The 108,381-nt window shown below is 60.1% G+C and carries 93 protein-coding genes and 5 pseudogenes; 56 read left to right on the top strand and 42 right to left on the bottom strand.

Annotated elements, in window-relative coordinates; translation table 11 throughout:
• Window positions 1–122 precede the first annotated feature (122 nt).
• Window positions 123–959, bottom strand: coding sequence for a cache domain-containing protein (locus HX792_RS06500; protein WP_176995300.1), 837 nt, complete (start codon window positions 957–959; stop codon window positions 123–125).
• 50 nt (window positions 960–1,009) lie between these two features.
• The gene (locus HX792_RS06505; protein ID WP_176995301.1) at window positions 1,010–1,783 is read right to left on the bottom strand and encodes a transporter substrate-binding domain-containing protein; all 774 of its coding nucleotides are present in this window, start codon (window positions 1,781–1,783) and stop codon (window positions 1,010–1,012) included.
• Window positions 1,784–2,198: 415 nt separating this feature from the next.
• On the opposite strand from HX792_RS06505, the gene HX792_RS06510 reads away from it, so the two are divergent.
• The 7 genes from HX792_RS06510 (at window position 2,199) to HX792_RS06540 (ending at window position 15,003) form a co-directional block, all read left to right on the top strand.
• On the top strand, window positions 2,199–3,569 hold the full coding sequence (locus HX792_RS06510) for a glutamine synthetase family protein (RefSeq protein WP_176995302.1): 1,371 nt from the start codon (window positions 2,199–2,201) through the stop codon (window positions 3,567–3,569).
• A 101-nt stretch (window positions 3,570–3,670) separates the two neighbouring features.
• Window positions 3,671–4,270 carry a class I SAM-dependent methyltransferase gene (locus tag HX792_RS06515; RefSeq protein WP_176995303.1) on the top strand — a complete coding sequence of 200 codons (600 nt, stop codon included), beginning with the start codon at window positions 3,671–3,673 and terminating at the stop codon, window positions 4,268–4,270.
• Window positions 4,271–4,393: 123 nt separating this feature from the next.
• Entirely contained in the window at window positions 4,394–5,527 is a 1,134-nt protein-coding gene (rnd, locus tag HX792_RS06520) for a ribonuclease D (RefSeq protein WP_176995304.1), read from the top strand.
• Complete coding sequence (locus tag HX792_RS06525; RefSeq protein WP_016971378.1) at window positions 5,524–5,817, top strand: YcgL domain-containing protein; 294 nt, start codon at window positions 5,524–5,526, stop codon at window positions 5,815–5,817. Before rnd ends, HX792_RS06525 begins: the two co-directional genes overlap by 4 nt.
• Before the next feature lie 119 nt (window positions 5,818–5,936).
• Window positions 5,937–6,869: a D-2-hydroxyacid dehydrogenase gene (locus HX792_RS06530; protein ID WP_176995305.1), complete on the top strand. Its 933-nt coding sequence runs from the start codon at window positions 5,937–5,939 to the stop codon at window positions 6,867–6,869.
• Between the two features lie 138 nt (window positions 6,870–7,007).
• Window positions 7,008–10,517 (top strand): hypothetical protein, encoded by a 3,510-nt coding sequence (locus HX792_RS06535; protein ID WP_176995306.1) that lies wholly within the window; start codon window positions 7,008–7,010, stop codon window positions 10,515–10,517.
• 46 nt (window positions 10,518–10,563) lie between these two features.
• Entirely contained in the window at window positions 10,564–15,003 is a 4,440-nt protein-coding gene (locus tag HX792_RS06540; RefSeq protein ID WP_176995307.1) for an SET domain-containing protein-lysine N-methyltransferase, read from the top strand.
• Between the two features lie 48 nt (window positions 15,004–15,051).
• Here HX792_RS06540 and HX792_RS06545 read toward each other — a convergent pair whose 3' ends face one another.
• Window positions 15,052–15,636, bottom strand: coding sequence for a nitroreductase family protein (locus HX792_RS06545; RefSeq protein WP_176995308.1), 585 nt, complete (start codon window positions 15,634–15,636; stop codon window positions 15,052–15,054).
• 154 nt (window positions 15,637–15,790) lie between these two features.
• Between HX792_RS06545 and HX792_RS06550 the strand changes: the two genes are divergently transcribed.
• Together HX792_RS06550 and HX792_RS06555 are read left to right on the top strand one after the other, a co-directional pair.
• Entirely contained in the window at window positions 15,791–16,240 is a 450-nt protein-coding gene (locus HX792_RS06550; RefSeq protein WP_003172524.1) for a YcgN family cysteine cluster protein, read from the top strand.
• Window positions 16,241–16,253: 13 nt separating this feature from the next.
• On the top strand, window positions 16,254–17,474 hold the full coding sequence (locus HX792_RS06555) for a hypothetical protein (protein WP_176995309.1): 1,221 nt from the start codon (window positions 16,254–16,256) through the stop codon (window positions 17,472–17,474).
• 89 nt (window positions 17,475–17,563) lie between these two features.
• On the opposite strand, the gene HX792_RS06560 is transcribed toward HX792_RS06555, so the two are convergent.
• The 3 genes from HX792_RS06560 to HX792_RS06570 all read right to left on the bottom strand — a co-directional run bounded on the left by HX792_RS06560 (window position 17,564) and on the right by HX792_RS06570 (window position 18,985).
• Entirely contained in the window at window positions 17,564–17,914 is a 351-nt protein-coding gene (locus HX792_RS06560; RefSeq protein WP_176995310.1) for a DUF2892 domain-containing protein, read from the bottom strand.
• 67 nt (window positions 17,915–17,981) lie between these two features.
• On the bottom strand, window positions 17,982–18,449 hold the full coding sequence (locus tag HX792_RS06565; RefSeq protein ID WP_003189607.1) for an RNA methyltransferase: 468 nt from the start codon (window positions 18,447–18,449) through the stop codon (window positions 17,982–17,984).
• Between the two features lie 161 nt (window positions 18,450–18,610).
• Entirely contained in the window at window positions 18,611–18,985 is a 375-nt protein-coding gene (locus tag HX792_RS06570; RefSeq protein WP_010212122.1) for a YajD family HNH nuclease, read from the bottom strand.
• 98 nt (window positions 18,986–19,083) lie between these two features.
• Between HX792_RS06570 and HX792_RS06575 the strand changes: the two genes are divergently transcribed.
• Window positions 19,084–20,004 carry a ParB/Srx family N-terminal domain-containing protein gene (locus HX792_RS06575; RefSeq protein ID WP_176995311.1) on the top strand — a complete coding sequence of 307 codons (921 nt, stop codon included), beginning with the start codon at window positions 19,084–19,086 and terminating at the stop codon, window positions 20,002–20,004.
• A 134-nt stretch (window positions 20,005–20,138) separates the two neighbouring features.
• Here HX792_RS06575 and HX792_RS06580 read toward each other — a convergent pair whose 3' ends face one another.
• Window positions 20,139–20,825, bottom strand: coding sequence for a spermidine synthase (locus HX792_RS06580; RefSeq protein WP_058411058.1), 687 nt, complete (start codon window positions 20,823–20,825; stop codon window positions 20,139–20,141).
• A 78-nt stretch (window positions 20,826–20,903) separates the two neighbouring features.
• On the opposite strand from HX792_RS06580, the gene HX792_RS06585 reads away from it, so the two are divergent.
• Complete coding sequence (locus HX792_RS06585) at window positions 20,904–21,188, top strand: hypothetical protein (RefSeq protein WP_176995312.1); 285 nt, start codon at window positions 20,904–20,906, stop codon at window positions 21,186–21,188.
• Here HX792_RS06585 and HX792_RS06590 read toward each other — a convergent pair.
• Window positions 21,185–21,658 carry a cyclic nucleotide-binding domain-containing protein gene (locus HX792_RS06590; protein WP_176995313.1) on the bottom strand — a complete coding sequence of 158 codons (474 nt, stop codon included), beginning with the start codon at window positions 21,656–21,658 and terminating at the stop codon, window positions 21,185–21,187. The two genes, HX792_RS06585 and HX792_RS06590, sit on opposite strands and share 4 nt — an antisense overlap.
• Window positions 21,659–21,728: 70 nt before the next feature.
• A complete protein-coding gene (locus tag HX792_RS06595) occupies window positions 21,729–23,771 on the bottom strand; it encodes a S9 family peptidase (protein ID WP_176995314.1) in 2,043 nt (680 codons plus the stop codon).
• Window positions 23,772–23,795: 24 nt separating this feature from the next.
• Between HX792_RS06595 and HX792_RS06600 the strand changes: the two genes are divergently transcribed.
• Genes HX792_RS06600 through HX792_RS06610 form a run of 3 tightly spaced genes read left to right on the top strand, consistent with a single transcriptional unit; the run spans window position 23,796 to window position 25,678 of the window.
• Window positions 23,796–24,326: an MFS transporter gene (locus HX792_RS06600; protein ID WP_176995315.1), complete on the top strand. Its 531-nt coding sequence runs from the start codon at window positions 23,796–23,798 to the stop codon at window positions 24,324–24,326.
• 21 nt (window positions 24,327–24,347) lie between these two features.
• Window positions 24,348–25,124, top strand: coding sequence for a class II glutamine amidotransferase (locus tag HX792_RS06605; RefSeq protein ID WP_176995316.1), 777 nt, complete (start codon window positions 24,348–24,350; stop codon window positions 25,122–25,124).
• 11 nt (window positions 25,125–25,135) lie between these two features.
• Window positions 25,136–25,678 (top strand): DUF2937 family protein, encoded by a 543-nt coding sequence (locus HX792_RS06610; RefSeq protein ID WP_176995317.1) that lies wholly within the window; start codon window positions 25,136–25,138, stop codon window positions 25,676–25,678.
• A 111-nt stretch (window positions 25,679–25,789) separates the two neighbouring features.
• Here the strand turns inward: HX792_RS06610 and HX792_RS06615 are convergent, their stop codons facing one another.
• A complete protein-coding gene (locus tag HX792_RS06615; protein ID WP_176995318.1) occupies window positions 25,790–26,710 on the bottom strand; it encodes a LysR family transcriptional regulator in 921 nt (306 codons plus the stop codon).
• Window positions 26,711–26,884: 174 nt separating this feature from the next.
• Here HX792_RS06615 and HX792_RS06620 point away from each other — a divergent pair, with 174 nt between their 5' ends.
• Genes HX792_RS06620 through HX792_RS06630 form a run of 3 tightly spaced genes read left to right on the top strand, consistent with a single transcriptional unit; the run spans window position 26,885 to window position 29,237 of the window.
• Window positions 26,885–27,625 (top strand): 5-oxoprolinase subunit PxpA, encoded by a 741-nt coding sequence (locus tag HX792_RS06620; RefSeq protein ID WP_176995319.1) that lies wholly within the window; start codon window positions 26,885–26,887, stop codon window positions 27,623–27,625.
• Window positions 27,622–28,326, top strand: a complete 705-nt coding sequence (gene pxpB / locus HX792_RS06625; RefSeq protein ID WP_176995320.1) for a 5-oxoprolinase subunit PxpB — start codon at window positions 27,622–27,624, stop codon at window positions 28,324–28,326. Before HX792_RS06620 ends, pxpB begins: the two co-directional genes overlap by 4 nt.
• Window positions 28,323–29,237, top strand: coding sequence for a biotin-dependent carboxyltransferase family protein (locus HX792_RS06630; RefSeq protein WP_176995321.1), 915 nt, complete (start codon window positions 28,323–28,325; stop codon window positions 29,235–29,237). Before pxpB ends, HX792_RS06630 begins: the two co-directional genes overlap by 4 nt.
• Window positions 29,238–29,343: 106 nt before the next feature.
• Here HX792_RS06630 and HX792_RS06635 read toward each other — a convergent pair whose 3' ends face one another.
• The 3 genes from HX792_RS06635 to HX792_RS06645 form a co-directional block, all read right to left on the bottom strand.
• A complete protein-coding gene (locus tag HX792_RS06635; RefSeq protein WP_176995322.1) occupies window positions 29,344–30,522 on the bottom strand; it encodes a VWA domain-containing protein in 1,179 nt (392 codons plus the stop codon).
• Window positions 30,522–31,367, bottom strand: coding sequence for a MoxR family ATPase (locus HX792_RS06640; RefSeq protein ID WP_034112447.1), 846 nt, complete (start codon window positions 31,365–31,367; stop codon window positions 30,522–30,524). The genes HX792_RS06635 and HX792_RS06640 overlap by 1 nt, the downstream gene beginning before the upstream one ends.
• Window positions 31,368–31,598: 231 nt before the next feature.
• Window positions 31,599–32,675 (bottom strand): DUF748 domain-containing protein, encoded by a 1,077-nt coding sequence (locus HX792_RS06645; RefSeq protein ID WP_176995323.1) that lies wholly within the window; start codon window positions 32,673–32,675, stop codon window positions 31,599–31,601.
• A 124-nt stretch (window positions 32,676–32,799) separates the two neighbouring features.
• On the opposite strand from HX792_RS06645, the gene cysK reads away from it, so the two are divergent.
• Window positions 32,800–33,774 carry a cysteine synthase A gene (cysK, locus tag HX792_RS06650; protein WP_176995324.1) on the top strand — a complete coding sequence of 325 codons (975 nt, stop codon included), beginning with the start codon at window positions 32,800–32,802 and terminating at the stop codon, window positions 33,772–33,774.
• A gap of 109 nt (window positions 33,775–33,883) precedes the next feature.
• A complete protein-coding gene (locus HX792_RS06655) occupies window positions 33,884–34,822 on the top strand; it encodes an aspartyl/asparaginyl beta-hydroxylase domain-containing protein (protein ID WP_034102532.1) in 939 nt (312 codons plus the stop codon).
• A gap of 90 nt (window positions 34,823–34,912) precedes the next feature.
• On the opposite strand, the gene acnA is transcribed toward HX792_RS06655, so the two are convergent.
• On the bottom strand, window positions 34,913–37,654 hold the full coding sequence (gene acnA, locus HX792_RS06660) for an aconitate hydratase AcnA (RefSeq protein ID WP_176995325.1): 2,742 nt from the start codon (window positions 37,652–37,654) through the stop codon (window positions 34,913–34,915).
• Between the two features lie 196 nt (window positions 37,655–37,850).
• On the opposite strand from acnA, the gene rlmM reads away from it, so the two are divergent.
• Window positions 37,851–38,924 (top strand): 23S rRNA (cytidine(2498)-2'-O)-methyltransferase RlmM, encoded by a 1,074-nt coding sequence (gene rlmM, locus HX792_RS06665; protein ID WP_176995326.1) that lies wholly within the window; start codon window positions 37,851–37,853, stop codon window positions 38,922–38,924.
• On the opposite strand, the gene HX792_RS06670 is transcribed toward rlmM, so the two are convergent.
• A complete protein-coding gene (locus HX792_RS06670; RefSeq protein WP_176995327.1) occupies window positions 38,812–40,227 on the bottom strand; it encodes a prenyltransferase/squalene oxidase repeat-containing protein in 1,416 nt (471 codons plus the stop codon). The genes rlmM and HX792_RS06670 overlap by 113 nt on opposite strands.
• A gap of 364 nt (window positions 40,228–40,591) precedes the next feature.
• Here HX792_RS06670 and HX792_RS06675 point away from each other — a divergent pair, with 364 nt between their 5' ends.
• Together HX792_RS06675 and tusA are read left to right on the top strand one after the other, a co-directional pair.
• The gene (locus tag HX792_RS06675) at window positions 40,592–41,596 is read left to right on the top strand and encodes a terpene synthase (RefSeq protein WP_256349810.1); all 1,005 of its coding nucleotides are present in this window, start codon (window positions 40,592–40,594) and stop codon (window positions 41,594–41,596) included.
• A gap of 57 nt (window positions 41,597–41,653) precedes the next feature.
• Entirely contained in the window at window positions 41,654–41,905 is a 252-nt protein-coding gene (gene tusA, locus HX792_RS06680; RefSeq protein ID WP_176995328.1) for a sulfurtransferase TusA, read from the top strand.
• Window positions 41,906–42,004: 99 nt separating this feature from the next.
• Here the strand turns inward: tusA and HX792_RS06685 are convergent, their stop codons facing one another.
• Window positions 42,005–43,399: an MATE family efflux transporter gene (locus HX792_RS06685; RefSeq protein ID WP_176995329.1), complete on the bottom strand. Its 1,395-nt coding sequence runs from the start codon at window positions 43,397–43,399 to the stop codon at window positions 42,005–42,007.
• A gap of 263 nt (window positions 43,400–43,662) precedes the next feature.
• Here HX792_RS06685 and pdxB point away from each other — a divergent pair, with 263 nt between their 5' ends.
• Entirely contained in the window at window positions 43,663–44,805 is a 1,143-nt protein-coding gene (pdxB, locus tag HX792_RS06690; RefSeq protein WP_176995330.1) for a 4-phosphoerythronate dehydrogenase PdxB, read from the top strand.
• A gap of 131 nt (window positions 44,806–44,936) precedes the next feature.
• Here pdxB and HX792_RS06695 read toward each other — a convergent pair whose 3' ends face one another.
• Window positions 44,937–45,116 (bottom strand): PA1571 family protein, encoded by a 180-nt coding sequence (locus HX792_RS06695; protein ID WP_176995331.1) that lies wholly within the window; start codon window positions 45,114–45,116, stop codon window positions 44,937–44,939.
• A 236-nt stretch (window positions 45,117–45,352) separates the two neighbouring features.
• On the opposite strand from HX792_RS06695, the gene HX792_RS06700 reads away from it, so the two are divergent.
• The gene (locus tag HX792_RS06700; RefSeq protein WP_176995332.1) at window positions 45,353–47,137 is read left to right on the top strand and encodes an ABC transporter transmembrane domain-containing protein; all 1,785 of its coding nucleotides are present in this window, start codon (window positions 45,353–45,355) and stop codon (window positions 47,135–47,137) included.
• A 63-nt stretch (window positions 47,138–47,200) separates the two neighbouring features.
• Here HX792_RS06700 and HX792_RS06705 read toward each other — a convergent pair whose 3' ends face one another.
• Window positions 47,201–49,129: a transglycosylase SLT domain-containing protein gene (locus HX792_RS06705; protein WP_176995333.1), complete on the bottom strand. Its 1,929-nt coding sequence runs from the start codon at window positions 49,127–49,129 to the stop codon at window positions 47,201–47,203.
• Window positions 49,130–49,342: 213 nt separating this feature from the next.
• On the opposite strand from HX792_RS06705, the gene HX792_RS06710 reads away from it, so the two are divergent.
• A complete protein-coding gene (locus tag HX792_RS06710) occupies window positions 49,343–51,265 on the top strand; it encodes an ATP-binding cassette domain-containing protein (RefSeq protein WP_176995334.1) in 1,923 nt (640 codons plus the stop codon).
• Window positions 51,266–51,452: 187 nt separating this feature from the next.
• On the opposite strand, the gene HX792_RS06715 is transcribed toward HX792_RS06710, so the two are convergent.
• Window positions 51,453–51,893, bottom strand: a complete 441-nt coding sequence (locus HX792_RS06715) for a universal stress protein (RefSeq protein ID WP_176995335.1) — start codon at window positions 51,891–51,893, stop codon at window positions 51,453–51,455.
• Between the two features lie 106 nt (window positions 51,894–51,999).
• On the opposite strand from HX792_RS06715, the gene HX792_RS06720 reads away from it, so the two are divergent.
• From HX792_RS06720 to HX792_RS06750, 7 genes are all read left to right on the top strand, one after another.
• Window positions 52,000–52,437, top strand: coding sequence for a hypothetical protein (locus HX792_RS06720; protein WP_176995336.1), 438 nt, complete (start codon window positions 52,000–52,002; stop codon window positions 52,435–52,437).
• A gap of 619 nt (window positions 52,438–53,056) precedes the next feature.
• Window positions 53,057–55,204: a fatty acid oxidation complex subunit alpha FadB gene (gene fadB / locus HX792_RS06725; RefSeq protein ID WP_176995337.1), complete on the top strand. Its 2,148-nt coding sequence runs from the start codon at window positions 53,057–53,059 to the stop codon at window positions 55,202–55,204.
• A gap of 29 nt (window positions 55,205–55,233) precedes the next feature.
• Window positions 55,234–56,409: an acetyl-CoA C-acyltransferase FadA gene (gene fadA / locus HX792_RS06730; RefSeq protein ID WP_016971415.1), complete on the top strand. Its 1,176-nt coding sequence runs from the start codon at window positions 55,234–55,236 to the stop codon at window positions 56,407–56,409.
• Window positions 56,410–56,507: 98 nt separating this feature from the next.
• Window positions 56,508–56,744, top strand: a complete 237-nt coding sequence (locus HX792_RS06735; protein WP_028619417.1) for a DUF1653 domain-containing protein — start codon at window positions 56,508–56,510, stop codon at window positions 56,742–56,744.
• Between the two features lie 114 nt (window positions 56,745–56,858).
• Complete coding sequence (gene topA, locus HX792_RS06740; protein ID WP_176995338.1) at window positions 56,859–59,480, top strand: type I DNA topoisomerase; 2,622 nt, start codon at window positions 56,859–56,861, stop codon at window positions 59,478–59,480.
• 203 nt (window positions 59,481–59,683) lie between these two features.
• Window positions 59,684–60,205, top strand: a complete 522-nt coding sequence (locus HX792_RS06745; RefSeq protein ID WP_176995339.1) for a DUF6586 family protein — start codon at window positions 59,684–59,686, stop codon at window positions 60,203–60,205.
• A 197-nt stretch (window positions 60,206–60,402) separates the two neighbouring features.
• Window positions 60,403–60,636 carry a hypothetical protein gene (locus HX792_RS06750; RefSeq protein WP_176995340.1) on the top strand — a complete coding sequence of 78 codons (234 nt, stop codon included), beginning with the start codon at window positions 60,403–60,405 and terminating at the stop codon, window positions 60,634–60,636.
• A 196-nt stretch (window positions 60,637–60,832) separates the two neighbouring features.
• On the opposite strand, the gene sulA is transcribed toward HX792_RS06750, so the two are convergent.
• Window positions 60,833–61,306, bottom strand: a complete 474-nt coding sequence (gene sulA / locus HX792_RS06755; RefSeq protein ID WP_176995341.1) for an SOS-induced cell division inhibitor SulA — start codon at window positions 61,304–61,306, stop codon at window positions 60,833–60,835.
• 10 nt (window positions 61,307–61,316) lie between these two features.
• Window positions 61,317–61,925 (bottom strand): transcriptional repressor LexA, encoded by a 609-nt coding sequence (gene lexA / locus HX792_RS06760; RefSeq protein ID WP_003172575.1) that lies wholly within the window; start codon window positions 61,923–61,925, stop codon window positions 61,317–61,319.
• Between the two features lie 263 nt (window positions 61,926–62,188).
• Here lexA and HX792_RS06765 point away from each other — a divergent pair, with 263 nt between their 5' ends.
• Window positions 62,189–62,896 (top strand): TetR/AcrR family transcriptional regulator, encoded by a 708-nt coding sequence (locus HX792_RS06765; protein ID WP_176995342.1) that lies wholly within the window; start codon window positions 62,189–62,191, stop codon window positions 62,894–62,896.
• A 154-nt stretch (window positions 62,897–63,050) separates the two neighbouring features.
• Complete coding sequence (gene nagZ / locus HX792_RS06770; protein ID WP_176995343.1) at window positions 63,051–64,061, top strand: beta-N-acetylhexosaminidase; 1,011 nt, start codon at window positions 63,051–63,053, stop codon at window positions 64,059–64,061.
• Between the two features lie 112 nt (window positions 64,062–64,173).
• Here nagZ and HX792_RS06775 read toward each other — a convergent pair whose 3' ends face one another.
• From HX792_RS06775 to mfd, 3 genes are read right to left on the bottom strand one after another with little or no spacing between them, the layout of a single operon-like run.
• Complete coding sequence (locus tag HX792_RS06775; protein WP_176995344.1) at window positions 64,174–66,864, bottom strand: DEAD/DEAH box helicase; 2,691 nt, start codon at window positions 66,862–66,864, stop codon at window positions 64,174–64,176.
• Between the two features lie 9 nt (window positions 66,865–66,873).
• Window positions 66,874–67,443 (bottom strand): CsiV family protein, encoded by a 570-nt coding sequence (locus tag HX792_RS06780; RefSeq protein WP_176995345.1) that lies wholly within the window; start codon window positions 67,441–67,443, stop codon window positions 66,874–66,876.
• An 11-nt stretch (window positions 67,444–67,454) separates the two neighbouring features.
• Entirely contained in the window at window positions 67,455–70,904 is a 3,450-nt protein-coding gene (mfd, locus tag HX792_RS06785) for a transcription-repair coupling factor (protein WP_176995346.1), read from the bottom strand.
• A 340-nt stretch (window positions 70,905–71,244) separates the two neighbouring features.
• Between mfd and HX792_RS06790 the strand changes: the two genes are divergently transcribed.
• Window positions 71,245–72,708 carry a glyceraldehyde-3-phosphate dehydrogenase gene (locus HX792_RS06790; protein ID WP_176995347.1) on the top strand — a complete coding sequence of 488 codons (1,464 nt, stop codon included), beginning with the start codon at window positions 71,245–71,247 and terminating at the stop codon, window positions 72,706–72,708.
• 162 nt (window positions 72,709–72,870) lie between these two features.
• On the opposite strand, the gene HX792_RS06795 is transcribed toward HX792_RS06790, so the two are convergent.
• Entirely contained in the window at window positions 72,871–74,169 is a 1,299-nt protein-coding gene (locus HX792_RS06795) for an MFS transporter (protein ID WP_176995348.1), read from the bottom strand.
• 257 nt (window positions 74,170–74,426) lie between these two features.
• Entirely contained in the window at window positions 74,427–74,969 is a 543-nt protein-coding gene (locus HX792_RS06800) for a chalcone isomerase family protein (protein ID WP_176995349.1), read from the bottom strand.
• A gap of 234 nt (window positions 74,970–75,203) precedes the next feature.
• On the opposite strand from HX792_RS06800, the gene sthA reads away from it, so the two are divergent.
• A complete protein-coding gene (sthA, locus tag HX792_RS06805; protein ID WP_176995350.1) occupies window positions 75,204–76,598 on the top strand; it encodes a Si-specific NAD(P)(+) transhydrogenase in 1,395 nt (464 codons plus the stop codon).
• Between the two features lie 42 nt (window positions 76,599–76,640).
• Here the strand turns inward: sthA and HX792_RS06810 are convergent, their stop codons facing one another.
• On the bottom strand, window positions 76,641–77,363 hold the full coding sequence (locus tag HX792_RS06810) for a glycerophosphodiester phosphodiesterase (protein WP_176995351.1): 723 nt from the start codon (window positions 77,361–77,363) through the stop codon (window positions 76,641–76,643).
• A 44-nt stretch (window positions 77,364–77,407) separates the two neighbouring features.
• Window positions 77,408–77,992 (bottom strand): PilZ domain-containing protein, encoded by a 585-nt coding sequence (locus tag HX792_RS06815; protein ID WP_176995352.1) that lies wholly within the window; start codon window positions 77,990–77,992, stop codon window positions 77,408–77,410.
• 94 nt (window positions 77,993–78,086) lie between these two features.
• Between HX792_RS06815 and HX792_RS06820 the strand changes: the two genes are divergently transcribed.
• The 3 genes from HX792_RS06820 to HX792_RS06830 are packed head-to-tail and all read left to right on the top strand — an operon-like array spanning window position 78,087 to window position 81,331.
• Window positions 78,087–79,337: a lipoprotein-releasing ABC transporter permease subunit gene (locus HX792_RS06820; protein WP_176995353.1), complete on the top strand. Its 1,251-nt coding sequence runs from the start codon at window positions 78,087–78,089 to the stop codon at window positions 79,335–79,337.
• A 7-nt stretch (window positions 79,338–79,344) separates the two neighbouring features.
• Window positions 79,345–80,028 carry a lipoprotein-releasing ABC transporter ATP-binding protein LolD gene (lolD, locus tag HX792_RS06825; protein WP_176995354.1) on the top strand — a complete coding sequence of 228 codons (684 nt, stop codon included), beginning with the start codon at window positions 79,345–79,347 and terminating at the stop codon, window positions 80,026–80,028.
• Window positions 80,029–80,086: 58 nt separating this feature from the next.
• Window positions 80,087–81,331, top strand: a complete 1,245-nt coding sequence (locus HX792_RS06830; protein ID WP_176995355.1) for a lipoprotein-releasing ABC transporter permease subunit — start codon at window positions 80,087–80,089, stop codon at window positions 81,329–81,331.
• 84 nt (window positions 81,332–81,415) lie between these two features.
• On the opposite strand, the gene HX792_RS06835 is transcribed toward HX792_RS06830, so the two are convergent.
• Both HX792_RS06835 and HX792_RS06840 read right to left on the bottom strand, forming a co-directional pair.
• Window positions 81,416–82,756, bottom strand: a complete 1,341-nt coding sequence (locus HX792_RS06835; protein WP_176995356.1) for a heavy metal sensor histidine kinase — start codon at window positions 82,754–82,756, stop codon at window positions 81,416–81,418.
• Complete coding sequence (locus HX792_RS06840) at window positions 82,753–83,433, bottom strand: heavy metal response regulator transcription factor (protein ID WP_176995357.1); 681 nt, start codon at window positions 83,431–83,433, stop codon at window positions 82,753–82,755. Before HX792_RS06840 ends, HX792_RS06835 begins: the two co-directional genes overlap by 4 nt.
• 156 nt (window positions 83,434–83,589) lie before the next feature.
• On the opposite strand from HX792_RS06840, the gene HX792_RS06845 reads away from it, so the two are divergent.
• Together HX792_RS06845 and queF are read left to right on the top strand one after the other, a co-directional pair.
• Window positions 83,590–84,111, top strand: coding sequence for a plastocyanin/azurin family copper-binding protein (locus tag HX792_RS06845; protein ID WP_176995358.1), 522 nt, complete (start codon window positions 83,590–83,592; stop codon window positions 84,109–84,111).
• 69 nt (window positions 84,112–84,180) lie between these two features.
• Window positions 84,181–85,011 (top strand): NADPH-dependent 7-cyano-7-deazaguanine reductase QueF, encoded by an 831-nt coding sequence (gene queF, locus HX792_RS06850; protein ID WP_176995359.1) that lies wholly within the window; start codon window positions 84,181–84,183, stop codon window positions 85,009–85,011.
• Between the two features lie 168 nt (window positions 85,012–85,179).
• On the opposite strand, the gene HX792_RS06855 is transcribed toward queF, so the two are convergent.
• Together HX792_RS06855 and HX792_RS06860 are read right to left on the bottom strand one after the other, a co-directional pair.
• The gene (locus HX792_RS06855) at window positions 85,180–85,446 is read right to left on the bottom strand and encodes a DUF4404 family protein (protein ID WP_176995360.1); all 267 of its coding nucleotides are present in this window, start codon (window positions 85,444–85,446) and stop codon (window positions 85,180–85,182) included.
• A 110-nt stretch (window positions 85,447–85,556) separates the two neighbouring features.
• Window positions 85,557–86,165, bottom strand: a complete 609-nt coding sequence (locus HX792_RS06860) for an HAD family phosphatase (RefSeq protein WP_176995361.1) — start codon at window positions 86,163–86,165, stop codon at window positions 85,557–85,559.
• A 197-nt stretch (window positions 86,166–86,362) separates the two neighbouring features.
• Between HX792_RS06860 and HX792_RS06865 the strand changes: the two genes are divergently transcribed.
• The gene (locus HX792_RS06865; RefSeq protein WP_176995362.1) at window positions 86,363–87,052 is read left to right on the top strand and encodes a VacJ family lipoprotein; all 690 of its coding nucleotides are present in this window, start codon (window positions 86,363–86,365) and stop codon (window positions 87,050–87,052) included.
• 62 nt (window positions 87,053–87,114) lie between these two features.
• Here the strand turns inward: HX792_RS06865 and HX792_RS06870 are convergent, their stop codons facing one another.
• A complete protein-coding gene (locus HX792_RS06870) occupies window positions 87,115–87,411 on the bottom strand; it encodes a PilZ domain-containing protein (RefSeq protein ID WP_176995363.1) in 297 nt (98 codons plus the stop codon).
• 276 nt (window positions 87,412–87,687) lie between these two features.
• Here HX792_RS06870 and rssB point away from each other — a divergent pair, with 276 nt between their 5' ends.
• On the top strand, window positions 87,688–88,869 hold the full coding sequence (gene rssB / locus HX792_RS06875) for a two-component system response regulator RssB (RefSeq protein ID WP_176995364.1): 1,182 nt from the start codon (window positions 87,688–87,690) through the stop codon (window positions 88,867–88,869).
• Window positions 88,869–89,351, top strand: coding sequence for an anti-sigma factor antagonist RssC (gene rssC, locus HX792_RS06880; RefSeq protein WP_003172602.1), 483 nt, complete (start codon window positions 88,869–88,871; stop codon window positions 89,349–89,351). The genes rssB and rssC overlap by 1 nt, the downstream gene beginning before the upstream one ends.
• A 201-nt stretch (window positions 89,352–89,552) precedes the next feature.
• On the opposite strand, the gene tal is transcribed toward rssC, so the two are convergent.
• The 3 genes from tal to HX792_RS06895 form a co-directional block, all read right to left on the bottom strand.
• Window positions 89,553–90,479 carry a transaldolase gene (gene tal, locus HX792_RS06885; RefSeq protein ID WP_176995365.1) on the bottom strand — a complete coding sequence of 309 codons (927 nt, stop codon included), beginning with the start codon at window positions 90,477–90,479 and terminating at the stop codon, window positions 89,553–89,555.
• Window positions 90,480–90,741: 262 nt separating this feature from the next.
• Window positions 90,742–92,031 (bottom strand): MFS transporter, encoded by a 1,290-nt coding sequence (locus HX792_RS06890; RefSeq protein WP_176995366.1) that lies wholly within the window; start codon window positions 92,029–92,031, stop codon window positions 90,742–90,744.
• A 69-nt stretch (window positions 92,032–92,100) separates the two neighbouring features.
• Entirely contained in the window at window positions 92,101–93,486 is a 1,386-nt protein-coding gene (locus tag HX792_RS06895; RefSeq protein WP_176995367.1) for a M20 family metallopeptidase, read from the bottom strand.
• Between the two features lie 120 nt (window positions 93,487–93,606).
• On the opposite strand from HX792_RS06895, the gene HX792_RS06900 reads away from it, so the two are divergent.
• Window positions 93,607–94,491, top strand: a complete 885-nt coding sequence (locus HX792_RS06900) for a LysR family transcriptional regulator (RefSeq protein ID WP_176995368.1) — start codon at window positions 93,607–93,609, stop codon at window positions 94,489–94,491.
• Window positions 94,492–94,497: 6 nt separating this feature from the next.
• On the opposite strand, the gene dusA is transcribed toward HX792_RS06900, so the two are convergent.
• Complete coding sequence (dusA, locus tag HX792_RS06905) at window positions 94,498–95,517, bottom strand: tRNA dihydrouridine(20/20a) synthase DusA (RefSeq protein WP_176995369.1); 1,020 nt, start codon at window positions 95,515–95,517, stop codon at window positions 94,498–94,500.
• A 102-nt stretch (window positions 95,518–95,619) separates the two neighbouring features.
• On the opposite strand from dusA, the pseudogene HX792_RS06910 reads away from it, so the two are divergent.
• From HX792_RS06910 to HX792_RS06935, 5 genes and pseudogenes are all read left to right on the top strand, one after another.
• Window positions 95,620–95,913 (top strand): annotated as a pseudogene (locus HX792_RS06910) (site-specific integrase); the annotation flags it as partial.
• A 324-nt stretch (window positions 95,914–96,237) separates the two neighbouring features.
• Entirely contained in the window at window positions 96,238–96,558 is a 321-nt protein-coding gene (locus tag HX792_RS06915; protein WP_371319330.1) for a phage tail protein, read from the top strand.
• Between the two features lie 99 nt (window positions 96,559–96,657).
• Window positions 96,658–97,202, top strand: a pseudogene (locus HX792_RS30295) (phage tail sheath family protein); the annotation flags it as partial.
• Window positions 97,203–97,388: 186 nt separating this feature from the next.
• Complete coding sequence (locus tag HX792_RS06930) at window positions 97,389–97,613, top strand: hypothetical protein (protein WP_176995372.1); 225 nt, start codon at window positions 97,389–97,391, stop codon at window positions 97,611–97,613.
• A 3-nt stretch (window positions 97,614–97,616) separates the two neighbouring features.
• Entirely contained in the window at window positions 97,617–98,801 is a 1,185-nt protein-coding gene (locus HX792_RS06935; protein WP_176995373.1) for a formyltransferase family protein, read from the top strand.
• Here the strand turns inward: HX792_RS06935 and HX792_RS30300 are convergent.
• A pseudogene (locus tag HX792_RS30300) lies at window positions 98,798–98,991 on the bottom strand (DUF159 family protein); the annotation flags it as partial. The gene HX792_RS06935 and the pseudogene HX792_RS30300 sit on opposite strands and share 4 nt — an antisense overlap.
• A 178-nt stretch (window positions 98,992–99,169) precedes the next feature.
• Here HX792_RS30300 and HX792_RS06940 point away from each other — a divergent pair.
• The 3 genes and pseudogenes from HX792_RS06940 to HX792_RS06950 form a co-directional block, all read left to right on the top strand.
• Window positions 99,170–99,363, top strand: a pseudogene (locus HX792_RS06940) (DNA adenine methylase); the annotation flags it as partial.
• A gap of 231 nt (window positions 99,364–99,594) precedes the next feature.
• Window positions 99,595–100,008 (top strand): GtrA family protein, encoded by a 414-nt coding sequence (locus tag HX792_RS06945; protein WP_176995374.1) that lies wholly within the window; start codon window positions 99,595–99,597, stop codon window positions 100,006–100,008.
• 240 nt (window positions 100,009–100,248) lie between these two features.
• Window positions 100,249–101,982, top strand: a complete 1,734-nt coding sequence (locus HX792_RS06950) for a hypothetical protein (RefSeq protein ID WP_176995375.1) — start codon at window positions 100,249–100,251, stop codon at window positions 101,980–101,982.
• A gap of 633 nt (window positions 101,983–102,615) precedes the next feature.
• On the opposite strand, the pseudogene HX792_RS06955 reads toward HX792_RS06950, so the two are convergent.
• Both HX792_RS06955 and tnpB read right to left on the bottom strand, forming a co-directional pair.
• A pseudogene (locus HX792_RS06955) lies at window positions 102,616–103,212 on the bottom strand (transposase); the annotation flags it as partial.
• Between the two features lie 57 nt (window positions 103,213–103,269).
• Window positions 103,270–103,482 carry an IS66 family insertion sequence element accessory protein TnpB gene (tnpB, locus tag HX792_RS06960; RefSeq protein WP_176995376.1) on the bottom strand — a complete coding sequence of 71 codons (213 nt, stop codon included), beginning with the start codon at window positions 103,480–103,482 and terminating at the stop codon, window positions 103,270–103,272.
• 85 nt (window positions 103,483–103,567) lie between these two features.
• Between tnpB and HX792_RS06965 the strand changes: the two genes are divergently transcribed.
• Both HX792_RS06965 and HX792_RS30310 read left to right on the top strand, forming a co-directional pair.
• Entirely contained in the window at window positions 103,568–103,915 is a 348-nt protein-coding gene (locus tag HX792_RS06965) for a DUF6124 family protein (RefSeq protein WP_176995407.1), read from the top strand.
• A gap of 146 nt (window positions 103,916–104,061) precedes the next feature.
• Complete coding sequence (locus tag HX792_RS30310; protein ID WP_256349811.1) at window positions 104,062–104,286, top strand: hypothetical protein; 225 nt, start codon at window positions 104,062–104,064, stop codon at window positions 104,284–104,286.
• 62 nt (window positions 104,287–104,348) lie between these two features.
• Here the strand turns inward: HX792_RS30310 and HX792_RS06970 are convergent, their stop codons facing one another.
• Together HX792_RS06970 and HX792_RS06975 are read right to left on the bottom strand one after the other, a co-directional pair.
• Window positions 104,349–104,987, bottom strand: coding sequence for a LysE family translocator (locus HX792_RS06970; protein WP_176995377.1), 639 nt, complete (start codon window positions 104,985–104,987; stop codon window positions 104,349–104,351).
• Between the two features lie 67 nt (window positions 104,988–105,054).
• Window positions 105,055–106,242: an MFS transporter gene (locus HX792_RS06975; protein WP_176995378.1), complete on the bottom strand. Its 1,188-nt coding sequence runs from the start codon at window positions 106,240–106,242 to the stop codon at window positions 105,055–105,057.
• Between the two features lie 482 nt (window positions 106,243–106,724).
• Between HX792_RS06975 and mqo the strand changes: the two genes are divergently transcribed.
• Window positions 106,725–108,371, top strand: a complete 1,647-nt coding sequence (mqo, locus tag HX792_RS06980) for a malate dehydrogenase (quinone) (RefSeq protein WP_176995379.1) — start codon at window positions 106,725–106,727, stop codon at window positions 108,369–108,371.
• Window positions 108,372–108,381: the final 10 nt, after the last annotated feature.

Genomic DNA, 108,381 nt, shown 5'->3' on the forward strand with positions numbered 1-108,381 from the left:
CGAGGTGCCGAGTGTTGGGGCAAGAGCGTTTTGCTTACTTTTGCGCTCTATCAAAAGTGAGCCGCTGTAAGAGCGGAACCAATAGCCGCCGTGACCGCAGCAACGGATATGCACACACACATTCAGGGACTGTAATACCCTACAGCCACCATCAAATCCCCCACCCTGCGCAAATAAGCATGCTTATTCTCAACCCGATCCGTCACCGGGTTCTTCCAGCGATACTTGTACTCCCCCTGATCCTGCTCCCCCATCAACTTCAAGATAGGCTCCCCCACCGGCTTCCCATCCGGATCCTTGATCTTGGCAAAATCGGTATTCACCAAACGCAAATTGGTCCCATGCGCCACATACCGCCCCGTCTTCAGGTCCACCACAAACACATACAGATCATCCTGCAGAAAACCACCTTCCAGTGAATTGATCGCCTTCAGCGTCCCGGCTTGGTCCTTGAGCAGCGCATTCGCCGCCTTGTTGCGCAAGGCCCGGGCCTGTTCCGGCGTCGCCCGTGGCAGGTAATAGCCCACCGCCAGAATCCGCTCCCCCACGCGCTGATAAAACACATGCTTGTGTTCAACCTTGCCGTCATTCCAGTTCTGCCAGCGGTAGTCCGCCTGCTGGATGCCCTGGCCTTCCGGCACCTTCAAGGCGTCCTTGAACGACTGCCGCAACTCCGGCCCCAGCACCTCGGACACATCCCGACCGATCAACGCGGAGGAGGGCCCGCCGCTGGCAAGCAGGACGCCTTTCGTATCGACCACAAACACGTAGCGGTCATGGTCGACAAATTCCCCCTGGCGGCTGAACGCAGCAAAAGCCTTGTCGCCGTTGCTCTGGTAATACGCCAGGGCTTTTTCCAGCAGCGCCCTGGCGGCGTGGGCGTCCTCTTCCTGAGTGGTGGCGTGGACTTGGCTGGCACACAACAGCAGCAGCCAAGTGAGTCGGAGCAGTCCCTTCATGACCCGTCCCTCGTTGTTATTGATGTGACAACAGCGTAGACCGCCGTGGCTCAGGGCGCTGCCAGCCATTGGTTGACGATGCCGTCGTACACGCCAGTGGCCACGCTCAGGTGCAACCACTGGTCGACGTAGCTCTTCCAGGCCACATCATCGCGGGGCAGCAAAAAGGCTTTTTCGCTGTATTGCATTTGATGGTCGGGGTTGACCGCGCACAGCCCGGGTTTCTGCTTCTGTTGGTAGCGCGCCTCACTGGCGTCGGTGATCATCACGTCGGCCTTGCCCGCCAGCAGTTCGTCGAAGATCGTCACGTTGTCGTGCAGGCGGATTTGCGCCTGGCCCAGGTGGGCACGGGCGAATACTTCGTTGGTGCCGCCAGCGGGCTCGATCACGCGCACTTCGGGTTTGTTGATTTGCTCGACGGTCTGGTAGCGCTGCACATCGGCGCAGCGCACCAGCGGGATCTTGCCGTCCACGCCGAGGGTTTGGCTGAAGAAGGCTTTTTTCTGGCGCTCAAGAGACACCGAAATACCGCCCACGGCGATGTCGCATCGTTGGGCGAGGAAGTCCGGCATCAGGGTTTTCCAGGTGGTCGGCACCCAGCGGATCTTGGCGTTGAGGCTCTTGGCCAGGTTTTCTGCCATGGCAATGTCGATGCCTTCGTACGTGCCGTCGGCGCGCAAGGAGGTGTAGGGCTTGTAGTCGCCGGTGGTGCAGACGTTGAGCGTGCCGCGCTGCAGCACGTCGTCGAGGCGCGACGGGGCGTTGTCGGCCAGGGCAGGCGTGGCCAGGCAGGCCAATACACACAGGGTCAGAGGCGCTTTCATGCAGTCGAATCCTTGGGGGCATGATCAGGGGCGATCATTATTTGCAGGTGCCAGGGAGGGTGGCAAGGCGCGGCGAATGTTTAGCCAAGTTGCAACCAAACTCCATCAACCCTGACTTGAACCCCCTTTGCAGGCATGTGACGCTGCCCGGCATCTACCTCACTGTGACCCCCGCATGGACGGTTCCCCCGACACTCACCCCGAGACATCGCCTGGCGCCCATGCGCCGAGCTGTCCGACGGTTGTCGAGGCACTGCCTTCCGAGCTGGCCTTCTGGGCGTTGTTCCACTGCCGACACGCGCGCCCACCAGATACTTCTCTCCTACGTTGATCTGCCCCATGGATGACGCGCACCTGTGCGCATCTGCCCGGCGGCGCCTGCGCGCCTGCCTGACGCAAACGTATGAGAATTGCCATGAGTGTTTTTGCCAGCCTGCACGAAGCCCAGTCTTTCCTTGAGCAGAACCCGGACATCGAGATGTTCGAGCTGTTTATCCTCGACAACAACGGTGTACCGCGCGGCAAGTTGCTGCACCGCGACGAACTGTTGGCGGTGTACGACAGTGGTCGGCCGCTGCCCAGCACTATCCTGGGCCTGACCATCAACGGTGATGACGTAGAAAACTCGGGGCTGGTGTGGGAGGTGGGTGATATCGACTGCCGCGCCTACCCGGTCAGTGGCAGTTTGCAGCGCATGCCGTGGCGCCTGATCCCGACGGCGGCGGTGCAGGTGAGCATGCATCCCACCGAAGGCCTGCCCGCGACGGTGGCCGACCCTAGACACCTGCTGGCCAAGGTGATCGACGGCCTCAAGGCCGACGGTTACTACCCGGTGATGGCGGCGGAGCTGGAGTTCTACCTGCTCGACCAGAAACCCGACAGCAACGGTCGCCCCCAGCCGGCGCGGGATGTGGACGGCGGCCGGCCGCGCTCGACCCAGGTCTACGGCCTGCGCGAACTTGAGCAGATCGAGCCGTTTCTGGCCGACCTCTACAGTGCCTGCAAACTGCAAGGCATCCCGGCGCGCACGGCGATCTCCGAATACGCCCCGGGCCAGGTGGAAATCACCCTGGAACATCGCGCCGACGCGCTGCAGGCGATGGACGAGGCGGTGCGTTACAAGCGCCTGGTCAAGGGTGTGGCCCATAAGCACGGAATGACCGCCTGTTTCATGGCCAAACCCTTCGACGACCTGGCTGGCACGGGCATGCACATGCACGTCAGCCTGGCGGATGCCCAGGGCAATAACCTGTTTGCCAGCGAAGCCACCGATGGCACTCCGTTGTTGCGCCAGGCGGTGGGCGGCATGCTCAGCACCTTGCTCGACTCATTGCTGATGTTCTGCCCCAACGCCAACTCCTACCGCCGTTTCCAGACCAACAGCTACGCGCCGCTGGCCGCCACCTGGGGCGTCGACAACCGCACCGTCAGCCTGCGCGTGCCGGGGGGGGCGGCGAATTCGCGGCATATCGAACACCGTATCTGCGGCGCCGACGCCAACCCTTACCTGGCGGCCGCGGCGATCCTGGCCGGTATCCACCGGGGTATCCGTGAGCAACTGGACCCCGGCGCGCCGGTGGAAGGCAACGGCTATGCCCAGGCCAAGGAACTGCTGCCGACCGATTGGCTCACCACCTTGCGTGCGCTGGAGGGTTCCAGCTGGGCGCGGGATGCGTTTGGCAGCGAGTTCCTCAACGTCTACCTGGCGGTAAAACGCGCCGAATACCGTCAGTTCATGGGCGAAGTGGGCGAGCAGGATTGGCGGTGGTACCTGCATCAGGCGTGACAGGTTTGGCGGCGGTGCGGGTTTCGACCTTTTTTTCACGTTGCAGTGGTTAAGCTGCGTATCAAGGTCGTTCACTACCGTTCCACTCACTTGAGCCCGTGATGTCGCCACAACCTCCATCCTCCATCGAGATTGAATTCGCCGAGCGCTGCGACCGCGAGCACGCCAGGGTCTGCGGCGACACGCGCCCGCCGGGGCTGCTGCAGCGCCTGGCGGTGTGGCGCGATGAGCGGCTGGTGCGCCATGCACTCAAAGTGGCGGGCGAACCGGGCCTGATCCTCGACCTGGCTTGCGGCTCGGGGCGCTTTTGGCCGGTGTTGGCCGAACACATCAACCGTGTGATCCTGGCCTCGGATAATTCCCAGGCCATGCTCGACCACGCGTGCACCCATCACCCCGCGGCGTTGCTCAAGCGGGTCAAGACCTTCCAGGGCTCGGCGTTTTCCATCGGCCTGTCGGCCAATGCGGTGGATTGCATTTTCTGCCTGGAATTGTTCCGCCACGTGCCCACGCGCGAAGCACGCCTGGCGCTGCTCAGTGAGTTCCATCGGGTCAGCCGCGATACGGTGATCGTGTCGGTCAATGCCGGCACGCCGGTGGAAGAGGAGTTTCGCCAAGCCGGCTTCAGCGTCCTGAACCACCAAGAGTTCCTGCCGGGCTCGAAGTTGTGGCGTGTCTACGTTCTGCGTAAGAGAGGATAACTCCTAGCGGTCGGACTACTCTTTCATCTCTTGTAGGAGTTTTCACGATTGTGCGTGCACAGCGAATGCTCGCTACGGCCTTTCGCGATATATACTGCGCGCCATTCTTCAAGGGAGAGCCGTGTGGCCATCGATATTCACTGGATCTGCGACAACGATAGCCTCGGCCAGCACTGCGCCGAATGGCAGCAGTTGCCATTCGTCGCCCTCGACACCGAATTCATGCGGGTCGACACCTTTTATCCCATTGCCGGGCTGATCCAGATCGGTGATGGCGCACGCGCTTACCTGATCGATCCCCTGACCATCGACAACTGGCAACCCTTGGCCGCCTTGCTGGAGAACCCGGCGGTGATCAAGGTGGTACACGCCTGCAGCGAAGACCTGGAAGTATTGCTGCGCCTGACCGGCAGCCTGCCGGTGCCGTTGTTCGACACCCAACTGGCGGCGGCTTACCTGAACCTCGGTTTCTCCATGGGCTATTCGCGCCTGGTGCAAGCCGTGCTCGATATCGAATTGCCCAAGGGCGAGACCCGTTCAGACTGGCTGCAGCGGCCACTGTCCGAGACCCAAGTGAGCTATGCCGCCGAAGATGCGGTGCACCTGGCGGAGGTCTACACCCACTTGCGCCCGCAACTGTCGGACGACAAGTACGCATGGGTGCTGGAAGACGGTGCCGAACTGGTGGCCAACCTGCGCCGCGAAGTGGACCCTTACGAGGTGTACCGCGACGCCAAGCTGGCGTGGAAACTGTCCCGCGCGCAACTTGCCGTACTGCGTGAGCTGTGTGCCTGGCGCGAACAGCAGGCCCGCGTGCGTGACTTGCCGCGTAACCGCATCATTCGCGAACACTCGCTCTGGCCCCTGGCCAAATCCCAGCCGGATAACCTCGCCGCGCTGGGCAAAATTGAAGACATGCACCCGCGCACCGTGCGTCAGGACGGTCAGTTCCTGCTGGACCTGATCAAACGTGCCGGCAGCGTGCCCATGGACCAATGGCCACCGGCTGTTGCTGAACCGCTGCCGGTGGATGCCGCAGCGCTGATCAAGCAACTGCGCGCCCTGGGCCAGGCTGAAGCCGAACGCCTGGATATGGCGCCGGAACTGATGCTGCGCAAGAAAACCCTCGAAGCCCTGGTCAAAAGTGGCTACCCCGATGGGCCTTACCAATTGCCAGACTCGCTGCGTGGCTGGCGCCGCGAGTTGATGGGCCAGGCGCTGCTCGACAGCCTGGCCACTGCCGGAGAACAGCCTTGAAACGTATTTGCTCCATCTACCGCAGCTCCAAACGCACCGGCATGTACCTGTATGTGCTCAAGAGCGATGCCCTTGAACGGGTACCCGAAGGCCTGCTGACGATTTTCGGCAAGCCGGCGCACGCCTTCGACCTGGTGCTGACGCCTGAGCGCAAGCTGCAACAGGAAGACATCGTGCAAGTCCTGGAAAACCTCGACAAGCAGGGTTACCACCTGCAAATGCCGCCGGCCGAGGACGAGTACATCGAACACTTGCCCGAAGAGCTGCTGCGCCGCAACGACCCGATGTGATCGGTCGGTGCCCTGTTCAGGGCACATTCATCCATGGACTCGTATTATCAGGCGCTGGCCGCAGGGAGGCAGCGAACTGCCTCGGCGGTCGCCTGCATTGTTTTTGAAAGGTTTTAGACATGCGTGTTCTGATTGCTGAACAGGATCACCCGCTCTACGCCCAATTGCTGAGCGCAGCGGCACCGGACCTTGAGGTGCTCACCAGCGGCGACTCGGCCGAGCTGTCGCGCCTGGCCGCCGATTGCCCGGTATGGCTGGGCCAGCCAGACCTGCTGGCGACGCTGTTGCGCCAAGGTCATCACCCGCAATGGCTGCAATCGACCTGGGCGGGTATCACACCGCTGCTGGCCGATGGCTTGCCCCGCGACTATCGCCTCACCCGCGCGGTCGGCATCTATGGCCAGGTCATGGCTGAATTCGTGCTCACCTATATGCTCGGCCACGAGCGTGAAGTGCTGGCGCGGCTGGTCAGCCAGGTCGAGCGCAAGTGGGACAACCGCATGGGCCAGAGCCTGGCGGGGCGCAAGGCGTTGATCGTGGGCACTGGCGACATCGGCCAGGGCGTTGCCGAGTTCCTGGTGCCGTTCGGCGTGAAGCTGTACGGCATTGCCAGCGCTGCCCGCGAGCAGGCGCCGTTCATCGAAGTGGCCGGGCTCGACCAACTGGGCCGCCTGGTGGGTGAGGTGGATTACGTGATCAACCTGCTGCCCAACACGCCCAACACCCATGACCTGTACGACGCGGCGCTGTTCAAGCAATTCAAGCCGACCGGGTTGTTCATCAACGTCGGGCGCGGTGTGTCGGTGGTGGATGCCGACTTGGTCGAGGCCTTGAAGGAAGGGCACCTGGCCGGCGCGGTGATCGATGTGTGCCGCCAGGAACCGCTGCCGCAACGGCATCCGTTCTGGACCGCCTGGGGGCTGTTGTTGACGGGGCACAGCTCGGCGCCGACCTCGCCTGAGTTGATGGTGGAGCTGTTTGTGCAAAACCTGCGGGCGTATCAAACCCAAAAAACACTGCGTGGGACCGTGGATTTCGAACGGGGTTACTGATCCGAATACAGTGGCATTGACATAAGCGCTGACAGTCAAGCGGGAACCGCTTCCCTGGGTACTAACACCCAGTGAACGCCATCCAAGCCGAAAGGCGTGGGTGGCAGGAAGTTTTCCATCTATGGACAGGTCACGACTATGCACACCATCAATGCCATACGTACTCCATCATTTCCCGTAATAAGCGCGGATGATCAAACACCGCCACCCTCGCCGAATCTCCCGCTGCAGGCGCCAAACCGCCAGGTGCAGGCCCCGACGCTCGACAATCCGGCGGCGTTGAAAACGGCTTTCGGCGACAGTTGCAACTGGCAAGCGCTGGCAAAAAAACTCAAGGATGTCACCCAAGCCTTGAGCAAGGCTTATCCTGATCAAGCGCTGGCAGGTCTACATCAGCAGGGCAGCGGTTTTCAGGCGGACCTGGCGGCACGCTTGAAAAACACCACGATGCCGGTGTGTGAGGACTCCACCTATTTTCGGCAGAACCCGCTGACGTCTTCCTGCCTGGAAGCGTTTCTGGCTGCCAGTGGCTTGAGCCTACCGACATCCATCGGCGCGCTGATCGAACTCAATAACGTGGTCGCCAAGAACGCACAGGTCCATCCCCTGGGCAATTTCAGTGGCGCACTTGCCTGGCCAGTACCGTTGTCGAAGCAGGGCCAGGATTCGCTGGTCGCATTGTTGCAAAGTGATTCGTCCGGCCTGCCAGGGCTGCCATTGGCCGATGGTGACAAAGGGGCGTTGGGGCATTTGCTCAGTGGCAGTGCTGTGTCTGAGCCTGACTTGAAGGCCCCGAGCCTGGCGATTGAGAAACTGCTCGGTTCGCCCAAGGCCCAGGCGTTAGGGAAAGCCCTGCAGGACAAACTGGGTGGTATTGCCACGGACACCAGCATCAATGACTACCTTTTGGCAGCTATTCATGTCGGGCTCGATCCTGAGTCACGTGGGCGTCCTGCCCCCGGAAGTGTCGCCGGGTTTGACCTGGCGCAGCGTTCACACTGGGGCAAACCCGCGTCGGTAGTGATCCAGGGTTTGGCCGAACACTTGGTGGTAAAGGGCAGAGCTACCCGGCAGACGGCAGATATGGCCGCGCGTTTGCTGCTGGCTCGCCAGGCGCCCGAGTTGCTGGTCAAGGGCGTTCCTTCCAGCGTGACGTACGCCAGCCTGCTCTGGACCCAGCTCGCGATAGCCACGGCCAAGCTTGAGGCGGACTCACCCGGTCGTGTCCTGAACATGACCTATAGCGAAGTCCTGGCCGCCGTCGAAGAGATCGGCCCCGGTTTTGCCGGCGCTCAAGCGGCCCAGCGCAACGCCCTGACCCTATGGGCAGTGGCCAACGGTGTTGTTGATGGGCGCGAAACCTCTCCCGGTGTCAGTCAAATGGATCGCATCCGGCTCGCCTACAACAACCAGTTGAGTGTCCTGACGTCCGCAGCCACCCTGCTGCAAACTGAAATACCCGACCGAAAGGCGTTGGCGCTTGCCCAGCTCACAGCGGCCTTTCCTGAGGTGCAAACTCACGTCTTTGAAGCAAAGACCTTGCAGAAAGCCTGGCTCAATCCAGGGCGGCCAGGTGTGTTTCCTGGCATGCGTTCGATGATGGATATCGTCATGGAGGGAGACGCGCTGGGTGATAAGGAACATTGGATTTCCCAGGATAAACGCATTCCCATCCAGCGGTTCTGTGCGTTATCCGAAAGCGGCAAGCTGGATGTATCGAATGCTTTCGCCAACGCCTATGAGCAAAGCTTGAAAGCCCTTGAAACCGGGCATGAGGGTCTGGTTCGTTACCTGATTTCCACGCTGCCACCCGACGATCGAGTGAATTTCGAATATGGCCGGCTGGAGTTTTTTCACACGAATGACTACACCATGGCCATGGACTTCACCACACCCCTGGCGTTGAAAACCCGGGGGCATACCCTGGATGTCAAGGTAACCCGTGGTGGCGAGACGCATATTTATGAGATCGACACCCGTGCGTTCAGCATAAAAAAACGTGATTACCTGCGGTCAAGGTACACGCCTCCCTACACCAGCGCGAAGCTGGAGCATCGAGAGGCGAATACCGTCAGCAAGACGGTGTTGTTCGACCCCTTCAAGGACAAGGCGGGCCAGGCCGGCGAAAGAGCCGTACAAACGTCCGCGCCTGACAGCTTGGGGTCCGAACGCAGCCAATACATTGCGAAGGTTTTCGCCAAGTCTCTCGACTTGCACAATGAAGACCTGCTCAACCACGCCAGGGGCTTTACGTCCTATGACCAGGGGCGTGCCCGGAATGATGCGATTGGTGAGTTCTTTCTCAACCTCATTCCCTTGCGATCGGCCATCGCCAATTTCAGCAACGGCAACTACGGAGCAGGCCTCTTTGACCTCGGGCTGGACGTAATAGGCCTGGTAACGCTGGGGGCCGGGAAGGCCGCACAGGCAAGCAGATTACTGTCCAACGGTGTTTCCAGCCTGGGTGCGGTGACCAAGGCCGCGCGTTTTCTGGGGGCTACTGTTATCGAGGCGTTCAACCCCCTCAGTGGTTGGGGGGATTTGGCCAAGGGCGGGGTCCATATGGTTGCCAAAAGCGCGGAGAAAGGCGTGGAGGCGGTCAATAAACTCAGGGGCGCCAGTGGCAGTTACGACCTGCTTAACGTCGCCAGCAAACACTACGGTGAAGCCGCGACCGGCAGCATCAACGTGGCGGGCCAAAGCATTGAAAACGGTGCTGTTCTGCACAAGGGCAAATGGTACGGCTTCGACCCTGACAGGATGCGGCCCTACGGCCCTCCCCTTGAGGGGTTCACGCCAAGGATCCGTGCTGTGGACGGTGCGATCAGTCCCGCGAATATCGACCCCTCCAGAGCATTGAGCAATACGCAATTTGGCAACTACAAGGTGCCGGCGTCGACCATTGCCGGGCTCACACCTGACAGCCGGGGCGTGTACGTCGCTGCTGATGGACACCTTTCGCATATTCGTCACACCGACAGCACCGGCCTGAGCGCCGTGTACGAAGTCCGCCAGGTTACCCGCACGGCAGACGGGGCCGTGCAAGCGCGGATCTATCACAACAACCGGCAAACCCCTCTGCTGGTCGAGCATGTCCAGGGTGACCAGTGGCAACGTCTCGGCGCTCAGGGCGGTGGCCTGCCGTCGGTCAAGTCGGACCTTGGGCCGGAGATTGGACGGGGTGGAGAGGGCATTATCTACGCGAGCCTGGATGGCAAGCGTGTTTACAAAGACCTGGGACCGACGCGACTGACCACTGCCGAGGGCCACACCGATATGGAGGTGGTCAACCTGAACAAATACTACGGCGAAGGCTTTGCCGTGGTGATGATCGATGAGGGGCGTAAGTACATAAAGATGGGCAGGATCGACGGCATCGACCTCAGCCAGATTGAAAAGGGCAGTTTGCCGGCATCCGCGCGGTCGTTACTCGACGATGCATTCGCAGAAATGGAAGCGAAGGACATTTTCCATAACGATCCTCAGTTGAAAAACTTCATGTACTCCGCAAGAGACAACAAAGTGTATCCCGTGGACATGGATGGTCTGCCTGCCGAGTTTATGGTGCCGGGCGTCAGCGATGTGTACTACCGGAGTAAGGAAGAGGCACGCCGCAAGTTCAACGAGCTTCTCGCTAAGGCGCCTTGACAGCGTTACGCCGGACAACCCCTTGACTATGGACAGGTAGCCTCTCATGACGGTCATTAATCCCGCCAACCCCTATTCCCGTGACACCCAGCCGACTGTGCCAGTCGCCAACCCTCTATCGACGGTGGTGGTAGGTCGGCCCCAGACGTCGAGCTCGCAAGGTGCAGCGTCGACGCTGGATAACCCGACCGCGTTGAAAGCCGCATTTGGTGACAGCTGCAACTGGCAAGTTCTGGCGAGAAAATTACACACGCTGATTGAAGCACTGAATAAACGGTTCCCCTCAGACATCCCCCTCGTGCAGGGCCAAAACGCCGCCCGGTTTGAAGCCGAGGTAATGGCGGGCCTGAAAAGTGCCTCAATGACGGTGTGCGAAGACTCCACGTTTTACCGCCAACAGGCGCTGACGGCGCCTGCCGTTGTCAGCCTTGAGGCTTTTCTGAAAGGCAGTGGCTTGACCCTTGCGAAAACCTGGGACGCGTTGATCGAGTTGAATCACATCGTGACCCGGCGCGCGCAGGTCCACCCTTTGGGGAATTTCAGCGGTGCGCTGGCTTGGCCGATACCGCTCAGCGTGCAAGCACAGCGGTCAATCATCGACATGCTGCAAAGCCCAACCACCGGGCTGCCAGGCCTGCCGTTGGTGGATACGCACACTGGCGTCCTCGGGTATCTGCTCAGTGGCAGCTCGATCACCGAGAAGGACTTGCGCGCGCCAAGCGCTGCGATTGAGACGTTACTTGGCTCACCCAAGGCCCAGGCACTGGGACGGGCGATCCAGGCAAAACTGGATGGGGTTGCCAGCGACAGCAGCCTTAACGAGTACCTGTTGGCTGCGATCCAGTTGGGGCTGGACCCTGAGGCTTTGGCCGCACCGCCGCACACGACAGTCGCCGGTTTTGACCTTGCACAAAAGGGGCATTGGGGCCAGCCACCTTCGACAGTGATCGATGGCCTCAGCCGTCATCTGTTGGAAAAAGGACGGGTGACAGCGCAAACCGCCAACCTGGGCGCTCGGCTGCTAATGGCGAAGTCGGCGCCGCAGTTCCTGGTCAAGGGCATTCCCTCAAGCGTGACTTACGGCAGTGTCACCTGGGTGCAGTTGGCGATTGCGACGGCGCGCATTGAAGCGGATTCACCAGGGCGTGCGCTCAACCTCAATTACACCCAGGTGCTGGCCCTGGCCGAGCAGCTCAACACGCCTGAGGCTGTTCTTCAGCAGGCTCAGCAACACGCGCTGACCGACTGGGGTGTGGCGAACGGCTTGCTGAAAACCACCGCGCCGACAGATGCCGAGCGTGAGCGGGTAAGAGTGGCCTACAACAGCCAACTGGCGGCCTTGAGGCGTGCCAATACCCTGGCTCAGACGCCCATCCTCAGCCGTCGGGAAATGGCGCTGGATGCGCTGAAACAGGCGTTTCCCGACGTGGACCCCAAGGTGTTCGAAGCGCCAACCCTGCATAAGGCGTTCCTGATCCCAGGCCGTACCGGTCGATTTCCCGGGATGCAGTCCATGCTGGACATCGTCATGCACGGTGGCCCGTTAGGTGCCAATGAGCACTGGGTGTCCCGGGACACGCGCATCCCCATCAAGCCCTTCTGCACTCAGTACGCCGCGGGCAAGCTGGACGTTGCGACAGCCTTCAAGACCGCATACGACCAGGCGATCACGTCGATCGAAGCCGGCCAACAAGGCTTGGCCAACTACTTGATCTCCACGTTGCCGCCCCAGGATCGTGAGAACCTGGAACACGGGCAATTGGAGTTCTTTCATACCAACGACTATACGTTGGCCGTGGACATGACGACCAAACCCACCCTCAGTAATCGGGGCCACACCTTGCAGGTGAAAACCACGCGTGGCGGGGAGGTCAATATTTATGAGATCGACACGCGAAATGCCACGATCAAGAAACAGAATTATCTAAGGAGACGCTATACACCGCCCTATACGGACGAGAACCTGCATCACCGTAACGCCAATGTCGTGAGCAAAACGGTGGTATTTGATCCCTTCAAGGACGAACGGCTCCCCCAGGTCGGCTCGACGCGCAGCGATTACATTGCCAGGGTGTTTGCCAAGTCCCTTGACCTGCGCAACGAGGACTTGCTGCAGCAGGCCAGGGGCGTGACCTCCTTTGATGAAACCGCGGCGACAAACAAGGCCATCGGCGAGTTCTTCCTGAACCTTATTCCCCTGAGATCGGCCATCGTCAATTTCAGCAACGGCAATGTGGCTGATGGTCTGTTCGATTTGAGCCTGGATTTCATCGGATTGGTCACATTGGGCGCCGGCAAGGCGGCGCAAGCGAGCAAGGCGTTATCAAATGGGGTTTCAAGTCTGCGTGGTGTGGCCAGGGTGGCGCGATTCATCGGCGCGACGGCCATTGAAGCCTTCAATCCCTTGAGTGGCGTGGGCGATTTGACGGTGGGCGCAGCCAGGCTTATCGGTGCGGGTGCGCAACGGGTGCTTTCCAAGGGGCTGGAAACGGTCAATGCGCTGAGGGGCGCCAGCGGCAGTTACGACCTGTTGAAGGCTGTGAGCAAGCACTATGACGGGGCGGCGACGGGCACGTTGAAGGTGGCGGGCGAGTCTGTTGAAGTCGGTGCCGTGTTACACAACGGCAAGTGGTATGCCTTTGATACCGCATTGATGCGTGCTTACGGATGCCCGCTTGAAGACTTCACCGCGCATACCCATGCCGTGGATGGTGTGAGTGGCGCGGCTCATGTGGAGCCAGGCAGCGAGTTGAGTAACACCTTGTTCCGCCACTTCAAAGTTTCCGAGGCGAGCATCAGCGGCCTGTCACGCAACAGCCAGGGGGTTTATGTGGCTGCCAACGGTCATGCCTCCCACATTCGCCACACCGACAATGCTGGGCAAACGGCCGTGTATGAAGTTCGACAAGTGACTCGCACCGAAGAGGGGGCTGTTCAGGCGCGGATCTATCACAACAACCGGCAAACGGAGGTATTAGTCCAGCATATCGAGGGGGATCAGTGGCAACGCCTGGGGGCGAAGGGCGGTGTGCATGTAAACGGCGATCATCTACGGGCGTGGGAGGCCTTGTCCGTACCGGAGCAGCAAAAGGTCACGATTCAGGGGTTTGCCAGGCGGCATCGGCTCAACCCGGCCACCTGGGCACATTACGTTCAGGCTGACGGCCGTTTGAGCGTCGCGGGCGTCATCCTGCGCGACCGCGCCGCGGGTGTACCGTTGAATGCGATTACACCCAGGCACATTCGTGACTGGCAGGGCATGACGCAGCAAGCACGTGATGCAATGACCATGGAGGGCTTCGCCAGTGGCCACAACCTGGGGATCGCTGATTTCAAGGGGCACGTGAGGCAATCCGGTGGCCTTATGGGCCGTGGCGAGGCGTTGTTGTTCAGGGCTGCCGGCGGTACGTACGACACCCTCACAGACACGCATTTGCAGCAGTGGAGCCAGCTTTTCCAACAGCCCGGTAATCGCGTCACCCCTGAGGCGTTCAGACGTCAACACAACCTCAATCCTGTCACGTGGGTCACCTTTGTCTATGTCGATGGCTCCTTGAGCCCGGCGGGCTTGAAGCGCAGCGCGCGTGCGCCAGCGGGTGTTCCCGTTCTGCCACCGACTGTGCAGCCGCCTCCTGGGACATCGCGCAAACGGCCAGCTTCTGACCCCATCGACCCGCCGCAACAGGAACCGCTGGACTTGTCGATGCCCAAACCCTCACCTCCAGCACCGGCGCCGAACGTACCGGTTCCCGGGCCGTCCAGGACTGTCCCGACCGTCGTCAAGATCGAGCCCGGCGTCACGACACCTCGTACCCTGTCGTCCCATCAGGTCGACAATTCGCTACCGATTCTGCAAGACCCGCGAGACCCCAAGATCAGCTTGACCCTCGCGCTGGAGGGGCCTATCGATGACATTCGGATCTCCCATTGGAATGGTCTGTTGGACGGTCTGGGTTCGGCAGAAAAAAAAGCGGTCGCTGATCGCATCAAGGCGTCCATAAAAGACTGGCTGCGCAGCGAAGGGCAGCACGGAACGAAGTTTGATGAAACATTGGAGGTCGTCACGCCACTGGACGATGGCGGGCCGGCGCGAGGGGCTTCGGTGTGGGCACGACGCGACATTCCCCAGTTCGAGGTGCTGGGGCCTTATTCAGGCAAATATCATGCGTCAGAGGCCTCATTATTTGAGGAGCAGCGCAAACAAGGCTCGCGAGCGGTGTTGACCTATCTGTTCGGCACGCGCTCGGGTACACGTTCGGTGAGTGCGTTCAACACCGGAAACACCCTAAGCCTGGTCAATACGGCGCAGTTGAGGAACGGGCCGGCGTGGCAGGCGAATAATGTCGCGTCCATCTCGGTGGGAAAAAACCTGACTTTCTATGTGTCGCTCAAGGACATCAAGGCCGGTGATGAGTTACTGCTGGACTATGGGCCTTATTACAACCCGGTGCCCGACATCGCGATCAAACCCGATCCCGACGCCTGACCGATCAGCGATAAAGCTGCATCCTTGGCGATGCAGCTTCATTCGGCATCAAAGGCTGAAATCACCTTCGGACACCAACTCGCTCAAGGGCCGACGTGGGCTCGGCGTTTCACGGCCTTGCAGGTACTCCGGCAAGGTCGACTTGTCACCCAGCTTGCCCACGGCCACGGCGGCGTGCAGCGCGTAGCCTTCGGGAATCTTCAACTCTTTGCGGGTCAGTTCCTGGTCGAAACCGGCCATGCCGTGGGTGTGCCAGCCGCTGAGGCTGGCTTGCAGCGCCAGGTGGCCCCAGGCCGAACCGGTGTCGAAGGTGTGCCACAGGGCCGGGGTTTCTTCGCTGGCGCCGGGGGCGGTGAAGTCGGTTTTCGAGGCGATGATCACCAGGGCCGACGCGTGTTGTGCCCAGCCGCGGTTGAATTCATTGAGCAGGCCCAGGAAGCGCTCCCAGTCCGGCGTGTCGCGGCGGGCGTAGAGGAAACGCCATGGCTGCGAGTTGTAGGCCGACGGCGCCCAGCGCGCGGCTTCGAAGAAGCTCAGCAGGGTTTCCTGGGAGATGGTTTCGCCGGTGAAGGCGCGGGGCGACCAGCGTTCGGTGAACTGGGTGTGAATCGGATAGTCGGCAACACGTGTCATGGAGCAGTTCCTGATCGTCAATTCGGCGTTCAAAGCTACTGCGCGGCCACTAGACTGACAAGTGTTGTTACACCGCCAGTCGTAAGCGCTTGGCCCCGGGGGCCTGTGGCACTAGACTGGCGGCCTTTTCACCTACCGATACTGATGTAGAGCCATGGCCGCCAAAGTCGAACCTTTCTGGATACGCAAAACCCTCGAACACCTCGACCAGGAGGAATGGGAGTCGTTGTGCGACGGCTGCGGCCTTTGCTGCCTGCAAAAGCTCGAAGATGAAGACGACAACAGCGTCTATTACACGCGTATCGCCTGCAAACTGCTGGACCTCAAGACCTGCCAGTGCACCGACTACCCCAACCGCCGCGCATCGGTACCCGACTGCATCCAGCTCACCCCGGGCCAGGCCGACCAGTTCAAATGGCTGCCGCCGACCTGTGGTTACCGCCTGGTCAGCGAGCGCAAGGACCTGCCGCTGTGGCATCACCTGGTGTGTGGCGACCGCGACGCCGTACACCACGAACGCATTTCCCAGTCCGGGCGCATGCTCAGCGAAGGCAGCGTGCCCGAAGATGACTGGGAGGATTACCTGATCTTCCGCGCGGGCTGAAAAAGGAGTGTGTATGAGGCTGGGATCCAAGCTGGCGGCGACCCTGGTGCTGTTGTCGCTGAGCCTGCCGGGCTGGTGCGCGAAGAAAGTCGACCTCGATTATCACGTCAAACTGCTACCCCAGAGCGATCAGGCCGAAGTGCGGGTGAACCTGTCCCAGGGCGCGGCGGTGCGCAGCCTCGACTTCGACCTGGGCCATGACGGTGACTACAGCGACTTCAAGGCCGACGGCCAGTGGAAAGTCACCGGCACCCGTGGCCTGTGGCAGCCCGGCGCGAGCAAGGCCAGCCTGACCTACCGCGTACGCCTCACCCATGCACGCAAACCGGGTGTCTATGAAGCCCGCATGACGCCAGGCTGGGCGCTGTTCCGTGGCGAAGACCTGGTGCCGGCCGCACGGCTGGACCAGCAGGACGGTGTCGAGCTGGTGTCACGGCTGGTGTTCGAGTTGCCGGCCGGCTGGAAAAGCGTCGAGACTGCCTGGCCACGTATCGGCAAGAACAAATTCCGCATCGACAACGTTTCGCGCCTGTTCGACCGACCCACCGGCTGGATGCTCGCCGGCAACCTCGGCAGCCGGCGCGTGCGCCTGGGCGAAACCGAAGTCACCGTGGCCTCGCCCAAGGGCCAGGCCATGCGCCGCATGGATGTGCTGACATTACTGACCTTCGTCTGGCCTCAGGTGGAGGCGGCGTTCCCGCGCCATCCGGCCAAATTGCTGGTGGTGGGGGCCAGCGACCCGATGCGCCGTGGCGTGTTCTCGTCGCGAGACTCAATCTACCTCAACAGCCGCACGCCGCTGGTCAGCGAGAACGGCAGCAGCCCGTTGATCCGTGAGGTGGTGCAGGCGATTGGCCGCTTCAACGACCATGAAAGCAGTGACTGGATCAGCGAAGGTTTGGGTGAGTACTACGCCATTGAGTTACTGCGGCGTGCCGGTGGCATCACCGATGAACGGTATGCCGCGATCCAGACGCGCCTGAACCATGAGGGCAAGGACGTCACCACCCTGCGTGGCGAGCACGTCGGCTCGGCAACGGTTGCACGGGCGGTGGTGGTGTTGCAGGAGCTGGACCGGGAAATTCGCGTGAAGACCCACAACAAGCGTTCACTGGATGACCTGGCCCAGGCGGTGATGCGCGCCAACAGCATTACCACGCCAGAGTTTGTGCAATTGGCTGAAAGCATTATTGGCGAGTCGTCGGTGGTGCTGGATAACAAGCTGCTGCGCTGATTCTGGCGTCCCTGTTGCAAACATTTGCCGGCGATGGGGCCCATGAAGACGCCATCGCCGGCAAGCCGGGCTCCTACAGGGCGGTGGTGTCAGCCGGTGGTTTTCACGGTTTTTTCAGCCGCCACTTCTGCCTTGGTCTTCAAGTTTTTCAACTCGGCACCTGCGCGTTCGATCTTCGTGCGCACGCTGTTCATTTCCTGGCGGCCCTGTTCCAGCTTGTCCTTGAGCGAGCTGTGCCCGGTAAAGCCACGGGCCAGGGCCACGCCGCCGATCGCTACCTGGATCAAGCCGAAAATGCCGCCACGGCGCAGGCCTTTACCCACCATCATCACACCACCGGCCACCGAGCCGATGCGTTCCCAGCCATGCACGTTCTGTGTCGGTGGGGTTTCAAACGGCGTGTGCTCGATGATAGGTCGCAAGGTTTTGCTGTCGCTCATGATCTGTCTCCAACAAGGGCAAAGGTAAACAGCTGACTGCTCGCGGGCGCCGGATGTTCCCAGAGAATCAGTATTTGGGGCCCGAACGGGTGTTGTTGCCCTTGGCCAGGCGGTCATAGAGCACCACGTTGACGGTGGCGGCGAGGTTCATGCAGCCGGTGGTCGGGATGTACACCACGTCTTCACACCAGTCGCGGATCTCTTTATCGAGGGAGCCGTCTTCGGGGCCGAAGATATACAGCGCGCGGTCCGGGTGGGTGTATTCGGGCAGCGGGCGGGCGCCTTCCACCAGCTCTACAGCGACCGGGATGCAGCCCAGGGGCAGGATCTTCTTCAGGTCATCGATGCCGATCAGCGGAATGTCGTGGTGGACCTTCTTGGTGTCGGTGATGAAGTCCCGGGCGCGCTCGTAACGCACGCCGGTGTAGAACACCGAGGCCACGCCGTAGCAGCCGGCAGCGCGCATCACCGAGCCGACGTTTTCGGGGGATTTGGGGTTATACAGACCGATGCAGCTGTAGCGTTTATTGCCCACGGGGAAGGGTGCCTTGGAGGAAAAGCCGCGATTATACGGCCTTGAAGTGCTGTGTTGCTTGGTTGATCGCTATCGCCGGCAAGCCAGCTCCTACAGTGGAATGCGATCCCCTGTAGGAGCTGGCTTGCCGGCGATGAGGCCAGTCCAGACAGCGAGGATCGTCAGTCGTCTTTCTTCATCAACCCCGCCAACGCCGCAAACGGGTTGTGCGTGGCCTTGGCAATCGTCGGGCTGCTGGTGGAGCCGTCGCCGAAGTACTGCTGGTCGGTGTAGCGCGAGTGTTCGTTGTCGTGGCAATACAGGCACAGCAACTCCCAGTTTGAGCCATCCTGGGGATTGTCATCATGGTTGTGGTTGCGGTGGTGTACCGTCAGCTCGCTCAGGCGTTTGCCCGAGAACTCACGGGCGCAGCGGCCGCACACGTGGGGGTACATCTTCAAGGCTTTGTCGCGGTAGCCCATTTCCCGGTCGCGCTGGGCATCGGCAAGGATGCGGTCCAGCTTGGCGGTGTGGGAGGGCGGGTTGGTCGAGCTCATCATGGCTCCTGGCTATTTTGCGGTTCACGGATAGGGTTGATTCTAGCCGCTTGCGCTGCAATTGACTGCTTCACTTTACAGATAAGGATCTGAAACTCATGCGTCTGTCTTCATGGATTGTTGCGTTACTGCTGTGTGCTGTTACCGCCCAGGCCCAGGCGTTTTCCACGCCCACGCCCGGTCAGGTGATCGAGGTGGCCCTCGACCAGCTGCACCCCACCCAGGCCGTGGTGGGGTTTGACCAGATTTACTACAGCCTGGGCCTGTTCGCCGACAAGCCGGCCAAGGTCTTCGACGAATACTGCGAAACCAATGGCCAGGGCACGGCTGACAAAGTGCCGAAAAAGGCCGACCTGCACACACCCGACAGTTTCACCTGCAAAGACCCGGTGGGCACCCACCCCGACGACATGAAAACCGTGGTGGTCGGCCCGGCCGGCCAGCTTTACCTGACCGACGGTCACCACAGCTTCACCACCCTGTGGGAAGTGCCCGGTGGTGGCCCGCATTTGAAAATGTGGGTGAAAGTGACGGACGACTTCAGCAACAGCCCGGACATGGCCACCTTCTGGCACCGCATGGAGGCCGCGCGCAAGGTGTGGCTCAAGGACAACCGGGGCCAGACGCTGCCACCCGAACAACTGCCGGCGCACCTGGGCTTCAAGAACCTGCAGGACGACACCTTCCGCAGCCTGGTGTACTTCACCCGCAAGGCCGCCTATGGCAAGCCGGACGATGGCGCGATTGCGCCGGAATTCCTCGAGTTCTACTGGGGCAACTGGTTACGCACCCAGATCGACCTGAGCGCGTACAACCTGGACAAGAAGGGCGGTTATAAGGACGCCATCGAAGCGGTGGCCAAGCGCATGGTCAGCCTGGCACCGGGTTCGCAGGTGGGGGACAGCGGGTTCACGGCTCATCAACTGGGCGGCATGACCCAGTTGGACCGGGATGAACTGGAGAAGACTTTCGACAAAAAAGTGCCGTACGTGATCGATTACCGCAAATCCCTGCATTAAACGCAGGACAAAAATTGTGGGAGCTGGCTTGCCTGCGATAGCGGTATATCAGTCAGCAGATGTATTGACTGGTATACCGCTATCGCGGGCAAGCCCGCTCCCACAGGAGATGTTTTGTTTGGGGTGAATCGTGTTCAGCCTTTGAGCTTCTCGGCGATCCAGATGGTATGCCGCGTGCCCTTGTTGCCATGGGCGAACACCTGCACTTCCTCGGCCTTGAAGCCTGCCTTGCGCAGTTTGTCGCTGAACAGCTTGTCGGCGCTGGCCGACCACACCGCCAGCACGCCCTTGGGGCGCAAGGCCTTGGCACAGGCCGCCAGGCCACCGGCGGAGTAGAGCCAACTGTTGGCCTTTTGCGTGAGGCCTTCAGGGCCGTTGTCCACGTCCAGCATGATTGCGTCAAACCCCTGGGGCTCGGCTTGCAGCACCTTGGCCACGTCTTCCATGCGGATCACCGTGCGTGGGTCCAGCAGCGGCCGGCCGGATTTTTCTCCCAACGGGCCACGGTTCCACTCCACCACGCCCGGCACCAGTTCAGCGACGACCACTTCGGCAGTCTTGCCCAAATGCTTGAGCGCCGACGCCAGGGTAAATCCCATGCCCAGCCCGCCGATCAGCACCCGTGAGCCCGGGCGCCCGGCAACCTTGCGGCAGGGGATTTCCGCTAGCGCGTCTTCGGAACCGTGCATGCGCGTGTTCATCAACTGGCCGCCGTCACCGCCCTGGATCTTGATGACAAAATCCTCACCGTATTCGAACAGGCACAAGGCACCGCCGTTGTCGGGGATCGGGGTGGTGTCCAGCAGAACGAAACGTTTCATGGAAATCTCATTGGGAAGGGCATTCTTGCGCGGTTGGGAGTAGCCTTACGACATTCCGGTCAGGCCATGGAGCCATCGATGAAGTGCAGCATTCTAACGGTCATTGTGCTTGGCGCGCTCACATTGGGTGCGGCGCAGGCGCAAGAGGTGCAAAGCGTGCCGGTCGCACCCGCGCCAACCCCAGGCGCCCCGGGCACGCCGACCCCAACCTTGTACCCACAAGTCACCCCGCCGGTCGCGCCAAAGGCCACGGCCAACGGTTCACCGGCGCTGGTGCCCATCGTGTTGCCCACACCGCCTAAAGATCAAACCGTGCCGGGCCTGCTGCAGAACGACAGCAAGCCAAAGACGCCGGGCGGTTAAAACTGTTGCGACAACAGTTGCCCGTCGGCCATGCGCAGGCGCTTGGACAGGGCAATGGCGATGGCGCGGATGATCTTGGCGGCGACCCTGGGCGCTTCGTTGAGCATTTTTTCCAGGGAGTCCTTGCCCAGGTTCAACAGCACGCAGTCACTGGCGGCCACGCAACTGGCGGAACGGCGCTCGCCGTCGAGCACCGCCATTTCGCCGAAGGCCCTGCCGCTGCGCAGAGTGGCGATGGTCACGCGCTGGCCGTCGTGATGGGTTTTCTGCACGGCCACCTGGCCGCTGTGGATGATGCACATGAACGTGCCGGCATCGCCTTCGAGGAAGATCACTTCATCGCGGGCAATGCTGCTGATATTGAAGTAGCCCGCGGCCACATGAAAATCTTCCGGCAGCAGCGGGTCGAACAACCCGCAGTCCATCAGCATGTCGCGGATTTCGTTATTCAGTAAGGTCGGTTGTGGCATGGCTGCAGTCTGGGTCCATCAAACAGGTAGGCGGTCTGTGTGTTCAGACAGGACCGCCGCACTAAGTTCCTTAAATCAGCCCCAGCGCCTTGAACACAAATCCATATTCGAGCGCTACGTCACGTAATCCCTGGTAACGACCGCTCATCCCGCCATGGCCGGCGCCCAGTTCGGTCTTGAGCAGCAGCAGGTTGTCGTCCGTCTTGGTGTCGCGCAGCTTGGCCACCCACTTGGCCGCTTCCCAGTACTGCACGCGGCTGTCGTTGTAGCCGGCGATCACCAGCAGGTGCGGGTAGGCCTGGGCGCTGACGTTTTCGTACGGCGCATAGGCCTTGATGCGCGCATACACCTCGGGTTCCTCGGGGTTGCCCCACTCGTCGTACTCGGTGATGGTCAACGGCAGCTCCGGGTCGAGCATGGTGTTGAGCACATCGACGAACGGCACCTCGGCAATCGCCGCCTGGAACAGTTCCGGGCGCTGGTTGAGCACCGCACCGATCAGCAGGCCACCGGCACTGCCGCCGCTGATGGCCAGTTGTTTGGCGGTGGTCAGGCCTTGGGCGATCAGGTGTTCGGCGCAGGCGATGAAGTCGCTGAAGGTGTTCTGCTTGTGTTCCTGCTTGCCGTTGCGGTACCAGGCCTCACCCAGCTCGCCGCCGCCGCGCACATGGGCGATGGCAAACGCCACTCCCCGCTCCAGCAGGCTCAGGCGTGCGTGGGAGAACCACGGGTCGAGGCTCGAACCGTAGGCGCCGTAGCCGTAGAGGTACAGCGGCGTTGGCTTGCCGAGTTGGTCGCGCTTGACCACCAGGCTGATCGGCACCTGGGTGCCATCGACCGATGTGGCCCACAGGCGCTGGCTGACGTAGTCGTCGGCGTTGAATACGCCGAGCACTGGCGTCTCCTTGAGCACCTGCTGCGCGCCGCTGGCCAGTTCCAGTTGGCGCACTTGGGCCGGGCGGTTCAGGGCTTCGTAGCGCAGGCGGATCTTGTCGCTGGCAAATTCCAGGCTGTTTTGTACGTAGAGGCTGTAGGCCGCGTCGGGCAATTCCACGCGATACGCCGATTTGCCCTCGGGGTGCACTTCGATCACCGGCAGGCCGCCGATGCGCAGGCTCAAGGTCATGGCGCTGGCGTTCAGGCTGACGCCGTCGAGCATCACCTCATCGCTGTGGGGGATCAGGTTCTGCCATTCGCTTTCGGTCGGCACGTCGCCAATGTCGGTCGCCACGAACAAGGCGTAGTTGATGCCATCGCGGTTGCTGCGGATGAACCAGGTCCACGCGCCATTCAACTGGCCATGGTCGACATCGTATTCATGGTCTTCGACCCGTGGGGCCAGGCAGGTGAAGTCCAGGTGCGGCTGCTCGGCGTCCAGCGCCCAGATTTCGCTGGTGGTCTTGCTGCCCAGCGCGAGCAGCAATTGGCGCTCGGAGCTGGAGCGGTAGCAATGCAGGAAGAAACGTCCGTCCGGTTCATGGAACACTTCCTGCGCGGCCGTGCCATCCAGGCGATAGCGATACAGCTTGTGCGGGCGGTGGGTGTCGTCCAGCTCGCCGAAGAACAGGGTCAGGCTGTCGTTGGCCCAGGTCATGCTGCCGTCGCAGTTTTCAAACTCCAGTTCGCTGACCTTGCCGGTGGCCAACTCCTTCACGTACAGGGTGAAGATTTCTTCACCACTGGTGTCCAGGCTGTAGGCCAGGCGCTGGTGGTCGGGGCTGATGCTGAACGCGCCCAGTGAGAAAAAGCCGCCATTGGCCAACACGTTCGGGTCCAGCAGCAGTTCTTCGCTGCTGTCGTCCACCGTGTTGCTGTCGTCGGCGGGACGGCGGCAGCGGTAGTGGCGGGCGTATTCGTCGCCGGCCGTGGTGCGCGTGTAGTAGAGGTACGGGCCCCAGGGGGAGGGCAGGGACAGGTCGGTCTCCAGGATGCGGCCCTTGATCTCCTCGAACAGGGTTTCGCGCAGGTCCTTCTGGTCGGCGAGCTGAGCCTCCTGCCAGGCGTTTTCGGCCTTGAGGTAATCGAGGACCTCGCTGCTGTCACGCTCTTGGAGCCAGGCATACGGGTCTGGACCTTCGGCCTTGCGGGCAATCGGAGCGAGCGATGTAGGCATGGATTATTCTCTATCTGGCGGAAGGTGGCCGGCATTGCAGCCGCGACACCGAAAAGCCGTTATCATAGCGGCCTGTTTGCCTACCTTGCCATGGACACCATGACCGAGAACGACTATCTGACCGCTTGGGGCCTTTACGCCTTCGCCGCTTTGGGCTGCCTGTTGGTGTGGTGGCGCATGACCCGCTGGATCTGGCGCTGGTTGCGCGAGCCGCTGCAATTGCTGATGGCGGTGCTGTTGTTCAGCCCGACCATCGTCGACCCGGTCAAGACCCAGTTTGCCCCAGCCGTGGCAATTACCGCCCTGGACCTGGTGCTCAAGGTCGGCAATAACGCCTGGCGGGCCATCTCCGACTTGTTCATGTACACCATGATCGCGTTTGGCGTGTACCTGGTGATTGTGTTGATCCGCTGGCCCATCGAGCGCGCCGCCAAGGCCCGCCGTGAGCGCAAGGCCGCGGCTGACGCTGCCCTGGCCGCCGAGCCGGAAGAAGATGACGAGCCTTTCCGCCGCCCGGCCCCGGTGAGCGGCATGCGGGTCGAACCGCGCCTTTAACGTTGCAGCGAGAGCCCTGGCATGTGTGAATTATTGGGCATGAGTGCCAACGTCCCCACCGATATCGTGTTCAGCTTCACCGGGCTGATGCAGCGCGGTGGGCGCACCGGGCCTCACCGGGATGGGTGGGGCATCGCCTTCTATGAAGGCCGTGGCCTGCGTCTGTTCCAGGACCCGGCCGCCAGCAGCGAGTCGGAAGTGGCGCTGCTGGTGCAGCGTTACCCCATCAAAAGTGAAGTGGTGATTGGCCATATCCGCCAGGCCAACGTGGGCAAGGTGTGCCTGTCCAACACCCACCCGTTCGTGCGCGAACTGTGGGGGCGCAACTGGTGCTTTGCGCATAACGGCCAGTTGGCGGACTTCAACCCCCGCGCCACCTTCTACCGCCCGGTGGGCGATACCGACAGCGAAGCGGCGTTCTGCGACCTGCTCAACCGTGTCCGCGAGGCGTTCCCGGAGCCGGTGGACATCGAGCAAGTGCTGCCGGACCTGATCGCCGCCTGTTCCGAATACCGCAGCAAAGGCGTGTTCAACTGCCTGCTCAGCGACGGCGACTGGTTGTTCTGCTACTGCTCGACCAAGCTGGCACAGATTACCCGGCGCGCACCGTTTGGCCCCGCGCGCCTGAAAGATGTCGACGTGATCGTCGATTTTCAGGCCGAAACCACCCCCAATGACGTGGTGACGGTGATTGCTACCGAACCTTTGACCGACAACGAAAACTGGACCCGCTACGAACCGGGCCAATGGAGCCTGTGGCGACGCGGTGAATGCGTCAGCCAGGGCATCACCGAGTAAGGATATCGTCCATGTTGCTCAGCTATCTGCGGTTGGTGCTGTTTGCCATTGGTTTGTTGGTTGGCGTGCAAGTGCCGGGGTTTATCAATGACTACGCCAAGCGTGTTGAAGCCCACCTGATCGAGGCCCAGACCAGCTTGCGCGGGTTTGATGCCACGGCGCAGCAGTTCTTCAACGGTGACTTGCAGGCCCTGGTGGCGCATTACCGGGCCAGCGATGACCCGGTGTTTCGCAGCGATGCCAACAGCCTGGGTTCGTTGCTCGACCGCCAGTTGGTGCTCGACAAGCAATTCCAGGCCATGCAAGGCCCGTGGTACATCCGCGCATTGCAAGTGGCCGTGGCGGCCGACCCGGCTATCCGCCTGGAAACCTGGAACGGCTACAGCTACCAGATCCTGCTGACGCCAGAGGCCATGGGCTGGGGCCTGGGCGGCGCGATGCTGTTGTCGTTCGGCATCGAGTGCCTGTTCCGTCTGATCGACTGGGTGGTGTTGGGCGGCAAGCGCCTGCGCCAGAGCCGCCCGATTGAAGAGCGAGACCTGAAGGGATTGTAAGTACACCTCGGATCAAAATGTGGGAGCTGGCTTGCCTGCGATGGCGGTGGGTCAGCTTGCACATTGACTGCTGATATTCCGCTATCGCCGGCAAGCCGGGCTCCTACAGGGTTAATCGGGTTTTGCCAGTAGCATCCGCTCTGGGCCGACCTCTTCGGCATAGCGGGCGACTACCCTCTGGCACAGCCCGACAATCTCCTCCACCAACTCCACCCCCACCCGCCACGACACCACCACCTGCAAGTTCGGCAAACGTTGCTCCATCGGCAACATCACCAATTCCCCCCGCGCCAGTTCCTCCATGACCAGTACCGGCGGGAGCGCGCCGATCCCGAAGCCATCGCGCAACAACCGGGTAATCGCCGACACCGAATTCACACAGCTCATCCGGGGCGCGGCCACGCCGTTGGCCTGCATCAGGCTCAGCACGTCCTGATGCGGGTGGGAGTTTTTCGAGTAGGTGATGATGCGCTCCTGGGCCAGTTCGGCGAGGGAGGCGTAGTCGCGGTGGTAGAGCGATTGGCTGGCGACGATCCAGGCCATGGGGTGGCTGGCCAGCTCCAGGCTGCGCACGGTTTCGAGGCGCAGCAGGTCGGTCTGCAGGATCAGGTCGAGGAAGCCTTTTTGCAGCTGATCGCTAAGGTTGAGCGCGGTATCGGCGACGAGTTCGATTTCCACCAGGGGGAAATGGTCCATCAGCTCCGCCACCAACGGGCTGAGCCAGGTATGGATCACCGTGTCCATGACGCCGATCCGAATCCGCCCGACCTTGCTGCTGGTGGTCTCCAGGGACTGCTTGAGGCCCTGCATGGTCACCATCATCTGCTCGGCGTAATCGAGCACCTTCACGCCTTCCGGCGTCAGGCTCACGCCCCGCGAGTCGCGCAGAAACAGCTTCACCCCCAGTTCGCTTTCGAGCACGGCAATGCGGCTGGAAATCGACGCCTGGGTGGTGAACAGCTTCTCGGCGGTCAGGCGAAAACTCTTGAGCTTGGCCACCCAGACGAAGGTTTCGAGGAACTTCAAATTCATGGGATCAACTTTTCTTATGCATGGATCGGTTTTTATTAGTTGGACGCCGCACCGGGCAAACGCCAAAAATCGAGCCATTCCACGATAAGCGTCGTGGGGGTGTCAGGACAAGTTGCGAGTTCTGCGTAAAAAATCCCACACTACAAAAAAATAAAGCCTACAGGAGCAACTACCGTGAGCCGTCTGCTTTTGAATTGCGACATCGGCGAAAGCTTTGGCAACTGGACGATGGGTCTGGACGCCGAGGTCATGCCGTTCATCGATTGCGCCAACGTGGCCTGCGGCTTCCATGCGGGCGACCCGAGCATCATGCGCAAGACCGTCAGCCTGGCGCTCAAGCACGGTGTGCAAGTAGGTGCGCATCCGGCGTACCAGGACCTGCAGGGTTTCGGTCGCCGCACCATGGCCTACACCCCCCAGGAAATCCAGGACTTGCTGCACTACCAGATCGGCGCGCTCGACGGTATCTGCCGTGCCCAAGGGGGGCGCGTGAGTTACGTGAAACCCCACGGCGCGATGTACAACGACATGATGGCTAACCCGGCACAATTGCGCGCGGTGATCCAGGCTGTGGCGGCCTATGGCGACCTGCCGCTGATGCTGCTGGCCACCCGAGACAACAGCGCGGCCCAGGCCCTGGGCGACGAGTACGGCGTGACCCTGTGGTTCGAAGCGTTTGCCGACCGCGCCTATGACGCCAAGGGGCATTTGGTCTCGCGCCAGTTGCCCGGCGCCGTGCACCACGACGCCGACACCATCGTGCAGCAGGCCCTGACCCTGTCGCGGGGTGAAGCCCTGGTTGCCAGTGACGGCAGCGCTCTGGCCCTGCAGGCCGATACCCTCTGCGTGCACGGTGACAATGCCAGTTCGATTGCCGCCGTAAAGCGTATCCGCGAGGCCTTGAAGCCAGCATGAAGGCACGGATTGAAGTGGTGGCCATCGACTGCCTGATGGTGCGTCTGTTTGAGGTGATAGCCGAAGCCAATATGCCGTGGATGCTCGCCGCCACTCAGCGTTTGCGCAAAGGGTTTGGCGCGGCGTTGGTGGACATGGTGCCGTCCTACACGACGTTGATGGTGCATTACGACCTCACTGTACTGAGCCCCGCCCAGGCGCGGGAAGTAATCGACCAGGCGCTCACGGATCTGCAACCCCAGGCCCAAGGAAGCGGCCAGTGCCACGTGCTGCCCGTGTGGTACGACTTGAGCGTAGGCCCGGAGTTGACCCTGCTCAGCCAGCGCAGCGGCCTGAGTGTCGACGAGGTGATCCGTCGACACAGTGCCCATGAATACCAGGTGTTCGCCCTTGGTTTTGCGCCGGGCTTTGCTTTCATGGGGCTGGTGGATGAAATGCTCGCTACCCCACGACTCAATACCCCGCGCAAACGCGTGGCAGCGGGGAGCGTCGGCATCGCCGAACGGCAGACTGCCGCCTACCCGGTCGTATCGCCGGGCGGCTGGAACCTCGTCGGCCGCACACCCGCCAAGCTGTTCGACCGTGAGCGCGACGGCTACAGCCTGATGCAGCCCGGCGACACGGTGCGGTTCGAGTCCGTCGATCACGCTGAATTCATCAGATTAGGTGGCGATGACACGCCGTTGGAGGCGCAGGCATGAGCCGCTTGATGATCGAGGCCAGCACGCCGCTGTGCCTGTTGCAGGATGCCGGCCGTTTTGGCGTGCGCCATTTGGGTGTCACCCAGGGCGGGGCGCTGGATTGGGTGTCGATGTCCTGGGCCAACTGGCTGCTGGGCAATGCGTTGGATGCGCCGGTGGTGGAAATCACCCTGGGCGGGTTCACCGTGCAGGCCGAGGGGTATTGCTTGCTCGCCCTGGCCGGCGCAGATTTGGGCGCCTACATCGACGAGCGCGCCATCAGCCCCGGTCGCAGTTTTATCCTGCAAAAGGGCCAGCGGTTGCGCTTTACCCAGCCGTTCAGCGGCGCACGGGCCTACCTGGCGGCGCCGGGCGGGTTTGATGTGCCGCAGGTGCTGGGCAGCAGCGCCACCGTGGTGCGCGAGGAATTGGGCGGGGTGGATGGTTTCGGCAAGGCGCTGGCCGAAGGCGGGCACCTGGCGTATTCCGGGATGGGCGGGGCGATGAAAGTGTTGGGAGAGCATTCCTTGCCGGCCAAGGCGCCGCTGGACGTGATTGTCGGCGCACAGATCGGCCAGTTCAGCGGCCAGAGCCTGTTTGATGCCTTCAACACCGAGTGGGCGCTGGACAGCCGCGCCGACCGCATGGGCATGCGCCTGCTGGGCACGCCGTTGCAGTATCAGGGGCCGTCATTGATTTCCGAGGGGATCCCGCTGGGGGCGATCCAGGTGCCGCCGGACGGGCAGCCGATTGTGTTGCTCAATGACCGGCAGACCATTGGCGGTTACCCACGTTTGGGCGCGTTGACGCCGTTGTCGCTGGCGCGGTTGGCGCAGTGTTTGCCGGGGGAAAAGGTGCGGTTGGCGCCGATGGTGCAGGAGACGGCGCACCAGCAGCACATCGATTTCCTGCAGCGATTTTTGAACCGCTAAAAGCATCGCAGGCAAGCCAGCTCCCACAGAGGAATGCATTTCAAAGTTGGAATGCATTCCTCTGTGGGAGCTGGCTTGCCTGCGATAGCGACGGTGAATGCACCGCCTATTTGGATAGGAAGCGCATCCCTTCTTCCAACCCGCGCAGGGTCAGCGGGTACATCTGGTCTTCAATCAGCTCGCGCACAATCCCGGTCGATGCTGTGTAGCCCCAGGTGTCCTTCGGGTACGGGTTAATCCAGATCAGCTTCTTGTACTTGGCCATGAAGCGCTGCATCCACACATAGCCCGGTTCTTCGTTCCAGTGCTCCACGCTGCCGCCTGCCTGGGTGATCTCGTACGGTGCCATCGACGCATCGCCGATGAAGATCACTTTGTAGTCGGCGCCGTATTTATGCAGCAAATCCTGGGTGGAGGTGCGTTCCGAGGTGCGCCGCTGATTGTTCTTCCACACCGATTCGTACACGAAGTTGTGAAAGTAAAAATACTCCAGGTGCTTGAACTCGGTCTTGCACGCCGAGAACAGTTCTTCGCAGATCTTCACGTGGGCGTCCATCGAGCCGCCGATATCAAACAGCAGCAACAGCTTGATGGTGTTGCGTCGTTCCGGGCGCATCTGGATGTTCAGCAAGCCGGCATCGCGGGCGGTGTGGTCGATGGTGCCGTCGATGTCCAACTCGTCGGCCGCCCCCTGGCGTGCAAACTTGCGCAGGCGGCGCAGGGCGATCTTGATATTGCGCGTACCCAGTTCAACCCCGTCATCAAGGTTCTTGTACTCGCGCTGGTCCCACACCTTCACCGCCTTGCCCTGGCGCTTGCCGGCGTCGCCCACGCGAATGCCTTCGGGGTTGTAGCCCCCGGAGCCAAACGGGCTGGTGCCGCCGGTGCCGATCCACTTGTTGCCGCCGGCGTGGCGTTCCTTCTGTTCTTCCAGGCGCTTTTTGAACTCTTCGATCAACTTGTCGAGGCCGCCGAGGGACTGGATCTGCGCGCGCTCTTCGTCCGTCAGCGAACGTTCGAACTCCTTGCGCAGCCAGTCTTCGGGGATCAGCGCCTGCAAGTGGTCGTCGAGCTTTTCCAGGCCGTTGAAATAGGCACCGAAGGCCCGGTCGAACTTGTCGAAATGCCGTTCGTCCTTCACCAGGATCGCCCGGGCCAAGTAATAAAACTCGTCCATGTCGGCGAAGGTCACGCGCATTTTCAGGGCGTTGATCAGGTCGAGCAGCTCGCGCACCGACACCGGCACCTTGGCGGCGCGCATTTCATTGAACAGGTTGAGCAGCATCAGCGATTACCGCGACGGCTCATGAACGCCAGACGCTCCAGCAACTGCACGTCTTGCTCGTTCTTCACCAAGGCGCCGGCCAAGGGTGGGATCGCCTTGGTCGGGTCGCGCTCGCGCAGCACCGCTTCGCCGATGTTGTCGGCCATCAGCAGCTTGAGCCAGTCCACCAGTTCGGAGGTGGAAGGCTTTTTCTTCAGGCCCGGCACTTTGCGCACGTCGAAGAACACGTCCAGCGCTTCGCTGACCAGGTCTTTCTTGATGTCGGGGTAGTGCACATCCACGATCTTCTGCAGGGTGGTGCGGTCGGGGAAGGCGATGTAGTGGAAGAAGCAGCGGCGCAGAAAGGCGTCCGGCAGCTCTTTTTCGTTGTTGGAAGTAATGATGATGATCGGGCGTTTCTTGGCCTTGATGGTCTCGTCGATTTCGTAGACGTAGAACTCCATCTTGTCGAGTTCTTGCAGCAGGTCGTTGGGGAACTCGATGTCGGCCTTGTCGATTTCATCGATCAGCAGGATCACCCGCTCGTCGGACTCGAAGGCCTCCCAGAGCTTGCCCTTCTTCAGGTAGTTGCGCACGTCGTGCACCTTGTCCACGCCCAACTGTGAGTCGCGCAGGCGGCTGACCGCGTCGTACTCGTACAGGCCCTGGTGGGCCTTGGTGGTGGACTTGATGTGCCAGGTGATCAGCTTGGCGCCGAAGGACTCGGCCAATTGCTCGGCCAGCATGGTCTTGCCGGTGCCGGGCTCGCCCTTGACCAGCAGCGGCCGCTCCAGGGTGATGGCGGCGTTGACGGCCAGTTTCAGGTCATCGGTAGCCACATAGGCCTGGGTGCCTTCGAACTTCATCGGTGTTTCCTCGCATTCATCAATGCCCGGACTATACCGCGCAGCCCCGGCGACTGTGAACGCAGACGGGTTATTCAGTCTCTGAATGGCCGGTCACGACTATGGATCTGCCACACATCCAACTGTGGGAGCAGGCTTGCCTGCGATAGTGGCGGATCAGACATCACACCTGTAATCGACAGACCGCTATCGCAGGCAAGCCAGCTCCCACACAAGCCAACGCCCACATTTTTAGTCTGTGCTGGGCTTGGGTTGCTCGTAGCGTGCATTGAAGGCCTGGATAAAACCATTGCGCAAAATCGCCAAAAATGCAGAGAACGCGCTGACATTTTGCTGGTGCACGCTGCCACTAAGCTCCACACGGGTGGCGAACTGGTTTTTGCTCTGGTTTTTCAGCACGGTTTCACTGGCGCCCACCACCGCCTCCCAGATCGAGCGGAAGATGTTCTTGTCTTTGTTTTCCACGTCCTGCTGCCAGTCGAACACTTCCACGTCCCGCAACAACGGCTTGATATAGCCGGTCAGCTGGCCTTTTTCGGCCTGGGCTTCGATCACCACGTCGCCGGTGCCGGCCTTGAAGTCGAACTTGCCGTAGGCCGAGGCGAAGTCGTTCATGCGCTTGAGCTGCAGGTCCCTGGCGCGAAAGCGGAACTCGAAGTTCTCGAAATTGCTCAGTGGGTCAAAGGTGGCGGTGGCTTCCAACGGCGCCTGGCCTTGCAGCAGGGCCTTGCCTTCGAAGCGTGCGTCGCGCTTGCCTTTGACGTCGATCACGTTGGTCAGGTTATAGAAGCTGGCGTTGACCGCTGTGGCGTTGATGTTGACCGGTGGCTTGGAGCTGAAGTTACGAAAGGCGATCTTGCCGTCTTCAATGCGCACTTCGTCGAGGGTGATCGGCAGCAGCTTGCCCAGTTGCGCCCGCCAGTCGGTGCCCTTACCGGTCTGGGATGCCTGCTTGTTGGCGCCACCGTCGACGAAATTCACCTCGGGGTTGATAAACCGCACCTTGGCGACCACCGCATGGTCATTGATCAGCGACGGCCAGCTAACCGCCAGATCGATCAATGGCGCCTTGACGAACGGTACCGGCACTTTACCGTCGACCTTGGTGATCTCCAGGCCATTGATCTTGTACGCGCCACGCCACAGCGCCAGGTCCACGTCGGCCACGCGGCCACGGTAGTCGCCCATGTCGGCAAGTTTGTCATTCAAGTAGTTGCGCACCAGATAGGGCAGGGCGAGGTCCAGGGCGACCAGCACCACCACCAGCCCGGCGACGGTCCATAGCGGCCAGCTGTAGCGACGTTTCATCGGATGTTCTCCATGCAGGTAGGCGATGGACTGCCGGGAGGTGCGCAACGTTCCTCTGACTGGACGCGTTGCAGCACGAGGCATACCCTTGGGGCCTTCCTGAAACCGCCCAATAGGACCCGTCATGAGCCGCATCTTTGCAGACAACGCGCACTCCATCGGTAACACGCCCCTGGTGCAGATCAACCGGATCGCCCCGCGTGGCGTGACCATCCTGGCCAAGATCGAAGGACGCAACCCAGGCTACTCGGTGAAGTGCCGCATTGGCGCCAACATGATCTGGGACGCGGAAAGCACCGGCAAACTCAAGCCCGGCATGACCATTGTAGAACCGACCTCGGGCAACACCGGGATTGGCCTGGCGTTTGTCGCTGCCGCCCGTGGCTACAAATTGCTGCTGACCATGCCGGCGTCCATGAGCATCGAGCGGCGCAAAGTACTCAAGGCCCTGGGCGCCGAGCTGGTGCTGACCGAGCCGGCCAAGGGCATGCCCGGTGCCATCGCCAAAGCCGCAGAAATTGTAGCCAGCGACCCGGCCACCTATTTTATGCCGGGCCAGTTCGAAAACCCGGCCAACCCGGCGATCCACGAGAAAACCACTGGTCCGGAAATCTGGAATGACACCGACGGTGCGGTCGACGTGCTGGTCGCCGGCGTGGGCACGGGCGGCACCATCACTGGCGTGTCGCGTTATATCAAGAACATTGCGGGCAAGCCGATTCTCTCGGTGGCGGTCGAGCCGATCGTGTCTCCGGTGATCACCCAGGCGCTGGCCGGTGAAGAGATCAAGCCCAGCCCCCACAAGATCCAGGGGATCGGCGCCGGTTTCGTGCCGAAGAACCTCGATTTGTCGATGGTTGACCGCGTAGAGCTGGTGACCGATGACGAGTCCAAGGCCATGGCCCTGCGCTTGATGCAGGAAGAGGGGATCCTGTGCGGTATCTCCTGCGGCGCGGCGATGGCCGTGGCGGTGCGCCTGGCCGAGAAGCCGGAAATGCAGGGCAAGACCATTGTGGTGATTTTGCCGGACTCCGGTGAGCGCTACCTGTCGAGCATGCTGTTCAGCGATTTGTTTACCGAGCAAGAAAACCAGGCTTGATTTGAGTCAGCGCCGATAACCCGGGCCTTCTGCATACTGGCCCAAGTGTTTATCATGGCCGGCTGCTACGTCTGCTGTTGGCCAGGCGCTTATTTTCAGGAGTTGCTGCATGACCTTTTCTTTGGCCGCCAAACTGTCGGTGCTGGCGTTGTTTATCGGCAGCACGTTGTACGTGCACCTGCGCGGCAAGGCGCGTTTGCCGATGTTGCGCCAGTTCGTCAACCATTCGGCGCTGTTCGCCCCTTATAACGCCTTGATGTACCTGTTCTCGGCCGTGCCGTCCAAGCCTTACCTGGACCGCAGCAAGTTCCCGGAACTGGATGTGCTCAAGGACAACTGGGAAGTGATCCGCGAAGAGGCCATGCACCTGTTCGACGAGGGTTACATCCGCGCGGCCGAAAAGAACAACGACGCCGGTTTCGGTTCGTTCTTCAAGAAGGGCTGGAAGCGCTTCTACCTCAAGTGGTACGACAAACCCCTGCCCTCGGCCGAGGCGCTGTGCCCGAAAACCGTGGCGCTGGTCAGCAGCATCCCCAACGTGAAAGGCGCGATGTTTGCGCTGTTGCCGGGTGGCAGCCACCTCAACCCGCACCGTGACCCGTTCGCCGGTTCCCTGCGGTATCACCTTGGGCTGTCCACACCGAACTCCGACGACTGCCGTATCTTCGTCGATGGCCAGGTCTACGCCTGGCGCGACGGTGAAGACGTGATGTTCGACGAAACCTACGTGCACTGGGTGAAAAACGAAACCGAACAGACCCGCGTGATCCTGTTCTGCGACATCGAGCGCCCCCTGAGCAACCGCCTGATGACCCGCGTCAACCGTTGGGTCAGCAAGCAGCTTGGTCGTGCGACTGCACCGCAGAACCTGGACGACGAACGTGTCGGCGGGATCAACCAGGCGTATGCCTGGAGCAAGACCTTCAGCGACAAGTTCAGTGGTGTGGTCAAGCAGTGGAAGCGCAAGCATCCCAAGGCCTACCGCATTGCGCGGCCGGTGCTGGCGGTGGTGGTGCTGGTGCTGCTGTGGAAGTGGCTGTTCGGCTAATCTGAAACGCGGTTCAAACTGTAGGAGCCCGGCTCGCCGGCGATGGCGTCCGTAAGATCGCCATCGCCGGCAAGCCGGGCTCCTACAGGTTTACGAGGCGATTAGCTGGCGCAGCACGTAGTGCAAGATCCCCCCCGCCTTGAAGTATTCAACTTCGTTAAGCGTATCAATCCGGCACAACACCTCCACCTTCTCGCTACGGCCATCCTCCCGCGTAATCACCAGTGTCAGGTTCATTCGGGGCTCGATTTCGGCATCGGTCAGTCCGAGGATGTCGATCTTCTCCTTGCCCGTCAGCTTGAGCGTCTTGCGGTTCTGATCCAGCTTGAACTGCAACGGCAACACGCCCATGCCCACCAGGTTGGAGCGGTGAATCCGCTCGAAACTCTCGGCGATCACCGCCTTGACCCCCAGCAGGTTGGTGCCCTTGGCGGCCCAGTCGCGGCTGGAGCCGGTGCCGTACTCTTGCCCTGCGACCACCACCAGCGGCGTGCCCGAGGCCTGGTATTTCATCGAGGCATCGTAGATCGCCATCTTCTCGCCGGTCGGGATGTACAGCGTATTGCCGCCTTCCTCACCGCCGAGCATTTCGTTGCGGATACGGATGTTGGCAAAGGTGCCGCGCATCATCACTTCATGGTTGCCCCGGCGTGAGCCGTAGGAGTTGAAGTCGCGCGGTTCCACGCCTTGCTCGCGCAGGTAGCGCCCGGCCGGGCTGTCGGTCTTGATGTTGCCGGCGGGGGAGATGTGGTCGGTGGTCACCGAGTCCCCCAGCAGGGCCAGTACATTGGCACCTTTGACGTCTTTGATTTCCGGCAACGGCCCGGAAATGTCGTCAAAGAACGGCGGATGCTGAATGTAGGTGGAATCCTTCTGCCACACGTAAGTCGCCGCCTGGGGCACTTCAATGGCCTGCCATTGCTCGTCACCAGCAAACACTTCGGCGTATTCCTTGTGGAACATGCCGGTGCTGACCTGGGCCACGGCGTCGGCAATTTCCTTACTGCTTGGCCAGATGTCCTTGAGGTACACCGGCTTGCCGTCCTTGCCTTCGCCCAGCGGTTCGCTGCTGATGTCGATGCGCACCGTGCCGGCCAGCGCATAAGCGACCACCAGCGGTGGCGAAGCCAGCCAGTTGGTTTTCACCAGTGGATGCACGCGGCCTTCGAAGTTACGGTTGCCGGACAAGACCGACGCCACGGCCAGGTCGGCCTTCTGGATGGCTTTTTCAATCGGCTCGGGCAACGGCCCGGAGTTGCCGATGCAGGTGGTGCAGCCATAGCCCACCAGGTCGAAGCCGAGCTTATCCAGATACTGGGTAAGGCCCGCCGCTTTGTAATAGTCGGTGACCACTTTGGAGCCGGGTGCCAACGAGGTTTTCACCCACGGCTTGCGGGTCAGGCCTTTTTCCACGGCCTTTTTCGCCACCAGCCCGGCCGCCATCATCACGCTGGGGTTCGACGTGTTGGTGCACGAGGTGATCGCCGCGATCACCACCGCGCCGTTTTTCAGGCGATAGGTGTGGCCGTCGTACTCGTAGTCGGTTTCGCCCACCAGGTCGGCATTGCCCACGGCAACGCCACCACCGCCTTCACTTTCCAGGCGACCTTCTTCCTTGCTGGCGGGTTTGAATTGCAGGTCGAGAAAGTCACTGAATGCCTGGCCCACATTCGGCAGCGCCACACGGTCTTGCGGACGCTTCGGCCCGGCCAGGCTGGCTTCGACGCTGCCCATGTCCAGGGCCAGGGTGTCGGTGAACACCGGTTCCTGGCCAGCGTTGCGCCACAGCCCCTGGGCCTTGGTGTAGGCCTCCACCAGCTTGACGGTTTCGGCGGGGCGGCCGGACAGGCGCAAGTAGTCCAGCGTCACTTCATCCACCGGGAAAAAGCCGCAGGTTGCGCCATATTCCGGGGCCATGTTGGCGATGGTGGCGCGGTCGGCCAACGGTAGATCGGCCAGGCCGTCGCCGTAGAACTCGACGAATTTACCCACTACACCTTTCTTGCGCAGCATCTGGGTGACGGTCAGCACCAGGTCGGTGGCGGTGATGCCTTCTTTCAGTTTGCCGGTGAGCTTGAAGCCGATCACTTCCGGGATCAGCATCGACACCGGCTGGCCGAGCATGGCCGCTTCAGCTTCGATACCGCCCACGCCCCAGCCCAGCACGCCCAGGCCGTTGATCATGGTGGTGTGGGAGTCGGTGCCCACCAAGGTGTCGGGGAAGGCGTAGGTGCGGCCGTCTTCGTCCTTGGTCCACACGGTGCGGCCCAGGTATTCGAGGTTGACCTGGTGGCAGATGCCGGTGCCCGGTGGCACCACGCTGAAGTTGTCGAAGGCGCTCTGGCCCCAACGCAGGAAGGCGTAGCGTTCGCCGTTGCGCTGCATTTCGATGTCGACGTTCTGCTCGAAGGCGTCGGCGTTACCGAACTTGTCGACCATCACCGAGTGGTCGATCACCAAATCCACGGGGGACAGCGGGTTGATGCGTTGCGGGTCGCCCCCGGCCTTGGCCACGGCGGCGCGCATGGCGGCCAGGTCGACCACGGCGGGTACGCCGGTAAAGTCTTGCATCAGCACGCGGGCGGGGCGGTATTGGATCTCGCGGTCGGACTGGCGCTCTTTGAGCCAGGCGGCGATGGCCTTGAGGTCGGCGCCGGTGACGGTCTTGTTGTCTTCCCAGCGCAGCAGGTTTTCCAGCAGCACCTTGAGCGACATCGGCAACTTGTCCAGGTCACCCAGGCTCTTGGCGGCTTCGGGCAGGCTGAAGTAGTGGTAGGTCTTGCTGTCTATTTGCAGGGTCTTAAGGGTTCTCAGGCTATCAAGCGATGACATGACACGACTCCTTATGGTCCGCACGGCTACGGACCTGACGGGACGAACAGAGCTATCAACTTAGCCCTGTTTTCATTAGCAGGCTAATAACTGGACTCTATCGTTGAGTCCAAGGTTCCGAAGTCCGTTATCATGCGCGGGTTTTCATGACAGGCATTGCGACAGCGCAAGGTCGGTTGATTCACTTGGAGAGTTGATGAACACCCTTTTTATGCACTGCCGCCCGGGTTTTGAAGGCGAAGTCTGTTCCGAAATCGCGGAGCACGCCGCGCGCCTGAACGTTTCCGGCTACGCCAAGGCCAAGACCGGCAGCGCCTGCGCCGAATTCGTCTGCACCGAAGAAGACGGCGCCCAGCGCCTGATGCACGGCCAGCGTTTTGCCGAGCTGATCTTTCCACGGCAATGGGCGCGCGGGGTGTTCATCGACCTGCCGGAAACCGACCGCATCAGCGTGATCCTCGCCCACCTGCGCGAATTCCCGGTGTGCGGCAGCCTGTGGCTGGAGATGGTCGACACCAACGACGGCAAGGAACTGTCGAACTTCTGCAAGAAGTTCGAAGTGCACCTGCGCAAAGCCTTGCTCAGCGCCGGCAAGCTGGTGGACGACCCGAGCAAGCCGCGCCTGCTGCTGACCTTCAAGAGCGGCCGCGAAGTGTTCATGGGCCTTGCCGAGTCGAACAACTCCGCGATGTGGCCGATGGGTATCCCGCGTTTGAAATTCCCCCGCGAAGCGCCGAGCCGCTCGACCCTCAAGCTGGAAGAGGCCTGGCACCACTTCATCCCCCGCGACCAATGGGATGAGCGCTTGCACGGCGACATGACCGGCGTCGACCTCGGCGCCGCGCCGGGTGGCTGGACCTGGCAACTGGTCAATCGCGGCATGCTGGTGACTGCCATCGACAACGGCCCCATGGCCGAAAGCCTGATGGACACCGGCCTGGTGCAGCACCTGATGGCCGACGGCTTCACCTTCGTGCCCAAGCAGCCGGTGGACTGGATGGTCTGCGATATCGTCGAAAAACCTGCACGCAACGCCGCGCTGCTGGAAACCTGGATCGGTGAAGGGCATTGCCGCGAGGCGGTGGTCAACCTGAAGTTGCCGATGAAGCAACGCTATGCCGAAGTGAAGCGCTTGCTCGAACGCATCGAGGAGGGCTTCAAGGCACGTGGCATTCGCGTGGAGATCGGGTGCAAGCAGCTGTATCACGACCGAGAGGAAGTGACCTGCCACCTGCGTCGACTGGTGGACGTTGTGAAGAAGCGCAAGTAAGCACGTCGGCCAGGGCGTTCAGCGTGAAGATCGTGGCCAGTACCGGGAAGTGATACGGAATCGGCCTCGGTGCGGCCTGGTCAGCCAACAAGTGGCGGCGCGTGTGGCGATGCTTTTTCAGGTAGTTCAGGCCACGCTGCAGGCTGTCCGAATAGCCCCCGTGGCTGAGGGCGCTGAGGGCATGGGCGCTGCTGATCACGTCGCTGGCCTGCCCGGCCACCTGGCCCCAGCCGCCATCCGGGTTTTGTGCCTGATGCAGGTAGGCGATGGACCTGGCCAGCACCGCCTCGCCTGGGCGGCCCGACACACGCAGCGCGGCGCTGACCCGCGCGATGGCAAAGTTCGCGCACAGGCTCCAACTGCGCTCGAACGTGCCGTCGTCGTGCTGGGCACCCAGCAGAAAATCCAGCGCGTTATCCAGCACCTCCCCATAGGCTCGCCCTGCGGGCGCCAGCACCATGACCACGTTGGCCGTCATGGTGGTTTCGGAAGGGTGATGGCGCAGGTAGGTGGCAAAGCCTCCATCCGGGTTGGCCATGCTCGCGAGGTAATCCTGCCCACGCCGGATAGACGCGGCATACCGCACCGGGTCCACATGCTGCAGGCACTCGATCGCCAGGCACGTGCTGTCGATATCGGTTTGACGCACGCTTTCGGTGTAGGCCCAGGCCCCGTCCAAAGCCTGCTGCGACTCCAGGTAGTCGGCGATCTGCCGCAGCCGGGGCGAGCGCCTGCCGGTCTTGCTCAGGGCTAGGCCGGCAAAGGCGCTGAGGTAGACCGTCATGTGGGGGATAAACGGCAACCCGCCATCGGCGTTGCGCTGCTCGAGCAGGCTATGGATGCCCAGGATCAGCAGGGGGTGGTGGGGAGCAACGGCGTGTAACGCCAGCAGGCTCAACAAGTGCGCCGAAAGATGACCTTCCCACACTTCCCTGGCACTGCCGTGTGCCAGCTGGTCGAGCAGAAAGACACGGTCCTGGGCGTTGATCGGTTGCCCGTTGCCATGGGCATTGATGATCTTGATCGCGCACAGTGTCAGGCACACCCAAGAGGCCTGGCCGTGGTAGCGGATACGGTCGACTTCATCGCTTGGCAAGTACGGCGTGGCGTGGATCAGCGCGAAATAGGTGACGAACATCCACTGCTTGCGCTCGTCTCCCGGGAGGTGCGCGGGCGGTGTATTGGCGATCAGGCAGCGCTCGAGCGGGTTCAGCGTGTCCCGTTGTTTGTAGCGTTCCAGAAACCTGGCCAGCGTGCGTTGTACCTGTGGCAGGTAGTGCATGCGGCGCAACAACGCCAGCATCAATAGGGATTCCAGGCCACGGCTGTTGCAGCGCTGGCGTATTGAACCCTGATCGTCTACGAAGGAAAGCAGGTCATTTCGAATAGCCTTAGTCAGGGTATATATCGAAGAGTGCTTCATGCTCAGCATTCGCGCCGACCCTGAAAGATATAGCCCATCGCTAGTTATAGTGAGTTCAGCGCAAGCTGCCGAGATCGGTTGGCGATACTGCGCGGGGCCATTAGTGCGAAAGAGCATTTTGCAGGCCGTGGGTTTTGTGGTGTTTAAGCAGGGTGTGAATCGCTGACAGGGCCTTACTGTGAAACCCATCGTCATCCCGGCCATTTATTGCCCGCTGCCTGTGTTGTCGCATCCCGAGGCGACAATGATTGAGCAGCCCTGCCTGGAGTGGCTGGCGCAGTGGAAGCTCTTCCCCGACACCGCCCAACGTGACCGCTTGGCGGTTGCCGGCATTGGCCCGCTGTGCGGCATGATTTACCCGCAAGGGCCGTTGGCACGGTTGCAAGTGGCGACCGATTACATGATCTGGACATTTGCCTACGACGATGAGATCTGTGACGAGGGCCCGGCCAGTGGCGATCCGAATGCGCTGATCAGTGCCACCAGCCGAATACAGCGCATGCTGGAATCGCCTGAGGTCGCGGTGGACGCCACCGATCGTTATGGGCTGGCGTTGCGCGACATTCGCCGGCGCATGATGGCGCTGGGGTCGGCGAGGGAGGCCGCTCGATTGACCGCCGTGTTGCGCACGTACTTCATGGCTGAAATGTGGAAAGCCGTCGCCCCACGCCCCACGCTGAGTGACTATGTGACGCAACGGCTCATGGGCGGCGGAGGCGTGACGTTTCCGATGTTCTGCTACTGGGTGCCGAACGTCAGCCTGAGTGAAAAAACCTTGGTGGACCGCCGCGTCATGGCGCTGACGGAAATAGCCGCTTTTTTTGCGGTACTGGATAACGACCTGTTCTCCTTCCCCAAGGACTCGATGCGTGGCCAGGACAAGAAAGGGCACAACCTGGTGGACGCCGTTAGCCGGGAATATGACTGTTCGCCGTCGGACGCAATCGTCACGGTGGTGCGCATGCGCGAGCGGATCCTAGGGCTGTACCTGCGGCTCCAACGCAGCTTGCGTGGGCAGGCGAGCGTCGGGCTGAGGCGTTATCTGTCAGGCCTGGATTGCTACATCAGCGGTGAGTTGCAATGGCATCGGATGTCGCCCAGGTATCGCTATATCAACGCGGTCGATGGCGCGTGCTGCCTGGTGGGGGCGGACGTTGCAGAAGAACCGCAGGATGACAGCACGGAGCCCCTGCCCATCGCTTCGATTGCCTGGTGGTGGCATTACGATCCGGCAGGCAAAACCACCTGAGCGGTGGTGAGGCGGCTGAAATTGGGCAACAATGCACGCCAGTTTCAGGAGTGAACCATGAGCGATATGTTTGACACCGCCGTCGACGGCACCCTCGATGCCACCGGCCTCAACTGCCCGGAACCGGTGATGATGCTGCACCAGCACATCCGTGACTTGCCGCCAGGCGGCTTGCTCAAGGTGATCGCCACCGACCCGTCGACCCGCCGCGATATTCCCAAGTTCTGCGTGTTCCTGGACCACGAGCTGGTGGATCAGCAGGAGCAGGCGGGTACGTACCTGTACTGGATTCGCAAGAAGCTCGCCTGAACCTTGTAGGAGCCCGGCTTGCCGGCGATGGCGATTTCAAAGACGTCATCGCCGGCAAGCCGGGCTCCTACAGGGGGGCGCAGTCATCGGGGGAGTGTGTCAGGCGTGCGCTGGCGCCAGGCGAATCCGCCGACGTGCGCTGCGTGCCAGGCGAATCACCAGCATCGCCGCCGCGCAGCTCAAGCCCACGATCAGCCCTTGCCACAGGCCGCTCGGCCCGCTGGCGGTGCCCAGCCAATCGGTCAGGCCCAGGGCGTAACCCACCGGCAATCCCACGCCCCAATAAGCAAACAGCGTCAATACCATGGTCACCCGTGTGTCCTGGTAGCCACGCAGGGCGCCGGCAGCGGTCACCTGGATCGCGTCAGAGAACTGGAACAGCGCCGCAAACACAATCAACATCGACGCCACGTGGATCACCAGCGGGTCCGGGGTGTAGATCGCCGCGATCTGCTCGCGAAACAGCAGCATCAGGCTGCAGGACAGGCAGGCGTAGGTGAGGGCCGTGCCCATGCCGACCCCGGCTGCGAAGCGCGCTTGGCGCGGTTCGCCACGCCCGAGTGCCTGACCCACGCGCACCGTGACGGCCATGCTCAGGGAGTAGGGGATCATGAACACCAGCGAGCTGAAGTTCAGCGCGATCTGGTGCCCGGCCACCACGTTGGCGCCCAGGCTGCCGATCAACAGTGCGATGACCGCAAAGATGCTCGACTCGGCAAAGACCGCGATGCCGATGGGCAGGCCGATGCTCAGCACGCGTTTGATCACTGCCCATTGCGGCCAGTCGAAACGCTTGAACAGCTCACTGCTCTGGTAAGCCGGGGCCCAGCGGGTCCAGGCGGCCAGGCCGAGCATCATCACCCACATCACAATCGCCGTGGCCCAGCCACAGCCCACGCCACCCATGGCCGGCACGCCAAAGTGGCCGTAGATGAACACATAGTTGAGCGGGATGTTCAGCGCCAGCCCGCACAGGCCCATGACCATGCTCGGCCGCGTGCGGCCCAGGCCATCGCTGAAGCAGCGCAACACGTAATACAGGGCGATGGCCGGCATGCCGGACGCGATGCCATGCAGGTAGGCCATGCACGGCTTGATCAGCTCGGGGTCGACGTTCATCGCGTGCAGGATCGGTTCGGCGCTGATCAGCATCAACAACGCGGTCACCCCCACGACCAACGCCAGCCACAAGGATTGGCGCACCAGGGGGCCGATCTCGTTGAACGTGCCCGCGCCGAAGCGCTGGGCAACCTTGGGCGTGGTGGCCAGCAAGGTGCCGGTCATCAGCAGGTAGACGGGGATCCAGATCGAGTTGCCCAAGGCCACCGCCGCCAGGTCACGCGGGCTCACGCGCCCGGCCATCACCGCATCGACAAAACCCATGGCCGTGGTCGCCAATTGGCCAATCATGATCGGCAGGGCCAGGGTCAGCAGGCTGCGCACTTCGCGGCTGACGCGGGCGGGGCGGGAGAGGGCGGTGGTGGTTGTGTTCACGTACAGGTGTCCGGTCAGAAGAAGCGCAAGGACCGCGAAGTCTACGCTTTGACGCACCGGTCAGGAAAAAACCTGTGTTAGGGATTTGTAAGCAATCGCTCTCCTGTTGGCGCCGGCTTTTGTGGGAGCTGGCTTGCCTGCGATGCAGGCACCTCGGTCAATCAGCTGTACCTAAGTGATGCTATCGCGGGCAAGCCCGGCTCCCACACAAGCCCTCTTGGAGTGGATATGTGTACACTGCGAGTCCGCGAAAGGAGCCTGCCATGTTGATTGTTGCCGACGAAAATATCCCGCTGCTCGATGCATTCTTCGAAGGGTTTGGCGAGATTCGCCGGGTGCCCGGCCGGTCCATCGACCGCGCCACGGTCGAGCAGGCCGATGTGTTGCTGGTTCGCTCGGTGACCAACGTCAACCGCGCCTTGCTGGACGGGACCCGCGTGCGTTTTGTCGGCACCTGCACCATCGGTACCGATCACCTGGACCTCGACTACTTCCAGCAGGCTGGCATCCAGTGGTCCAGCGCCCCCGGCTGCAATGCGCGTGGGGTGGTGGACTATGTGCTGGGCAGCTTGCAGACCCTGGCAGAAATCGAGGGGGCCGACCTCAATACGCGCACTTACGGGGTGGTCGGTGCGGGCGAAGTCGGCGGGCGCCTGGTCAAGGTGCTCAAGGGCCTGGGCTGGAACGTGCTGGTGTGTGACCCGCCGCGTCAGATCGCCGAAGAGGGCGACTACGTGAGCCTGCAGCAGATCATCGAACAGTGCGACGTGATCAGCCTGCACACGCCACTGACCAAGTCCGGCAACGGTTCCACCTGGCACCTGTTCGACCGCGAGCGGCTCAACGCACTCAAGACCGGCACCTGGTTGATCAATGCCAGCCGGGGCCCGGTGGTGGATAACGCCGCCCTGCGTGAGGTGCTGCTGGCGCGCGAGGACCTGCAAGCGGTGTTGGACGTGTGGGAAGGCGAGCCTGAAGTGGACGTCGACCTGGCTGACCTGTGTGTGCTGGCCACGCCGCACATCGCCGGTTACAGCCTGGACGGCAAACAGCGCGGCACCGCACAGATTTATCAGGCGTTCTGTGCGCACCTGGGCCAGAAACCCAGCCTCCAACTGAGCGACTTGCTGCCGCCACCCTGGCTGGCCGAAGTGCACTTGAATGCCGCCACCGACCCCGCCTGGGCCTTGGCCACCTTGTGCCGCAGCGTGTATGACCCGCGCCGGGACGATGCGGATTTCCGCCGCAGCCTGGTGGGCAGCGTGGACGAACAGCGCAAGGCGTTTGACCTGCTGCGCAAGCACTACCCGGAGCGCCGCGAGATCGACGGCTTGAAGGTGCGCATCAATGGAGAGTCCGCTGTGCTGTCGTCGATCGTCTCTGCGCTGGGCGCCGACGCGCTCTAAATTGTGCCCATTGTAGGAGCCGGCTTGCCGGCGATGGCAATCGCAAGAACGCCATCGCCGGCAAGCCGGCTCCTACAGGGGGGCATAAAAAAACCGGCCACCAGGGCCGGTCTTGAAAGAGCTTGGGCGCGTTAGCCTTGCTTGGCAGGCTTGACCAGTCGCTGTTCCAGTTCGCGGCATGCTTGCTGGATCATGGCTTCGGTAATCGGCACTTCGCGCCCTTGGGCGTCGATAATCGAGCAACCCAGGTCTGCTTGCTGCGCTTTGCGGACGACTTCTACTTTGTCAGTGCTGCTAGTGTGCAAGGTCATGGCCTGTCTCCTCATCAGGTTGTGTACCTACCTTAAAACCCCCGCGTGACCGAGCTGTTACAACTCCATACACAATCAGCGGTTCGAATACCCAGTCCACCAGAAACCGATACAAATTTCCAGACGGGCATTAGACCGATAGCCTCTAGGGGTCAGCATCGGCGGGCATAATTAACCTGACTCATTGTTATTTACTCAAGTTCCCCCAATGTAGGTGTACAGGTTCCTCATTGGTGATGCCCTCCATGTTCTCAGTCCGTCAACGTCGTGCGATCCGCCTGGCCAGCCGCTTCATTGCACCCTACCGCTGGCACGCGTTCGGTGCCCTGTTGGCGCTCATCGTGACGGCGGGTATTACCTTGTCCATGGGGCAGGGCATTCGCCTGTTGGTGGACCAGGGGTTCATGACCCAGTCGCCACACTTGCTCAACCAGTCCATCGGTTTGTTCATGATCCTGGTACTTGGCCTGGCCGTGGGCACGTTTGCACGGTTCTACCTGGTGTCGTGGATCGGCGAGCGGGTGGTGGCGGATATCCGACGACAGGTGTTCAACCACCTCATCTACCTACACCCGGGCTTCTATGAGAACAACCGTAGCTCGGAAATCCAGTCGCGGTTGACCACCGACACCACCCTGCTGCAATCGGTGATCGGTTCGTCGCTGTCGCTATTCTTGCGCAATGCCTTGATGGTGCTGGGGGGCATCGTGTTGCTGTTCGTCACCAACCCCAAGCTCACCAGCATTGTGGTGGTGGCGCTGCCGCTGGTGCTGGCGCCGATCCTGATCTTCGGCCGACGTGTTCGCAGCCTGTCGCGCCTGAGCCAGGACCGTATCGCCGATGTGGGCAGCTATGTGTCTGAGACCCTCGGGCAGATCAAGACCGTACAGGCCTACAACCATCAGGTGCAGGACGAGCAACGTTTCGCCGTGACGGTGGAGGACGCGTTCACCACCGCACGCAAGCGCATCGTCCAGCGCGCGTGGCTGATTACGTTGGTGATCATGCTGGTGCTGGGGGCTGTGGGCGTGATGCTGTGGGTGGGCGGCATGGACGTGATAGGCGGGCGTATTTCCGGTGGTGAGCTGGCGGCGTTCGTGTTCTATAGCCTGATTGTGGGAAGCGCCGTGGGCACGTTGAGCGAAGTGCTTGGCGAGTTGCAGCGCGCAGCTGGCGCGGCGGAGCGGATCGGCGAGCTATTGCAGTCGAGCAATGAGATCACGGCCCCGTCCACCGATACCGTGCCGCTGCCGGAGCGTGTCAGCGGCCGCATGGAGCTGCAGGACCTGCGCTTTTCCTACCCGTCACGGCCGGACAGCTACGCGATCGATGGCTTGAGCCTGACCATCAACCCGGGGGAAACCCTGGCGCTGGTCGGGCCATCCGGTGCGGGTAAATCAACGATCTTCGACCTGCTGTTGCGTTTCTACGACCCCCAGCAAGGCCGCATCCTGCTGGAAGGCCGGTCATTGACCGAGCTTGATCCGATGGACCTGCGCCGCCACTTTGCCCTGGTGTCCCAGAACCCGGCACTGTTCTACGGCAGCGTCGAAGAGAACATCCGCTACGGCAACCCGACGGCAAGCCGCGAGCACGTGGAAGCCGCCGCCCGCATCGCCCACGCCCATGATTTCATCCTGCAAATGCCCGACGGCTACCAGACCCATCTGGGGGATGGCGGCATGGGCCTGTCCGGTGGTCAGCGCCAACGCCTGGCCATTGCCCGTGCGTTGCTGGTGGATGCGCCGATCCTGCTGCTGGATGAGGCGACCAGCGCCCTCGACGCTCAGAGTGAACACCTGATCCAGCAAGCGTTGCCGCAACTGATGCAAGGGCGCACTACGCTGGTGATCGCCCATCGCCTGGCGACCGTGAAGCACGCCGACCGGATCGCAGTGATGGACCAGGGCAAGCTGGTGGCGGTGGGCACGCATCAGCAGTTGATTGCGAGCAACCCGTTGTATGCGCGGTTGGCGGCGTTGCAGTTCAGTGATGAGGTGCAAGAACCCACCTCTCACTGATTGATCACCCATAAAAAATGCCCGCATCGTTCAATGCGGGCATTTTTGTTTCTGGGTTACGCCTTATTGATCATCAAAATAGCGCTCGTGCCAATCCACCAGCGGCTGCGGCGAATTGAGCTTCTGCCCGTAGATCACCGAATAAGACAGCACGTTCTGCACGTATTGGCGGGTTTCGTCGAACGGGATGCTTTCCACCCATACGTCGAAACTCAAGTGGTCGGCACCGCGCAGCCATTGGCGCACGCGACCGGGGCCGGCGTTGTAGGCGGCGGAGGCGAGCACACGGTTGCCGTTGAACTGGCTGTGCACCTGGCTCAGGTAGGCGGCGCCGAGCTGGATGTTTTTGTCCGGGTCGAGTACCTGGGCAGGGGAGGCCAGGGGGATGCTGAACTTGCGTGCGGTTTCCTTGGCAGTGCCGGGCATCAGTTGCATCAGGCCACTGGCGCCAACGCCGGAGCGGGCGTCGTCCATGAAGGCGCTTTCCTGACGGGTGATGGCGAATACCCAGCTGGAATGCAGGCCACGCACCTTGGCTTCACGCACCAGGGTGTCGCGGTGGGCCATCGGGAAACGAATGTCCAGGTCATCCCAGTACTGCGCCTGGCTGATGGTACGGATCGCCGGGAAGTACCACTTCATGTCGTAGGCCAATTTGGCCTGGGCGACCATCTCATCGCGGTTGAAGTGACGGCTGACGTGGTACCACTCGCGGCGGCCATCCACTACTTGGCCGCGGGCGTAGAACTCCAGGGCACGACGCACACCAGGGGTGTTGCGCACCTTGTTCATCAGCGCCTGGCTCATGACCAGCGGCTTGTTGGTCAGCTGGTAGGGCGATTTGGAACGGTCGGCGGCGAGAAAGCCGTAAAAGTCCCGCTCCTTGGCCACGTTTTTGTACAGCACCAGGGCTTGTGGGTTTTTCGGTTCGGCCAGTTCCAGGCTGCGGGCCTGCCAGTAGCGCCAGCGGTTGGTGGTGGCCAGGTCCTGTGGGAGTTTGCGGGTCAGCTGGTAGGCATCTTCCCAACGGGCCAGGCGCAAGAGCAGGCGCAGGCGCCATTCGGACACGGTGTTGTCACGCAGTTCCGGGTCGTACTTGGTCATCACGTCCAAGGCGCGCGGGTCATAGCGACGGGCCAGGGTCAGGCCGATTTCTCGGGCGATCGACACTTTTTCGTCACGGGAGAAGTGCATGCTGCTGGCGTAGCCGTCGAGCAGGGCCATGGCCTTGTCCGGGTCCTGGCGTGCCAGGCGGCGCAGGCCCAGGCCCACGGCGTCAGACATGGCCTCGTTGGCCGGCAGGAAGCGTGATGGGTCGCCGAGCAGGTTGGGGTTCTGTGCTACGTCCACCATCAGGCGGCCTTGGGCGCCGAGGGTTGGCAGGGTTTTCACCAGGCTGTTGGCCAGTGCGTAGTTGCGCGCTTCGGCAGCGAGTTTGGCGCGGTCCCAGATCTTCTGTTCGGTGAGCTGGCCATCAGCGGCCCATTGACCGAAGGTGGCGTCGCAGGCGGCCGGTTGGGATTTGCCGGTAAGCCAGAGTTTTTCGGTGTTCTTGTAGCCTTCGGCTTTTAAGTTGTGGGTGAGCTGGTACTGAGCGTGAAGGCAGTCCAGTTCGACGAAATTAAGCTTGGCGTCGTAGTACTTTTCAAAGGTCTGCCAGTCGCCACGGTCGGAGAGCCAGCGCAGCCAGCGCAGCTTCATCCAGTTGGCCTGGGGCAGGTCACCGTTCTTGGCGAGGAATTGCTCGATTTCTTCGTTGCTCGCGGTTTTCAGGCGGGCGGTCAGCTCGTCATAGGCCAGGTACGGCGTGAGCGGGTAGTCGGCCAGGGCGGCGCTGTATTGCATGTACGGGCCGCTGTCGCCTTTGGCCAGGGCGCGTTTGGCTTCATCGTAATATTGACGTTGGGTGGTGAGGTCCACGGCCTGGGCGGATTGAACGGCGGTGGCGGAAAGAATCAGACAAGACAAAAAATTGAAAAGGCGACTGCGCATGAGACGTCCGTGCAGAGAAATCACGACTAGCACCGGCACCGCCGACACTGATTGCCCCTAGCTTAGCCTTTTGCCCGACGCGTGCGAAAGCTTTGCCGGCCGGTTCGTTCAGCTTGGCCAGAAATGTCCTACAGAACGTGTCGGCCATGAAAATGCCGGCCGCATCCCACCCTCAACTCAGGTAGAATGCGCGCCCAGTTTTTGGAGAAGCGTATGACCCTGCTCAAATTCAGCGATGTGTCCCTTGCTTTCGGCGCTATGCCGTTGTTGGACAAGGTGTCCTGGCAGATCGCCCGTGGTGAGCGGGTGTGCATCATCGGCCGCAACGGCACCGGCAAGTCCAGCATGATGAAGCTGGTAAAAGGCGACCAGAAGCCCGATGACGGCTCTGTGTGGCGTGCCCCGGGCCTCAAGATTGGCGAATTGCCGCAAGAATTGCCGGTGGCCGACGGACGGACCGTGTTCGACGTGGTTGCCGAAGGCCTCGACGGTGTTGGCGCCTTGCTCGCCGAATACCATCACCTGGCGCAGAACTGCGTCACCGAGGAAGACCTGGACAAGCTGATGCACGTCCAGCAAGACCTCGAAGCCCGTGACGGCTGGCGCTTGCAGCAACTGGTCGACAGCACCCTGAGCCGCCTGCAACTGCCGGCCGACAAGACCCTCGCCGAATTGTCCGGTGGCTGGCGTCGTCGCGTGCTGCTGGCCCAGGCCCTGGTGTCCGAGCCGGATTTGCTGCTGCTCGACGAACCGACCAACCACCTGGACATCGGCGCGATCGCCTGGCTGGAAGAGGCCCTCAAGGACTTCCAGGGCGCCGTGTTGTTCATCACGCACGACCGTTCCTTCCTGCAGAACCTGGCCACCCGCATCCTGGAACTGGACCGTGGCGGCCTGATCGACTGGAACGGCGACTACGCCAGCTTCCTGGTGCACAAGGAAGCGACGCTGGCGGCCGAAGAAACCGCCAACGCGCTGTTCGACAAGAAACTGGCCCAGGAAGAAGTCTGGATCCGCCAGGGCATCAAGGCCCGTCGCACCCGTAACGAAGGCCGTGTGCGTGCCTTGAAGGCCCTGCGTGTTGAGCGCAGCGAACGCCGCGAGCGTACCGGCAAGGCGAATATCCAGCTGGATACCGCCGAGAAGTCGGGCAAGCAAGTGATGGTGCTGGAAAACGTCAGCTTCCATCACCCGAACGGCCCGTTCCTGATCAAGGACTTTTCGATGGTCCTGCAGCGCGGCGACCGCATCGGCCTGCTGGGCGCCAACGGTACCGGCAAGACCACCTTGCTCAAGCTGATGCTCAGCGGCCTGCAGCCGACCAGCGGCAAGGTCGAGGAGGGCACCAAGATCGACGTGGCCTACTTCGACCAGTTGCGCCATCAGCTGGACCTGGAAAAGACCGTGATCGACAACGTCGCCGAAGGCCGCGACTTCATCGACATCGACGGTCAGAGCCGCCATGTGCTCAGCTACCTGGGCGACTTCCTGTTCAGCCCGCAGCGTGCGCGTACACCGGTGAAGGCCTTGTCGGGTGGTGAACGTGCGCGCCTGCTGCTGGCCAAGTTGTTCAGCAAGCCGGCCAACCTGCTGGTCCTCGACGAACCGACCAACGATCTCGACGTGGAAACCCTGGAACTGCTGGAAGAGGTCCTGCTGACCTTCAACGGCACCGTGCTGATGGTCAGCCACGACCGGGCATTCCTCGACAACGTGGTGACCAGCACCCTGGTCTTCGAAGGTGAAGGCAAGGTGCGTGAATACGTGGGCGGTTATCAGGACTGGCTGCGCCAGGGTGGTTCGCCGCGCTTGCTGGGCGTGACTGAGAGCAAGTCCGGCAAAGCCGACTTGAATTCGGCGGTGGTGGCGCCGGTGGCCGCTGCACCGGCTCCGGTTGCAGAAGCCGCGCCGGCGGGCAAGAAGAAGCTCAGCTACAAGCTGCAGCGCGAGCTGGAAGCCTTGCCGGGCGATATCGATGCCAAGGAACAGCAGATTGCCGCGGTAGAAGCAGAAATGGCTGATGCGGGTTTCTACCTGCGTCCGGCGGCGGAAACTGCCAAGGTGATTGCTTCCCTGGAAACGTTGAACCAGGAACTGGAAGCGCTGGTGGAGCGTTGGGCTGAGCTGGATGCCTGAGTGAGCTCAGTGCATTAAAAAAGCCCGGCGTTCATTCGTGTGAACGCCGGGCTTTTTATATGAAACGCGATCAAAAAAATGTGGGAGCTGGCTTGCCTGCGATAGCGGTCTGTCAGTCGATGCATTTGGCGACTGATACACCGCTATCGCAGGCAAGCCAGCTCCCACATTTTGATCTCGGTAGGACTTAAGGGGTTTTGACCAGCTTGACGGCCAGCACGTCGCACGGTGCGCCGTGCAGTACGTCATTGGCGGTAGAGCCCAGCAACAGCGCCAAGCCATGACGGCCGTGGCTGCCGACCACGATCAGGTCGCAAGCCTTTTCCTTGGCCAGGTGGTGGATTTCCTGGCGCGGTTGGCCGTAAGTCAGGTGGCAGTCTTCCTTTTTCAGGTGTGGGTATTTGAGGATCAAACGGTCAAGGCGCTCTTTGGCCTGGTCGAATTGTTGTTGCTGCAACTGGGAAAGGTCCATCGGCACGTCACCCCCAAAGGCCATGGCCATGGGCTCGACGATATGCACCAGCGACAGTATGGCGCCATTGGCGATTGCAGATTCCTGCGCGCGCTTGATCACTGGGTCGCACTCTTCGGTCAGGTCGACAGCGACCAGAATATGTTGGTAGGGCATGAGGCGTTCCTCCAGAGGGACTGCAATAAGTTCAGTATGGCTGCTTTCAAGCGGATGGGGTTGCGTCAGATCAAATCCGCTCATCTAGAAATTCGGGAGTACACATATGACGGTCTGGATAGTGGTGTCAATCCTTGTGGTGGTTCTGAGCCCCCTGGCATGGTTGCGCCCGTCGCGCCATCAGAGCGGGCGCATGGCCTTGCGCATGGAAGCCCGCCGCATCGGCCTGGCCATGCAATTGGCGCCCCAGGAGTGGCCACACTGGCTCAAGCAGGAGCCGCCGAGCCCGTGCGCGCAGTACTGTCGGCCACGGCGGGGTAGCACGCCGGCGATCTGGAGTTACTGGCAGTTGGAGCCGGGGGTGTGGGTCAACCAATGGCGCGAAGTCTGCGAGGACGAGAAGTTGTTGCCGCATTTTGCAACGCTGCCGGCCAACGTCTACAAGGTCGAGGCCGACAAGCAGATGATTGCCCTGTATTGGGGGGAGAAGGGCGAGGCGAGCGTGTTGAAGGACATCGATACCTTGCTCAAGGCCCTGGCCTGATATCCGACCCCGACGGCCACTGCCGACCCTGTAGGAGCCCGGCTTGCCGGCGATGACGTCCTGATGTCCTGTGCAATATTTGTGGGCCCAATCGCCGGCAAGCCGGGCTCCTACGAAGAGCGCGCCAGTCATGGCGAAACCGCGGGCAATAAAAAGCCCGACATCATCATCGGGCTGGAGTTGGCCAGGCAGGCCGGTAAATCTGTGTTTCACGCGTCGGATGTTCATCACGGCGCGCTACGGTTGCGCCTAGCCTAGCCGGATATCCCGTTCTGTACAGCCTTTTCCCACATCTTTTCCATTATTGATTTCGTGAATATTTGAATATTGACGAGGCGCGGGCCTATGGTTGGGGTTCTGAAATGACTGGAAAGTCGCGTTTTTCCTAGCCTTTGGAGCGATTGACAATTGCCCGGAATTGGATGAAGGTGGCGTACCCAAATCAAACGGGCGTATGAATTGAGCGTTTGTCTGTCAGACTGCTCATACAGAACCCCGACTATCGCATTGGCGGGTGTGCCTGGCGGATTGGCGTGAACATTGACCCAATCATCAATGTCCAACCAGAGGCCAGCGTCCAGTGTGTACTGTTCAGCTTCCATATCGTGGAGATCAGTTGATGATTTACGAAGGTAAAGCCATCACGGTTAAGGCTCTTGAAAGTGGCATCGTCGAATTGAAATTCGACCTCAAGGGTGAGTCCGTCAACAAGTTCAACCGTCTAACCCTGAACGAACTGCGTCAGGCCGTAGACACCATCAAAGCAGATGCTTCGGTCAAGGGCGTGATCGTCTCCAGCGGCAAGGACGTGTTCATCGTCGGCGCTGACATCACCGAATTCGTCGACAACTTCAAGCTCCCCGATGCCGAGCTGGTGGCTGGCAACCTCGAAGCCAACAAGATTTTCAGCGATTTCGAAGACCTCAACGTACCCACCGTCGCTGCGATCAACGGCATCGCGTTGGGCGGCGGCCTGGAAATGTGCCTGGCAGCCGACTTCCGCGTGATGTCCGCCACGGCCAAGATCGGCCTGCCTGAAGTCAAGCTGGGCATCTACCCGGGTTTCGGCGGCACCGTGCGCCTGCCGCGCCTGATCGGTGCCGACAACGCCATCGAGTGGATTGCCGCTGGCAAGGAAAACAAAGCTGAAGACGCACTGAAGGTCGGTGCCGTCGACGCTGTGGTTGCCCCGGATAAACTGGTTGAAGCCGCACTGAACCTGATCAAGGGCGCCATCAGCGGCGAATTTGACTACAAGGCCAAGCGTCAGCCGAAGCTGGAAAAACTCAAGCTTAACGCCATCGAACAAATGATGTCGTTTGAAACCGCCAAAGGTTTCGTGGCAGGCCAGGCCGGCCCGAACTACCCGGCGCCGGTTGAAGCAATCAAGACCATCCAGAAAGCCGCGAACTTCGGTCGCGACAAAGCCCTGGAAGTGGAAGCGGCTGGCTTCGTCAAACTGGCGAAAACCTCCGCAGCCCAGAGCCTGATCGGCCTGTTCCTGAACGATCAGGAGCTGAAGAAAAAGGCCAAGGCCTACGACGAAATCGCTCGCGACGTGAAACAGGCTGCCGTACTCGGCGCCGGTATCATGGGCGGCGGTATTGCCTACCAGTCGGCGTCCAAAGGCACGCCGATCCTGATGAAAGACATCAACGAGCACGGCATCGAGCAAGGCCTGGCGGAAGCCGCCAAGCTGCTGGTCGGCCGCGTGGACAAAGGTCGCATGACCGCCGCGAAGATGGCTGAAGTGCTCAACGGTATTCGTCCTACGCTGTCCTACGGCGATTTCGGCCACGTCGACCTGGTGGTCGAAGCGGTTGTCGAGAACCCGAAGGTCAAGCAGGCCGTACTGGCTGAAGTGGAAGCCCAGGTCAAAGACGACACCATCCTGGCTTCCAACACCTCGACCATTTCCATCTCGCTGCTGGCCAAGGCCCTCAAGCGCCCGGAAAACTTCGTCGGCATGCACTTTTTCAACCCGGTGCACATGATGCCGCTGGTGGAAGTGATCCGTGGCGAGAAGTCCAGCGAGCTGGCGGTTGCTACCACCGTTGCCTACGCCAAGAAAATGGGCAAGAACCCGATCGTGGTCAATGACTGCCCGGGCTTCCTGGTCAACCGCGTGCTGTTCCCGTACTTCGGCGGTTTCGCCAAGCTGGTCAGTGCCGGTGTGGACTTCGTGCGCATCGACAAGGTCATGGAAAAATTCGGCTGGCCAATGGGCCCGGCGTACCTGATGGACGTGGTCGGCATCGACACCGGTCACCATGGTCGCGACGTGATGGCTGAAGGCTTCCCGGACCGCATGAAAGACGACCGCCGCTCGGCGATCGACGCGCTGTACGAGGCCAAGCGCCTGGGCCAGAAGAACGGCAAGGGCTTCTACGCCTACGAGGCTGACAAGAAGGGCAAGCAGAAGAAAGTGGCCGACCCATCGGTTCACGAAGTACTCGCGCCTGTCATCTACGAGCAGCGTGAGGTGTCGGACGAAGACATCATCAACTGGATGATGATCGCCCTGTGCCTGGAAACCGTGCGCTGCCTGGAAGACGGCATCGTAGAAACCGCCGCCGAAGCCGATATGGGCCTGGTGTACGGTATTGGTTTCCCTCCATTCCGTGGTGGTGCGCTGCGTTACATCGATTCGATCGGTGTGGCCGAGTTCGTTGCCCTGGCTGATCAATACGCTGATTTGGGCCCGCTGTACCACCCGACCGCGAAGCTGCGTGAAATGGCCAAGAACGGCCAGAGCTTCTTCGGTTAAGCGCCCAAACGACTAGAGCGAGACTATTTATGAGCTTGAATCCAAGAGACGTCGTGATTGTGGACTTCGGTCGCACTCCGATGGGCCGCTCCAAGGGCGGCATGCACCGCAACACCCGCGCCGAAGACATGTCGGCGCACCTGATCAGCAAAGTGCTTGAGCGCAACACCAAGGTCGATCCTAACGAAGTCGAGGACGTGATCTGGGGCTGCGTCAACCAGACCCTGGAGCAGGGCTGGAACATCGCGCGCATGGCGTCGCTGATGACCCAGATCCCGCACACAGCTGCTGGCCAGACCGTCAGCCGCCTGTGCGGCTCGTCGATGAGCGCCCTGCACACCGCCGCCCAGGCGATCATGACCGGCAACGGTGATGTGTTCGTGGTCGGTGGTGTGGAGCACATGGGCCACGTCAGCATGATGCACGGCGTCGATCCTAACCCGCACATGTCGCTGTACGCGGCAAAAGCCTCGGGCATGATGGGCCTGACCGCGGAGATGCTTGGCAAGATGCACGGCATCACCCGCGAAGCCCAGGATGCGTTCGGCCTGCGTTCCCACCAGCTCGCCCACAAGGCGACCGTGGAAGGCAAGTTCAAGGATGAAATCATCCCGATGAACGGCTATGACGAGAACGGCTTCCTGAAATTGTTCGACTACGACGAAACCATTCGTCCGGACACCACCCTGGAAAGCCTGGCGGCCTTGAAGCCAGCGTTCAATCCAAAGGGCGGCACCGTGACAGCCGGTACTTCGTCGCAAATCACCGACGGTGCCTCGTGCATGATCGTGATGTCGGCGCAGCGTGCCCAGGACCTGGGTATCCAGCCGCTGGCCGTGATCCGTTCGATGGCCGTGGCGGGTGTGGACCCGGCGATCATGGGCTATGGTCCAGTACCGGCCACACAAAAAGCCTTGAAGCGCGCAGGCCTGACCATCAACGACATCGACTTCTTCGAGCTCAACGAAGCTTTCGCCGCACAGGCCCTGCCCGTGCTGAAAGATTTGAAAGTGCTCGACAAGATGAATGAGAAGGTTAACCTGCACGGCGGTGCAATTGCCCTGGGCCACCCATTCGGTTGCTCCGGTGCGCGGATTTCTGGCACTTTGCTTAACGTGATGAAGCAAAATGGCGGCAACCTCGGGGTTGCAACCATGTGCATTGGCCTCGGCCAAGGCATTTCCACCGTCTTCGAACGCGTCTAAGCGTTGGGTTGACGGAAGCCGGGGCCCAGTGCCCCGGTTTTTGTTTTTTGGCGGTTTTGTATTTTTTTTTTTAACAAATTTTGTAAGAGGGCCAGAGCATGAAAGTCGAACCAGGGCTCTACCAGCATTATAAAGGTCCGCAGTACCGTGTTTTCAGTGTGGCGCGGCATTCCGAGACCGAAGAAGAAGTGGTGTTCTACCAAGCACTGTATGGCGATTACGGCTTTTGGGTGCGCCCATTGAGCATGTTTGTGGAGACCGTCGAAGTTGACGGCGAGCAAGTCCCGCGCTTTGCTTTGGTCCAGGCCGAACCCAGTCTTTTTTCAGGGCAATAACGGCAGGTCGCGCAGAATGCTGCGCTTGACCTCACCTTGTTGCCACTATATATAGCGTTGCCGCGACAGGCGCCAACTGCCTTTCACTTCTCGAATTCAGGAATTTTCCGATCCATGGGCAAATCGCTGGTCATTGTGGAATCCCCGGCTAAGGCCAAGACCATCAACAAGTACTTGGGCAACGAGTACGTGGTGAAGTCGAGTATCGGCCATATCCGAGACCTGCCCACCAGCGGTTCGGCTAGCGCCAGCAAGGAGCCAGCCGCCAAGCGCGGCAAGGCGGCTGCGGGCGAAGGTCCGGTGCTCACCCCTAAAGAGAAAGCGCGCAAGCAGCTGGTCTCGCGCATGGGTGTGGACCCGGATCATGGCTGGAAGGCCAAGTACGAGATCCTTCCGGGCAAGGAAAAGGTCATCGAAGAGCTGCGCCGGCTCGCCAAGGATGCCGACACCATCTATCTCGCAACGGACTTGGACCGCGAAGGGGAAGCCATTGCCTGGCACCTGCGGGAAGCCATCGGCGGTGATGACAGCCGCTACAAGCGTGTGGTGTTCAACGAAATCACCAAGAAAGCCATCCAGGAAGCTTTCTCCAAGCCGGGCGAACTGGACATCGACCGTGTCAACGCCCAGCAGGCCCGTCGTTTCCTCGACCGCGTCGTGGGCTACATGGTTTCGCCGCTGCTGTGGGCCAAGATCGCCCGTGGCTTGTCGGCCGGCCGTGTGCAATCGGTTGCCGTGAAGCTGGTGGTGGAGCGTGAGCGCGAGATTCGTGCGTTCATCCCTGAAGAATACTGGGAAGTCCATGCTGACCTCGGCACCGCCAAGGGCGCCAACGTGCGCTTTGAAGTGGCCCGCGAAAAAGGCGAAGCCTTCAAGCCGCTGAACGAAGCCCAGGCCATGGCTGCGCTGGAAAAGCTCAAGGCGTCCAGCTACAGCATCGTCAAGCGCGAAGACAAACCGACCAGCAGCAAGCCGTCGGCGCCGTTCATCACCTCCACCCTGCAGCAGGCCGCGAGTAACCGCCTGGGCTTCGGCGTGAAGAAAACCATGATGATGGCCCAGCGTTTGTACGAAGCTGGCTACATCACGTATATGCGTACTGACTCCACCAACCTGTCGGTGGACGCGGTCGCGATGGCGCGTACTTATATTGAAGGCGAGTTCGGCAAGAAGTACCTGCCGGAGAGCCCGAACGTCTACAGCAGCAAGGAAGGCGCACAGGAGGCTCACGAAGCGATCCGTCCTTCCGACGCCAACACCACGCCTGCCAAGCTGAGCGGTATGGAGCGTGACGCTGAGCGCCTCTACGAGCTGATCTGGCGCCAGTTCCTGGCCTGCCAGATGCTGCCGGCGCAATACCTGTCCACCACGGTTACCGTGGCGGCCTCCGACTTCGAGCTGCGCGCCAAGGGCCGTATCCTCAAGTTCGACGGCTACACCCGCGTGATGCCGCAGATCGCCAAGCCTGGCGATGACGACGTGCTGCCGGACATGGCCCAGGGCGATGTGTTGAAGCTGATCAAGCTTGATCCGTCCCAGCACTTCACCAAGCCACCGGCGCGCTACTCGGAAGCCAGCCTGGTCAAAGAGATGGAAAAACGCGGTATCGGTCGTCCTTCGACCTATGCGGCGATCATCTCCACCATCCAGGACCGTGGCTACGTGGCGCTGCACAACCGTCGTTTCTACTCGGAAAAGATGGGCGACATCGTCACCGAGCGACTGTCCGAGAGCTTCTCCAACCTGATGGACTACGGCTTCACGGCTGGCATGGAAGAGAACCTCGATGACGTGGCTCAGGGCGAACGCGACTGGAAAAACGTACTGGACGAGTTCTACGGTGACTTCAAGAAGAAACTCGAAGTAGCCGAAAGCCCGGAAAGCGGCATGCGCGCCAACCAGCCGGTGATGACTGACATCCCGTGCCAGACCTGCGGCCGTCCGATGCAGATCCGTACCGCCTCCACTGGCGTGTTCCTCGGCTGCTCGGGCTACAGCCTGCCGCCGAAAGAGCGTTGCAAGGCCACCGTCAACCTGGTGCCGGGCGATGAAATCGCCGCCGATGACGAGGGTGAATCCGAGTCGCTGGTACTGCGTGGCAAGCACCGTTGCCCGATCTGCAGCACGGCGATGGATGCCTACCTGCTGGATGAAAAGCACAAGCTGCACATCTGCGGTAACAACCCGGACTGCAACGGCTACGAGATCGAAGAGGGCACCTACCGCATCAAGGGCTATGAAGGCCCGAGCCTGGAGTGCGACAAGTGCGGCAGCGAGATGCAGCTCAAGACCGGCCGTTTCGGCAAGTTCTTCGGTTGCACCAACCCGACGTGCAAGAACACCCGCAAGCTGCTCAAAAGCGGCGATGCGGCGCCGCCGAAGATGGACCCGGTGAAGATGCCTGAGCTCAAGTGCGAGAAGGTCAACGACACCTACATCCTGCGTGACGGTGCTTCGGGGCTGTTCCTGGCTGCCAGCCAGTTCCCGAAAAACCGCGAGACCCGTGCGCCGCTGGTGCTGGAGATCGTGCCGCACAAGGATGAGATCGATCCGAAGTACCACTTCCTGTGCGAAGCGCCGAAGAAGGATCCCGATGGTCGTCCGGCGGTGATCCGCTACAGCCGCAAGACCAAGGAGCAATACGTGCAGACCGAAGTGGACGGCAAGCCTACGGGCTGGAAAGCGTTCTACGACGGAGGCAAGTGGAAGGTCGAGGACAAGCGCCAGGGCGCTTGATCGACTAGTCTGCGAAATACAAAGGCCGCCTTCATAGGCGGCCTTTTTTTGGTGTAGAGGCGAGGGGCGCCTAGCCCTTGCTCGCGAAAATTGTTAACGATGACGTGGGAGGCCTGATACATAATGGCGCTCTCAGGTTGTTCGCGAGCAAGCTTGCTCCCGTGCCGCCAGCATCACGCCTATTCGTTGTGGAGATTGCCGTCATGGCCAACGAACTCTATACCCGTACCAATCAGAAAATTTACTTCGCGGGTTTGTCCCTGGAAGCCCTTGGCCGCGCCGAGGAAGGGAAAGAGATGAACGCCATCGCGCTGGTCCAGGCGGGGCGTGAAGCGGCCTTGTTTCACCTGTACGGCGCCTTGCTGGGCCTATGCCATGAAATCGCCGGGTTCTACCGCTTGCCTCAGGCCGGTTCGCCCCGTGCAGAGATGATCATGAATCGCGAAGTGTTGGACACGATGGCGATTCCCGAGCTGGCCGAATTGGTGGAAATGGCTCAAAGCCCTGACAGTTGGGTCGCGCGTTTGCTCAAGGCTCATGCGGATATGTTCCAGCCGCCGCGTATTCCTCATGTGCCGAAGGGCGACGTGACGCAGCCATTGATCGTCGCGGTTGCAGTGGAAGAGGAAGAGCCCAAGCCATTGAGCCGGGAAGAGCTGGAGAGCTGGCGTCAGGAATTGAAAAAGATGGCGCTGCGCTTTCGCGAAGGCCTTAACGAATGCTGATGATTGTGTAGGCGCCGGCTTGCCGGCGATGCGGACGCCTCGGTGTGTCAGGCACATCGCGCTGATGGCATCGCCGGCAAGCCAGCTCCTACGCGTCAACGACCATTCATCAAGCTGTAAAGAAACCTCTTCAGATCCTCAGCGGGGCCGGGTGGATGACTGATATAATCCCGGCCTTTCGTGGAGAACAGACTTTTATGCCGACGTCCTTTCTGGAAATTGTTGAGTTGCCTGACGGCCGAATCGAGCTGCGCCGGGCAGAGGACGAGGGTTCTCTGGTTATTCTGGATTTTTCCGAGGACGCCAAAGCGTTCCTGCAAGGCCAGCACGTGGAAGTGGCGAAAGCCATGTTGAGCGTGGGTGTGCAGATGGCCGGTCGTTTGGCCGAAGGCGAACCGGAAAAAGAAGAGGGGCCGCGGGTTCTGCACTAAACCCTGTGAAGACGCCGTCTATGATTGCGCGATTTTTGTAGTGAGCGGGCTTGCCCGCGCTGGGCTGCGAAGCAGCCCCAAACCAGGCACCGCGTAATTTCTGATATACCGCTTTAGTCAATTTAGGGCTGCTTCGCAACCCAGCGCGGGCAAGCCCGCTCACTACAGAAGCCCAGCGCAGGCTTGGCTACCCTGTTTATCCCAATCGAATATTCAAACTCTGCGCATCACCCGTGCGTGCAGCACTGATCAGCTGTTGCTTGGCCGCAGCATTCAGCGGGTTCAACCAGCTTACCACCGTGTGGCTACGCCCCAGGCGCAACGCCTCGCACGTCAATTGTTGAGCGCTCTGCGTGCCGCGGGGTTGCAGCAGCAGGATACGCTCACGATTGAGGCCTGCGTCCCGCAACCAGGCCTGGGTCAGGCTGGCCGGTGGGGCGATCAGCGTCAGCCAGCGAGCATCCTGCTCTTCGCTCAATTCACGCAGGACTGGCGCCAGCAGGCTCAGGCAGCTCCCGGCCGTACCGCGCAACGACAATTCACTGAACGCCTCAGGCTCGGCGCTCCAGGGCGCTTCGACCGTTTCCTTGAGGATGGGCGCAAGGGGTTGGGCCATGAAGGCCTCGAACAGCGACAGTTGTGTGTGTTGTGGGGTATGAACGAGCTGCATGGTGCCTCCTTTAGCGGCGAATAACGCCGACGCTCAAGCCTTCGATCACCAGGTCCTGATCTTTCAGGTTCACTTCAATCGGGGCGAACTCAGGGTTCTCGGCCAACAGCCAGACCTTGCTGCCTTCACGCTTGAAGCGCTTCACGGTGACTTCATCACCGATACGGGCAACGACGATCTGGCCATTACGGGCTTCGCGGGTGGTATGGACGGCCAGGAGGTCGCCATCGAAAATGCCCACGTCCTTCATGCTCATGCCATGGACCCGCAACAGGTAGTCGGCGCGAGGATGGAAGAAGGTCGGATTGATGTTGCATGACTCTTCGACGTGCTGTTGCGCCAGGATCGGCGCACCGGCTGCGACGCGACCGATGATCGGCAGTGTCGATTCGTCGGCCTTGGCTTCGAAACCAGGAATGCGGATACCGCGTGAAGCCCCCGGAGTCATCTCGATCGCGCCTTTGCGGGCGAGGGCCTTGAGGTGTTCCTCGGCGGCGTTGGGGGACTTGAATCCCAGTTCCAGCGCAATTTCCGCTCGTGTCGGCGGGTAGCCGTTGTCATCGAGGCAGCGCTTGATAAAAGCCAGAATCTCAGCTTGGCGTGGCGTCAGTTTTAGCATGTTGATCGCTCTGTCTTTTTATACAGTGACTGGGATTATATACAGTGAACTGCGCTTGGCAATCATCCTTTTCCAGCACTCCGCTGGACGGTCATTCGTCACCCTTCCTACAAGGCAGGGATAGCGCTGCCTACAGACCTCGATGGATGTGATTAAATAGCGATGAAATAGATGACTGCCCGGCCGGAAAACGGACCCTCAGGGTTGACAAGACACAACCTGAAACGTATGTTTCAAACAAGTGTTTGTCAGGCGGAGTAGCCATGGCCCAGTCGGAAACCGTTGAACGCATTCTCGATGCTGCCGAGCAATTGTTCGCGGAAAAAGGATTTGCTGAAACCTCATTGCGGCTGATCACCAGCAAGGCCGGGGTCAACCTCGCCGCAGTGAACTACCATTTCGGCTCGAAAAAAGCCCTGATCCAGGCGGTATTCTCGCGCTTCCTGGGGCCTTTCTGCGCCAGCCTCGACCGTGAACTGGAGCGTCGCCAGACCAAGCCCGACAACAAGCCAAGCCTGGAAGACCTGCTGGAAATGCTGGTCGAACAAGCCTTGGTGGTTCAGCCGCGCAGCGGTAACGATCTGTCGATCTTCATGCGCCTGTTGGGCCTTGCGTTCAGCCAGAGCCAGGGGCACTTGCGCCGTTATCTGGAAGACATGTACGGCAAAGTTTTCCGCCGTTACATGCTGCTGGTCAACGAAGCCGCGCCGCGTATTCCTCCGATCGAGTTGTTCTGGCGTGTGCACTTCATGCTGGGCGCCGCGGCCTTCAGTATGTCTGGTATCAAGGCGCTGCGTGCGATTGCCGAGACCGATTTCGGCGTCAACACCTCCATCGAGCAGGTCATGCGCCTGATGGTGCCGTTTCTCGCGGCTGGCATGCGTGCCGAAACCGGCGTCACCGACCCGGCCATGGCCGCCGCGCAGCTGCGCCCACGCAGCAAATCGACACCGGCTGTCGCCAAGGCGTGACCGCCCCGGGTGTGCGCGGCCGCTTGCATCCGCTAAGCTAGCTGCCCATGCCGAATTCAGCTATTTACTCGCAACCCGCGGTTCTCACTGAGCCCTCATTGTTAATGGGGTCAGGTGAGGGCAGCGGGTTGTGTGCGTTATTTAAGGAAGGTTTATGACTGCTGCCCTGCAAGGTTCATTGATGGTTGACGTTGCCGGCACCTGGCTGACGGCCGAGGATCGCCACCTGTTGCGCCAGCCGGAAGTGGGCGGGCTGATCATTTTTGCGCGCAATATCGAGCACCCGCGCCAGGTGCGGGAACTGAGCGCGGCCATTCGTGCAGTGCGTCCGGACCTGCTGTTGGCGGTCGACCAGGAAGGCGGCCGCGTGCAGCGCCTGCGTCAGGGGTTCGTGCGTCTGCCTGCCATGCGCGCACTCGCAGATAACCCCAACGCTGAATATCTGGCCGAGCAGTGTGGCTGGATCATGGCGACCGAAGTGCTGGCCGTGGGCCTGGACCTGAGTTTCGCCCCCGTGCTTGACCTGGACTACCAGCGCAGCGCCGTGGTGGGCACCCGTTCCTTTGAAGGCGACCCAGAGCGCGCAGCGCTGCTGGCTGGCGCGTTCATTCGCGGCATGAACAGCGCCGGCATGGCCGCCACCGGCAAACACTTCCCGGGCCATGGCTGGGCGGAGGCCGATTCCCACGTGGCCATCCCCAATGACGAGCGCAGCCTGGAAGAGATTCGTGCGAATGACCTGGTGCCTTTCGCACGCCTGAGCCAGCAGTTGGCGGCAGTGATGCCGGCTCACGTCATCTATCCGCAGGTTGACGCGCAGCCGGCAGGCTTCTCGCGCCGCTGGCTGCAGGACATCCTGCGTGGTGAATTGCAGTTCGACGGGGTGATTTTCAGTGATGACCTGTCGATGGCGGGGGCGCATGTGGTGGGCGACGCCGCCAGCCGCATCGAAGCGGCGCTGACAGCGGGTTGTGACATGGGGTTGGTGTGCAATGATCGCGCGGCTGCAGAACTGGCGTTGACCGCCGCCCAGCGTATGAAGGTCAAGCCATCGGCTCGAATCGCGCGGATGCGCGGCCAGGCGATGGCGTCGACGGACTACAAGCAGGATCCGCGTTGGTTGGCGGCAGTTACCGCGCTGCGTGAAGCGCAGTTGATCGGCTGAAAACTGCGGTGCGCCCATCGCAGGCAAGCCAGCTCCCACATTCGACCGCAGTTATCTTGAAGAAACGCGGTCACCTGTGGGAGCTGGCTTGCCTGCGATAGCGATCTGACAGTCAGCGCTTTTCCTGTTTGTGGGGCAACGGCGCAAACAACGCTTCAATATCCTCGTTGCCCAGCTGCCAATCCCCGGTCGTACGCCCGTCCAGTACTCCTGCCGCCAGATCGGATTTCTCCTTCTGCAGGTGCTGGATTTTCTCCTCCACCGTACCCCGGGCAATCATCTTGTAGACGAACACCGGCTTCTCCTGGCCAATGCGATACGCCCGATCAGTCGCCTGGTTTTCCGTGGCGGGGTTCCACCAGGGGTCGTAGTGGATCACCGTGTCGGCTTCGGTCAGGTTCAAGCCCACGCCGCCGGCCTTCAGGCTGATCAGAAAAATCTGCAGCTTGCCGCTCTGGAAGTCCTTCACCGGCGTGCGACGATCCCGGGTCTGGCCCGTCAGGAGTGCGTAGGCCACGCCACGTTTTTTCAGCTCGGCTTCGATCAGGCTCAGCATTGAGGTGAACTGGGAAAACAGCAGGATTCGCCGACCTTCCGCAAACAACTCCTCAAGCATTTCCATCAAGCTGTCGAGCTTGCCCGAGCTGCTGCCACGGGCGGGCAGGGTGGTATCGTTGACCAGCCGCAAGTCGCAGCACACCTGACGCAGCTTCAGCAGCGCCTCAAGAATGATGATCTGGCTGCGTGCCACGCCCTTGCGGGTGATCTCGTCGCGCACCTTCTTGTCCATGGCCAGGCGCATGGTTTCGTACACATCACGTTGGGCTTCGTTGAGGTCGACCCAATGGATGATTTCGGTCTTGGGCGGCAGCTCGGTGGCCACTTGTTCCTTGGTGCGGCGCAACAGGAACGGCTTGATCCGACCGTTCAGGTGCTGCAATCGCACATCACTGGCGCGTTTTTCAATCGGCACACGGTAATCGCGGTTGAAGCTTTTCACGTCGCCCAGCCAGCCGGGCAGCAGGAAGTGAAACAGCGACCACAACTCACCCAGGTGGTTTTCCAGCGGTGTACCACTGAGGCACAAACGCTGCCGCGCATTCAGCTCACGCGCCGCCTGGGCTGCCTTACTCGACGGGTTCTTGATGTACTGGGCCTCATCAAGGATCAGCACGTGCAAGGGCAGGGCAGCGAGCTGTTCGATGTCCTTGGGCAGCAGCGCGTAGGTGGTCAACAGCAGGTCGTAATCCTGCAGGTTGGCGAAATGTTTCTTACGCCCGGCGCCATACAACGCCAGCACCTTGAGTTGCGGGGTGAAGTGCGCTGCTTCGTCGAGCCAATTGGGAATCAGGCTGGTAGGCATCACCACCATGCAAGGACGGTCGAGGCGCCCAGTGGCTTTCTCCGTGAGAATATGCGCCAGGGTCTGCAGGGTTTTACCCAAGCCCATGTCGTCTGCGAGAATCCCGCCAACGTCCAACTGGCGCAGTGACTGCATCCAGCTCAAGCCTTCCAGCTGGTAGGGGCGCAAGGTGGCGTTCAAGCCTTCGGGCGCCACGCAGGTGAAGTCCCTGATATCCCGCAGGCGCTGGGCAAAGTTGCGGATCTTCTCGCCGCCTTCCCATTGCAGGGGCAGGTCTTCCAGCGGGTTCAACCGGATCGCGTCGGCCTTGGCCAGTCGCAAAGCCGTCGTACCCGATTCCTGCAGGTAAAACTCGCCGAGGGTGGCCAGCACCGGTTTCAGGCGGCCATAGGGCAACGCGACCTGTATCGGGCCGTGACCATTTGGCAGGCCCGGGATGTTCACCAGGATCAGCTCGTCATCGCGGCGTCGCGCCAGTTTCTCCGGGTTGAGGATCTCGGTGTGGGAGCGCATCAGGTTCAGCAGGATCGGCAACAGGCTCAGCCGCTCGCCGTTGACGATGATCCCCAGTTCCAGGTCGAACCAGTCGCGCTCCGGCCCGTCATCGACCGTGGCGTACCAGTCATCGACGGCGCTCAGGTCGAAACCGAAGTCCTCATCGATCTGCAGCTCCCAACCTTCGGCGCGTAAACCCGGCGAGGCGTTGAGCGTGAAGTTCAGCCAGGCACTGTCATTGACCATCTCGAACAGCTCGCCTGCGCTTTCCGGCAGGGCTTTGCTCTGGCGCGTAGCGATCTTGAACCCCAGCAGGCGCAGCTGTTCGCGATAGGGTTGTTCCAGTTCGGGATGGCGCTTGATGCGCAGGCTCTGGGTTTCCTGGCGCACGATGATGTCGGCATTTTTCTGCCCGCTGACATAGTTGCCCAGGTAGTTGAAGGACAGCGCCGCTCGGTGCTGGATATAGCGCTGCATCTTGCCGTTGCGCGGCTCAAACGCGCTGAACTCCACGCTGGCCATCCACAGGCGCGGCACGGGGAGCACATCTTCCATCACCACTTGTGGCAATACCACGCGGTTATCCAGCACCGCCTGGAGTTTCTCCAGCAGCTCGGCATCCTGGGCGGCGGCTGGATAGGCCAGGGTTTCCTGGACCTTGAGCAGCACCGCGGCGATGTGTTTGCAGTTGGTGTGCACCGGGCAGGTACAGCGGCTGTCCACCAGAATCAAGGTGCCCTTGGCCGACTCGCGCAGTGAGATGGTCTGCCGATACACGTTGCCACCCGAGCCTTCGCAGCTGGCGACGATGGTGCTGTCACCGGACTCGACGATGCGCACCCGGTTTTCCAGGGCATAGCGCCGGCCACGCTCAAGGCTTTGCTCTTTAAAGCGATTGGCCCACGAAGGGGCCAGGGGTTTGGTCAAGGACGACGTCAGGGGCATGGTGCTGGATCAGTCCTGGATGTCGGGCGGTGGTGCGCTGGGCGGTTTGGCGGTGAGCGAAGTGATCTTGATCAGCAGCGCCAGGTGGCCGCCGTCCAGGTAATTGAGTTGGTTGTTCTTGGTACGCACGTCTTTCTGGCTCAGGTGTTCGCTGGCGACCACGCTGCCGTTGCTGTCGAACTGGTTGATCCAGAAGTCGGCATCAATATCGGTAAAGCGGCCCAGTTGCAGGCTCAACACCCCTTCGAGCGGGAACTGGCCGAACTGCTCCGTGCCGTCGGTGATCGCGACCTTCACCGGCTGGTCGCCCAGGTTCTGTTCCCAGGCCTTGTGCGCCAGCACGGTATAGCTGTTGTCGGCACTGAGCTTGTCGACAATGTTGTTCAGGCGCGGCGGGCTCATTTTATCGGTGCCCAGGCGCGCTGCACCGGCATCCCAGTTTTCCGGCGCGGCACGGCTGTTGATCACCGGCTCTGCGTTCTGGCGCACCAGGATCATTTCCACCTGGTACGGGCTGTCGGCAAAGGCCGCCGGCGCCACGACCACCAACAACAGGCTCAACATGCGGAACAGGCGCATTGGGGCGTCCTTCAAGCAGATTTCGGGATGAGGCGCTCGAACAGCGCCTCCAATGTATTAAAGCGTTCTTCGGCGCGTTCCATCGGCACCATGAACTTGAACAGCGTAGCCCCTTCGAACTTGTAGCGGTTGGGCTGGCCCTGGATCAGCTTGATCAGCACCAGTGGGTCCACCGGTGTCTGCGCTTCGAATTCGATGCGCCCGCCTTGCGGCCCGGCGTCGACTTTCTTGATGCCAAGCTGCTCGGCCTGCAATTTGAGCAGGGTCAGGCGCACCAGGTTCTTGGTCGGTTCCGGCAACAGGCCGAAACGGTCGATCATTTCCACCTGCAGGTCCTTGAGGCCTTCTTCGTCGGTGGCCGAGGCGATGCGCTTGTACAGGATCAACCGCGCATGCACGTCCGGCAGGTAGTCTTCAGGGATCAGCGCGGGCAGGCGCAGGTTGATTTCCGGACCGCCACCCAGCGGTTGATCGAGGTTCGGTTGCTCGCCCTTGCGGATGGCTTTCACCGCGCGCTCAAGCATTTCCATATAAAGGGTGAACCCCACCGCCTGGATCTGCCCGCTCTGGCCGTCGCCCAGCAGTTCGCCGGCACCCCGGATCTCCAGGTCGTTGGTGGCCAGCACAAAGCCGGCGCCCAGGTCCTGGGTGTTGGCGATGGCTTCCAGGCGTTTCTCGGCGTCGCCGGTGATCTGTTGGCGCGGCGGCGTCAGCAGGTAGGCGTAGGCCTGGTGGTGACTGCGCCCGACGCGGCCACGCAGCTGATGAAGTTGTGCCAGGCCGAACTTGTCGGCGCGCTCGATGATGATGGTGTTGGCGCTCGGCACGTCGATGCCGGTCTCGATGATGGTCGAGGCGATCAGCACGTTGAAGCGCTTGTGGTAGAAGTCGCTCATCACCTGCTCGAGTTCGCGCTCGCGCATCTGCCCGTGGCCAATGGCGATACGCGCCTCCGGCACCAGCTCAGCAAGGTCGGCGGCGCATTTCTCGATGGTCTTCACGTCGTTGTGCAGGTAATACACCTGGCCGCCGCGCAGCAATTCGCGCAGCAGCGCTTCCTTGACCGTGCTCTTGTTCTGCTCCATCACAAAGGTGCGCACCGAGAGACGTCGCGCGGGCGGCGTGGCGATGATCGACAGGTCGCGCATGCCCGACACTGCCATGTTCAGCGTGCGCGGAATCGGCGTAGCGGTGAGGGTCAGGATGTCGACTTCGCTGCGCAGGGCCTTGAGCTGTTCCTTCTGGCGCACGCCAAAACGGTGCTCTTCGTCGATGATCACCAGGCCCAGGTTCTTGATCTTCACATCATCGGACAGCAGCTTGTGCGTGCCGATCACGATGTCGATCTTGCCTTCGGCCAAATCAGCGACGGCAGCATTCACTTCCTTGGCCGACTTGAAGCGGCTCATCACCTCCACGGTCACCGGCCAGTCGGCAAAGCGGTCGCGGAAACTGTTGTAGTGCTGCTGGGCGAGCAGGGTGGTGGGCACCAGGATCGCCACCTGCTTGCCACCGTGTACCGCAATGAAGGCCGCGCGCATGGCCACTTCGGTCTTCCCGAAGCCCACGTCGCCGCACACCAGGCGGTCCATCGGCTTGGGCGCGAGCATGTCGGCGCGCACCGCTTCAATGGTGGTTTGCTGGTCCGGGGTTTCTTCGAAGGCAAACCCTGCGCTGAAGGTGGCGTAGTCGGCCTTCGGGTCGGCGAACGCATAACCTTCGCGGGCGGCGCGGCGTGCGTAGATGTCGAGCAGTTCGGCGGCCACATCGCGCACCTGTTCGGCGGCCTTGCGCTTGGCTTTCTGCCAGGTCTCGGAGCCCAGGCGGTGCAACGGCGCCAGCGCGTCGTCGCTGCCGGTGTAGCGCGCAATCAAATGCAGGTTGGCCACCGGCACATAGAGCTTGGCGCCCTCGGCGTATTCCATGGTGAGGAATTCGGCGGCCTGGTTGTCGATCTCCAGGGTCTGCAGGCCCAGGTAGCGGCCCACGCCGTGGTCGATGTGCACCACCGGCGCGCCTTCGCGCAGCTCGGTGAGGTTCTTGATCACCGCGTCGTTGTTGGCGTCGGCGCGTTTTTCGCGGCGACGTCGCTGCATCACGCGCTGGCCGAACAACGGGCTCTCGGCGATCAAGGCCAGGGCCGGGTCGTCCAGCAGCAAGCCTTCATCCAGCGGCGCGATGGTGATCGCCAGGCGGTCTTTGCTTTTTACAAAGTCGGGCCAGCTGTCGACGGTTTTCGGCCGCAGCTTCAGGCGTTCGAGCAATTCCAGCAGCACTTCGCGGCGGCCGGCGGATTCGGCGGTGAACAGCACGCGGCCAGGGAAGTCACCGAGGAAATTGGACAGCGCTTCCAGCGGCTGGTTGGCCTTGGCCTGGATGGCCAGGTCCGGCAGCGTTTGCGCGGGGAAGCGCTCGCGGCCGGCGCCACTTTCCACGTCCTGCTGACTGGCGACCACGCGCGGCCAGCTTTTCAGGCGGGCGAAGCAGTCTTCTACCGGTAGGAACAGCTCGGCCGGCGGCAATAAAGGGCGGGACGGATCGACACGGCGCTCTTCATAGCGGTTGCGCACGTCGTTCCAGAAGTTTTCCGCCGCCTGTTCGATGCCCGGCAGCGAGAACACCTGGGTGTCCTGGGGCAGGTAATCGAAGAGGGTGGAGGTTTCGTCGAAGAACAGCGGCAAGTAGTACTCGATACCGGCTGGTGTAATCCCGCTGCTTAAATCCTGGAAGATCGGGCAGCGACGGAAGTCCACGTCGAAACGTTCACGAAAGCGCGCCTTGAAGCGGGTGACCGCGTCTTTTTGCAGCGGGAATTCCCGCGCCGGCAGCAGCTTGACCGACTCCACCTTGTCGATGGAGCGTTGGTTCTCGGGGTCGAAGGTGCGCAGGGTCTCGATTTCGTCATCGAACAGGTCGATGCGGTAGGGCAGTTTGCTGCCCATCGGGAACAGGTCGATCAGCGCCCCACGCACGGCGAACTCACCGTGTTCGTACACCGTGTCGACGCAGCGGTAACCACTGGCTTCCAGGCGCGTGCGCATCTGCTCGACGTCCAGCTTCTGGCCGACGTCCAGCACCAGGCTGCTGCCCAGCAGGAACTTGGTCGGCGCCAGGCGGTGAAGCGCGGTGGTGATCGGCACCACCAGCACGCCGTGGGCCAGTTCCGGCAGGCGGTACAGGCTGGCGATGCGCTGGGAAATGATGTCCTGGTGCGGCGAGAACAGATCGTAGGGCAGGGTTTCCCAGTCGGGGAAATGCAGCACCGGCAAATCGGGGGCGAAGAAGCTCAGCTCCTGCTCCAGCCGTTCGGCGCTTTGGCTGTCGGCGGTGAGCAGCAGGGTAAAGCGCTTGGCTGCGCTGGCAGCCTCGGCAATGGCCAGGCTCAGGGCGGCACCGGGCAGGTTGCCCCAGTGCTGTTTGCCTGCCGCAGCAGGGAGAAGCGGTAGACGCAGGACGGGCACGGAAGGTTGAGCTCCAAGCGTTGCGACAAAGTCGGTAATTGTAACGGTCCGAGGCGCCGTCTGTCAGTTGCTGACTGAGCCTATTACGGTTTGTAGGAAATGTAGTGGCTAAGACAAACAATGCTGGGTTTTGACTCAATATGTAGTGTCAAAAAGCACGAGGTTTTCGGAGGGTTACGGACAAGTCACGCTGGCAGCCAACTAGGTGGCCTTCTGGAGCCCGCGTATTTACTGGGCTGCAGAGGGGTGTCAATTTTTCGCAAGCACTTTTTGTTGCCTGTGGCGCATTGCTCCGAGGGCGACCGGGCGGCATAATGTAGCCCCTTTTTTCTGCCCCTACATGTGGAAGGTTCCCGTGACTCAGAAGCCCGACCAGTGTCTTGGTGAATGGATCGACCGTGAAGCGCTCGCTGAAGCGATGATTCCGCTTATCGGTCAGCTGTACCGCAATAACAATGTGGTGAGCTCGATCTATGGCCGCAGCCTGATCAACCAATCAGTCATCGCGATTCTCAAAGCCCACCGCTTTGCTCGCCATCGCTCCGCCGACGACAGCGAACTCTCCGTCCACGAAACATTCCCCCTGCTCAAGGCCATGAGCGAGCTCAAGCTCGGCGCGGCTTCGGTAGACCTGGGCAAGCTGGCCTACAAGTTCCGCAAAGAAGGCGCCGGCCGTACCGCCGAGCAGTTCGTGCGTGAAGAAATGGCTGACGTGGTTGGCCAGCAAAACGCCGCAGCCCGCAAAGGCACCGACGTGGTCCTCTACGGCTTCGGTCGTATCGGCCGTCTGCTGGCGCGCATCCTGATCGAAAAAACCGGTGGCGGCGACGGCCTGCGCCTGCGTGCCATCGTTGTGCGCAAAGGCGCCGAGAACGACCTGACCAAACGCGCAAGCCTGCTGCGTCGCGATTCGGTACACGGCCCGTTCAACGGCACCATCGTCATTGACGAAGAAAACAACACCATCACCGCCAACGGTAACCTGATCCAGGTGATCTACGCGAAGAACCCGACTGAGGTGGACTACACCCAGTACGGCATCAAGGACGCCCTGCTGGTGGACAACACCGGCGTATGGCGTGATGCCGACGGCCTGGGCCAGCACCTGGCCTGTCCGGGTATCGACCGCGTTGTCCTGACCGCACCGGGCAAGGGCAAGCTGAAGAACATCGTTCACGGCATCAACCATGGCGAAATCACCGCTGACGACAAGATCGTGTCCGCCGCTTCCTGCACCACCAACGCCATCGTGCCGGTGCTGAAAGCTGTGAATGACAAGTTCGGCATCGTTAACGGTCACGTTGAAACGGTCCACTCGTACACCAACGACCAGAACTTGATCGACAACTTCCACAAAGGCGATCGCCGTGGTCGTAGCGCCGCGCTGAACATGGTCATCACCGAGACCGGTGCTGCCACCGCTGCTGCCAAGGCCCTGCCTGAGCTGGCTGGCAAACTGACCGGTAACGCGATCCGTGTGCCGACGCCAAACGTGTCGATGGCCATTCTCAACCTGAACCTTGAGAAAGCCGCCACCCGTGAAGAGATGAACGATTACCTGCGCTACATGGCGCTGCACTCCGATCTGCATAAGCAAATCGACTTCGTCAACTCGCAGGAAGTGGTGTCCACCGACTTCGTAGGCTCGCGCCACGCCGGTGTGGTGGACGCCGAGGCGACCATTACCCAGGACAACCGCGTTGTCCTGTACGTGTGGTACGACAACGAGTTCGGCTACAGCTGCCAGGTGGTTCGCGTGATGGAAGACATGGCCGGGGTCAACCCGCCGTCGTTCCCGCGCTAAGCATCAGCGCTGAATGAAAAAGCCCCGACTGGTTCGGGGCTTTTTTATGCCTGTGGGATTTGTGTTGATTGGTAGGGCCTCATCGCCGGCAAGCCAGCTCCCACATTTGGATCTGTGAATACCTTCAAATGTGGGAGCTGGCTTGCCTGCGATGACGGCTCATCAGGCGCCACCTACCACCGAAGCCTGCGCGGTCCGCAGCTCATGCCGATTGCCTTTAAACAGCACCAGCGTCGCAATCAACCCCAACACCGCCGCGCCACTCAACCAAATCCCCGGCGCCGCCTTGTTGTCCAGCACATGGATCAGGTAGGTACACGCCGCCGGCGTAAACCCACCAAAGGTCGCCGTCGCCAAGCTATAGGCAAGAGAGAACCCGGTGGTACGCACTTCCACCGGCATGATCTCGGTAAGCGCCACCACCATCGCGCCGTTGTACGAGCCGTACAGGAACGACAGCCACAACAGCACGATCAGCAGGTGGCTGAAACTCGGGTTGACCACCAGCCACGACAGCGCTGGGTAAGCCGTAAGAATCGCCAGAATCGTCGCACCCAGCAGCAGGGGCTTACGCCCGATCTTGTCAGACACCGCCCCCATCACCGGCAACCAGATGAAGTTGGAGATGCCCACGCACACCGTCACCAGCAGCGCGTCGAAGTCCGACAGGTGCAACTCGGCCTTGCCGAAGGTCGGGGTGTAGGCGGTGATCAGGTAGAACGACACGGTGGTCATCACCACCAGCGCCATGCCCGCAATGACTACGCCGAAGTTCTGACCGATAGAGCGGACGATTTCCTGCAGGGTAGGGCGGTGCTTGCGCGCCTGGAATTCAGGGGTTTCTTCCAGGGAGCGGCGAATCACGAAGATCACCGGCACGATCAGGCAGCCGATCAGGAACGGTACGCGCCAGCCCCAATCGCCCATTTGTTCGGGGCTGAGCCAGTGGTTCAGACCCACGCCCAGCAAACCGGCGAACACCACCGCGGCCTGTTGGCTGGCAGACTGCCAACTGACGAAGAAGCCTTTGCGGCCGGCCGTGGCGATTTCCGCCAGGTACACCGACACACCGCCCAGCTCGACGCCGGCCGAGAAGCCCTGCAGCAAGCGGCCGAACAGCACCAGCAGCGGTGCGGCGACGCCAAGGGTGGCGTAACCGGGCACGCAGGCGATAAGGATGGTACCGGCGGCCATCAGGGCCAGGGTGATCACCAGGCCTTTCTTGCGGCCGTGACGGTCGATGTAGGCGCCGAGGAAGATGGCGCCGAGTGGGCGCATGAGGAAGCCGGCGCCGAAGGTCGCCAGGGACAGCATCAGGGAGGCAAAGGCGCTGTCGGTGGGAAAGAAGGTCTTGGCAATGGCCGTGGCGTAGAAGCCGTAGACCATGAAGTCGAACATTTCGAGGAAGTTACCGCTGACAACGCGAAAAATCGCTTTGCCTTTGCCCGTAGAAGTGGACATGTCATTCACTCATCTTGGCTATCTTATTAGTGATTCCCTGGTCGCTGTTCGTCCTTGCGGTGTTTTGTAACCATATGTGTATTGGCCACTACCCGCAACAGAAACCGATAGCAAGCTGACTAAATGCCAATGATGAAAACCTTGTAGGAGCTGGCTTGCCAGCGATAGCGGTGTGTCGGTTAAAGAGTATCCGCCTGACGATCGCTATCGCTGGCAAGCCAGCTCCTACAGAGGGTTGTGGTGGTTTTGGGAGGTGATCAGTTGAGGAGGGCTTTGCGCAGGCTATCGGACAGGCCCTTGGGCGCGAGCCAGATGCCTAGGTAAGCCTTTGCCAGCTCGTCGTTGCGACTGCTGAACACCACCTGGTCATTGATCTCCAGGTCCAGGCCGCGTCCGGGACGAAAATCCAGGGCGTAGCGGTCGCCGCTGCGGATGTCGCGGAAACTGGCATGCAGTTGATCCAGTTCAGGCTTCAAGCGGGCGAGGGTGGCAGCGGTCTGCTGGCGTTCGAGGGCGGTGGTGGCGGCCTTGATCACGTCGCTGCGGTCGATGTCGCGAAAGTAGTACAGCGCCAGGCGCAGGTCCTTCTGCTCGTCCCAGGCCTGTTTGGCACTGAGGTTGGATGGGGCGTACAGCGCAGCGGCGTACACATCGGCCCAGAGATAGACCAGCACGGCCTGGTTCTTCAGCGCCAACGCGTGGGATTGGGTGGGGAAGTTGGCCTGCTTGAGGCGGTCCGCTTCACTGGCCTGCACCGTGATCGACAACATCAGCAATAAACAGAAAACGACATGCCGCATAATGGCTCGTCCTGCAAAGGTGCGTGCCGACAGTGTAATTGCAATTTCCTAAGCGTGTAGTTAAGGCAATACTGGCCTACGACGCGACCAAGGGTTAATGTGCGCGGCGTTGAGCCTTATATAGACTGTGCCCCGGTTCACACACTTGAGCCAAATTGTCCTTCATGACCGCTGGCCGCGGCATGATTTAGCCCGGCGTCCAACCGTACGCCTGGCCTGTTCTGAGGAGTACGCATGGCTGTCTACAACTACGACGTGGTGGTACTGGGTTCCGGCCCGGCTGGAGAAGGTGCGGCGATGAACGCCGCGAAGGCAGGGCGCAAGGTGGCGATGGTCGATAGCCGTCGCCAGGTCGGCGGTAACTGCACCCACCTGGGTACCATCCCGTCCAAGGCCTTGCGTCACTCAGTGCGCCAGATCATGCAGTTCAATACCAACCCGATGTTCCGGGCCATTGGTGAGCCGCGCTGGTTCTCGTTCCCGGACGTGCTCAAGAGCGCCGAGAAAGTCATCTCCAAGCAAGTGGCCTCGCGCACCGGTTACTACGCGCGTAACCGTGTCGACCTGTTCTTCGGCACCGGCAGTTTCGCCGACGAGCAAACCGTTGAAGTCGTGTGCCCCAACGGTGTGGTCGAGAAATTGGTGGCCAAGCACATCATCATCGCCACCGGTTCGCGCCCGTATCGCCCGGCCGATATCGATTTCCACCACCCGCGTATCTACGACAGCGACACCATCCTGAGCCTGGGCCACACCCCGCGCAAACTGATCATCTACGGCGCCGGCGTGATCGGCTGTGAATACGCCTCGATCTTCAGCGGCCTGGGTGTGCTGGTGGAGCTGGTGGACAACCGCGACCAATTGCTGAGCTTCCTCGACTCGGAAATTTCCCAGGCGTTGAGCTACCACTTCAGCAACAACAACATCACCGTGCGCCACAACGAAGAGTACGAGCGGGTCGAAGGCCTGGACAACGGGGTGATCCTGCACCTCAAGTCCGGCAAGAAGATCAAGGCCGACGCCTTGCTGTGGTGCAACGGCCGTACCGGCAACACCGACAAGCTGGGCATGGAGAACATCGGGGTCAAGGTCAACAGCCGTGGCCAGATCGAGGTGGACGAGAACTACCGCACCTGCGTGCCGAACATCTACGGCGCCGGCGACGTGATCGGCTGGCCGAGCCTGGCCAGTGCCGCCCATGACCAGGGCCGTTCGGCCGCTGGCAGCATCGTCGACAATGGCAGCTGGCGTTATGTAAACGACGTGCCGACCGGGATCTACACGATTCCCGAGATCAGCTCCATCGGCAAGAACGAGCACGAACTGACCAAGGCCAAGGTGCCTTATGAAGTGGGCAAGGCGTTCTTCAAGAGCATGGCGCGTGCGCAGATCGCCGGTGAGCCGCAAGGCATGCTGAAGATCCTGTTCCACCGCGAGACCCTGGAAGTCCTCGGCGTGCATTGCTTCGGCTACCAGGCGTCGGAGATCGTGCACATCGGCCAGGCCATCATGAACCAGCCGGGTGAGCAAAATACCCTCAAGTATTTCGTGAACACCACGTTCAACTACCCGACCATGGCTGAAGCCTATCGCGTAGCGGCCTACGACGGCCTCAACCGGCTTTTTTGAGCGGCTCCGGCCGGTGGCCTGAGCCGGCCGGGGAGACCGATTTCAGTAATTCTCGAGGGTGGCAGTGGCCAAACCGGGAAAGTCTGTAATCAGGCTATCTACGCCGAAGTCGGCGAGCCTGCGCATCAGCGCAGGTTCGTTGACCGTCCACACGGACACGTGCAAGCCCTGGCGCTGGGCTTTTTCCAGACGCTCAGGGGTGCACAACGTCCAGTTCAACGCCAGAATCTCACAGCCGTAGTTTTGCGCGACCTTCAGCGGGTCGAGCCAGGCGTATTCGGCAACCAGGCCGCGTGACAGGTCCGGGGTGAGTTCAACCGCCGCTTTCAGCACTTCCCGCGAACTTGAAGTCACGGTGACTTTGTCCATCAAGCCATGGCGCACGGCCATCTCGCGAATCGCCAGCACGGTGGTTGCGGCGCGGGTGCGCGAAGCGCTTTTGACTTCCAGTTGCCAGTGATCGAAGTCGCACTGTTCGAACAGCTCTTCCAGGCGAGGGATCGGGCAGGGTTTGACCCATCCCGGGCCGCCTTTGCGTGCGTCCATCTTCACCAGGTCCGCCGCCGAGTACTCGACGACTTTGCCGCGCCGGTCGGCGGTGCGCTTGAGGGTTGGGTCGTGGATGACCATCAGCTCGCCGTCCATGGACAGGTGCAGGTCCAGTTCGCAACGGCGCACGCCGTGCTTGAGGCACTCCTGAAAGCTGGTCAGGGTATTTTCCGGTGCTTCGCCTTTGGCACCGCGATGGCCGTAAATCAGGGTCACAGTTGCTCCTATGCGCCAGGGTGTCTGGCGGGGTGAATACGTATTCAGGTGTCTTTGGCGTCGCTTTGTTCCCGCGCCAGGCGTCGTTCCTGGGCTTGTTTCTGCAGAATGTAGCGGGCGAGCAGTTGGCGTTGGGCGTCGGTCATGGACTCGAACTCCGTGCCTACGTCAAAACCATTGCCCTTGGGGTCGCAGTGGGTGACCCGTGCGCGCAGTAGCAGGCCCAGCGCCTGGGGCATCAGCACCAGCTTGACCGCCAGGTGCGCGCCGGTGGCGAGCGGGGTCGGGTGCTGGAAGTCGATGCCGCCTTCGGAAATGATCACCGGCTGCGGCGCGCCGACCTCATCCAGCAGGCCGCGAGCCATGATCTGGCTGAGCAAATCGAGGCGTTTGTTCTGCACTTTGAGGAACGCGGCCAGGCTGCGGTCCTTCTCGCTGATCTGGCGCAACAGGTGCTGGGCTTCGAATTCGCTGAGGTGCAGTTCGCTGAGCAGATTGAACAGCGGCGAATCATCCAGCAACACTTCCTTGCTCGCCGCTTCGGGGGTGGAGAGGCTTTTGATTTGAAGTGCGATCATGTCGTCGATACGGTAGTATTCGCGGCGTTCTTCTTCATCTAATGTCGACATGGCGAACCCCAGGTAACGGTGATGGTCAGAGTGTAAAGCTGCTTACCAGACCCCGCCACCGGGACGTCTTCTTTTCCTCCGAACAAGCCCCGACATGTTCAGACCTCTCTTCGTATTTATCGGCACGCGTTATACCCGTGCAAAGCGCCGCAATCATTTTGTGTCGTTCATTTCCTTGACCTCGATGATCGGGCTCGCCTTGGGCGTGGTCGTGATGATCGTGGTGCTGTCGGTGATGAACGGCTTCGATCATGAGATGCGCACCCGCGTGCTGGGCATGGTGCCCCACGCGACCATCGAAGGCGATGCGCCCATCAGCGACTGGCAAAGCCTGGCCGAGAAGGTCAAGCAGAACCCCAAGGTGCTGGCCGTTGCGCCGTTCACCCAGATGCAGGGGCTGCTGACCAATGACGGCAAGGTGCAGAAGATCCTGCTCAATGCCATCGACCCGGCCCAGGAGCGCAAGGTCTCGATCATCGACAAATTCATGCTCTCGGGCAAACTCGATGACCTGGCGCCCGGCGAGTTCGGCATCGTCATCGGCGACAAGGCGGCAGCCAAGCTCGGCGTGGGCCTGGGCGACAAGCTCACCTTCGTCGCCCCGGAAGTCACCGTGACCCCGGCCGGCATGTTCCCGCGCATGAAGCGCTTCACCGTGGTCGGCACCTTCCACGTGGGCGCTGGCGAGATCGACGGTTACCTGGGCCTCACCAATCTCACCGACCTGGCCCGCCTGCACCGCTGGCAGCCGGACCAGGTGCAGGGCCTGCGCCTTAAGTTCAACGACCTGTTCGATGCGCCGCGTGCCTCGTGGGAAATCGCCCAGCATTTGGGTGAGTCCCAGTACTACGCCCGCGACTGGACACGCACCCACGGCAATCTGTACCAGGCCATCCGCATGGAAAAAGCCATGATCGGCCTGCTGCTGTTGCTGATCGTTGCGGTGGCGGCCTTCAACATCATCTCCACGCTGGTGATGGTGGTGAATGACAAGAAGGGCGATATCGCGATTCTGCGCACCCTTGGCGCCACACCAGGGCAGATCATGGCGATCTTCATGGTGCAGGGCACCGTGATCGGCGTGGTCGGCACCTTGATCGGCACCGCCGTCGGCATTCTGGCTGCGCTGAATGTCAGCGCCGCCATCGCCGGCCTCGAAACCCTGATCGGCCACAAGTTTCTCAACGCCGACGTCTACTTCATCGACTACTTGCCGTCCCAGGTTCAAGCCCAGGACGTGTTGATGGTGGGCGGCGCCGCGTTGGTATTGAGTTTCCTTGCCACCCTGTATCCAGCCTGGCGCGCGGCACGTACCCAGCCAGCACAGGCCTTACGTTATGAGTGAATCGGGCATGAGTGAAAAAGCAATCCTGAGCTGCCGCAACCTGGGCAAATCCTACGAGGTAGGCCCTGAGTCGGTGGTGGTGCTGTCAGACCTGCAACTGGAGTTGCACCCGGGCGAGCGCGTGGCGATCGTCGGCAGTTCCGGTTCCGGCAAAAGTACCTTGCTGAACCTGTTGGGCGGCCTTGATACGCCGTCCAAGGGCAGCGTATGGCTGGCGGGTGAAGAACTGTCGGCCCTGGGCGAGAAGGCCCGTGGCCAGTTGCGCAACCGTTCGCTCGGTTTTGTGTACCAGTTCCACCACCTGCTGCCGGAATTCACCGCCCTGGAAAACGTGTGCATGCCGCTGCTGATCGGCAAGACCGCGATCCCGGAAGCCCGCCAGCGTGCCAAGGCGCTGCTGGAGCGCGTCGGCCTGGGCCATCGCCTGGAGCACAAACCGGCTGAACTGTCGGGTGGCGAGCGCCAGCGTGTGGCAATCGCCCGCGCCCTGGTGAACAACCCGGGCTTGGTGATGCTCGACGAGCCTACCGGCAACCTCGACTCCCACACTGCCCAGGGCATCAAGGACTTGATGCTGGAGCTGAGTACCCAGATGCGCACCGCGTTCCTGGTGGTGACCCATGACATGAGCATGGCTCGCCAGATGGACCGTGTATTGCACCTGCAGGAAGGTCATCTGGTCGCCATCTGACCTGTTTCAAGCCCGGTGCCAGGCACCGGGCTTTCTATTTTTCCAACGGTGCCCGCGAATGTTCAGACCGTTATCGATTTTCATCGGCACGCGCTATACCCGCGCCAAGCGCCGCAACCGTTTTGTCTCGTTTATCTCGATGACCTCGATGATCGGTCTCGCCCTGGGCGTGCTGGCGATGATCGTGGTGCTGTCGGTGATGAACGGCTTCCAGCGTGAAATGAGCTCACGCATCCTCGGCATGGTGCCCCACGCCACCATCGTTGGCGTGAACCCCATCGACGACTGGCAGCCGGTGGCTGCTGCCGCCATGAAGAACCCGGAAGTGACCGCTGCCGTGCCGTTCACGCAGATGGACGGCATGTTCTCCTACAAAGGTGCGATGCAACCGATCGAGATCAGCGGCGTCGACCCGGACCAGGAAGGCAAGGTGTCGATCGTGGCCCAACACATCGTGCGAGGCAGCCTGCAAGACCTCAAGGCCGGTGAGTTCGGCGTGGTCATTGGCGACATCACCGCGCGGCGTTTCCGCTTGAACGTGGGCGACAAGCTGACCCTGATCGTGCCGGAAATCAGCACTGCCCCGGGCGGCATCACCCCACGCATGCAGCGTTTGAACGTGGTCGGTATCTTCAAGGTGGGCGCCGAGCTGGACGGCTCCATGGCCCTGATCAACATGGCTGATGCCGCCGAGATCCAGCATTGGCAGCCCAACCAGGTGCAAAGCGTGCGTCTGGCGGTAAAAGATTTGTACGCAGCCCCGAAGGTTTCGGCAGACATTGCCGCCAGCTTGGGCGCGGCCTACAAGCCGGATGACTGGACCCACACCCAGGGCAGCCTGTTCAGCGCGATGAAAATGGAAAAGACCATGATCGGTCTGCTGTTGCTGATGATCGTGGCCGTGGCGGCGTTCAACATCATCGCTACCCTGATCATGGTCGTGAACGACAAGGGCGCGGACATCGCGATCCTGCGCACCATCGGCGCCACGCCCCGGCAGATCATGGCGATCTTCATGGTGCAGGGCACGGTGATCGGCATCGTCGGCACTTTGATCGGCGGCGTGCTGGGCGTGATTGCGGCGTTGAACGTGAGTGAGCTGGTGGGCTGGATGGAGCGGGTGACCGGCCAGCACATCTTCAGTTCGGACGTGTACTTTGTCAGCAACCTGCCTTCGGAGCTGCAGGGTGGGGATGTGGTACTGATCTGCACGGCCGGGTTTGTGTTGAGCTTTCTGGCAACCTTGTACCCGGCGTATCGCGCGGCGAAGATTGAGCCGGCGCATGCGCTGAGATATTCATAAGCCTTTAGACTGCTATCGCCGGCAAGCCGGCTACTACAGTGGATCGCGTTTTACCTGTAGGAGCCGGCTTGCCGGCGATGGCGATTAGGCAGGCAACTCAATAACAAACCGTGTCCACCCCACCCCAGACTCACAAAATATCCTCCCCCCATGGGCCCGCACGATCGATTGGGTGATCGCCAGCCCCAATCCTGCATGCTCACTGCTGCCTTCACGACGCGCCGGGTCCGCTCGGTAGAATCGATCAAACAACCTCGGCAGCAGTTCCGCTGGAATGCCTTTCCCAGTGTTCTCCACCGATAGTCTTACCCCGTCTTCAATGCGCACGCGCACTTCGCCACCGGGCGGGGTAAACCGCAGCGCGTTATCCAGCAAATTCGACAATGCCCGGCGCAACATCCCGCGATCACCCGTGGTGTGGGCCGTGCCCTCGCGCACCAGGCTGACGTGCCCGTCTTCCGCCAGCAGCGCGAAGAACTCCAGCAGCGCATCGACCTCATCCTCCAGCGCCAAGGTTTCGCGCTTGGGCACCAGCAAGCCGTGATCCGCCTTGGCCAGGTACAACATGTCATTGACCAGCTGCGCCATCCATTGCAGCTCTTCGAGGTTGCTGTGCAGCGCCTCACGGTAATCCTCCAGCGGGCGTGGCTGTGTGAGGATGACCTGGGTCTGGGTCAGCAGGTTCGACAACGGCGTGCGCAGTTCATGGGCGATGTCGGCAGAGAACGCCGAGAGGCGCTGGAAGGCATCATCCAGGCGGCCGAGCATGGCGTTGAAGGTTTGGGCCAGTTCGGCCAGTTCCACCGGCATTTGCTGCTGCGGCAGGCGCTGAGTCAGCGAATGGGCCGAGACGCTGGCAGCCACTTCACCCATGCGCCGCAAGGGTCGCAGCCCACTGCGTGCCGCCCAGGCGCCGAGCAGTGCGGTGGCCAGGGCCGAGAGCCCGACGGTGAGCCAGATCAGGTGCTGCATGCGTTGCAGGAAGTGCTGGTGGTGGGTGATGTCGAGCATCAGGGTGAGTTGCGGCGAGTCGGCTTGGCCGACTGTCAACGGTGTGTTGTAGACGCGATAGTCGGTGCCGGCATTTTGCAGGCTGTGCAGGCCGGGCGCCGTCGGCAGGGCGACATCCGGCGCGCCGTCGAACCAGCGTTTCCCGGCCGCTGTGATACGCAGGGCGAGGTCGGGTTGGCGGTTGAGTTCGGTGCGCAATTGCGCTTCTCGCTCGGCGAAAGACGCGGCGGAGTCGACTCCTTGCAGCGTGCTGCGCAGCGCCACCAGCTTGCTGTCGAGCAGTTGTTGATCCAGCTCGATAAAGTGCGCCTCGCTGGCATGGTTGAACAACACGCCTGCCAACAACGACACCACGGCGGTGCAGCCAGCAAACAGCAGTGCCAGGCGGCTGGCCAGGGACAGGCGCTTGATCAATTGAGGCGCTCCTCCAGCACGTAGCCCATGCCGCGCACCGTATGGATCAGCTTGTTGGGGTAGTGGTCATCGACTTTCAGGCGCAGGCGGCGGATCGCTACTTCGATGATGTTGGTGTCGCTGTCGAAGTTCATGTCCCACACTTGGGAAGCAATCAGCGATTTGGGCAGCACCTCGCCCTGGCGTCGCAACAGCAGTTCCAGCAGGGAAAATTCCTTGGCGGTGAGGTCGATGCGTTGGCCGTCGCGCTCTACGCGACGGCGGATCAGGTCCAGGCGCAGGTCAGCTAGTTGCAGCGCGGTTTCCTGGGGCGTGCTGCTGCCACGGCGCAACAGGCTGCGCACCCGGGCGAGCAGTTCGGAAAAGGCAAAGGGTTTGACCAGGTAGTCGTCGGCGCCCAGTTCCAGGCCATGGACGCGGTCTTCCACGGCGTCGCGGGCGGTGAGAAACAGCACCGGGATATCCAGGCCGGCACTGCGCACGGCCTGGAGAATTTGCCAGCCGTCGCGGCCGGGCAGCATCACATCGAGGATCAGCAGGTCAAAGTCGCCGGTCAGCGCCAGGTGCTGGCCCGTGATGCCGTCGGCCACCAGTTCGGTGGTAAAGCCAGCCTCGGCCAGGCCCTGGCGCAGGTAATGGCCGGTCTTGGGTTGGTCTTCGACGATCAGCAGTTTCATGGGCAGCTCTTGGCAACGGGTGACGACGAGCTTTATACCGTGGGTGGCAGGGCAGGGGCGCAACCTTACAAAGTTGTAATCTAGCAGTCAGCTGGCTGGCAGCGGCGCAATCTTAGAGTGCTCCCCTGGCCAGTCATACATTTTTGGAGAAGAGCGATGGCGTTGCGTACACCCCTGTTGTTGGCGGGTTGCCTGTTGGCGTTGAGTTTTGATGCGATTGCCGATGCTGCCCACACGTATTCGTTTGGCCAGCCGGCGACGGCCGATAAAGCCACGCGCACTGTGGAAGTGACGCTGCAGGATATTTCCTTTTCGCCCAAGTCCCTCGACGTAAAAGCCGGTGAGACGGTGCGCTTTGTGCTGGTCAACAAAGGCCAGTTGCTTCACGAATTCAACCTGGGCGACGCGGCGATGCATGCCGAGCACCAGAAAGAAATGTTGCAGATGCAGGCCAGCGGCATGCTCACCGCCACCGGCATGGGCAAAATGGACCACAGCGCCATGGGCCACGGTGAGATGGGCGGCATGAAGCATGATGACCCCAACAGCGTGCTGGTGGAGCCCGGTAAAACCGCCGAGCTGACCTGGACCTTTACCAAGGCCACGGGCCTGGAGTTCGCCTGCAACCTCCCGGGGCACTACCAGGCGGGCATGGTGGGCAAGCTCAACGTCGATTGATCCGGCAGCGTTTAGGCGCGGGGGCAAAGGCTGGTAGACTGGCGCGGTTTATTTAGCCAGGTTTCCGCCATGCATCCCGCAGCCGAACATTCGCCGCTGGGCAAGTCCAGTGAATACATCTCCACCTACACCCCGTCGTTGCTGTTTCCGATCCCTCGCGCCGCCAAGTGGGCCGAGCTGGGCCTGAGCGCCGAGACCCTGCCTTACAAAGGCGTGGATTTCTGGAACTGCTTCGAACTGTCCTGGCTGTTGCCGTCGGGCAAGCCGGTGGTGGCCATCGGCGAGTTCAGCATCCCGGCCGACTCGCCGAACATCATCGAGTCCAAGTCCTTCAAGCTGTACCTCAACTCGCTGAACCAGACCGCATTCGCCGACACGGCGAGCCTGGAAGCGACCCTGCGCACCGACCTCAGCGCGGCCGCCGGCAAGCCCGTGACCGTGCGTATTCGCAAACTGGCCGAAATCGAGGCTGAAGGCGTGATGGCCTTGCCGGGCGTGTGCATCGATGATCTGGATATCAACGTCAGCAGCTATGAACATCCGCGCCCGGAACTGCTGCGCTGCGATGATTCGCGTGTTGTCGAAGAGAGCGTGCACAGCCACCTGCTCAAATCCAACTGCCCGGTCACCAGCCAGCCGGATTGGGGGAGTGTGGTGGTGGAGTACCGTGGTTCGGCGTTGGATCACGCCAGCCTGCTCGAGTACATCGTGAGCTTTCGCCAGCACTCGGACTTCCATGAGCAGTGTGTGGAGCGGATCTTCCTCGACCTTCAGCGCCTGCTGAAGCCGGAGAAGTTGACGGTGTATGCGCGGTATGTGCGCCGGGGTGGGTTGGATATCAACCCGTACCGCAGCACTGAGGATGTGGCGTTCCAGAACGTGCGCCTGGCTCGCCAATAAACTTCACCCAAAAACTGACTGTGGGGGCTGGCTTGTGTGGGAGCTGGCTTGCCTGCGATAGCATCAACTCAGCGCAACTGAAAAACCGAGGTGTCTGCATCGCAGGCAAGCCAGCTCCCACACAAGCCAGCCCTCACATTGAGGTCTGCGGTTGAGTTTGAATCGGGATCAGATCCCGATATTGCCCAAGGTGATCATGATATTGCGCAACGTCCCGGAAATGACCGGGTGCTCAGCGTCGAATTCTATGGCGGCTTGGTTCACATCGTCGGAGATGCTCGGCGTTTGAGTCGCCGGCTCAAGTTCAAGCTGCAATTCAAACTTGGCAATTAAGGCTTCCAGCGCTTCACGTTTTTCTTCCGACAGCGGCGGTTCCTGTACCAACTGCCCGCGCAGGATTTCGACCTGTTCTTCGAGTTTTTTGCGATCAGGCATGACGTATTTCCTTTTATCGATAGGCACTGGCATAGACCACGGCACGCCGAGAAAGGTCTACGGGCTGACCTGTAGATTAATCCACTGGCGCCGAGCGTGCATGATCCGTGTCAGGGCTTCTCGCCTTTGAGCTGGCGCAGGCTGATATCGGCCAGGCAGGTGCCCAGTTCGCCAAGGTGATCGATCACCGAGTGAACCCCCAGCCCGTACAGCGCAACCGTGGCCTTGCCGCGCTTGTGCTCGCGTTGTTGCTCGGTGAGTGCCTGCCATTGCTCGGGCGCCAGGCCGCACAAGGAGCCGCAGGACGCCAGGCCGATGGTCCACAAACCGGCATTCAGGCCGGCTTGCAGCAAGCGTGGCTCACCGCTGACCAGGACGCAGCCTTCCAGCCGCTCGATATTCAGCTCCATCAAGGCTTGCCAACAGGCGTTTGGCGCAGGCCAGCGGATAGCTGAGGGGGAAGTGGCTTTAATCCACTTGGGCAGTGTGGCGGCCAGCGGGGTGGTGACCGTGGTGGGTAGCTCGTCCAGCCAGGCACAGGGGATGCCTTGCTCCTTGAGGCTACGCAGGATAGCCAGGGCACCGGGCGTGGCTTGGGAATCGGGGGCGGGGGCGTCGGTGCGCGCCTGGGAACCGAAATCCACCAGGCAGCCACTCAGGCCAAACAGCACGGCAGTCAATGAGGGTGCGCTGGCAACGGCAATTTCGGCGTGAGGCATTTCGAGATCCCTGAAATAGCTGTGACGCTATCGAGATCGGATGACAAGCGGATGACACTTATGAGTAATTGTAGGGATTTTGTGCATTTATCATTAAGACAATTCCTACCGACTGCCTAATTTGACACTTCCGTCATATACTGACGGTCTTATTCAGGGCATAGCGCCCATGACAGACTATTCAAGGAGCCAAAGCTATGCGCTGGAGCCACTACTTCGCTCAGCTATCTGTGTGTGCCACTGTTCTATTGGCCCCGTTTGCCGCCCAGGCCGCGTCGGAAGACGATCCATGGGAAAGCGTCAACCGCCCGATCTTCACCTTCAACGACACCGTTGATACCTACGCGCTCAAGCCATTGGCCCAGGGTTACCAGTTCGTCACCCCGCAGTTCGTGCAGACAGGCATTCATAACTTCTTCCGCAACATCGGCGATGTCGGCAACTTTGCCAACGACGTGTTGCAGCTCAAGCCCCACGCAGCGGGCGTCGACACGGCTCGTTTGCTGGTGAACACCACCTTTGGCGTGCTGGGCTTTATTGATGTGGGCACCAAAATGGGCCTGCACCGCAACGACGAAGACTTCGGCCAAACCCTCGGCTACTGGGGCGTCGGCAGCGGTCCTTACGTGATGCTGCCACTGCTGGGCCCAAGTACCCTGCGTGACGCACCGTCCAAATACGTCGACAGCTATACCCAGCCGTACCGTTACATGAACGACATCGGTTGGCGTAACAGCACCTTCGGCCTGAACATTGTCGATACCCGTGCCAGCCTGCTCGACAGCGAGAAGTTGATCACCGGCGACAAGTACACCTTCATCCGTAACGCTTACCTGCAGAACCGTGAGTTCAAGGTCAAGGACGGCAAGGTGGTCGACGACTTTTAAGTCGTGATGTTTTGAAATGAAAAAGGCGACCCCAGTGGTCGCCTTTTTTTGTGTGCGGCTTTTTAGTGCATCTTCAGGATCTTGAGGCCCAGGTGCTGGTCTTCACCGCTCGCCTTGGCCCACACCACTTCGGTATCGGCCTCCAGGCCCCTGAGAGCGGCGTGCTCCGAGTCGATGCGTACGGTGAGCCTGTCACCCACCTGAAACTGGCGAGGGGCCTGCACCTGCATGCCAGAGCTGGAAAGGTCCACGCAAACCCCGGCAATCTCCTGCCCGGCGTGGATCAGCGACACATCGGCATCCACTCGCATGCGGATGAAATCGCGTTTTTCGGCGTAGTCGCGCTCGTGTTCGCTCACAGGTTCCATCCTTACTTTGTGTTGTGGTTGTTGCTGTTCTTATAACTCCGGGTGATTTGCGGTGTAAAGACGCTCGGCGACCATCGGCATGAGCTTGAAACCCCTGGCGGATGGGAGTACCGTCTGCGCCTTAGAAGGGCACCTCTGCTTTACTGTTGTGCGTAGGCCAAAAGCCCGTGCTTTGTAGGACAGAGTGGCTAGAAAGCGAATCCAGTACGTGAGCCCGGCCATTGTCGAGCCACCTACGCCAACCTAATTCTGGCGCCGTTTGCCCACATGCAAAAAACCAGTGCCACGCTGCTGATAATCGATGACGACGAAGTAGTGCGCGCGAGCCTCGCGGCCTATTTGGAAGACAGTGGCTTCAGCGTCCTGCAGGCCGGCAACGGCCAACAGGGTCTCCAGGTGTTCGAGCGCGACAAGCCCGACCTTGTGATCTGCGACCTGCGCATGCCTCAGATGGGCGGCCTCGAGCTGATTCGCCAGGTGACCGACCTTGCCCCACAGACGCCCGTGATCGTTGTGTCCGGTGCCGGGGTGATGAACGATGCCGTCGAGGCCCTGCGCCTGGGCGCCGCCGATTACCTGATCAAGCCCCTCGAAGACCTGGCTGTGCTGGAACACTCGGTGCGTCGTGCGCTGGACCGTGCACGCCTGCTGCTGGAAAACCAGCGTTACCGCGAAAAGCTCGAAACCGCTAACCGCGAACTCGAAGCCAGTCTGAACCTGCTCCAGGAAGACCAGAATGCCGGTCGCCAGGTGCAGATGAACATGCTGCCGATCAGCCCCTGGACCATCGATGACTTCCAGTTTGCGCACCAGATCATCCCGTCGTTGTACCTGTCGGGTGATTTTGTCGACTACTTCCGCGTCGATGAGCGGCGTGTCGCGTTCTACCTGGCCGACGTGTCCGGCCACGGAGCTTCCTCTGCTTTTGTAACCGTGTTGTTGAAGTTCATGACCACACGGCTGTTGTTCGAATCCAAGCGCAATGGCACCTTGCCGGAGTTCACCCCCTCCGAGGTGCTGGGCCACATCAACCGAGGCCTGATCAGCTGCAAGCTGGGCAAGCACGTGACGATGGTCGGCGGCGTGATCGATGAAGAAACCGGTCTTTTGACCTACAGTATTGGCGGTCACCTGCCGATGCCTGTTTTATACACTCCTGACAGTGTGCGTTACCTGGACGGGCGTGGTCTGCCGGTGGGCTTGTTCAATGAAGCCACCTACGAAGACCACATCCTGGAGCTGCCGCCGACCTTCAGCCTTACGCTGATGTCCGACGGCATCCTGGACCTGCTTCCAGAGCCTACACTCAAGGAGAAAGAAGCCGCCTTGCCCCAAAAGGTCAAGTCGGCGGGCGGCAGCCTGGATGGCCTGCGGCAAGTGTTTGGATTGGCCACGCTAGGGGAGATGCCGGATGATATCGCCCTATTGGTGTTGAGCAGGAATCTTTGATGAGTACCGGAAGAATCCAATTCGCCGAGCAAGACGGGACCTTTGTCCTGAAGTTTGTCGGTGAAGTGCGCCTGACCTTGTGTTCGGCGCTGGATGCGACGATTGAGCGGATCTTCACAGCGCTGAATTTCTCGGCGATCGTGATCGATCTGACCGAAACCCGCAGCATCGATAGCACCACCCTTGGGCTGTTGGCCAAGTTGTCCATTCTGTCTCGGCAGAAGGTCGGCCTGTTGCCTACGGTCGTCACCACCCACGAAGACATCACCCGTCTGCTGCAGTCCATGGGCTTCGACCAGGTGTTCAACATTGTTGATCGCCCGATCCCTTGCCCGGAATGCCTGACCGACCTGCCATCCCAGGACCAGTCCGAGGAAGTGGTGCGGGTCAAGGTGCTGGAAGCGCACAAGATCCTGATGGGGCTCAACGAGTCCAACCGCGAAGCCTTCCACGACCTCGTCAACGCCCTCGAGCGCCATTAATCTCGACTTGAAACACATTCTAAATGTGGGAGCTGGCTTGCCTGCGATAGCGGTATGCCAGCCACCTATTCATTACTGACCCAACGCTATCGCAGGCAAGCCAGCTCCCACAGGTTGAACTGAGGTCGGCTTGAGAGCGGCGAAATGCACAAAAAAGGGCGGCACCCGCAAAGGTGCCGCCCTTTTTGCAACCGCCGCCTTTTACAACTTGGCAGTCAGCAATGCCTCTAGCTTCTCCTGGTCCCGAGCAAACTGACGAATCCCCTCCGCCAGCTTCTCAGTCGCCATCGCGTCCTCATTGGACTCCCAACGGAACTGCGCTTCAGTCAAATGCACCCGCGCTTCACCGGCATGGCCTGGCGACAGCTTGCGCTCCAGCTTGCCGGTATCCGCCGCAAGCTTCTCCAGCAGGTCCGGGCTGATGGTCAGGCGGTCACACCCGGCCAGCTCTTCGATCTGGCTAAGGTTACGGAAGCTCGCGCCCATCACCACGGTCTTGTAGCCATTGGCCTTGTAGTAGTTGTAGATGCGCGTCACCGACTGCACGCCCGGATCATCCGCGCCGGTGTAGTCGTTACCGTTGGCCTTCTTGTACCAGTCGTAGATACGGCCCACGAACGGCGAAATCAGGAACACGCCTGCTTCAGCACACGCCACGGCCTGGGCGAAGGAGAACAGCAGGGTCAGGTTGGTCTGGATGCCTTCTTTTTCCAGCTTCTCCGCCGCGCGGATGCCTTCCCAGGTGGACGCGATCTTGATCAGTACGCGGTCACGGCCAACGCCAGCCTTTTCATACAGGTCGATCAGACGGTGCGCACGCTTGAGAATGGCCGCTTCGTCGAACGACAGGCGGGCGTCCACTTCAGTGGAAATGCGGCCCGGTACTACCTTCAGGATCTCCTGACCCACAGCTACCGCAAAACGGTCGCTGGCCAGGCCCACGTCACCGTTGCAGTCCTTTACAGCCTCATCCAGCAACGGCGCATACGCCGAAATCGACGCGGCCTTGAGCAGCAGGGAAGGGTTGGTGGTGGCGTCTTGCGGCTTGAGTTTGGCGAGGGTGGAAAAGTCGCCGGTATCGGCTACGACAGTCGTGAATTGCTTGAGTTGTTCCAGCTTGGAAGTCATGGGCGTGCTCTGTCCTATGGGTCTGATGACATTACCCGAGCGCCGACAGGCGCTCAAGGGCGCAAATGCGTTCGATCGTTTGCGAGGGCAACATCCTGAAAACAGCCGTTTGAAACACCGGCCTACCTGCTCAATAGGAGGCTAAAACCTCCAGCAGGTTCAACCCAACTGCCCTCCAGACAACCCGCCCCCCCTGTAGGAGCTGGCTTGCCGGCGATAGCGCCTTCACGATCACCGCAAACCTGGTGTCACGCGGACTGACTTACGACAACCTCAACTTCCGCTTGGCAACCAGCAAGGCACTGATACTAAGCGCCGCCGCCAGGATCAAGTAAAAGCTCGGCGCCAACTGCGACCCCGTCAACGCGATCAGCCCCGTGGCAATCACCGGCGCAAATCCACCAAAGATCGTCACTGACAGGTTGTAGCTCAACGACATGCCCGTCACCCGGGTACGGATCGGGAACACATCGGCCATGAGTGAGGCCAGCGGTGCAAAGTACACGGCCTTGATCAGCGCCATCATCGAGACAACCAGCAATAACGACGTTGCACTCGGCACTTTGTTCAGCCAGACGAAGGCCGGAAAAATACTCAGGATGTAGATGATCGAGGCCCACAGCATGATCTTGATACGGCTGACGAACCCGGCGATGAACCCGACAATGGGTGTCACCAGGGTCAGGATCAGACCGCCGGTCAGCGTCGCCAGAAAGCCCGACGACTGTGGAATATTCAACGTGGTTGAGGCATAGGACGGCATGTACTTCATCATGAAATTGGACGCCGTCGACACGATCAGCACGCCCATCGCGACCAGCAGCAAGGTCTTCTGTGAAAAAAATACCTCCCTTAAAGGCTGCGAACCCGGCTCGCTCTCCTTGAAGTCAGGCGACTCATCCACCGTACGGCGGATATAAAGCCCTACCGGGCCCAGAATCAGACCAAAGAAAAACGGCACCCGCCAACCCCATTCAAGCATCTGATGATCATCCAGGCTGGTCGTCAGGAAGTAGCCGAACAACGAGGCGATCACCACGCCGAAGCCTTGACTGGCAAATTGCAGGCTCGCGACAAAGTTACGAGTCTTTTGCGGCGCGTGTTCCATCATGAACGCGGTTGAGCTGCCAAACTCACCACCGGCGGAGAACCCTTGCAGCAGGCGCGCGAACAGAATGCCTAGGGGGGCGATGACCCCGATAGCGGCATAGCTGGGCATCACCGCGATCATCGCCGTGCCGATCAACATTAGTAGGATGGACAGGCTCAAGGCTTTCTTGCGGCCTCGCCGGTCGGCATAGGAGCCCAGTACCGCAGCACCTAACGGGCGAATCAGGAACGAAATGCCGAACGTCGCGAACGCCAGAAACAGCGACACTGCCGGGTCTGCTGCAGGGAAAAATACCTTGCTGATGGTTAACGCAAAGTAGGCGTAGACCGACAAGTCAAACCATTCAAGGGTGTTGCCGATCAAGGCGGCACCGACGGGTTTCCATAAGGGCTGGGCCCGTTCGATGGCCGGTGTGGCGGATGTGGACGACAACGCTGTCATGTTCGACGCTCCTGGTTTTTTGTAAGTGTGTGAGCGGCAGAGATAAAGGTTGGATCAGGGCCCTGTTTTTCAGATGCAGGCTTGCGCCCTATCGCCCAGTTCCCAGAACAGTGCGGTCATGATTTGCAGGCCCTCCAGCACCACCGAACCCAGCAGGTGTTCATCCGGCGCATGTTGCGAGCAGCCGGGGTAGGAATGTGGAATCCACAAGGTCGGCAACCCCAATACATCAGCGAAAATGTCATTGGGCAGCGTGCCGGCAAGGTTAGGCAGTACGGCGATCGGCCGGGGTGTGGTGTCGCTGATGACCTTTTTGGCGAAGCGCACCCATGGATTGTCAGGGTCTAACCGAGTGCTGGGCGTGCAGCGATCAACAATGATGCTGACGCCGTGAAAGCCCTCAGCATCCAAGTGCTGGCGTAGCAGGTGCTCCAGGTTCTTCCAGTCAGTGCCGACCACAAAGCGCAATTGGCAATGCGCAATCGCCGACGGTGGAATGGCATTCACCGGCTTGGCCGGATTGCCCGCCGTGAACGCGAGAACTTCCAGGGTATTCCAGGCAAAGAGCCGTTCACCCAAGGTGAGGCCAGGCTCACCCCAGTCAACATCCAGGGGGCGGCCGAGGGAATGTTGATCAATGCCCAAGTCGTGGATGGCTTCGCGCACTGCGTCGGGTATGGAGGAGGGTACGAGCCCCCGGCACAGAATACGGCCGTGCTGATCCACCAGGCTGGCCAGTGCGTTGGCCAGCACAACGGCCGGGTTGGACATCACGCCGCCCCAGTTGCCAGAGTGCAAGCCCTTGTCGCGTGCCTGCACCTCAAGGGAAAACAGCGCCGAGCCGCGAGAACCGAGAAAAATCGTCGGGCGCTTGTCACTCAAGCGCGGGCCGTCCGAGGCGATGAACACATCGGCTTGCAGTAATTGGCGATGCTCCGTGCAGACCTCGCGCAATCCGGGCGAGCCACATTCTTCGCCAGTCTCGAACAGCACCTTGACGTTAAACCCCAGCCGCCCCTCGCGGGCGTTGATCACCGCCTCCAGCGCCGTCAGGTTGATGCTGTGCTGGCCTTTGTTATCGGCGGTGCCGCGGCCATACCAACGATCGCCTTCCACGGTCAGCGCCCACGGGTTAAGGCCTTCACGCCATTGCTCGGCATAACCTAGTACGACATCGCCATGCCCATAGGTCAGCACGGTTGGCAAGTCCGCGCCTTCATGACGCGAAGCAAACAGCAGTGGGCCCGCGCCCTTCGGGTTCTCAAGGGCCTGGCATTCAAACCCCATTCGCTCCAGCGCCGGTTGTACTTCCTCTTGCAGGTACCGCGTCAATTCCGGCGCTTGGCCGGGGGCCTGACTTTCACTACGAATAGCGACCCGGCGACGCAAGTCGGCTTCGAAATAGCCGTCAGTGAAGGCGTGGCGAACACTGTCGAGTGCGTGTTGCTTGGACATGAGCGTTCCGACAAAGGCTGAGTGATTCAGGCCAATATAGAAGTCGCCCATCGAACTGTATATTGCTGTTTTTTGAAGACTGGCATCTAATTAATAGATGCCTTTATGCGCGGGAAACCCATGGATTATCGTTATTTTCTGGCCGTGTTTGATTCAGGTTCGCTGGCCGCCGCCGGTGAGCGCCTGCATATCGCCCCCAGCGCGGTCAGCCGCCAGATCGCCCTGCTGGAGGAGAGTATCGGTGTGCCCTTGTTCGAGCGTCGGCCACGGGGCATGGAACCGACGGCGGCGGGCAGCGCGCTGGCCCACCACGCAAGGCGCGCTTCGCTGGAGGAGCAGGCCCTGCTGTCGGAGCTGCGCGGCGGTGATTACCCCGGCGCACGCGTCATTCGCCTGGTCTCGACAGAAGGCCTGTCGCGTTATTTTCTGCCGAACGTGCTGATCCAGCATTACACCCAGCACCCGGATTTCCAGTACGTGTTGGAGGTGATGTCACCGTTCGAATGCGCAGAGAAAGTGAAGCGCGGCGATGCCGACGTCGGGTTGACGTTCAGCACTGAACCGACCGATGGTGTCGAGATCCTCTATTCCGGCCGCTCGGCGATACGCGCGATCATGCGCGCCGGCCATCCACTGGCGACGCACAAGCAATTACCCCTGACCGCACTCGCGCCGTTCCCCTTGGCACTCACCCCCAAAGGCACGACCCAGCGGCAGCTGTTCGACCTGGTCTGCGAAGTGGAAGGGCTGGCCTTCAACCACGTGATGACCTGCAATTACTCTGGGGCCATCCACGAGTTTGTGCGCCACACCGACACCGTCGCGTTGGGCGGCGCAATCAGCCAACGGGTGAATGGCAGCGATGAGCTGGTGTCGATCCCGCTGACAAACCTCCGGTTTGCCGACCGCTCCGTTCAAGTCCTGACCATGCCCAAACGCACACTGCCACCTTCGTTGCAGCGGTTTATCGAGACCTTGATTGACTGCCTTAAGACCGTCGGTTGAGAGCGGTTACCGTCCTTCCAGCAACGCCCCGGCCTGATCCAGCAGCGCCAGCGGATCACTCGCCTTATGAATATCCACCGACAACAACTGCCTGAACTTACGCGCTCCCGGAAACCCAGTCCCCAATCCCAAAATATGCCGAGTGACATGGTGCATCGAGCCACCGCTCGCCAAATGCTCGGCAATATAAGGCCGCAACTGCACCAATGCCTCGGCCCGGCTGATCACCGGCGCCGCACTGCCAAACAACTGCTGATCCACCTCCGCCAGCAAATACGGATTGTGATAAGCCTCGCGGCCCAACATCACCCCATCAAACGTCTGCAAATGCTCATGGCACTGCTCCAACGTCTTGATCCCACCGTTGAGGATGAACTCCAGCGCCGGGAAATCCCGCTTCAACTGCGCCGCCACGTCATAGCGCAACGGCGGAATGTCGCGGTTCTCCTTCGGCGACAACCCCTCCAGGATCGCAATCCGCGCATGCACCGTAAAACTGGTGCACCCGGCATCCTTCACCGTCCCGACGAAATCACACAACTCGGCATAACTGTCCCGCCCATTGATCCCGATACGGTGCTTCACCGTCACCGGAATCGACACCGCATCACGCATCGCCTTCACACAATCGGCCACCAGGGCAGGGTGCGCCATCAGGATCGCGCCGATCATGTTGTTCTGCACCCGGTCGCTCGGGCAGCCGACGTTCAGGTTCACTTCGTCGTAACCGGCGACCTCAGCCATGCGAGCGCAGGCGGCCAGATCAGCGGGGACGCTGCCGCCTAACTGAAGTGCAAGCGGGTGCTCGGCTTCGTTGTGACGCAGGAAGCGATCGTGGTCGCCGTGGAGGATGGCGCCGGTGGTGACCATCTCGGTGTAGAGCAGGGCGTGCTTGGAGAGCAGGCGCAGGAAGTAGCGGCAGTGGCGGTCCGTCCAATCCATCATGGGGGCAACGCTGAAGCGGCGTGACGGCTCTGAGCGGGAAGGGCTAGTGTTTACTGGAGATGCGGCTTTTTCGGAATTCATTAGTACTGATCTTTTATACAGCGGTTTTTACCCGTTTTCCCTTGTTTTCTAAAGTCGGTTGCTACCTTGTAGCGATCGAATTCGGCAATGTAGCAACTGGAAATGGGCACGATCACAGCACGTAAGCGCAAGGACAACTCGACAGCCTACACGGCGCAGATACGGATCAATCGGGATGGCAAGACAGTTTATCAGGAAAGCCAAACCTTCGACCGTAAGCAGGTCGCCCAGGCCTGGATCAAGCGACGGGAGACCGAGCTGGCCCAGCCAAGTGCAATTGAGCGGGCGAAACGGAACGGAGTAACGATCAAGAAGATGATCGAGCAGTACCTGGATGAGTACGAGAAAATCCGGCCGCTGGGGAAGACCAAGAGCGCGATCGACGAAACTTGGCTACAGGTACGAATAGGGGAACAGGGGTAAGCGTTTCAATAGATCCCTTTGTCCCGCCAACGGCATCGGCCATTGAAGTTTTCATTAGTACGCAATCGCCGCCTGGCGGAACGGTGCGGGAGGGACGAGCGGGAAGTCTCCTGGTTGGTCCGGTCTTGAGTATCACCAACGAAGTAAACCAGAGTGTAAGCGTCGTTATAACGCTGGACAGCGTTGGCCGGAGCTTGAATTTTGCTTGTAATAGTGACGCAGGCGTACTTGGCTGAGAGAGGATGAAGGACAGCTTATGAGCTATGCAATTTGTGTTGATCGGCCAGCATTCGTGCCGTGGGTAGCCCCGACGAGGTTGGGCCTGGCGAATATTGGAGCCAGTACCCGCTCGATAGTGTCCCGTCGTTGCCAGGGGCCGAAGAGTTCGCAGCACAAGAGCGTGCATGGCGAGACAGTGCGCTGTCATCGGTCATGTGGCTGCGCGAGCGTCATCGTGATCAATTGGAGATTGCAATAGAAGCCAGTCTCAACGGTGAGCCGTTCACGGGGCTGTTGCTCTACATGCAGGTACTGCGCGACTGGCCGCAATCACCGGACTTTCCGGCGACTGATCATTGCCCGATCGCCCCGGCCTGGATTGCCGATCAATCCCAATAACGCCCCACATTGATGGGGCGTCTTCATTTCCGTTACGCGTAACAGGAACATCCCACGGCCTCGCTTATGCGGGGCGTTTTCGTTTCTGGAGATTGCCCTATGAGTTTCTTTCACGGTGTGACCGTCACCAACGTGGACACCGGTGCGCGCGTTATCTCGCTGCCGTCGTCGTCGATTATTGGTCTGTGAGCCACCTTCGCCCCAGGCCAACGGTGACGGCCAAGCCTAACCCGTTGCTGATGATCACCCACGGAAGCGAAGCGGTGGCAGCTTGGGGCGGAGACGCGACGATCACTAAATCCATCAAGGCGACCTACATGCGCTCCAAGGCGGTGATCGTGGCGTGCGGCGTCGAGACGCTGGCCATCCCCGCTTTGCATACCTCGGCCATCATCGGTGGCGAACTGGCCGATGTCCAGCGTACCGGTCTATAGGCGCTGTTGGACGGTAAGAGCCGCTTTAATGCCCAACCCCGTTTGCTGATTGCGTCAGGGCATAGCGCGACACAAGCCGTGGCTACTTCAATGGACGCGCTCGCCGACACGCTGCGCGGTCTGGCCATCGTCGAGGGTCCAAACATTACCGACGAGGCGGTCATTCTCTGCGCCAAAAGCTTCGTCAGCAAGCGTGTGTTTCTAGTCGAATTGCGTAATGAGTGCCAAAAGCTCGGCCAGGCTGCAAAGCTGATCGCAGCAGTGGCCTTAGGGCAGTAATCGCCTGCTATCCATATGATTTTCAAGATAAAAATGCTTGGCCCAAGGAGCGTAGCGAGAGGAGGTCAGATTTTTTATGTACAATGCTCGATACAGGGAATTTTGGATCCGTTACATATGGACGCAACAAAAGCATTTAACTTATTTCATCTGGCTTTTCGAGCCGCCAGCGATCCTGATACGACCAAGGGTGACTTGAGAGAGCTTTCGTTATCTAGTGATGAGGTGGTTCGAGGGGCTGTGGTAATGAATAAATCCACCCCTTCTGACGTTATATCTCGAATGCGCAAAGACGAAAGCTTTCATGTTCAGGAATGTATTTTAGCCAGGGAAGCCCTATAAATTATGCGTACCATTTGTATTGCAGGAAAAAATAATATAGCGGTAGAAGGATTGCGCTATTTTGTAGAGAATCATCCAGATCTAAATGTCGTATTCATACCAAATGAAACCGACAATGGAGTTGACGGCTGGCAGCTATCTTTTAGAAAATATGCCTTGTCGGAAAATGTTCAGCAGGTGAATCTTTGTGATCTGTACGATGTCGAAGATTTGCTATTTATTTCGCTTGAATTTGCAGAAATAATTAAGCCTGAAAAATTCAGGTCATCTGAACTTTACAATATGCACTTTTCGCTTCTCCCTAAATACAAAGGCATGTACACCTCTGCGCTGCCACTTCTGCACGGTGAGAGAGAGTCAGGTGTGACGCTGCATAAAATTGATGCGGGCATCGATACGGGTAACATTATCAGTCAGCTCAGTTTTGAAATTGGGTTCTCAGATAATGCCAGAGACCTGTATTTTAAATACCTGTCTGCGGCTAAAGAACTGTTTCTCGATAATATTGGCTCGGTGCTAAGTGGCGATTTTGTATCCTATAAGCAGCCAAGTTTCGGAGCCTCCTATTACTCTAAGTCCGCGATTAACTACTCAGCGCTTTCGATTGACTTCAGAAAGTGCGCGTTTGAAGTTGCCAATCAGTTCAGGGCTTTTGCTTTTAGGGAATACCAAATGCCACGCTTTGGCTCGTGGCAGATTGACGGAACTTTAATCCTGGACACTAAAAGCAATCTCAAGCCAGGGTCGGTAGTCGGCGAGACTGGCACCGGGATTGTTGTTTCGACGATCGATTACGACTTGTTGCTGATTAAAGACTATTACCCCGCACTGTGGCAGGCCTCAGAGCATGGAGACGTTGCAGGGATCAAGAGCGCCCTTGAGTTTGTTGATGACGTGGACCGTAGGAATGCAAAGGGGTGGAGTGCGCTGATCATCGCCGCGTATTCAGGCAATTCTGAAGCTGTCGAACTGCTTTTGGACAATGGTGCAAGTGTATCTGTCACCGGATATAACGGCACCACCCCTTTGATGTATGCATTCAGCAGCTACGAGCGCTCAAATGATAGCCGTGCGTTTTATGCCATCCTTGAGCGTGGAGCCGACCCGTCAGCGCCGGATAGCAAGGGCAAGACCATAAAGGACTATATGGTTGAGCGTGGCTGTATTGACCTGATTAGTTACGTCTAGACTGGCAGGATAAACTCAGGTCCATTATTCCGCACGTAGCCCACAGCAGTGTCGAGGCCTCGGCTGGTTCGCCCTGGTGCAGCATCATCTGCTCTGGGCGCCCCTTGGGCGTGACCGGGGCCAGCCATTTACGGGCCAGCCCTATGGGGCGACGATCGTGGATGTCCACCATACCGAAGGCGTCATCGGCATGGTTCGAGTGGCCCGTCGAGCTCAACTTGCCCCGGCGCATATTCAACGAATTATCGCCATCACCGATGCCGGCGACCGAGGAATGATTACCTGGCGAGCATGCCAAGTTTACGTCGAAGACGTCGTGCGATGACTTCTCCCTGACTCAATTCAATCAACATTGCAAAGGAGTGCGAATGAACAGCTCTATCATCCGCTGGATGGGCGGTAAACGCCGCCTGGCCGACCGCCTTATCCCGCTCTTCCCGCTCCGCGAGTGCTACTTCGAGGTATTCGCATGCGGCGCCGCGCTCTACTCATGCGTCCTCGGGTGGCGCCGGTTGATGTTCTCAACGACATCAACTGCAACCTGGTGACGCTGTACCGCGTCGACGAGCCAAGCCCGCACCGGCAAGCCGTATGGAGCCGCGAAGATTTAAGAAGTGGCTGCCGGGACGGCATCGGTTGAGGTGGAGCGAGTCTTGCGCATGTAAAATAGCAAGGTAACATCTCGATTTATTGCTTTGGCTGCATCAGGTTGATCAACCTACCGTCTGCGCTAGAGGCGAGCAAGCAATTACAGTATGATGCATATTTTTTCGGCCTAGGCGATATAATTAGAATGTTCGCTTCAACTAAGTTGGCCATTTATTATGCTATTTTCGCAATAATTGCGACTCTAGCAAACATAGGCGCTCAGGATCTGGTAACCCGCGCCTACAGCGGCGCCTTCGATATTATGTTCTCTGTAGTTGTGGGTACGGGGGTCGGGCTTGTTGTCAAGTACATCTTAGACAAGCGTTACATATTCCGCTTCCGGGCGAGCAGCGTCGCCCACGACACCAAGACCTTCGCTCTCTACACTATCATGGGGCTGGCAACGACCGTGGCCTTCTGGGGATTCGAGTTTGGCTTCCATCATTTATTCGGGACCAAGGAAATGCGGTATATGGGCGGCGTTCTTGGGCTTGCTATCGGATACCTTATCAAGTACCACCTTGACAAGCGTTACGTTTTTCGTTCGGAGGCTGTATGAGGCTGTTTACTACCTGATGGATTTGGAACGCCGATCCGTATCGCGCCCTCAGTTTTAATTATCCGTCTAAGGCCAAAGCTCTCGTTTGCACTGAAAAGCATGGCATTACTTTGTAATCCGCAATAAGAGCCTCAGAAAAAAACTGCAACCAGAAACTCAGTTTTTTTGAAGCGCTTCCCCTTTATTAAGTATGATCTCAAGTTGATCTCATTACTGCGTAATTAAAACACAGGAGTAACTATGTTGTTTGCAATGGAAATGAGAAGCGTAATAAGAAGTCGAGCATGTCAGTCTGTATTGTTAGCTCTGATAGCGATTTCTATAACGTTGATTTTAGGAAAGCCTCCAAGCTTATTTGTGGTTGGTTCAGACAAAGATCAAAGCAAGATTGAAAGAGTGGTAAATGCTCCACTTCATTTAGATGACGATGTCATGATATCGCTTAGATCTGGTTATATGATTCGAGAGACTGGTATTCCCTCATTTAATAGAAGTGATAAGGCGCAGCCGTCGACATCATACATCGCACCCTATGTATATGCAGCGTTAAGCGGTTTTTTTAGCGGGAATGTAGCAACATTATTGTATGCTGTTCTTGGCTTGATGGCCGTTTTTTTTACATTTTTAATTATACTGAAAAACTCTTCAAGTTTGATTAATGCTGGGCTAATGGTATTTCTTTTGGCGCTCAGTAAAACCAATCTTGAGTTTGCATTAAATGGCTGGGATCATTTATTTCAAGCTTTGTTTTTGTGTTTTGCGGTTGTTGTTGCCTTAAAGAATCAGCAGACTGCTCTGTCCTTGTTAATACTTTCTGTTGTTTTATCTATGGGGGCTCTATACAGGCCTGATGGGTTGTTGATCGCTCTTGGTATTATTTTGGCAGCAATGCCGGTTTGTGAGAATAACAAAATCAATGTCAATAAAGCGCTGCTATTGATAGTTCCTTTTGTTCTTGTTGTTGGGGTGGTCGTTTATCTAAACTATAAATACTTTGGCTACGTCACGCCAACAACTGCCAGACTAAAGCTTGGCGCAAGTCCCGGCCTGCTTTATTCGTTTAAATATTTTTTGGTGAATGGGTTTTTAAGTTTTTCTTCGATAACATTTATATTTGTGGTTTCAGCTTTTTTTGTATTGATGCGCAAGGTGATTTCCTTTGATTATAGAGTGTATGCGATAATATCATCTGTGGCTCTAACCTTGCTTATTACATTTTTCAATAGTGATGTTTTTCCAGGCGCTAGGCTTTATTGGGTGTCGGCAACGGTTTTGGCAACATTGTTTGCATTGTTAAGTCCGAGAGTGTTTCGTTTTGATTTAAAGGGGATAGTTGTTTTAAATGCAGATACTCCGAATCAGAAGCATATCAAATATCTGCTTGGTTTGATTTTTACCTTGTTTTTCGTTTTGACGTTAGTGAAGGGTTCTGTAAACGCTATTTATGATAATGTTGAAAAAGGTACCATTACCTCTAAGAATTCTTATGATAGTTACACTGGTCAGCAATACTTGATCACGAAATGGATTAAGGCGAATCTATCTCCTTCGGACGGCGCAATTGGTTTTTACTGGCTTGGTCTTGCGTATCACCTTCCTGAATTTGAAGCTGCTGATTTTTTAGGTAAGGCTGATGAAGTAATCGCACAATCTCCAGTTAGATGGGGACCTCCGGGCCATAATAAGTGGAATGAAGAAGTCACTTTGAAAAAATGGAATCCACAAGTGATTATTCCACCAGGTAATACAGATCCAACGAGGGATGGAATGACTGAGTACGCACAAAAAGCTATGAGTGATCGCGTTCCGTATGCTTTTGCTCCGAGTTTGATAGTAAATAAATCTGTGAATGAAAATTATCTTTATTGTTATCTTGATAATGGAGATCTTCCATATAAAGATACTTGGGGTTTCTTGGTTAGAAAAGATATTTATCTTAAGCAGCGTGATAAATTAATTTGTAATGGTGTATAGTTTGTTGGCTGCTGAAGAGGCCGGACATATTTCCAGAGCGAGTAGCAGCTAAGATTTAGCTTGTGCGAGCTTACGCGTTTCACACATGAACTGTTGCAGGTTCATGTGTGTTTCGGTGTATAGCCTTTCAGACTTTCCTATCGATACATGATAGGCATTCCTTTCTGCTCCGATTTGTGGGCTTTAAAGGCAAACATGACGTTCTCGTTCAGTTTCACTAAGCCAGGGCTATTGTTGAGCTTTGGGTTGTCGCGGCTGTTTTAACAGGGGCGGCACGACGGAATTCGTCGAAATCTTATAGTGCTCATCATGAGGCTTGCATGCGCCTAGTTTGAGGCCTCTATGCCCAACAGGCCGCTTTCGAAGATTCGATGCCGTCCGCGCTTTAGTCACCCAGGCTTGCTTCGCAGCGGTAGGCGTCATACGGCGACGCTTTTTCGAAAATTTGCTTTGGGTCGAAATTATTTATCTTGGGTTGATACAAACCGATGACGGAGCATGCTCTAAACTATAGATTCCTTGAATATCAGTTTCAACTCAGTGCGAGAGGGCGGGTGGTGAGATGCCAGCTAACGAAGTATTATCATAAATATGCAACGAGTCGAATAAACCTCACCTTCTAAGTAGCGGGTTTTATGTTTGTCGTGACATCTCTAATGAGCAGTTCCACAGTAGCAAGGCTTCGAATTCTTCTACTGCGCCTGCTTGCGGTAACCGTTCAAGTGTGCGGCGCAGCCACGCGTAGGGCTCTTTGCCGTTGACTTTGGCTGTCTCGACCAAACTTTAAAGTTGATCGCTGGCCGTCGCGCCTTTGGGCGTGTCGCTGAACAGCTAGTTCTTGCGCCGTCACCTGAGGGTGCGTTTTCTCCAGCCAGGCGTGTAATTGCGCCAGGACTGGCAGACTGTTTTGCTGTCGACCTTCATGGCGAAGTTCATCGCCGGCTTTTTTTAAATCTCGCTCGGCACCGTACAGTTTGTTGATCCAACTCAAGGCTATATCGGAACGCCCGTTTTTTCTCCTGAATTGCACTTTTTGCGCCCAGACACACTTGCGTCGCACTTGGATCCAGCAGCCTAAACGTTCGAAACCAGCCTGCGCGCCCAAGGCGTATAGCCGGCGTAATCGTCGGTCATCAAATAGCCGCGATAACCTTCGAGTAGGCGCGACGGCACTTCTTGCGCTCGGCCGGTCGAGTAATCAAAGAGAATCACTGGCTGATTCTGCGGTCCACACGGTTTGTACCTTGCGGATGTGTTTTATCACGCGGATCTGCATCGGCATGATTTCTAGCTGCTCGCTGGTTTCTTAAAGCCGTTGCGTTCCCAATACAAAATCTTCACCCGATCGCGGGGTTTGTTGAGAAAGATGAAAGGCACCGGATTGAGTACCGACACTTTGATATCAAACTGCACCAGCGCGGCTAGGCCGTCGATGCATTTTGGATGGTCTACTGGTTTAGGGTAGAGGTACACTTTTTCAACTTTGGTATCGGGACGCATGATGGCCGCTGGCTTTTGAAATAGATCGGTGGCACAGCATCAGGCATCAAATCGCGGTGTTGAATGTGGGGTTCGTGGAGCGGTTATCAAGGTCACGTTCAATCCGCCTTTTGCTTCAAATGCCTCGCCCTCTGATGCGAAGCTTCACGCAGCGGCTCAACGAGCAATTCATCATTACTTGCCCGAATCTGACGATGGCACGCCAGTAGATCAGCCATTCAGAAACCTATTCTCCGTAAGCCCCAACACCGACACCCTCCTAGCCAACGCCTTCGAGAACCTCGCCTCCGCCAACCAAATGGCCGCCACCCTGGCGTTCGACCTAGAAGAACCCCAACGCGCCATCGTCTTGGGCATCCAGCAACTCATCGACTTGGGCTCTCTGCTCGTCGACCGCGCCCAAGAGCAAGTCGCGCCAGCCGCCACGGCCTGACACCCAACCCCGTCGCCTTAGATCCAGGCGGCAACCTGAACCCTCCCTGTCCCCCCGCAAAGTTTCATCATCCCCCACGCCTTCGAGGTCTACGATCCTCTTCAAGAGAGGACCTCCGCGCCTCCTGTCCATAGGGAACTGAAAACATGATCTCGAACCTCGTCAAAGTCGTGATGGTCGCTGGTGCGTTGCTATTGAGTGCTTGTTCGTCGGGGTCGTCGGGCGGTAGCAGTGACCCTTGTTTTTCGGGGGGATGCCAGGCGTTTGGTGACCACAGCCCTAGCAAAGCCGCCAAGATGAGTTTTGGTGGCGGGAGTGGGTTGGGGAGCAGTTTTGGGGAGTATGGGTCGGGGTTGATGCATGACGATTGATAAGGCATAGGGCTGCTTCGCAGCCCAGCGCAGGGCAAGCCCGCTCACTACAGGGGGGCAATTTAGGCTTGGACGTGAGTTGAGCCCAGGATCAGGCGTAGGCCCAGTGCGCCCATGACTAGGCCGGCGGTGCGGTCAAACCAGTGTTTTGAGCGCAGGTACGCTGCGCGGGGCCGTTCCGACGAGAACGCTAGCGCGACGATGGTGTACCAACCGGCCTCAATCGCAAAGATTGCCGGCAGCAGCACAGCAAAGGTCCAGACCGGGGCGTGCGCCGGCAAGAACGCCGCGAAGATACTGCCGTACACAATCGCCGCTTTCGGATTGCTCAGTTGCGTCACCGCCGCCAGCGTGAAGGATTTGCGCGCGCTTTGCGGCCTGCCATCGGCGGTGGTGGGGACGACGATCGGGCTTTTTGCGGAGCGCCACAGCTGTACGGCCAGCCAGACCAGGTAGGCCCCGCCGAGTATTTTCAGGATCACGTACAGCCATTCCACTTTGGCCAGCAGCGTTTGCAGGCCGAACAGGCCGAGCCCGCCGTACACCACGCCGCCGACGCCCATGCCCATGGCCGCCGCGAGTGCGTCGCGCCGGGAGAGGGCGATGGCGGTGCGGGTGACGAAGACGAAGCTGGGGCCGGGGCTGGCGGCGCCGATGGCAATGGCGCCGAGGATGCTTAATAAGGGGAGCGTGATGTCCATGGGGCCCTTCGTTTTATGTTGGGTTGTTTGAATCAACATAACAATTCAGGGCCCGCGTTTATTCCGTTCAGTGCCCGCCTTTCATGCGCCTTGCGATCAGGTAGAGGCCGAGCCCGATCAGCGCAGTCACCGCACCAATGTAACCCGTACTCGTCCACCCATACCCCGCCGTAATCGCCATCCCGCCCAACCATGGCCCCAGCGCGTTCGCCAGGTTGAACGCCGCATGGTTCGACGCCGCCGCCAAGCTTGGCGCTTCATGGGCGATGTCCATCAAGCGGATTTGCAACGGCGCCGCCATGGCGATCATGGTGCCGACCAGGCCGATGCCCAGCAGTACGCTCCACAGCGAGCTGGCGGCGAAGGTGAAGAAGATCAGCACGGCCATCGACCACACCATGATCCAGCCCACCGCGCGAAATTGCAGGCGGTCAAACAGCTTGCCGCCCGCGATGTTGCCGATGATGCCGCCCACGCCAAACGCGGCGAGGCCGAAGGGGATCCACTGTGGCGAGACTTTGGTCACTTCGAGCATGGTGGGGGCGAGGTAGCTGAACACGCAGAACATCCCGGCAAAGCCAATCGCGCCGATGGACAGCGCCATCCACACTTGGGGCTTGGTGAAGGCGCGCAGTTCTTTGCGCGGGTCGCTGCGTTGTTCGTCGTGACGGTGAGGGACGAATTGCCAGACCAGCGCAATGGTGCACAGGGCTATCACGCTGACCAACGCAAACGCCGAGCGCCAGCCCAGGTGCTGGCCGAGGAAGGTGGCGATGGGGTTGCCGAGCAGCATGGCCAGGGTCAGGCCCATCATCACGCGGGCTACGGCGCCGGCGCGTTTGTCGTTGGGCACCATGCTCGAGGCCACCACCGCAGCAATCCCGAAATAGGCGCCGTGGGGCAGGCCGCTGATGAAGCGGAAGGCCACCAGTGAGCCAAAGGTCGGGGTAAATGCCGTGGCCAGGTTGCCCAGGGCATACAGCCCCATCAGCAACAGCAGCATATGTTTGCGCAGCAGCTTGGCGCCGAGGATGGCCAGCAGCGGCGCGCCGACCATCACGCCCAGGGCGTAGGCGCTGATGGCGTGGCCGACTTGCGGTTCGCTCAAGCCCAGGTTCTGCGCGATATCGGGCATCAAGCCCATGATGGCGAACTCGCCGGTGCCGATCGCAAAGGCGCCCACGGCCATGGCCGCTTCCATTTTGGCGGCGCTGCGCGCGGGTAGCACGTGCCCGGGTGTTTGCTGGATAGTCATGGGTAACTCTATTTGGATGGAGCGCACGAAGGAGAGCCGCCGATGCTACGCAACAGGCGGCGAAGCTGTCTAGAACAGCCTTTTGCGTGAGAGTTCCAGGCCTGTGACCCCAGGTCGCGCCTGTCGGGCTTGACACTGGCGCGTTAAAACCCGCGATTTAGAGCTGTCAATTGGCCAAACGGCGCATAAAGGCCATCTGCCGTGATATTCTGCGCGCCGTCTTGGTCTAGTCTTTCCTGGGTGCGTACATCCGTATACGTCCCAGCGATTGGCTGTCGCCCAGGTAGCTGAAGCCAATAATGATAAGAAGTCAGCGCAGAAGGGACATAAAAGTGAGGTCGACACGTCGGCCTTGTGTGCCCACCCTGCGGTCTCCTCGTGAATGTGCAAACCCCGCGGTGCGTTGCCTGGCGCACCGTGATGGAGGGCTGCCCATGATCAGGGGCGGTGGGGCGGATGGCGTTTTATCATAGGTGCTACAGATGTTTAAAAAACTGAACACTGCCCTGCTGGGGCTGGCTTTGTCGGTGGGGATCACGTCCGTTCACGCGGAAGAGGCAAAGAAAGTCGATGTGCTGCTGATCGGCGGCGGCATCATGAGTGCAACCCTGGGTGTATGGCTCAACGAGCTGCAGCCGGACTGGTCGATGGAAATGGTCGAGCGCCTCGACGGCGTGGCCGAAGAAAGCTCCAACGGCTGGAACAACGCCGGTACCGGTCACTCGGCCCTGGCTGAACTGAACTACACCCCGGAAGACAAGAACGGCAACGTTGAGATCCCCAAAGCGGTCGAGATCAACGAAGCGTTCCAGATCTCCCGTCAGTTCTGGTCCTGGCAGGTCCAGCAGGGCGTGCTGAAGAACCCGCGTTCGTTCATCAACTCCACTCCGCACATGAGCTTTGTGTGGGGCGATGACAACATCAAGTTCCTGAAAAAGCGCTACGAAGCCCTGCAAGCGAGCCCGCTGTTCGCTGGCATGCAGTACTCCGAAGACCCGGCTGTGATCAAGAAGTGGGTTCCGCTGATGATGGAAGGGCGTGACCCGAACCAGAAAATCGCGGCCACCTGGACCCCGATCGGCACCGACGTGAACTTCGGCGAGATCACCCGCCAGTTCGTCGCTCACCTGCAAACCACGCCTAAGTTTGACCTGAAACTGTCGAGCGAAGTGCAGGACATCACCAAGAACGCCGACGGTTCGTGGCGTGTGAGCTACAAAAACCTGAAAGACGGCACCAAGACCGAAACCGACGCCAAGTTCGTGTTCATCGGCGCGGGCGGCGGTGCACTGCACCTGCTGCAAAAATCCGGCATCCCTGAAGCCCGCGAATACGCTGGCTTCCCGGTAGGCGGCTCGTTCCTGGTCACCGATAATCCGGCCATCGCCGAGCAACACCTGGCCAAGGCCTACGGTAAAGCGTCGGTTGGCGCGCCACCGATGTCGGTTCCCCACCTGGACACCCGCGTGCTGGATGGCAAGCGCGTGATTCTGTTTGGCCCATTCGCGACCTTCTCGACCAAGTTCCTGAAAGAAGGCTCGTACCTGGACCTGCTGACCAGCACCACCACCCACAACATCTGGCCAATGACCAAAGTCGGTATTCGTGAATACCCACTGGTCGAGTACCTGGCTGGTCAACTGATGCTGTCGGATGACGACCGCTACAACGCCCTGAAAGAGTACTTCCCGAACGCCAAGAAAGAAGACTGGCGCCTGTGGCAAGCCGGTCAGCGCGTGCAGATCATCAAGCGTGACGAAGAGCAGGGCGGCGTCCTGAAACTCGGCACCGAAGTGGTAAGCTCCGCCGACAACACCATCGCCGGCCTGTTGGGTGCATCGCCAGGCGCGTCCACCGCGGCTCCGATCATGCTGACCGTGCTGCAAAAGGTCTTCAAGGACAAGGTCGCGACCCCTGAGTGGCAGGCCAAGCTGCACCAGATCGTACCGAGCTACGGCACCAAGCTGAACGACAGCCCTGAAGCGGTTGCCAAGGAATGGGCCTACACGGCTGGCGTCCTGCAACTGACTCCACCGCCTGCGATCCCGCAACTGGCTGCACCCAAGGCCACCGAGGCTGCCAAGCCTGCGGCAGAGCCAAGCAAGCCGGCGTCTGACCTGGCGCTGTAAGCCAAGCCCG

Origin of the sequence: Pseudomonas sp. B6002 (assembly GCF_013385985.1) — a bacterium.
Taxonomy (GTDB): Bacteria; Pseudomonadota; Gammaproteobacteria; order Pseudomonadales; family Pseudomonadaceae; genus Aquipseudomonas.

What these genes read in the sequence shown, in the direction of transcription:
- HX792_RS06715 (WP_176995335.1), bottom strand. Translation starts at nt 51,893, where the DNA reads ATGCCCTACCAACATATTCTGGTCGCTGTCGACCTGACCGAAGAGTGC.
- HX792_RS06950 (WP_176995375.1), top strand. Translation starts at nt 100,249, where the DNA reads ATGTTGTTTGCAATGGAAATGAGAAGCGTAATAAGAAGTCGAGCATGT.
- HX792_RS06820 (WP_176995353.1), top strand. Translation starts at nt 78,087, where the DNA reads ATGTTCAGACCTCTCTTCGTATTTATCGGCACGCGTTATACCCGTGCA.
- HX792_RS06795 (WP_176995348.1), bottom strand. Translation starts at nt 74,169, where the DNA reads ATGTCCACTTCTACGGGCAAAGGCAAAGCGATTTTTCGCGTTGTCAGC.
- HX792_RS06800 (WP_176995349.1), bottom strand. Translation starts at nt 74,969, where the DNA reads ATGCGGCATGTCGTTTTCTGTTTATTGCTGATGTTGTCGATCACGGTG.
- HX792_RS06640 (WP_034112447.1), bottom strand. Translation starts at nt 31,367, where the DNA reads ATGAAGTTCGAAGGCACCCAGGCCTATGTGGCTACCGATGACCTGAAA.
- HX792_RS06775 (WP_176995344.1), bottom strand. Translation starts at nt 66,864, where the DNA reads ATGCCCCTGACGTCGTCCTTGACCAAACCCCTGGCCCCTTCGTGGGCC.
- sthA (WP_176995350.1), top strand. Translation starts at nt 75,204, where the DNA reads ATGGCTGTCTACAACTACGACGTGGTGGTACTGGGTTCCGGCCCGGCT.
- HX792_RS06845 (WP_176995358.1), top strand. Translation starts at nt 83,590, where the DNA reads ATGGCGTTGCGTACACCCCTGTTGTTGGCGGGTTGCCTGTTGGCGTTG.
- HX792_RS06615 (WP_176995318.1), bottom strand. Translation starts at nt 26,710, where the DNA reads ATGAATTTGAAGTTCCTCGAAACCTTCGTCTGGGTGGCCAAGCTCAAG.
- nagZ (WP_176995343.1), top strand. Translation starts at nt 63,051, where the DNA reads ATGACTGCTGCCCTGCAAGGTTCATTGATGGTTGACGTTGCCGGCACC.
- fadB (WP_176995337.1), top strand. Translation starts at nt 53,057, where the DNA reads ATGATTTACGAAGGTAAAGCCATCACGGTTAAGGCTCTTGAAAGTGGC.
- cysK (WP_176995324.1), top strand. Translation starts at nt 32,800, where the DNA reads ATGAGCCGCATCTTTGCAGACAACGCGCACTCCATCGGTAACACGCCC.
- HX792_RS06750 (WP_176995340.1), top strand. Translation starts at nt 60,403, where the DNA reads ATGCCGACGTCCTTTCTGGAAATTGTTGAGTTGCCTGACGGCCGAATC.
- HX792_RS06720 (WP_176995336.1), top strand. Translation starts at nt 52,000, where the DNA reads ATGACGGTCTGGATAGTGGTGTCAATCCTTGTGGTGGTTCTGAGCCCC.
- HX792_RS06765 (WP_176995342.1), top strand. Translation starts at nt 62,189, where the DNA reads ATGGCCCAGTCGGAAACCGTTGAACGCATTCTCGATGCTGCCGAGCAA.
- HX792_RS06895 (WP_176995367.1), bottom strand. Translation starts at nt 93,486, where the DNA reads ATGTCCAAGCAACACGCACTCGACAGTGTTCGCCACGCCTTCACTGAC.
- HX792_RS06675 (WP_256349810.1), top strand. Translation starts at nt 40,592, where the DNA reads ATGATTGAGCAGCCCTGCCTGGAGTGGCTGGCGCAGTGGAAGCTCTTC.
- HX792_RS06655 (WP_034102532.1), top strand. Translation starts at nt 33,884, where the DNA reads ATGACCTTTTCTTTGGCCGCCAAACTGTCGGTGCTGGCGTTGTTTATC.
- pdxB (WP_176995330.1), top strand. Translation starts at nt 43,663, where the DNA reads ATGTTGATTGTTGCCGACGAAAATATCCCGCTGCTCGATGCATTCTTC.
- mqo (WP_176995379.1), top strand. Translation starts at nt 106,725, where the DNA reads ATGTTTAAAAAACTGAACACTGCCCTGCTGGGGCTGGCTTTGTCGGTG.
- sulA (WP_176995341.1), bottom strand. Translation starts at nt 61,306, where the DNA reads ATGCAGCTCGTTCATACCCCACAACACACACAACTGTCGCTGTTCGAG.
- HX792_RS06710 (WP_176995334.1), top strand. Translation starts at nt 49,343, where the DNA reads ATGACCCTGCTCAAATTCAGCGATGTGTCCCTTGCTTTCGGCGCTATG.
- HX792_RS06580 (WP_058411058.1), bottom strand. Translation starts at nt 20,825, where the DNA reads ATGAAACGTTTCGTTCTGCTGGACACCACCCCGATCCCCGACAACGGC.
- HX792_RS06535 (WP_176995306.1), top strand. Translation starts at nt 7,008, where the DNA reads ATGCACACCATCAATGCCATACGTACTCCATCATTTCCCGTAATAAGC.
- HX792_RS06790 (WP_176995347.1), top strand. Translation starts at nt 71,245, where the DNA reads ATGTGGAAGGTTCCCGTGACTCAGAAGCCCGACCAGTGTCTTGGTGAA.
- HX792_RS06900 (WP_176995368.1), top strand. Translation starts at nt 93,607, where the DNA reads ATGGATTATCGTTATTTTCTGGCCGTGTTTGATTCAGGTTCGCTGGCC.
- HX792_RS06555 (WP_176995309.1), top strand. Translation starts at nt 16,254, where the DNA reads ATGAGGCTGGGATCCAAGCTGGCGGCGACCCTGGTGCTGTTGTCGCTG.
- rssC (WP_003172602.1), top strand. Translation starts at nt 88,869, where the DNA reads ATGAGTACCGGAAGAATCCAATTCGCCGAGCAAGACGGGACCTTTGTC.
- HX792_RS06780 (WP_176995345.1), bottom strand. Translation starts at nt 67,443, where the DNA reads ATGCGCCTGTTCCGCATGTTGAGCCTGTTGTTGGTGGTCGTGGCGCCG.
- tal (WP_176995365.1), bottom strand. Translation starts at nt 90,479, where the DNA reads ATGACTTCCAAGCTGGAACAACTCAAGCAATTCACGACTGTCGTAGCC.
- HX792_RS06570 (WP_010212122.1), bottom strand. Translation starts at nt 18,985, where the DNA reads ATGAGCTCGACCAACCCGCCCTCCCACACCGCCAAGCTGGACCGCATC.
- rlmM (WP_176995326.1), top strand. Translation starts at nt 37,851, where the DNA reads ATGAACACCCTTTTTATGCACTGCCGCCCGGGTTTTGAAGGCGAAGTC.
- HX792_RS06540 (WP_176995307.1), top strand. Translation starts at nt 10,564, where the DNA reads ATGACGGTCATTAATCCCGCCAACCCCTATTCCCGTGACACCCAGCCG.
- HX792_RS06855 (WP_176995360.1), bottom strand. Translation starts at nt 85,446, where the DNA reads ATGCCTGATCGCAAAAAACTCGAAGAACAGGTCGAAATCCTGCGCGGG.
- HX792_RS06575 (WP_176995311.1), top strand. Translation starts at nt 19,084, where the DNA reads ATGCGTCTGTCTTCATGGATTGTTGCGTTACTGCTGTGTGCTGTTACC.
- lolD (WP_176995354.1), top strand. Translation starts at nt 79,345, where the DNA reads ATGAGTGAAAAAGCAATCCTGAGCTGCCGCAACCTGGGCAAATCCTAC.
- tnpB (WP_176995376.1), bottom strand. Translation starts at nt 103,482, where the DNA reads ATGCGTCCCGATACCAAAGTTGAAAAAGTGTACCTCTACCCTAAACCA.
- pxpB (WP_176995320.1), top strand. Translation starts at nt 27,622, where the DNA reads ATGAAGGCACGGATTGAAGTGGTGGCCATCGACTGCCTGATGGTGCGT.
- lexA (WP_003172575.1), bottom strand. Translation starts at nt 61,925, where the DNA reads ATGCTAAAACTGACGCCACGCCAAGCTGAGATTCTGGCTTTTATCAAG.
- tusA (WP_176995328.1), top strand. Translation starts at nt 41,654, where the DNA reads ATGAGCGATATGTTTGACACCGCCGTCGACGGCACCCTCGATGCCACC.
- HX792_RS06705 (WP_176995333.1), bottom strand. Translation starts at nt 49,129, where the DNA reads ATGCGCAGTCGCCTTTTCAATTTTTTGTCTTGTCTGATTCTTTCCGCC.
- HX792_RS06610 (WP_176995317.1), top strand. Translation starts at nt 25,136, where the DNA reads ATGTTGCTCAGCTATCTGCGGTTGGTGCTGTTTGCCATTGGTTTGTTG.
- HX792_RS06815 (WP_176995352.1), bottom strand. Translation starts at nt 77,992, where the DNA reads ATGTCGACATTAGATGAAGAAGAACGCCGCGAATACTACCGTATCGAC.
- HX792_RS06970 (WP_176995377.1), bottom strand. Translation starts at nt 104,987, where the DNA reads ATGGACATCACGCTCCCCTTATTAAGCATCCTCGGCGCCATTGCCATC.
- HX792_RS06745 (WP_176995339.1), top strand. Translation starts at nt 59,684, where the DNA reads ATGGCCAACGAACTCTATACCCGTACCAATCAGAAAATTTACTTCGCG.
- HX792_RS06700 (WP_176995332.1), top strand. Translation starts at nt 45,353, where the DNA reads ATGCCCTCCATGTTCTCAGTCCGTCAACGTCGTGCGATCCGCCTGGCC.
- HX792_RS06530 (WP_176995305.1), top strand. Translation starts at nt 5,937, where the DNA reads ATGCGTGTTCTGATTGCTGAACAGGATCACCCGCTCTACGCCCAATTG.
- HX792_RS06945 (WP_176995374.1), top strand. Translation starts at nt 99,595, where the DNA reads ATGTTCGCTTCAACTAAGTTGGCCATTTATTATGCTATTTTCGCAATA.
- acnA (WP_176995325.1), bottom strand. Translation starts at nt 37,654, where the DNA reads ATGTCATCGCTTGATAGCCTGAGAACCCTTAAGACCCTGCAAATAGAC.
- HX792_RS06840 (WP_176995357.1), bottom strand. Translation starts at nt 83,433, where the DNA reads ATGAAACTGCTGATCGTCGAAGACCAACCCAAGACCGGCCATTACCTG.
- HX792_RS30310 (WP_256349811.1), top strand. Translation starts at nt 104,062, where the DNA reads ATGATCTCGAACCTCGTCAAAGTCGTGATGGTCGCTGGTGCGTTGCTA.
- HX792_RS06595 (WP_176995314.1), bottom strand. Translation starts at nt 23,771, where the DNA reads ATGCCTACATCGCTCGCTCCGATTGCCCGCAAGGCCGAAGGTCCAGAC.
- HX792_RS06515 (WP_176995303.1), top strand. Translation starts at nt 3,671, where the DNA reads ATGTCGCCACAACCTCCATCCTCCATCGAGATTGAATTCGCCGAGCGC.
- queF (WP_176995359.1), top strand. Translation starts at nt 84,181, where the DNA reads ATGCATCCCGCAGCCGAACATTCGCCGCTGGGCAAGTCCAGTGAATAC.
- HX792_RS06505 (WP_176995301.1), bottom strand. Translation starts at nt 1,783, where the DNA reads ATGAAAGCGCCTCTGACCCTGTGTGTATTGGCCTGCCTGGCCACGCCT.
- HX792_RS06630 (WP_176995321.1), top strand. Translation starts at nt 28,323, where the DNA reads ATGAGCCGCTTGATGATCGAGGCCAGCACGCCGCTGTGCCTGTTGCAG.
- HX792_RS06645 (WP_176995323.1), bottom strand. Translation starts at nt 32,675, where the DNA reads ATGAAACGTCGCTACAGCTGGCCGCTATGGACCGTCGCCGGGCTGGTG.
- HX792_RS06935 (WP_176995373.1), top strand. Translation starts at nt 97,617, where the DNA reads ATGCGTACCATTTGTATTGCAGGAAAAAATAATATAGCGGTAGAAGGA.
- topA (WP_176995338.1), top strand. Translation starts at nt 56,859, where the DNA reads ATGGGCAAATCGCTGGTCATTGTGGAATCCCCGGCTAAGGCCAAGACC.
- HX792_RS06975 (WP_176995378.1), bottom strand. Translation starts at nt 106,242, where the DNA reads ATGACTATCCAGCAAACACCCGGGCACGTGCTACCCGCGCGCAGCGCC.
- HX792_RS06560 (WP_176995310.1), bottom strand. Translation starts at nt 17,914, where the DNA reads ATGAGCGACAGCAAAACCTTGCGACCTATCATCGAGCACACGCCGTTT.
- fadA (WP_016971415.1), top strand. Translation starts at nt 55,234, where the DNA reads ATGAGCTTGAATCCAAGAGACGTCGTGATTGTGGACTTCGGTCGCACT.
- HX792_RS06865 (WP_176995362.1), top strand. Translation starts at nt 86,363, where the DNA reads ATGCGCTGGAGCCACTACTTCGCTCAGCTATCTGTGTGTGCCACTGTT.
- HX792_RS06735 (WP_028619417.1), top strand. Translation starts at nt 56,508, where the DNA reads ATGAAAGTCGAACCAGGGCTCTACCAGCATTATAAAGGTCCGCAGTAC.
- HX792_RS06510 (WP_176995302.1), top strand. Translation starts at nt 2,199, where the DNA reads ATGAGTGTTTTTGCCAGCCTGCACGAAGCCCAGTCTTTCCTTGAGCAG.
- HX792_RS06695 (WP_176995331.1), bottom strand. Translation starts at nt 45,116, where the DNA reads ATGACCTTGCACACTAGCAGCACTGACAAAGTAGAAGTCGTCCGCAAA.
- HX792_RS06890 (WP_176995366.1), bottom strand. Translation starts at nt 92,031, where the DNA reads ATGACAGCGTTGTCGTCCACATCCGCCACACCGGCCATCGAACGGGCC.
- HX792_RS06605 (WP_176995316.1), top strand. Translation starts at nt 24,348, where the DNA reads ATGTGTGAATTATTGGGCATGAGTGCCAACGTCCCCACCGATATCGTG.
- HX792_RS06545 (WP_176995308.1), bottom strand. Translation starts at nt 15,636, where the DNA reads ATGACACGTGTTGCCGACTATCCGATTCACACCCAGTTCACCGAACGC.
- HX792_RS06590 (WP_176995313.1), bottom strand. Translation starts at nt 21,658, where the DNA reads ATGCCACAACCGACCTTACTGAATAACGAAATCCGCGACATGCTGATG.
- rssB (WP_176995364.1), top strand. Translation starts at nt 87,688, where the DNA reads ATGCAAAAAACCAGTGCCACGCTGCTGATAATCGATGACGACGAAGTA.
- HX792_RS06930 (WP_176995372.1), top strand. Translation starts at nt 97,389, where the DNA reads ATGGACGCAACAAAAGCATTTAACTTATTTCATCTGGCTTTTCGAGCC.
- HX792_RS06860 (WP_176995361.1), bottom strand. Translation starts at nt 86,165, where the DNA reads ATGCCTCACGCCGAAATTGCCGTTGCCAGCGCACCCTCATTGACTGCC.
- HX792_RS06500 (WP_176995300.1), bottom strand. Translation starts at nt 959, where the DNA reads ATGAAGGGACTGCTCCGACTCACTTGGCTGCTGCTGTTGTGTGCCAGC.
- HX792_RS06585 (WP_176995312.1), top strand. Translation starts at nt 20,904, where the DNA reads ATGAAGTGCAGCATTCTAACGGTCATTGTGCTTGGCGCGCTCACATTG.
- HX792_RS06635 (WP_176995322.1), bottom strand. Translation starts at nt 30,522, where the DNA reads ATGCTGCTCAACCTGTTCAATGAAATGCGCGCCGCCAAGGTGCCGGTG.
- HX792_RS06670 (WP_176995327.1), bottom strand. Translation starts at nt 40,227, where the DNA reads ATGCTGGCGTTGTTGCGCCGCATGCACTACCTGCCACAGGTACAACGC.
- HX792_RS06550 (WP_003172524.1), top strand. Translation starts at nt 15,791, where the DNA reads ATGGCCGCCAAAGTCGAACCTTTCTGGATACGCAAAACCCTCGAACAC.
- dusA (WP_176995369.1), bottom strand. Translation starts at nt 95,517, where the DNA reads ATGAATTCCGAAAAAGCCGCATCTCCAGTAAACACTAGCCCTTCCCGC.
- HX792_RS06830 (WP_176995355.1), top strand. Translation starts at nt 80,087, where the DNA reads ATGTTCAGACCGTTATCGATTTTCATCGGCACGCGCTATACCCGCGCC.